At 68.1% G+C, this 115,343-nt stretch carries 103 protein-coding genes and 1 pseudogene (1 of these 104 cut by a window edge); 59 read left to right on the forward strand and 45 right to left on the reverse strand.

The annotated features are described in order from the left end of the window. From CA951_RS44870 to CA951_RS00740, 4 genes are all read right to left on the reverse strand, one after another. Positions 1-4,205: the 5' portion of an alpha-(1->3)-arabinofuranosyltransferase gene (locus CA951_RS44870; protein ID WP_087555018.1), read on the reverse strand. Its footprint begins 109 nt before the window's first position; only the first 4,205 of its 4,314 coding nucleotides appear in the window; the start codon lies at positions 4,203-4,205; its stop codon lies beyond the left edge, outside the window. Between the two features lie 46 nt (positions 4,206-4,251). Continuing rightward, positions 4,252-4,425, reverse strand: a complete 174-nt coding sequence (locus CA951_RS00730) for a DUF2613 domain-containing protein (protein ID WP_072947516.1) — start codon at positions 4,423-4,425, stop codon at positions 4,252-4,254. A 127-nt stretch (positions 4,426-4,552) separates the two neighbouring features. After that, positions 4,553-5,644: an isochorismate synthase MenF gene (locus CA951_RS00735; RefSeq protein ID WP_087555019.1), complete on the reverse strand. Its 1,092-nt coding sequence runs from the start codon at positions 5,642-5,644 to the stop codon at positions 4,553-4,555. 30 nt (positions 5,645-5,674) lie between these two features. Beyond that, positions 5,675-6,142 (reverse strand): universal stress protein, encoded by a 468-nt coding sequence (locus tag CA951_RS00740; protein ID WP_072947517.1) that lies wholly within the window; start codon positions 6,140-6,142, stop codon positions 5,675-5,677. A 118-nt stretch (positions 6,143-6,260) separates the two neighbouring features. Here CA951_RS00740 and CA951_RS00745 point away from each other — a divergent pair, with 118 nt between their 5' ends. Beyond that, positions 6,261-7,442 carry a glycoside hydrolase family 3 N-terminal domain-containing protein gene (locus CA951_RS00745; protein ID WP_087555314.1) on the forward strand — a complete coding sequence of 394 codons (1,182 nt, stop codon included), beginning with the start codon at positions 6,261-6,263 and terminating at the stop codon, positions 7,440-7,442. Positions 7,443-7,545: 103 nt separating this feature from the next. Then, complete coding sequence (locus tag CA951_RS00750) at positions 7,546-8,145, forward strand: TetR/AcrR family transcriptional regulator (RefSeq protein ID WP_005243713.1); 600 nt, start codon at positions 7,546-7,548, stop codon at positions 8,143-8,145. 48 nt (positions 8,146-8,193) lie between these two features. On the opposite strand, the gene CA951_RS00755 is transcribed toward CA951_RS00750, so the two are convergent. Together CA951_RS00755 and CA951_RS00760 are read right to left on the reverse strand one after the other, a co-directional pair. Next, positions 8,194-9,057: a MaoC/PaaZ C-terminal domain-containing protein gene (locus tag CA951_RS00755; RefSeq protein ID WP_087555020.1), complete on the reverse strand. Its 864-nt coding sequence runs from the start codon at positions 9,055-9,057 to the stop codon at positions 8,194-8,196. Next, entirely contained in the window at positions 9,057-10,403 is a 1,347-nt protein-coding gene (locus CA951_RS00760; RefSeq protein WP_087555021.1) for a 3-oxoacyl-ACP reductase, read from the reverse strand. The genes CA951_RS00755 and CA951_RS00760 overlap by 1 nt, the downstream gene beginning before the upstream one ends. 130 nt (positions 10,404-10,533) lie before the next feature. On the opposite strand from CA951_RS00760, the gene CA951_RS00765 reads away from it, so the two are divergent. Together CA951_RS00765 and CA951_RS00770 are read left to right on the forward strand one after the other, a co-directional pair. Further along, entirely contained in the window at positions 10,534-11,868 is a 1,335-nt protein-coding gene (locus CA951_RS00765; protein WP_087555022.1) for an acetyl-CoA C-acetyltransferase, read from the forward strand. Positions 11,869-12,199: 331 nt separating this feature from the next. Beyond that, a complete protein-coding gene (locus CA951_RS00770; protein ID WP_087555023.1) occupies positions 12,200-14,449 on the forward strand; it encodes a VanW family protein in 2,250 nt (749 codons plus the stop codon). A gap of 72 nt (positions 14,450-14,521) precedes the next feature. On the opposite strand, the gene CA951_RS00775 is transcribed toward CA951_RS00770, so the two are convergent. From CA951_RS00775 to CA951_RS00790, 4 genes are all read right to left on the reverse strand, one after another. After that, positions 14,522-15,505, reverse strand: coding sequence for a hypothetical protein (locus CA951_RS00775; RefSeq protein WP_087555024.1), 984 nt, complete (start codon positions 15,503-15,505; stop codon positions 14,522-14,524). A 226-nt stretch (positions 15,506-15,731) separates the two neighbouring features. Then, positions 15,732-17,567, reverse strand: a complete 1,836-nt coding sequence (locus CA951_RS00780; RefSeq protein WP_087555025.1) for an acyl-CoA dehydrogenase — start codon at positions 17,565-17,567, stop codon at positions 15,732-15,734. Between the two features lie 82 nt (positions 17,568-17,649). Next, positions 17,650-18,273 (reverse strand): bifunctional 2-polyprenyl-6-hydroxyphenol methylase/3-demethylubiquinol 3-O-methyltransferase UbiG, encoded by a 624-nt coding sequence (locus CA951_RS00785; RefSeq protein ID WP_087555026.1) that lies wholly within the window; start codon positions 18,271-18,273, stop codon positions 17,650-17,652. Between the two features lie 21 nt (positions 18,274-18,294). After that, the gene (locus CA951_RS00790) at positions 18,295-19,410 is read right to left on the reverse strand and encodes a DUF4185 domain-containing protein (RefSeq protein WP_087555027.1); all 1,116 of its coding nucleotides are present in this window, start codon (positions 19,408-19,410) and stop codon (positions 18,295-18,297) included. Positions 19,411-19,695: 285 nt separating this feature from the next. Between CA951_RS00790 and CA951_RS00795 the strand changes: the two genes are divergently transcribed. Together CA951_RS00795 and CA951_RS00800 are read left to right on the forward strand one after the other, a co-directional pair. After that, a complete protein-coding gene (locus tag CA951_RS00795) occupies positions 19,696-20,715 on the forward strand; it encodes a beta-ketoacyl-ACP synthase III (RefSeq protein WP_087555028.1) in 1,020 nt (339 codons plus the stop codon). Positions 20,716-20,749: 34 nt separating this feature from the next. Then, positions 20,750-21,373, forward strand: a complete 624-nt coding sequence (locus CA951_RS00800; RefSeq protein ID WP_087555029.1) for a DUF3060 domain-containing protein — start codon at positions 20,750-20,752, stop codon at positions 21,371-21,373. Here the strand turns inward: CA951_RS00800 and CA951_RS00805 are convergent, their stop codons facing one another. The 3 genes from CA951_RS00805 to CA951_RS00815 all read right to left on the reverse strand — a co-directional run bounded on the left by CA951_RS00805 (position 21,374) and on the right by CA951_RS00815 (position 24,763). Then, the gene (locus tag CA951_RS00805) at positions 21,374-22,135 is read right to left on the reverse strand and encodes an HNH endonuclease family protein (RefSeq protein WP_087555030.1); all 762 of its coding nucleotides are present in this window, start codon (positions 22,133-22,135) and stop codon (positions 21,374-21,376) included. It abuts the gene before it with no gap. A gap of 74 nt (positions 22,136-22,209) precedes the next feature. Continuing rightward, complete coding sequence (locus tag CA951_RS00810; RefSeq protein WP_087555031.1) at positions 22,210-23,370, reverse strand: alkaline phosphatase family protein; 1,161 nt, start codon at positions 23,368-23,370, stop codon at positions 22,210-22,212. Between the two features lie 46 nt (positions 23,371-23,416). Continuing rightward, positions 23,417-24,763 carry a cytochrome P450 gene (locus CA951_RS00815; RefSeq protein WP_087555032.1) on the reverse strand — a complete coding sequence of 449 codons (1,347 nt, stop codon included), beginning with the start codon at positions 24,761-24,763 and terminating at the stop codon, positions 23,417-23,419. 87 nt (positions 24,764-24,850) lie between these two features. Here CA951_RS00815 and CA951_RS00820 point away from each other — a divergent pair, with 87 nt between their 5' ends. After that, positions 24,851-25,468: a TetR/AcrR family transcriptional regulator gene (locus CA951_RS00820; protein ID WP_087555033.1), complete on the forward strand. Its 618-nt coding sequence runs from the start codon at positions 24,851-24,853 to the stop codon at positions 25,466-25,468. A 49-nt stretch (positions 25,469-25,517) separates the two neighbouring features. Continuing rightward, positions 25,518-26,447: an alpha/beta fold hydrolase gene (locus CA951_RS00825; protein ID WP_087555034.1), complete on the forward strand. Its 930-nt coding sequence runs from the start codon at positions 25,518-25,520 to the stop codon at positions 26,445-26,447. A 57-nt stretch (positions 26,448-26,504) separates the two neighbouring features. Here the strand turns inward: CA951_RS00825 and CA951_RS00830 are convergent, their stop codons facing one another. Next, entirely contained in the window at positions 26,505-27,278 is a 774-nt protein-coding gene (locus CA951_RS00830) for a VOC family protein (RefSeq protein WP_087555035.1), read from the reverse strand. A 119-nt stretch (positions 27,279-27,397) separates the two neighbouring features. Here CA951_RS00830 and CA951_RS00835 point away from each other — a divergent pair, with 119 nt between their 5' ends. Then, entirely contained in the window at positions 27,398-28,684 is a 1,287-nt protein-coding gene (locus CA951_RS00835; protein WP_087555036.1) for an alpha-hydroxy-acid oxidizing protein, read from the forward strand. 3 nt (positions 28,685-28,687) lie between these two features. Here CA951_RS00835 and CA951_RS00840 read toward each other — a convergent pair whose 3' ends face one another. Both CA951_RS00840 and CA951_RS00845 read right to left on the reverse strand, forming a co-directional pair. Then, positions 28,688-28,984 (reverse strand): response regulator transcription factor, encoded by a 297-nt coding sequence (locus CA951_RS00840; RefSeq protein WP_179220067.1) that lies wholly within the window; start codon positions 28,982-28,984, stop codon positions 28,688-28,690. Positions 28,985-29,092: 108 nt separating this feature from the next. Then, a complete protein-coding gene (locus CA951_RS00845) occupies positions 29,093-30,181 on the reverse strand; it encodes a DUF1524 domain-containing protein (RefSeq protein WP_087555037.1) in 1,089 nt (362 codons plus the stop codon). Positions 30,182-30,356: 175 nt separating this feature from the next. On the opposite strand from CA951_RS00845, the gene CA951_RS00850 reads away from it, so the two are divergent. From CA951_RS00850 to CA951_RS00860, 3 genes are all read left to right on the forward strand, one after another. Continuing rightward, positions 30,357-31,346 (forward strand): alpha/beta hydrolase family protein, encoded by a 990-nt coding sequence (locus CA951_RS00850; protein ID WP_087555316.1) that lies wholly within the window; start codon positions 30,357-30,359, stop codon positions 31,344-31,346. Further along, complete coding sequence (arfB, locus tag CA951_RS00855; protein ID WP_087555038.1) at positions 31,343-31,804, forward strand: alternative ribosome rescue aminoacyl-tRNA hydrolase ArfB; 462 nt, start codon at positions 31,343-31,345, stop codon at positions 31,802-31,804. Before CA951_RS00850 ends, arfB begins: the two co-directional genes overlap by 4 nt. Positions 31,805-31,929: 125 nt before the next feature. Then, positions 31,930-32,409: a sigma factor-like helix-turn-helix DNA-binding protein gene (locus tag CA951_RS00860; RefSeq protein WP_087555039.1), complete on the forward strand. Its 480-nt coding sequence runs from the start codon at positions 31,930-31,932 to the stop codon at positions 32,407-32,409. Between the two features lie 5 nt (positions 32,410-32,414). Here the strand turns inward: CA951_RS00860 and CA951_RS00865 are convergent, their stop codons facing one another. Genes CA951_RS00865 through CA951_RS00880 form a run of 4 tightly spaced genes read right to left on the reverse strand, consistent with a single transcriptional unit; the run spans position 32,415 to position 34,335 of the window. Then, on the reverse strand, positions 32,415-32,765 hold the full coding sequence (locus CA951_RS00865) for a VOC family protein (RefSeq protein WP_087555040.1): 351 nt from the start codon (positions 32,763-32,765) through the stop codon (positions 32,415-32,417). A gap of 41 nt (positions 32,766-32,806) precedes the next feature. Continuing rightward, positions 32,807-33,370 carry an SRPBCC family protein gene (locus tag CA951_RS00870; RefSeq protein ID WP_087555041.1) on the reverse strand — a complete coding sequence of 188 codons (564 nt, stop codon included), beginning with the start codon at positions 33,368-33,370 and terminating at the stop codon, positions 32,807-32,809. Continuing rightward, positions 33,367-33,684 (reverse strand): helix-turn-helix transcriptional regulator, encoded by a 318-nt coding sequence (locus tag CA951_RS00875; protein WP_087555042.1) that lies wholly within the window; start codon positions 33,682-33,684, stop codon positions 33,367-33,369. The genes CA951_RS00870 and CA951_RS00875 overlap by 4 nt, the downstream gene beginning before the upstream one ends. 33 nt (positions 33,685-33,717) lie before the next feature. Beyond that, positions 33,718-34,335 carry a TetR/AcrR family transcriptional regulator gene (locus CA951_RS00880; protein WP_087555043.1) on the reverse strand — a complete coding sequence of 206 codons (618 nt, stop codon included), beginning with the start codon at positions 34,333-34,335 and terminating at the stop codon, positions 33,718-33,720. Between the two features lie 126 nt (positions 34,336-34,461). Between CA951_RS00880 and CA951_RS00885 the strand changes: the two genes are divergently transcribed. The 11 genes from CA951_RS00885 to CA951_RS00935 all read left to right on the forward strand — a co-directional run bounded on the left by CA951_RS00885 (position 34,462) and on the right by CA951_RS00935 (position 48,271). Further along, complete coding sequence (locus CA951_RS00885; RefSeq protein WP_087555317.1) at positions 34,462-35,388, forward strand: diiron oxygenase; 927 nt, start codon at positions 34,462-34,464, stop codon at positions 35,386-35,388. After that, positions 35,385-37,196, forward strand: a complete 1,812-nt coding sequence (locus tag CA951_RS00890; RefSeq protein ID WP_087555318.1) for a DUF4873 domain-containing protein — start codon at positions 35,385-35,387, stop codon at positions 37,194-37,196. Before CA951_RS00885 ends, CA951_RS00890 begins: the two co-directional genes overlap by 4 nt. A gap of 38 nt (positions 37,197-37,234) precedes the next feature. After that, positions 37,235-38,377 (forward strand): XdhC/CoxI family protein, encoded by a 1,143-nt coding sequence (locus CA951_RS00895; RefSeq protein WP_179220068.1) that lies wholly within the window; start codon positions 37,235-37,237, stop codon positions 38,375-38,377. A 76-nt stretch (positions 38,378-38,453) separates the two neighbouring features. Next, positions 38,454-39,359, forward strand: a complete 906-nt coding sequence (locus CA951_RS00900; RefSeq protein ID WP_087555045.1) for a xanthine dehydrogenase family protein subunit M — start codon at positions 38,454-38,456, stop codon at positions 39,357-39,359. 2 nt (positions 39,360-39,361) lie between these two features. Next, positions 39,362-39,940, forward strand: a complete 579-nt coding sequence (locus CA951_RS00905) for a (2Fe-2S)-binding protein (RefSeq protein ID WP_087555046.1) — start codon at positions 39,362-39,364, stop codon at positions 39,938-39,940. Continuing rightward, positions 39,937-42,339 carry an aerobic carbon-monoxide dehydrogenase large subunit gene (locus tag CA951_RS00910; protein WP_087555047.1) on the forward strand — a complete coding sequence of 801 codons (2,403 nt, stop codon included), beginning with the start codon at positions 39,937-39,939 and terminating at the stop codon, positions 42,337-42,339. Before CA951_RS00905 ends, CA951_RS00910 begins: the two co-directional genes overlap by 4 nt. A gap of 30 nt (positions 42,340-42,369) precedes the next feature. Further along, a complete protein-coding gene (locus CA951_RS00915; protein ID WP_087555048.1) occupies positions 42,370-43,254 on the forward strand; it encodes an XdhC family protein in 885 nt (294 codons plus the stop codon). Next, entirely contained in the window at positions 43,251-44,138 is an 888-nt protein-coding gene (locus CA951_RS00920) for a MoxR family ATPase (RefSeq protein ID WP_087555049.1), read from the forward strand. Before CA951_RS00915 ends, CA951_RS00920 begins: the two co-directional genes overlap by 4 nt. 12 nt (positions 44,139-44,150) lie before the next feature. Then, positions 44,151-44,813 (forward strand): SRPBCC family protein, encoded by a 663-nt coding sequence (locus CA951_RS00925; protein WP_087555050.1) that lies wholly within the window; start codon positions 44,151-44,153, stop codon positions 44,811-44,813. Further along, positions 44,810-46,030 carry a VWA domain-containing protein gene (locus tag CA951_RS00930; protein WP_087555051.1) on the forward strand — a complete coding sequence of 407 codons (1,221 nt, stop codon included), beginning with the start codon at positions 44,810-44,812 and terminating at the stop codon, positions 46,028-46,030. Before CA951_RS00925 ends, CA951_RS00930 begins: the two co-directional genes overlap by 4 nt. Before the next feature lie 480 nt (positions 46,031-46,510). After that, positions 46,511-48,271, forward strand: a complete 1,761-nt coding sequence (locus CA951_RS00935) for an MOSC domain-containing protein (protein WP_087555052.1) — start codon at positions 46,511-46,513, stop codon at positions 48,269-48,271. Positions 48,272-48,294: 23 nt separating this feature from the next. Here CA951_RS00935 and ligD read toward each other — a convergent pair whose 3' ends face one another. From ligD to CA951_RS00955, 4 genes are all read right to left on the reverse strand, one after another. Further along, complete coding sequence (gene ligD, locus CA951_RS00940; protein WP_087555053.1) at positions 48,295-49,266, reverse strand: non-homologous end-joining DNA ligase; 972 nt, start codon at positions 49,264-49,266, stop codon at positions 48,295-48,297. 140 nt (positions 49,267-49,406) lie between these two features. Then, positions 49,407-49,841 carry a PAS domain-containing protein gene (locus tag CA951_RS00945; protein WP_087555054.1) on the reverse strand — a complete coding sequence of 145 codons (435 nt, stop codon included), beginning with the start codon at positions 49,839-49,841 and terminating at the stop codon, positions 49,407-49,409. Between the two features lie 70 nt (positions 49,842-49,911). Then, positions 49,912-51,540 carry a serine/threonine-protein kinase gene (locus CA951_RS00950; protein WP_373413356.1) on the reverse strand — a complete coding sequence of 543 codons (1,629 nt, stop codon included), beginning with the start codon at positions 51,538-51,540 and terminating at the stop codon, positions 49,912-49,914. Positions 51,541-51,592: 52 nt separating this feature from the next. Beyond that, positions 51,593-53,098, reverse strand: a complete 1,506-nt coding sequence (locus CA951_RS00955) for an MFS transporter (protein ID WP_087555055.1) — start codon at positions 53,096-53,098, stop codon at positions 51,593-51,595. A gap of 226 nt (positions 53,099-53,324) precedes the next feature. Between CA951_RS00955 and CA951_RS00960 the strand changes: the two genes are divergently transcribed. Next, positions 53,325-53,954, forward strand: coding sequence for a TetR/AcrR family transcriptional regulator (locus tag CA951_RS00960; RefSeq protein WP_087555056.1), 630 nt, complete (start codon positions 53,325-53,327; stop codon positions 53,952-53,954). A 168-nt stretch (positions 53,955-54,122) separates the two neighbouring features. Beyond that, a complete protein-coding gene (locus CA951_RS00965) occupies positions 54,123-54,611 on the forward strand; it encodes an FBP domain-containing protein (RefSeq protein WP_087555057.1) in 489 nt (162 codons plus the stop codon). Positions 54,612-54,812: 201 nt separating this feature from the next. On the opposite strand, the gene CA951_RS00970 is transcribed toward CA951_RS00965, so the two are convergent. Beyond that, complete coding sequence (locus CA951_RS00970) at positions 54,813-55,931, reverse strand: AbrB family transcriptional regulator (protein WP_087555058.1); 1,119 nt, start codon at positions 55,929-55,931, stop codon at positions 54,813-54,815. 92 nt (positions 55,932-56,023) lie between these two features. Between CA951_RS00970 and CA951_RS00975 the strand changes: the two genes are divergently transcribed. From CA951_RS00975 to CA951_RS00990, 4 genes are all read left to right on the forward strand, one after another. Next, a complete protein-coding gene (locus CA951_RS00975) occupies positions 56,024-56,722 on the forward strand; it encodes a GntR family transcriptional regulator (RefSeq protein WP_087555059.1) in 699 nt (232 codons plus the stop codon). Positions 56,723-56,880: 158 nt separating this feature from the next. Further along, complete coding sequence (locus CA951_RS00980; protein WP_087555060.1) at positions 56,881-57,945, forward strand: LacI family DNA-binding transcriptional regulator; 1,065 nt, start codon at positions 56,881-56,883, stop codon at positions 57,943-57,945. A gap of 259 nt (positions 57,946-58,204) precedes the next feature. Beyond that, positions 58,205-59,383 (forward strand): Gfo/Idh/MocA family protein, encoded by a 1,179-nt coding sequence (locus tag CA951_RS00985; RefSeq protein ID WP_087555061.1) that lies wholly within the window; start codon positions 58,205-58,207, stop codon positions 59,381-59,383. 49 nt (positions 59,384-59,432) lie between these two features. After that, positions 59,433-60,434 (forward strand): sugar phosphate isomerase/epimerase, encoded by a 1,002-nt coding sequence (locus CA951_RS00990; RefSeq protein WP_087555062.1) that lies wholly within the window; start codon positions 59,433-59,435, stop codon positions 60,432-60,434. Here CA951_RS00990 and CA951_RS00995 read toward each other — a convergent pair. After that, positions 60,431-61,348, reverse strand: coding sequence for a LysR family transcriptional regulator (locus tag CA951_RS00995; protein ID WP_087555063.1), 918 nt, complete (start codon positions 61,346-61,348; stop codon positions 60,431-60,433). The genes CA951_RS00990 and CA951_RS00995 overlap by 4 nt on opposite strands. An 83-nt stretch (positions 61,349-61,431) precedes the next feature. Here CA951_RS00995 and CA951_RS01000 point away from each other — a divergent pair, with 83 nt between their 5' ends. Genes CA951_RS01000 through CA951_RS01030 form a run of 7 tightly spaced genes read left to right on the forward strand, consistent with a single transcriptional unit; the run spans position 61,432 to position 67,841 of the window. After that, entirely contained in the window at positions 61,432-62,367 is a 936-nt protein-coding gene (locus CA951_RS01000; protein ID WP_087555064.1) for a DMT family transporter, read from the forward strand. Continuing rightward, complete coding sequence (locus CA951_RS01005) at positions 62,364-62,948, forward strand: biotin transporter BioY (RefSeq protein ID WP_179220069.1); 585 nt, start codon at positions 62,364-62,366, stop codon at positions 62,946-62,948. The genes CA951_RS01000 and CA951_RS01005 overlap by 4 nt, the downstream gene beginning before the upstream one ends. Beyond that, positions 62,945-64,054, forward strand: a complete 1,110-nt coding sequence (locus CA951_RS01010) for an AMP-binding protein (RefSeq protein WP_087555065.1) — start codon at positions 62,945-62,947, stop codon at positions 64,052-64,054. The genes CA951_RS01005 and CA951_RS01010 overlap by 4 nt, the downstream gene beginning before the upstream one ends. Further along, the gene (locus CA951_RS01015; RefSeq protein ID WP_087555066.1) at positions 64,051-65,178 is read left to right on the forward strand and encodes a thiolase family protein; all 1,128 of its coding nucleotides are present in this window, start codon (positions 64,051-64,053) and stop codon (positions 65,176-65,178) included. Before CA951_RS01010 ends, CA951_RS01015 begins: the two co-directional genes overlap by 4 nt. Then, a complete protein-coding gene (locus CA951_RS01020; RefSeq protein ID WP_087555067.1) occupies positions 65,175-65,855 on the forward strand; it encodes an energy-coupling factor ABC transporter ATP-binding protein in 681 nt (226 codons plus the stop codon). The genes CA951_RS01015 and CA951_RS01020 overlap by 4 nt, the downstream gene beginning before the upstream one ends. Then, positions 65,852-66,454: an energy-coupling factor transporter transmembrane protein EcfT gene (locus CA951_RS01025; protein ID WP_087555068.1), complete on the forward strand. Its 603-nt coding sequence runs from the start codon at positions 65,852-65,854 to the stop codon at positions 66,452-66,454. The genes CA951_RS01020 and CA951_RS01025 overlap by 4 nt, the downstream gene beginning before the upstream one ends. After that, the gene (locus tag CA951_RS01030) at positions 66,447-67,841 is read left to right on the forward strand and encodes an AMP-binding protein (protein WP_087555069.1); all 1,395 of its coding nucleotides are present in this window, start codon (positions 66,447-66,449) and stop codon (positions 67,839-67,841) included. Before CA951_RS01025 ends, CA951_RS01030 begins: the two co-directional genes overlap by 8 nt. Here the strand turns inward: CA951_RS01030 and CA951_RS01035 are convergent. From CA951_RS01035 to CA951_RS01045, 3 genes are read right to left on the reverse strand one after another with little or no spacing between them, the layout of a single operon-like run. Beyond that, positions 67,838-68,167 (reverse strand): hypothetical protein, encoded by a 330-nt coding sequence (locus CA951_RS01035; RefSeq protein WP_087555070.1) that lies wholly within the window; start codon positions 68,165-68,167, stop codon positions 67,838-67,840. The two genes, CA951_RS01030 and CA951_RS01035, sit on opposite strands and share 4 nt — an antisense overlap. Next, positions 68,164-69,537: an acyclic terpene utilization AtuA family protein gene (locus tag CA951_RS01040; protein ID WP_087555320.1), complete on the reverse strand. Its 1,374-nt coding sequence runs from the start codon at positions 69,535-69,537 to the stop codon at positions 68,164-68,166. The genes CA951_RS01035 and CA951_RS01040 overlap by 4 nt, the downstream gene beginning before the upstream one ends. Positions 69,538-69,587: 50 nt before the next feature. After that, positions 69,588-70,898 (reverse strand): CitMHS family transporter, encoded by a 1,311-nt coding sequence (locus CA951_RS01045; RefSeq protein WP_087555071.1) that lies wholly within the window; start codon positions 70,896-70,898, stop codon positions 69,588-69,590. Between the two features lie 155 nt (positions 70,899-71,053). Here CA951_RS01045 and CA951_RS01050 point away from each other — a divergent pair, with 155 nt between their 5' ends. Then, a complete protein-coding gene (locus CA951_RS01050) occupies positions 71,054-71,950 on the forward strand; it encodes a LysR family transcriptional regulator (RefSeq protein ID WP_087555321.1) in 897 nt (298 codons plus the stop codon). Here the strand turns inward: CA951_RS01050 and CA951_RS01055 are convergent. Further along, a complete protein-coding gene (locus CA951_RS01055) occupies positions 71,947-72,972 on the reverse strand; it encodes a LacI family DNA-binding transcriptional regulator (RefSeq protein WP_087555072.1) in 1,026 nt (341 codons plus the stop codon). The two genes, CA951_RS01050 and CA951_RS01055, sit on opposite strands and share 4 nt — an antisense overlap. Positions 72,973-73,104: 132 nt before the next feature. Here CA951_RS01055 and CA951_RS01060 point away from each other — a divergent pair, with 132 nt between their 5' ends. The 6 genes from CA951_RS01060 (at position 73,105) to CA951_RS01085 (ending at position 80,159) form a co-directional block, all read left to right on the forward strand. Continuing rightward, positions 73,105-74,160: a Gfo/Idh/MocA family oxidoreductase gene (locus tag CA951_RS01060; RefSeq protein ID WP_087555073.1), complete on the forward strand. Its 1,056-nt coding sequence runs from the start codon at positions 73,105-73,107 to the stop codon at positions 74,158-74,160. 5 nt (positions 74,161-74,165) lie between these two features. Next, the gene (locus tag CA951_RS01065) at positions 74,166-74,945 is read left to right on the forward strand and encodes a TIM barrel protein (RefSeq protein WP_087555322.1); all 780 of its coding nucleotides are present in this window, start codon (positions 74,166-74,168) and stop codon (positions 74,943-74,945) included. 80 nt (positions 74,946-75,025) lie between these two features. After that, positions 75,026-76,066, forward strand: coding sequence for a YncE family protein (locus CA951_RS01070; RefSeq protein ID WP_087555074.1), 1,041 nt, complete (start codon positions 75,026-75,028; stop codon positions 76,064-76,066). A 529-nt stretch (positions 76,067-76,595) separates the two neighbouring features. Further along, complete coding sequence (locus CA951_RS01075) at positions 76,596-77,297, forward strand: hypothetical protein (protein ID WP_087555075.1); 702 nt, start codon at positions 76,596-76,598, stop codon at positions 77,295-77,297. A 32-nt stretch (positions 77,298-77,329) separates the two neighbouring features. Continuing rightward, positions 77,330-78,652, forward strand: a complete 1,323-nt coding sequence (locus tag CA951_RS01080; protein WP_087555076.1) for a TIGR03118 family protein — start codon at positions 77,330-77,332, stop codon at positions 78,650-78,652. A gap of 1 nt (position 78,653) precedes the next feature. Further along, positions 78,654-80,159, forward strand: coding sequence for a hypothetical protein (locus tag CA951_RS01085; RefSeq protein WP_087555077.1), 1,506 nt, complete (start codon positions 78,654-78,656; stop codon positions 80,157-80,159). Here CA951_RS01085 and CA951_RS01090 read toward each other — a convergent pair. Then, a complete protein-coding gene (locus CA951_RS01090; RefSeq protein WP_087555078.1) occupies positions 80,151-80,573 on the reverse strand; it encodes a hypothetical protein in 423 nt (140 codons plus the stop codon). The two genes, CA951_RS01085 and CA951_RS01090, sit on opposite strands and share 9 nt — an antisense overlap. A gap of 17 nt (positions 80,574-80,590) precedes the next feature. Here CA951_RS01090 and CA951_RS01095 point away from each other — a divergent pair, with 17 nt between their 5' ends. The 5 genes from CA951_RS01095 (at position 80,591) to katG (ending at position 86,012) form a co-directional block, all read left to right on the forward strand. Continuing rightward, the gene (locus CA951_RS01095) at positions 80,591-81,931 is read left to right on the forward strand and encodes a sensor histidine kinase (protein ID WP_087555079.1); all 1,341 of its coding nucleotides are present in this window, start codon (positions 80,591-80,593) and stop codon (positions 81,929-81,931) included. Between the two features lie 17 nt (positions 81,932-81,948). Further along, positions 81,949-82,611: a response regulator transcription factor gene (locus CA951_RS01100; protein ID WP_087555080.1), complete on the forward strand. Its 663-nt coding sequence runs from the start codon at positions 81,949-81,951 to the stop codon at positions 82,609-82,611. An 87-nt stretch (positions 82,612-82,698) separates the two neighbouring features. Continuing rightward, complete coding sequence (locus CA951_RS43245) at positions 82,699-82,854, forward strand: hypothetical protein (RefSeq protein ID WP_179220070.1); 156 nt, start codon at positions 82,699-82,701, stop codon at positions 82,852-82,854. A gap of 448 nt (positions 82,855-83,302) precedes the next feature. Then, on the forward strand, positions 83,303-83,746 hold the full coding sequence (locus tag CA951_RS01105; RefSeq protein WP_087555081.1) for a Fur family transcriptional regulator: 444 nt from the start codon (positions 83,303-83,305) through the stop codon (positions 83,744-83,746). Positions 83,747-83,783: 37 nt separating this feature from the next. Beyond that, a complete protein-coding gene (katG, locus tag CA951_RS01110) occupies positions 83,784-86,012 on the forward strand; it encodes a catalase/peroxidase HPI (protein WP_087555082.1) in 2,229 nt (742 codons plus the stop codon). An 85-nt stretch (positions 86,013-86,097) separates the two neighbouring features. On the opposite strand, the gene CA951_RS01115 is transcribed toward katG, so the two are convergent. The 3 genes from CA951_RS01115 to CA951_RS01130 form a co-directional block, all read right to left on the reverse strand. Further along, positions 86,098-86,331 (reverse strand): hypothetical protein, encoded by a 234-nt coding sequence (locus CA951_RS01115; RefSeq protein WP_087555083.1) that lies wholly within the window; start codon positions 86,329-86,331, stop codon positions 86,098-86,100. A 90-nt stretch (positions 86,332-86,421) separates the two neighbouring features. Beyond that, complete coding sequence (locus CA951_RS01120) at positions 86,422-87,201, reverse strand: acetoin reductase (RefSeq protein ID WP_087555084.1); 780 nt, start codon at positions 87,199-87,201, stop codon at positions 86,422-86,424. Positions 87,202-87,583: 382 nt separating this feature from the next. Further along, complete coding sequence (locus CA951_RS01130) at positions 87,584-87,931, reverse strand: hypothetical protein (RefSeq protein ID WP_236580928.1); 348 nt, start codon at positions 87,929-87,931, stop codon at positions 87,584-87,586. A gap of 371 nt (positions 87,932-88,302) precedes the next feature. On the opposite strand from CA951_RS01130, the gene CA951_RS01135 reads away from it, so the two are divergent. Continuing rightward, entirely contained in the window at positions 88,303-88,830 is a 528-nt protein-coding gene (locus CA951_RS01135; RefSeq protein ID WP_087555086.1) for an ester cyclase, read from the forward strand. A gap of 146 nt (positions 88,831-88,976) precedes the next feature. On the opposite strand, the gene CA951_RS01140 is transcribed toward CA951_RS01135, so the two are convergent. The 4 genes from CA951_RS01140 to CA951_RS01155 all read right to left on the reverse strand — a co-directional run bounded on the left by CA951_RS01140 (position 88,977) and on the right by CA951_RS01155 (position 98,355). Continuing rightward, positions 88,977-89,420, reverse strand: coding sequence for a hypothetical protein (locus tag CA951_RS01140; RefSeq protein WP_256973175.1), 444 nt, complete (start codon positions 89,418-89,420; stop codon positions 88,977-88,979). A 629-nt stretch (positions 89,421-90,049) separates the two neighbouring features. After that, positions 90,050-93,766 (reverse strand): YncE family protein, encoded by a 3,717-nt coding sequence (locus tag CA951_RS01145; RefSeq protein ID WP_087555088.1) that lies wholly within the window; start codon positions 93,764-93,766, stop codon positions 90,050-90,052. A 284-nt stretch (positions 93,767-94,050) separates the two neighbouring features. Further along, a complete protein-coding gene (locus CA951_RS44875) occupies positions 94,051-96,654 on the reverse strand; it encodes a protein kinase (protein WP_087555089.1) in 2,604 nt (867 codons plus the stop codon). A 315-nt stretch (positions 96,655-96,969) separates the two neighbouring features. Further along, positions 96,970-98,355 carry an SLC13 family permease gene (locus CA951_RS01155; protein WP_087555090.1) on the reverse strand — a complete coding sequence of 462 codons (1,386 nt, stop codon included), beginning with the start codon at positions 98,353-98,355 and terminating at the stop codon, positions 96,970-96,972. Positions 98,356-99,008: 653 nt separating this feature from the next. Between CA951_RS01155 and CA951_RS01160 the strand changes: the two genes are divergently transcribed. Beyond that, complete coding sequence (locus CA951_RS01160; protein WP_179220081.1) at positions 99,009-100,118, forward strand: PrpF domain-containing protein; 1,110 nt, start codon at positions 99,009-99,011, stop codon at positions 100,116-100,118. A gap of 40 nt (positions 100,119-100,158) precedes the next feature. Further along, positions 100,159-100,249 (forward strand): annotated as a pseudogene (locus CA951_RS43940) (CoA ester lyase); the annotation flags it as partial. Positions 100,250-100,283: 34 nt separating this feature from the next. On the opposite strand, the gene CA951_RS01165 reads toward CA951_RS43940, so the two are convergent. Next, positions 100,284-101,204, reverse strand: coding sequence for a LysR family transcriptional regulator (locus CA951_RS01165; protein ID WP_087555324.1), 921 nt, complete (start codon positions 101,202-101,204; stop codon positions 100,284-100,286). Between the two features lie 175 nt (positions 101,205-101,379). Here CA951_RS01165 and CA951_RS01170 point away from each other — a divergent pair, with 175 nt between their 5' ends. Continuing rightward, positions 101,380-102,621, forward strand: coding sequence for a CaiB/BaiF CoA-transferase family protein (locus CA951_RS01170; protein WP_087555092.1), 1,242 nt, complete (start codon positions 101,380-101,382; stop codon positions 102,619-102,621). Next, on the forward strand, positions 102,621-103,406 hold the full coding sequence (locus CA951_RS01175; RefSeq protein WP_087555093.1) for a CoA ester lyase: 786 nt from the start codon (positions 102,621-102,623) through the stop codon (positions 103,404-103,406). The genes CA951_RS01170 and CA951_RS01175 overlap by 1 nt, the downstream gene beginning before the upstream one ends. 11 nt (positions 103,407-103,417) lie before the next feature. Here CA951_RS01175 and CA951_RS01180 read toward each other — a convergent pair whose 3' ends face one another. Further along, positions 103,418-103,576, reverse strand: coding sequence for a Dabb family protein (locus CA951_RS01180; RefSeq protein WP_087555094.1), 159 nt, complete (start codon positions 103,574-103,576; stop codon positions 103,418-103,420). An 88-nt stretch (positions 103,577-103,664) separates the two neighbouring features. Next, positions 103,665-104,456 (reverse strand): IclR family transcriptional regulator, encoded by a 792-nt coding sequence (locus CA951_RS01185; protein WP_087555095.1) that lies wholly within the window; start codon positions 104,454-104,456, stop codon positions 103,665-103,667. A gap of 186 nt (positions 104,457-104,642) precedes the next feature. On the opposite strand from CA951_RS01185, the gene CA951_RS01190 reads away from it, so the two are divergent. Both CA951_RS01190 and CA951_RS01195 read left to right on the forward strand, forming a co-directional pair. Next, entirely contained in the window at positions 104,643-105,959 is a 1,317-nt protein-coding gene (locus tag CA951_RS01190; RefSeq protein WP_087555096.1) for an MFS transporter, read from the forward strand. Between the two features lie 117 nt (positions 105,960-106,076). Then, entirely contained in the window at positions 106,077-106,274 is a 198-nt protein-coding gene (locus CA951_RS01195; RefSeq protein ID WP_087555097.1) for a hypothetical protein, read from the forward strand. Positions 106,275-106,992: 718 nt separating this feature from the next. Here CA951_RS01195 and CA951_RS01205 read toward each other — a convergent pair. Continuing rightward, positions 106,993-108,489 (reverse strand): aldehyde dehydrogenase, encoded by a 1,497-nt coding sequence (locus CA951_RS01205; protein ID WP_087555099.1) that lies wholly within the window; start codon positions 108,487-108,489, stop codon positions 106,993-106,995. A gap of 7 nt (positions 108,490-108,496) precedes the next feature. Beyond that, the gene (locus tag CA951_RS01210; RefSeq protein ID WP_087555100.1) at positions 108,497-109,750 is read right to left on the reverse strand and encodes an acyl-CoA dehydrogenase family protein; all 1,254 of its coding nucleotides are present in this window, start codon (positions 109,748-109,750) and stop codon (positions 108,497-108,499) included. A gap of 259 nt (positions 109,751-110,009) precedes the next feature. On the opposite strand from CA951_RS01210, the gene CA951_RS01215 reads away from it, so the two are divergent. The 4 genes from CA951_RS01215 to CA951_RS43250 all read left to right on the forward strand — a co-directional run bounded on the left by CA951_RS01215 (position 110,010) and on the right by CA951_RS43250 (position 112,990). Further along, a complete protein-coding gene (locus CA951_RS01215; RefSeq protein WP_256973176.1) occupies positions 110,010-111,047 on the forward strand; it encodes a helix-turn-helix domain-containing protein in 1,038 nt (345 codons plus the stop codon). A gap of 282 nt (positions 111,048-111,329) precedes the next feature. Next, positions 111,330-111,965 carry a hypothetical protein gene (locus tag CA951_RS01220; protein ID WP_087555101.1) on the forward strand — a complete coding sequence of 212 codons (636 nt, stop codon included), beginning with the start codon at positions 111,330-111,332 and terminating at the stop codon, positions 111,963-111,965. Between the two features lie 363 nt (positions 111,966-112,328). Continuing rightward, positions 112,329-112,712 carry a serine recombinase gene (locus CA951_RS01225; RefSeq protein WP_087555102.1) on the forward strand — a complete coding sequence of 128 codons (384 nt, stop codon included), beginning with the start codon at positions 112,329-112,331 and terminating at the stop codon, positions 112,710-112,712. Between the two features lie 137 nt (positions 112,713-112,849). Next, positions 112,850-112,990, forward strand: a complete 141-nt coding sequence (locus CA951_RS43250; RefSeq protein WP_179220071.1) for a hypothetical protein — start codon at positions 112,850-112,852, stop codon at positions 112,988-112,990. A gap of 143 nt (positions 112,991-113,133) precedes the next feature. Here the strand turns inward: CA951_RS43250 and CA951_RS01230 are convergent, their stop codons facing one another. Together CA951_RS01230 and CA951_RS01235 are read right to left on the reverse strand one after the other, a co-directional pair. Then, a complete protein-coding gene (locus tag CA951_RS01230) occupies positions 113,134-113,874 on the reverse strand; it encodes a hypothetical protein (protein ID WP_087555103.1) in 741 nt (246 codons plus the stop codon). A gap of 60 nt (positions 113,875-113,934) precedes the next feature. Then, entirely contained in the window at positions 113,935-115,149 is a 1,215-nt protein-coding gene (locus tag CA951_RS01235; RefSeq protein ID WP_087555104.1) for an MFS transporter, read from the reverse strand. Between the last annotated feature and the right edge of the window lie 194 nt (positions 115,150-115,343).

Here is a 115,343-nt window from a genome sequence, read left to right on the forward strand (position 1 = left end):
GCGAGCAGCAGCGGGAACTGAACGAGGAACGAGTGCCCGACGTACCCGCCGGGCGCGCGCCACGGCCCGGTCGAGAGCATCGCGATGCCGAGCATCGCCGACGCTCCGGCGACCCCCACCAGCACGCGCGCGGTGGTGGCGGTTCCGCGTAGCCGGATCAGGACCACGGCCAGCAGCGTCGCCACGACCGTCGTCACCGCGCCCACGGGACCACCGATCACGGTGGCGGCGGCGAGGATTCCCAGCCACCCGACCGTCGCGCTGCCCCAGGTCCGGGGTGCCGGGCCGGGATCGCGCTCACGGGCGCGACGCGGCCACAGCGCGGCGGCGATCAGTGGGATCAGCAGCAGCAGGCCGCCGAAGATCCCCAGCCGGTACCAGTGGTCGGTGGGGAAGTCGAGGGTCACCGTCCCCTCGGCTCCGGCGGGCAGGATCCAGCCCTGCTGCCAGCCGTCGACGACGACCGGCGTCAGTTCGCTGCCGTCCGGGGCGGTGGCCACCCAGCCGACGTTGGTGCTCTCGGGGACGACGACGAGGCGCTCGGTGTCCGAGCGGGCAACCGTGAGTTCCCGGTGGTTCTCGGTCCACGCGGTGGTCGACACCTGCTCGGTCGGAACGGCCTGCGCCTGTGGTCCGGCGTCGAGGCGCAGACTGTCGACGAAGAACGCCGACCCCGGTTCGACGGTCACGTCCTGCGATCCCGCCGCCAGCGGAACGGGGCCGGGGCTGTCGCAGAGGGTCGCGGGAACCGGGTCGCCCGAAAGCAATTGCCCGGCGGTTGCGGTGACACTCGTACGAACCGGCACTCCGCCGATCGACACGACCGGCCCCTCCTCGCACGGCACCGTGACGGGGCGGTCCCCGGCATTGTCGACCGGACCCGAGCCGGGCAGCAGGACGCCGTCCTCGCCCAGCACCCCGACCTCGGCGAGTCCGGCGGGCTGCAACTGGGCGAACCCGAGCGCGTTCTGGTCGAGGGTGCTCTTCCAGGACACGAGGCTGAGCACGATCCGGTCGGTCACCCGGGGTTCGACGGTGACGGTCCCGTCGTCCTCGTCCACGTCGCGCACCTGCGGTCCGTTCCCGAGGTCGACGGCGACCCGATCGGGGGCGGCGGGCACGGCACCCAGGCTCGGCGTGAGCTGCAGGCCGGTGACGAGCGTGGGTTCGGGAAGATCGATCGTGAGGGTCGGTTTCGCGCCCTTGCCGCTGGTGGTGTCCTGTTTCGCCGACCAGCTGGTGCGCGGATCGTTGTCGGTGGCGGCGAACGCCGAGCCGCGCAGGTCGGTGATGTTGCTGGTTCCGTGGGCGGACGGCCGATCCCGTTGCGTGAGAACATCTTCCAGCGGTGCGCCCTGCCGGGCCCGCAGGGTGAGCTGCGGCGTCACCGCGGTCGGTTCGGGCACCGACAGCGTCCTCTCGAACGTGCCGACCTCCTCGGGCGGCAGGACCAAGGCGTTGCTGCACCTCACCCGGTCCGGGGCGTCCGCGCAGGCGTTGCGGCCGGGGAGTTCCTGACTGAGATCCCAACCCGCGACGGACGCGCCCTCGGGGGTGGGTGGCAGCACCGTCCGGTACCGGATCGGCACGGTGACCGGGGCGTCACGCTGGGAGAAGTCCTCGACCGACACCTCGCTGATGCCGAACTGTGTTCCCGCGGAACCATTCTCGGTGCGGGTCGCGGTGATCCGCACCCACGGGGTGACACCTCCGGGAACGGAGACGGCGATCGGTTTGCCCGGCGCGTCCACCTTCACGGCCGTGCTGCCGTTGGGCGTCGACACCTCCATCCAGCGGACGGGAGCGCCGATCGCGGCCGGGCTGGTCGTGATGTGCAGCAGCGAACTGGTGAGCGGAGTGTCGAAGTCGATCTGCAGCCACTGGCCCAGCGCCCGCTCGATGCCGTTGCTGAACCAGCCCGTCGCCGGGTCGCCGTCGACGGTCGCGGCGGCACTACTGGCGGGGGAGGAGCCGCCGAGTTGGGTGGCGTCGGACGCCGCACTCGACACGCTCAGCGTCGCGCCCTCCCACCGGCCCTCCACCAGCGGGGTGTCCGCCACCGGATAGTCGGGGACGAGATTGAACGTGCGGCGCGCATCGTCCGGGGTGCGCAGCGCCGAACTGTGATTGTCGACCTGGCCGTAATCGGTTTCGCGGTCCCGGGGCGTGTCCGTGACGGTGACGTCGTCGACGGGCAGTCCGGCGCGCTTCGCGTCCGCGGCCAGCAGGACGGGTCCGGTTCCGGGCAGGGCGCCGTTCTCCCGCAGGCGCTGCAGCGATTCCGGACCGCCCTGCACGCGGGGGATGCCGTCGACGTCCGCGGTGTACGGACCGCTCGTCGTGGGCGATCCGTCCGGCGTCGACACCGCGAAGATCTCGATGGCTGGGTATCGGGGCCGCAGGTCGCTGTCGATGACGAGGCCCTCGACGTCTCCGGGCCCGATGTCCTCGCCGAAGTCCGCGACCCGGGTGAATCCGGGAGACCCGGTGACGGCCTGGTGCGCGAGCAGCGGTCGCGTCGACCGCGACGTCTCCGGGTCGAGGTCGTTGCGGAGGACGAGGTAGTGGATGCCCTGGCCGAGCAGGGTCTGCGCCATGCCGTCCGAGGGCCGGCCGTCGGCGATCAACCGCTGGATCGAGTCCATCGCCCGGATGGTGCCGGGCGGGGTGAGCGGGACGGCGTCGCGGGACGCCCACGGCGTGGACGCCAGCGCCTGCATCGGCTCGTCGCGGGTGAGCCCCCAGAGTTGGCTGCCGAACGGTGCGCCGGGCACCACGAGCGCGCGCTCCGCGTCGGAACCGTCGGGGCTGGTGCCCCCGGCGTTGTCCTCCAGCCACGACGCGGCCTGCTGCCAGTAGTCCGGGACGTCGGTGTACGTGCCGCGCGGCGCGAGTTTGCCGGTCCACGCCAGCGACGTCGCCAGGGTGAGGGCGACCAGCACCAGGCTCGTCACCGCGACCATCGGTTCGCGCTCGGGGTGCGCCAGCGCGCTGCGCCACCGCGCGAACGGCACGGACCCCGGCAGTGGCACCTTCGCCAGGAGATGCGCCAGCCCGAGCACGAGCGGGAGCCGGACGAGCGGCTCGAGTTTGTGCACGTTCCGCAGGGGCGCCCCGGTGGAGTCGAGGAACAGTCGCACCTGCTCGGCGAACGGGGAACCCAGTTCGCCGATGTACCCGGCGGCGAGTCCCGCGACCCCGACGAACAGGATCAGGGTGAGGCGACCGCGGGCCGGCATCGACCGCATGCACAGTCCGGCGAGCCCGGCGGCGGCGATGAGCCCGGTCGCGGCGACCGCGGCGGGCTGGGTGACGAGGACCGCGCCCGCGATGCGCTCGGGGGACACGAACGGCGTCCAGCTGTCGGTGCCGCGGAGGATCTCGGCGAGGGACGTCCACTGCGTGGTCACCCCGGACGATTCGATGTAGTCGAGGAACGGCGGGCTCACCTTGCCGAGCAGCAGTAGCGGCACGATCCACCACAGAGTGGCCAGAGCCAGGAACGGGAACCACCACGCGGTGAACGTCCACCACCGGCGGTTGGGCCGGTGGGAGATCCACCACAGGCCTGCGACGAGGCACGCCGCCACGGTCGCGACGGCGTTGACCGCACCCATCAGCGCGACGGCCAGGGCCGATTGGGCCGCCAGCCGTGCAGGTGAGCGCCAATGTGTGTCCCGGGACGCTTTGCCACTCACGTGGGCGAGGGCGAGAACGACGGGGAGGAGAACCCACGGCGCCAGCATCATCGGGAGGGTTTCCGACGAGATCGAACCCAGGGTGGTGAGGACGCGGGGGGAGAACGCGAACGCGATTCCGGCGATCACGCGGGACGAGCGGCTACCGGCGCCGAGCGCCTCGGCGAGGCGGACGATGCCCCAGAATCCGGCGACGAGCAGCAGCGCCCACCACACCCGCTGGGTGATCCACGCCGGGACGCTCAGGATGTCGCCGAGCGCGAAGAATGCGCCGTGCGGGAAGAAGTACCCGTAGGCCTGGTTCTGCACCTGGCCCATGGGGGCCTGGCTGCTCCACTGATGGGACGCCCGTTCCAGGAATCCGATCGGATTCTGGGACAGGTCGTATTTGGTGTCGGCGGCGAGCCGGCCGGGGGTTTGGAGGAACGCGAGAAGGAACGCTACGACAGAGGCGCCGAACAGCCACCGCCGCGAAAGAGGCTCCGCCGAGGGCGCCATGGACGACATGGCCGCCGACTCGGGGGAAGTGCGGGAACTTGTTGAGCCGGCGCTCTCAGCGGCTGCCGTACTCAACCTGGTTCAGAAGTGAGGAATCCGCGTTGCCGCTCCGGTCGACCTCGGGACGCGTGTTGTCCTGTGCGGCGGCGGTGATGCCGAGCGTCGCCACGGTGCCGAGAGCGACACCGACCACGGCGCTGACCACACCGGGCACAAGGAACTTCCCCATCTGACATCTCCCACCGTCGTGCCATCGACGCACACGGCTACTCCCGCGTACGAATTGCTCGGGTCAAGGTATCACCCGCGGGCCGCCGAACTGCTGATTGGTGCTCGGGGGCCGCCGTTTCCGCAGTTCAGGGGTTCTGTTGCACACCCAGCGCCCGGAGCAGCGTGCGCAGTTTGGTGGTCGTCTCGTCGAGTTCGGATTCCGGGTCGGATTCGGCGACGATGCCCCCGCCCGCGGTCGCCAGGGCCTCGAGTCCGTCGGCGGCGATCTCGGCGCAGCGGATGGACACCACCCAGTCGCCGTCACCGTCGCCGTCGCACCACCCGACGGCACCGCCGTAGAACCGCCGATCCTCCTCGACGTCGCGGATGGTCGCCAGGGCCGCGTCGGTGGGGGTGCCGCACACCGCGGGCGTCGGGTGCAGCAGTACCGCCAGGCTCAGGGCGTCCGTCGACGTCTCGCGCAGCACGCCTTCGATGGGAGTCGCCAGATGCCATACCTCGTGCGTGCTCGTCAGCACCGGGGACTCCGGGACCGTCAACTCGGTGCAGTGCGGCGCCAGGACGTCCCTGATCCAGGCCGTCACGAAGGCGTGTTCGGCCAGGTTCTTCGTGGACTCCAGCAGGCCCCGGCCTTCCTTCTCGTCGGCCTCCGGGTCGGCGCGCCGCGGAGCGGTTCCGGCGAGGGGGCGGCAGGTGACGCGGCGGCCGCGCCTGCTGAGCAGGACTTCGGGGCTGGCTCCGACGAGGCTGCGGCCGCGGAAGCCGTCGCCGGCCGCGGACAGGTCGACGGCGAACCCGTTGGCGGTCGGATTCTGGTGAATCATCCGTGCGGCCAACGCTTCTGCGGAGATGGGGGCGTCGGCGCGGAGGGTGACGCTGCGCGCGGCCACCACCTTCCCGAGGGTGCCCTCGCGCAGTCGGTCGACGAGGGACCGGACGCGGGCCACGTGTTCGGCGGGTTCGGGGACCTGCCGAACGACGCGGACGGACGGGAGCGCGGCGACGGTGCCGGGCCGCCACGGACCGTCCGTGAACTCCCACGATTCCGGGGCGGTCAGCGCGGCGGGCCGTGCGGGATCGAACGGCAGGGCCCCGACGATCAGTCCGGTGTCACCGTTCGCGAGGGCGGCAACAGCGGCGGCCGCGGTGTCGTACCCGTGCCGCACTCCGGACGTGCGCAGCGTCCGATCGGCGCGTGAGAGAAGGAAGCCGTCCATGGTGCACCCGACAGTAGTCGGGCGTCCGGACTACTTCCCGGGAGGCACGATCAGCACCGGGCGGTGACTGTGCCGCAACACGTGGTCGGCGACACTGCTCTGCAGCAGGGACCGCAGGCCGGTGGTGCCCCGGGTGCCGGTGACGATGATGTCGACGGCCAGTTCGTCCGAAGTCTCGACGATCGCCGTCCAGATCGTGCTGGTGCACTCGATGCACCGACCCTCGGTGGTGAGCCCGGCGGCCTCGGCGAGCAGGATGCCCTCCTCGTTGGTGACCTTGGCGTCGGAGAACGCGACGTCCTCGGTCTCCTCGTCGGGCACCCACTCGGGTTGCATCACACCGGACAGTCCCGACATGCGCGCGGCCTGACGGACCATCGGCTCCCACACCGTCACCAGCACAGCGCGATTGGAGGCGAGGAATCGTCCTGCGCACTCCACGGCGCGCTTCGCGTTGTCGGAGCCGTCGTAGGCGATCAACATCAAACCACCGGGCACCACGACCTCCTGAGTACGGGTTTCCTCTGTGTCCAGATTACCAAGCCGGGCGGCAGTGGTCGTCGATTCGGGGCCTGCCACGGGAGTAGCGGTGGCGAACTGGGCTACCGTCGAACCCATGCGGATCAAGTATGCCCTCGCGCTCGCAGCCTGTACCGGCCTCGTCGCCGGATGTTCGTCGGGTGGTGGCGAGACGGTCGCGGAGTCGTCCTCGGCGACGCCGGCGCCGTCCCCGTCCTCCGTCGAGCCCGCGTCGCACACCGGCACCGCAGCGCCCGCCGCCGCGCCGGTGTCGTGCGAGACGCAGTTCCTGCAGTCGTTGCCGTTGCGGCGCAAGCTCGCTCAGCTGCTGAACGTGGGTGTGACCGGCACCGCGGATGCCGCCCAGGTGGTCCGCAACGAGCAGGTCGGTGGCATCTTCATCGGAAGCTGGACCGACGAGACCATGCTCGCGAACCATGAGGTTCCCCAGGTGGCCTCGGCGTCGTCGCTGCCGCTGATGGTGACGATCGACGAGGAGGGCGGGCGGGTGTCGCGCGTCGAGAACCTGCTCGGCGCCGATCCCTCCGCCCGGCAGACCGCGGCCACGATGACGGAGGAACAGACCTATCAGATGGCGCTCGAGCGCGGGCGCGGACTGAAGGACCTCGGGGTCACCGTCAACTTCGCGCCCGACGTCGACGTCAGCAGCCAGCCCGACGACAGCGTCATCGGCGACCGCTCCTACTCCGACGATCCCGCCGTCGTCACCCGCTACGCCGACGCGTACGCGCGCGGCATGCGGGACGCGGGAATCCTGCCGGTCATCAAGCATTTCCCCGGTCACGGATCCGCGTCCGGCGACTCCCACACCGGCGCCGTCACCACCCCGCCGCTCGAGCAGTTGCAGACCAAGGACCTCGTCCCGTTCCGGAACCTGGTGTCGACTGGTGTCGGCGTCATGCTCGGCCACCTCGAGGTGCCCGGCCTGACGGCGCCGGGAATCCCCGCCAGCATCAGCCCCGATGCGGTGGCCCTGCTGCGCGGCGGCACCGGCTACGGTGCACCGCCGTTCACCGGCCCGATCTTCACCGATGACCTCAGCGGCATGCAGGCCATCACCGACCGCTACGACATCACCGAGGCTGTCGAGACGGCACTCGAATCCGGTGTCGACGTCGCGCTGTGGCTCACCACCGACGACGTCCCGCGGGTCCTCGACCACCTCGAAAGCGTTGTGGCCTCGGGCAAGCTGCCGCAGCAGCGGGTCGACGACGCGGTGCTGACGGTCGCGCGGGCGAAGGGCGCTCTGGCCTGCTAGTGCGCGGTGCGGCGACGGGGTGCTGGTATTCTTCTCGTCCGCCGGTCGAGCCTGCTTTATTACCGTAGAGTAAGATAGCGGGTTCGACGATGATGGAGGACGTATGGCCGGCGGCACCAAGCGACTGCCGCGCGCAGTGCGCGAGCAGCAGATGCTCGACGCTGCCGTCGACGTCTTCTCCGACAGAGGTTTTCACGAGACGTCGATGGACGCGATCGCGGCCAAGGCAGAAATCTCGAAGCCGATGCTGTACCTCTACTACGGCTCCAAGGACGAACTGTTCGCGGCGTGCATCCAGCGGGAGGGGCTGCGCTTCGTCGAGGCGCTCGCACCGGCGGGCGATCCCGGGCTGAGCCCGCGCGAGCAACTGCGCCGTGCGCTCGAGGGGTTCCTCGGGTTCGTCGGCAAACACCGTAAGTCGTGGATGGTGCTGTACCGCCAGGCGATGGGGCAGCAGGCGTTCGTCGGCTCGGTGCAGTCGAGCCGCGACCGGCTGATCGAACTCACCGCACACTTGCTCGAGTCCAGCACCAAGGACCCGGAGCCGGGCCAGGATTTCGAACTGATCGCCATAGCCCTGGTCGGGGCGGGTGAGGCCGTGGCCGACCGGGTCGCAGGCGGCGAGATCGAGGTCGACGCCGCCGCCGACCTGCTGGAGTCGCTGGCGTGGCGCGGCCTCGCGGGCAAGAAGAAGCCGGAGTGAACGGGACGCTCGTTCGGTCAGATCGAACGAGCGTCCCGATCGCCGCCGTCAGCGCAGTGTCGCGGTGAGGTGCGGGTACCCCTTCTTCGGGTGCTTGATCGACAGATCCCAGCCGTCGGCGGTCCGATCGGCGTATACGTTCAGCGTGGACGGCAGCAGGATCGGCTTGCCGAAGCGCGCGCTGTACGTGACGGCGTTTGGTATCCGGCCCTCCACCGACCCCAGGACCGCGGCCGCACTCCACATGCCGTGTGCGATGGTCTTCGGGAACCCGAAAGCCTTGGCGCCCAACGTCGAAACGTGAATCGGATTCCGGTCGCCGGACACTGCCGCGTACTTGCCGATCGTCTTCTGATCGACCCGCAACGTCCGCAGCGGACGCGGCGGCTCCTCCTCGGCTTTCGGCTCGGGGCCGGGCTGGCCGGACAGCGACGTCTTCTGCTGACGCAGGAACGTCGACGTCTGCTTCCACACCAGTTCGCGTCCGACCCTGATCTCGCTGATCACGTCGATGAGCAGCCCCTTGCGGTGCTCACGCAGATTCTCCGCGTGCACTGACACGTCGAGAGGTTCGACCACCGAGATCGGGCGGAACTGCTCGATGACGTTCTCCGCGTGCACGGAACCGATGGCGGGGAAGGGGAATCCCTCGGACACCATCAGCTTCATCACCACCGGGAACACCAGTGTGAACGGGTACGTGAGCGGCAGGGTGTCGCCGAACCGCAGCCCCGTCACCCGGTCGTACGCCGCCAGGTTGTCGGGATCCACGTGCACGCCGTTCAGGACGAGCGTCGTGTCCGGGGCGCTGTCCCCGCTCGCTCCGATGACCGGCAGCGCGCTGCGCACGGCGCGGGCGTAGATGTCGAGCGTGCCCGGCTTCTCCGTGAGTTGCACGACCTTGCCCGGCATCAGGCGCCCAGCAGGCTCTGGCCGCAGACGCGGACGATCTGGCCGGTGACGGCGTTCGACGCGGGGCTCGCGAAGTACGCGACCGTCTCGGCGACGTCGACGGTCTCGCCGCCCTGCAGCAGCGAACTCATGCGACGCCCGGCCTCGCGCGTGGCGAACGGGATCGCCGCCGTCATCGCCGTCTCGATGAAACCGGGGGCGACGGCGTTGATGGTGATCTTCTTCTTCGCGAGCACCGGCGCGGACGCCTGCACGAGTCCGATGACACCGGCCTTGGAGGTGCCGTAGTTGGTCTGGCCCCGGTTGCCCGCGATGCCGGCGATGGAGGAGACGTCGATCACGCGGCCGCCTTCCTTCAGCGCACCCTTGGCGACGAGCGCATCGGTGATGCGCTGCGGTGCAAGAAGGTTCACGCCGATCACCATGTTCCAGCGGCCCTCGTCCATGTTGGCGAGAGTCTTGTCGCGGGTGATGCCCGCGTTGTGGACGATGATGTCGGCGCCGCCGTGCCGTTCCAGGACGAACTCGGCGAGCTTGTCGCCGGCGTCGTCCGCGGTCACGTCCAGCGCGAGGGAGGTGCCGCCGACCTTGTTGGCGGTCTCGGACAGTGCCTCACCGGCGGCCGGGATGTCGGCGCAGATGACGTGCGCGCCGTCGCGGGAGAGGACCTCGGCGATGGTCGCGCCTATGCCGCGTGCCGCACCGGTGACGATGGCGACCTTCCCGTCGAGCGGCTTGTCCCAGTCGGCGGGTGCGACGGAATCCTCGGACCCCACGCGGATGACCTGGCCGCTGACGAACGCGGACTTGGCCGACAACAGGAAGCGCAGCGTGGATTCGAGACCCGACAGTCCGGTGGAGGCCGTCGGCGAGACGTAGACGAGCTGAGCGGTGGCGCCGCGCTTGACCTCCTTGCCGACGCTGCGGGTGAAGCCCTCGAGCGCGCGCTGGGCGATGTGCTCGTCGACGCCGGACGTCTCCTCGGGCGTCGTTCCGATGACGACGACGCGCGCGGACGGTGCGAGGTTGCGGATCACCGGCTGGAAGAACTCGAACAGCTGCTCGAGTTCGGTGACCGAGCCGATGCCTGTGGCGTCGAACACCAGGGCGCCGTACCGGTCGTCGCCCGCGCCCGCGGCGGGGTAGTCGGACAGGAGTTGGCGCAGCGGCTCGACGAGGCGGCCCTTGCCGCCGATCAGGACCGGGCCGGCGAGCGCCGGCTCGCCGTGCTTGTATCGCCGCAGGTTCTCGGGCCGCGGCAGTCCCGCCTTCGCCGCGATGAACGCGCCGGGTGCGGATGAGAGGAACTGGGAATAGAGGTCGGGAGCTCCCTTGCTGGCTGCCACGGTCCTACCTTCTGTCGTCGTTTGGCGGTCAGTCACCGAGCACCGAGTGAAGTGCGGTGTCGACAAGTAACTTACTCCTGAGTAAGAATAGTAGCCAACAGGTAATCGCACCAGATCCTTGGAGACGTCAGTGACCAGCAAAGCTCGCACCAACTCGAACTCCGCTGCGGCCCCGAAGCCGGGCGGAAAGCAGCAGCGTCCCGTCGCGATCGTCGGCGGAAACCGTATCCCGTTCGCCCGCTCCGACCGCAAGTACGCGCAGGCGTCCAACCAGGACATGTTCACCGCCACCCTCGACGGACTGGTGAGCCGCTTCAACCTCCAGGGCGAGAAGCTGGGACTCGTCGCGGGCGGCGCCGTCCTCAAGCACAGCCGCGACTTCAACCTGATGCGCGAATGCGTCCTCGGCAGCGCCCTCAGCCCCTACACCCCGGCGTTCGACCTGCAGCAGGCCTGCGGCACCGGACTGCAGTCGATCGTCGCGGTCGGCGACGCCATCGCGGCCGGCCGGATCGATGCCGGTGTCGGCGGCGGCGTCGACACCACATCGGACGCCCCGATCGGGGTCAACGACGAACTCCGCGAATTCCTGCTGTCGCTGAACCGTGCGAAGAGCACCGGCGACCGCATCAAGCTGCTCGGCAACGTCCGCCCGTCGATGCTCGGCATCGAGATCCCGCGCAACGGTGAGCCCCGCACCGGCATGTCCATGGGTGAGCACGCCGCCGTCACGGCCAAGGAATTCGGTGTCCGCCGCGAGGACCAGGACGCACTGGCCGCCGCCAGCCACCAGAACATGGCGGCCGCGTACGACCGCGGATTCTTCGACGACCTGGTCACCCCGTTCCTCGGCCTTACCCGCGACGACAACCTGCGTCCGGACTCCACCGCCGAGAAGCTCGCCAAGCTGAAGCCGGTCTTCGGGGTGAAGGCGGGCGACGCCACCATGACGGCGGGCAACTCCACCCCGCTCACCGACGGTGCGTCCGCGGTCCTGCTCTCCACGGACGAATGGGCCGCCGAGCGCAAGCTTCCGGTCCTCGCGCACCTCGTCGATTCCGAGACCGCGGCCGTCGACTACATCCACGGCAAGGACGGGCTCCTCATGGCGCCCACGTACGCCATCCCGCGTCTGCTGGCCCGCAACGGCCTCACCCTGCAGGACTTCGACTTCTACGAGATCCACGAGGCGTTCGCGTCCGTCGTGCTCGCGACGCTGCAGGCATTCGAATCCGACGAGTACTGCAAGGAACGCCTCGGCCTCGACGGCGCACTCGGCTCCATCGACCGCAGCAAGCTCAACGTCAACGGCTCGTCGCTGGCGGCGGGTCACCCGTTCGCCGCGACCGGCGGCCGCATCGTCGCCTCGCTCGCCAAGATGCTCGCGGAGAAGGGGTCGGGCCGCGGCCTGATCTCCATCTGCGCCGCAGGCGGCCAGGGTGTGACGGCAATCATAGAGGCGTGAACCGGCTGGCCTTTCCGGTAGCTGGGAGACCGGAAAGGCCAGCGTGTGCGCGGTGCGAGCGGGGATCCGGCAACGAGGGGTGGCCGGATCCCCGAAAACTTTTCCGACAGGTGTAACGCTGGAGATTAGCTGGCGATATCCCTGTCAGCCCCGTGTTGCTGCCTGACCCCCGACCTGGCAGCAGCGCGGGGCTCTTGCATTTCCAGTCGGCCGGTAGGCTGACGTGGGGGTCTCGACCGGGCCTCGCTCGGATCGGATCGCGCTTGAAATGCAACGAGCACCGACGGCAAGCTGAGGCCCGCACGAAGGACGACTCGGCGAGAGGGCCACGGTGAATCACGAAGACGGCGACAAGGGGAGCACTGCACCCGAACGGTCGACGCCGGACCCTTCCGCGACGCCCGACAGCGTCGAACCCGACAGCGTCGAACCCGAGAACACGGCCGACGAGCCTGCTTCGGAAGCCGACGAGGCTCAGGCCACACAGCCGAGTGCCGACGAGGCTCCGATCACGCAGCCGAGTGCCGACGAGGCTCCGACAACCCAGTTGCACCTCGGTGACCTGGGGGAACCTTCCGAGGAGCAGGCCCCGTTGTGGGTGGAGCCGCCGGCGAACGAGGACGTCACACAGGTGATTCCCGCGATTCCGCCGGGTCCCGTTCCCGGTCCGACGCAGGCGTACACGACGCCGGCCGAGGATCCGACGGTCGTGGCCCCGGCTGCCGCGTCGCCGGCCCCGCCGCAACCGGAACCGCAGCCCGCAGAACCGCAGCCCGCGGAGGAGCCCGCCGAGAAGACTCCGGCGCGTGCCTCGTGGGTGAAGGTCGCCGCGATCGCCGGCGGTGTGATCGCCGTGATCGGCATCGCGTACGCCGCGGACCTCGCGGTGTCGTCCGGGAAGGTCCCGCGCGGGGTCACCGTGGCGGGCGTCGACGTGGGCGGCTCGACCCGGGAGGAGGCGGAGGCAACGTTGCAGGCGCAGGTAGGCCCTCGCGTCGGTCAGCCGCTGACGGTGCGGGCCGGTGACGTGTCGACGGAACTCGTTCCGTCCGCCGCCGGGCTCGGCGTTGACTGGGAGGCCACTCTCGACCGGGCCCATTCGCAGCCGCTCAACCCGTTCACCAGGCTGGCGTCGTTCTTCACCACCGACGAGATCGGGGTGGTGTCGACTCGGGACGAGGCGGCGCTGGCATCCGCCGTCGACGGCCTTCGCAGTGAGACCGACCGCGCGTCGCGCGAGGGGACCGTCGTGTTCGAGGGCGCGACCCCCGTGCCGGTGGATCCGTCGACCGGGCAGAACCTGAACGGTGAGGGTGCCGAGGCGGCGCTGATCGAGAAGTGGGCGTTCGGCGAAACCGTGGATCTGCCCGTCGACGTCGTGCCCGTGACGGTGACGCAGGAGGGCGTCCAGCGGGCGCTCGACGACGTGGCGGTGCCGGCGGCGTCCGCCGATCTGGTGGTCACCGGTCGTGACGGCAAGGTCGCGACCGCGCCGCGTCAGCAGATCGGTGCCATCGTCGGGTTCGAACCGGATGGCAACGGCGGGTTGAAACCGACGTACAACATCGAGGCGGCGACGGGCATCCTCGCCCCGCAACTCGTGTCCACGGAGATCGTTCCGAAGGACGCGAAGATCACGCTCGACGGGGGATCGCCCACCGTCGTCCCCGCGGTCGTGGGCGATCTGGTGCAGTGGCCCAAGACGCTGGAGACGCTGCCCGAGGTGTTGCGCGGCAACGGTTCTCATACCACACCCGCGGTGTACGGACCGATCCCGCCCGCCCTCACGACGGAGGCCGCGCAGGCGCTGGGTGTGAAGGAAGTGATCGGCGAGTTCACGACCGGCGGTTTCTCGGCGGCGTCCGGGACGAACATCCGGCTCGCTGCCAGCGAGATCAACGGGGCACTGATCAAGCCGGGCGACACGTTCTCGCTCAACGGGTACACGGGTCCGCGCGGTACCGCTCAGGGCTATGTGGAGTCGGGCATCATCAACAACGGCCGCCCGGACACCGCCGTCGGCGGCGGGGTGAGCCAGGTGGCGACGACGATCTACAACGCCGCGTATTTCGCCGGCATGGAGGACGTCGCGCACACCGAGCACTCGTACTACATCTCGCGGTACCCCGAGGCGCGTGAGGCCACCGTCTTCGAAGGCGCAATCGACCTGCAGTTCCGGAACACCGGAAAGACGGGTGTGATGATCCAGGCCATCGGCGGTGCCTCCGACCTGACCATCCGGTTCTGGGGTACGAAGTCGGTCGACGTCGAGTCGATCACCGGCAACCGCACCAAGCCGACGCAACCCGACACGGTCACTCTGCCCGCCGGGGACCATTGCATCGCCTCCAGCGGCGCACCGGGATTCACTGCCAGCGACACGCGGGTGATCTCCGATCACGCCACCGGCCAGGAGATCTCCAGGAACACCAGGACCGTCCGCTACGACCCTGTCCCGATCGTGAAGTGTGAGGAACCGGGCGCGCCCAAGCCCGACGAGCGCACCCCCGCCGCGTCGCCGGCCCCGTCCGCTCCGGCGGAGACCCCGACCACCACCCCGAAGCCGAACGGCGGCGGGTAGCCGCACCCGTTCTCTGTTCGCGCACACCCTCGTGGGCCCGAAAAGTTTTGCGTGAACAGAGAAGTGGTGCGTCTACGGTGCTCGTACCGTGAGCGGCTGCACGGACGGCAGTGGCGCCTGGACGACCCAGCCTCGCGGCGACTCGGCACGCGCGATTGCGCGGCGGACCCGGTCCACCACCTGCGCGGGTGACTCGAGGTCGTCCCACGTCCACCGCACCACCTGGAATCCGAGGTCGCGCAGTGCGTCCTCCCGTTTCTTCTCGGCGAACACCGCGTCGCCGGGTGTTTGTCCGGGTTTCAGCAGCCGTCCGTACTTGACGCGTCCGTCGAACTCTCCGAGCACGACGCCGTCGAAGTGGAAGTCGACGCGCCCGACACGGCGCCCGACGGGGTCGAACACCTCACCTTGCTGGGAGGGAACGGGGAGCCCGGCCCGCGCCAGCATCACCCGGCTTCGCGATTCCCCGACACTTTCGCTGTGCCCGCTGACGAAGCGGACGACTCTCCGCGCCGCGTCGATTCCGTGCCGCCGCGCGGCGAGGGCGAGTTCGGCGTCCAATTCGTCGCGGCTGATGCCGAACTTGCGGACCGCGGCGTCACCGGGCACGACTGCCTGCTCGAACGGCAGCGTCCTCGCGAGGTCGACGACGGTCCGCGCCGGGAGGGTCAGCGGGTGCCCGTCCACCACTGCGACGTGCTCTCCGATCGGGGCGCAGTGCACCGTGATCCGTCGCTTGACCCGGCCGCCTCCCCGCCGGTTTCGGGTGACGTGCACGCGGTCGAGGGCCGTTCTCCACAGCGGCAGTCCGTACACGACCGCCGCAGACTGGTGGCTGAGCGCCGCGTCGTCCGAGAGGGCGTGAAGGGTCGAATCGATCAGGAAGCGATGACGTTCTTCCTCGCCGAGCGCCGAGAACACCGCCGCGGAGAGGTACGCGCCGCGGCCGATGCGGTGCCACTCGCCGCGCGTGTACAGGCGTCGGATCTCGTCGTCGCTGTAGCCGCCGCCCAACGCGTCCTGGCGTCGCAGCATCGCCCCCGGGTCGTGTTCCATGGGAACGATTCTCGCCCGGACTGCGCCGAGAATCCGGCCCGGCGGACCTGCCTGTGGATGAACCGAGGGTTGTGGACAACTCCCGCACTCCTTCTCGGCTCGCGCTCACCCTGTCGGGACCGAAAGGGGGTTCGTGGGCCGAGAAGTGGTGCGGCGCCCCGGCCAGGGCACGAAAAAGCCCGGTGGCCGGGGACGAATCCCCGGCCACCGGGCCGTGTGAAGCCGATCAAAACGCTGCTTCGTCGAGCTCCATGATGTCGTTGTCGAGGTTGGCGACGATGCCGCGGGTGGCGGTCAGCTCGGGCAGTACGTTCTTCGCGAAGAAGGACGCGATGGCGACCTTGCCTTCGTAGAACGCCTTGTCCTTGCCGGAGGCGCCTTCGTCGAGGGCCTTGATCGCGATCTCGGACTGGCGCAGGAGCTGCCAGCCGATGAGCAGGTCGCCGACGGACATCAGGAACCGGACGGACCCGAGGCCGACCTTGTACAGCTCGGACGGCTGCTCCTGTGCACCCATGAGGTACCCGGTGAGGGTGGCGGCCATGGTCTGGACGTCCTCGAGGGCGGTGGCGAGCAGGGCGCGCTCGGCCTTGAGGCGACCGTTGCCCGCCTCGGTGTCGATGAACTTCTTGACCTCGCCTGCGACGTGGGCGAGTGCCACGCCGCGGTCGCGGGCGATCTTGCGGAAGAAGAAGTCCTGCGCCTGGATGGCGGTGGTGCCCTCGTACAGCGAGTCGATCTTGGCGTCGCGGATGTACTGCTCGATCGGGTAGTCCTGCAGGAAGCCGGAACCGCCGAAGGTCTGCAGGCTGTCCGTCAGGTACTGGTAGGCCCGCTCGGAGCCGACACCCTTGACGATCGGGAGCAGCAGGTCGTTGACGCGGAACGCGAGGTCCTTGTCGGCGCCGGACACCAGCTTGGCGGTGGCCTCGTCCTGGTGCGCCGCGGTGTACAGGTACACGGCGCGCAGGCCTTCGGCGTATGCCTTCTGCATGGCGAGGGCGCGACGGACGTCGGGGTGGTGCGTGATGGTGACGCGCGGGGCGGCCTTGTCCGTCATCTGCGTGAGGTCGGCGCCCTGGACGCGTTCCTTCGCGTAGTCGAGGGCGTTGAGGTAGCCGGTGGAGAGGGTGGCGATGGCCTTGGTGCCGACCATCATCCGGGCGTGCTCGATGACGTCGAACATCTGCGCGATGCCGTTGTGGACCTCGCCGACGAGCCAGCCCTGGGCGGGAATGCCGTGGCCGCCGAAGGTGACCTCACACGTGGCGGAGACCTTCAGGCCCATCTTGTGCTCGACGTTGGTGACGAAAGCGCCGTTGCGCTCGCCCAATTCGTTGGTCTCGAAGTTGAAGTGCGTCTTCGGGACGAAGAACAGCGACAGTCCCTTGGTGCCGGGGCCTGCACCCTCGGGGCGGGCCAGGACGAGGTGGAAGATGTTCTCGAACAGGTCGTCGGAGTCGGCGGACGTGATGAACCGCTTGACGCCCTCGATGTGCCAGGAGCCGTCGTCCTGCTTGATGGCCTTGGTGCGGCCTGCGCCGACGTCGGAACCGGCGTCGGGTTCGGTGAGGACCATGGTGGCGCCCCAGCCGCGTTCGACGATGGTGGCGGCCCACTTCTTCTGCTCTTCGGTGCCGTTGTTGAACAGGACGTCCGCGAAGGCGGGTCCGGCCTGGTACATGTGCGCGGCCGGCTGGGCGCCGAGGATCAGTTCACCGATGGCCCACACGACGGACCGCGGCACGGGGACGCCGCCGATCTCCTCGGAGATTCCCATGCGGTACCACTCGGCGTCCCACAGCGCGCGGAACGACTTCTTGAACGATTCCGGCAGGGTGACGGTGTGGTTCTCGGGGTCGAAGACCGGAGGGTTGCGGTCGGCGTCGGCGAAGGACTCGCCCAGCGGTCCCTCGGCGAGGCGGGCAACTTCACTGAGCATGTTGCGGACGGTGTCGGCGTCGAGATCGCCCCACACGCCGTCACTCAGCGGCTGCTCGAGACCGAGTACCTCGAAGAGGTTGAACTCCAGGTCGCGGACGTTGCTCTTGTAATGGCCCATGTCTTCTGTCTCTCCCAGTGAGATGGTGCGGTCTATCAGTTAGTACCGCCCAAGTTATTACTCGTCGGTAACATCAGCGATATTACGCGTCATTTACCGGACTGCCAAGACTCGGGCGGTGTGCGACGACGAGCGCGTCGATCGCCGTTCCGGCCTCCGTCTCGCGGAATCGCCGTTCGGCGACGTCCACGCTCAGACGACCATCGAGCACCGCTACCAAATCATCTGGTGTGTAGAGGATTTCGATGTCCTGAGGACCCCCGACTCCCTGCGACAAGTTAACGGCGTCATGCCCCAAAATCATGAGGATTCCGTCAGGTTTCAGCGCAGATATGGCGCGGTTCACAACCTGCAGACGCTCCTCGGGAGCGAGATGGAGGTAGATCATGAGCACGAGGTCGTACTCGCCGCCGAGGTCCGACTCGGTGACGTCGGCGACGCGGTAGTCGAGCCGTTCCCGGACCGAGCGGGGCGCTTCGGCGGCTACTCGGCGGGCCTTGTCGAGGGCGACGGCCGAGTAGTCGAGCCCCGTCACCTCCCAGCCGCGGGTGGCGAGCCAGTGTGAGTTGCGGCCCTCCCCGCACGCAAGGTCGAGTGCGCGACCGCGTGGCAGCGCGGTGACCTGCTCGACCACGACGGCGTTGGGTGGCGCGCCCCACACCAGTTCGCTCTGTGAATACCGTTCGTCCCAGGCAGCTGCATCCATGCCCCGACGCTAGTACGACCGCTACGGAGTGAGGGTGGTGTGCATCAGGAGAACGTTGTAGTTGTTGTGCACCGTCGTGAGGAAGTAGAGGTCGCGCCCCGACGACCACGGGTGGATGTAGGCGCCGTACGCGGTGGGCAGTTCCCGGGTGTCGACGAGCACCTCGGGTGGGCCCCACGGTCCGGTCACCGACGGTGAGCGGCGCATGACCACGGAGTTGAACTGGTCGGTGGTCAGCATGAGGTACTGCCCGAGGTATTCGTTGTACGCGACGGACAATTCGCCGACGCCGCCCGGCATGATCGGCTTGGCGACGTCGGGGTTGCCCTTGATCCACTTGGCGCCGTCGAAGTACTCGTACGCGCCGAGGTCCATGATCTGGGGTTCCGGGACGCGGGCGATGTGGACGAGTCCGCCGCGCCCGGCGGGGGTGCCGTACTGGTAGACGAAGCCGTCGGCCTTGACGAACGCGCTCATCTGGAAGTTGGCGTTGCCCCCGATGTTCGGGCGCTGCGTCTCGGGGGCGACGGTCCAGTTCTCGCCGTTGTCCTGCGAGTAGACGAGGCCGGAGTAGTTGGTGTCCCACGTGCCCGCCGGACCCCAGTTCTTCACCGACATCATGCTCAGCACCTGGGTGTTGCCGACGGCGACGCCTGCGGTGGGGATGCGGCTGATCTCGACGAACGGGATCTTCGGGCTGGGGACCAGCTCCTTGGACTGGCCGAAGATGTCGCGGGGTGAGCTGTCGAAATTCATCCCGTCGGACAGGATGCCGTCCGAGCTGCGGAAGAGGGTGCTGCTGCGCCACGCCCACAGGCTGCCCGACAGCAGGTTGGGCAGTCCGAGCCCGGCGGAGTCGCCGAACGCCGTGAGGACCTGGCCCTGGCCGTTGTCCCACATGATGCCGAGGTCGGTGCCGAGGACGTTGGAGTCCTGGGTGCGGTTGGGACCGAGCATGCCGGTCTGCTGCGCGACCGCCTGGGTGCGGCCGGTGAGGTGCGGAATCCCGTTGGTGCCGTTGAGTCCGGGGATCGGATTGATGGCGTTGGGGTTCGCGGCGGCCGGGCCCGCGAATGCGATCAACGTCACTGCCGCGCCGATGAGCGAGGCTGCTGCAAGAGCTCTGGTTCGCTTCACGAAGGACACTCCATCTCTAGCAGCAGGCGGCACTGCGTGGCCTGAAGAGACCACTCCCCCTACCGGTGATCAACTGCTGGAAATCGCGAGAAGTCTAACAAGACTGTTCTTCCGAAAGTGTCGGTTTGACCGCCCTGTTCGTTTCGCCGACGCCTCCACGGATCCGATATTACTCGTCAGTAACAGGAACCGGTGCTACCCGCGGGGCGGCCGCCGACGTAACGTGTGCTGGCGACAAGTCCACACTGCGCGTAACCACGCGGGACCTGATGAGGAGATCGATCGATGGGAAAGCAGATTGCCACCGTGGCTGGAGGTCGGCAGTCCGCCCTTCTCGGGCTCGGCGTGTACCGGCCCGAACGGGTCGTCACCAACGACGAGATCTGTGAACTGATCGACTCGAACGACGAGTGGATCCAGTCGCGCTCGGGCATCCGCAACCGGCGGTTCGCGGCGGAGGACGAGAACGTCGTCACGATGTCCATCGAGGCGGGGCGCAAGGCGATCGAGGCGAGCGGGATCGACCCCGAGCAGATCGGGGTCGTCATCGTCGCCACGTCGACGTACCTGCTGCTGACGCCGCCCGCTGCCGCGCTGGTGGCCGACGCCCTCGGAACCAACGGCCCCGGAGCGTTCGACCTCGGCGGTGGATGTGCGGGCTTCTGCACCGCGCTGACGGTGGCGTCCGATCTGGTTCGCGGCGGATCCGTCGACTACGCCCTCGTGGTGGGTGTCGAGAAGATGAGCATCACCACCGACCCGACCGACCGCTCGACGCGCTTCATCTTCGGCGACGGCGCCGGGGCCGTGGTCGTCGGCAAGAGCGACGTCGCAGGCATCGGGCCCGTGGAGTGGGGTTCGGACGGCTCCCAGGCCGACGCCATCGTGCAGGACCTGGATTGGTACGAATACATCACGACGCCGGGTGCCACGCGTCCGTACATCAAGATGGCAGGCACCGCCGTGTTCCGCTGGGCCGCCTTCGAGATGGGCAAGGTCGCGCTGCGGGCAGTCGAGAAGGCCGGCATGTCGGTCGACGACCTCGACGCGTTCGTCCCGCACCAGGCCAACTCGCGGATCACCGAGGTGATCGCGCGCAGCATGAAACTTCCCGAGGGCGTGCCCGTGTCCGACGACATCGCCGAGAGCGGCAACACGTCGGCGGCATCGGTGCCGCTCGCCATGGAGGAGATGCTGCAGTCCGGCGCCACCAAGCCCGGCGACACCGCCCTGCTGCTCGCGTTCGGTGCCGGGCTGTCCTACGCGGCCCAGGTCGTGACGATGCCGGCGCTCGCGAAGAACTGACCCGGTCCCGTCGGGGGCAGGAAAGCAGGGATCGATGGGTGTCACCCGGCAGTCGGTCGCCGTCGCCGTGCTGATGTCCTCCGCCGTGGCCCTCGCGGGCTGCGGCGGCGGGAGCACCGGCGGCGGCGGCACCTCGACGGTGTCCGGCTCTGCGGTGGAACTGAACTCGGGCGGTGACTGCGCGGGCCGCGACGTGATCGTCGACCGGGACGGTGCCGGGGTCGTCCTCGAGGGCGAATGCGGCACCGTCACCATCGAGGCCAACGGCGTCTCGGCGACCGTCGCCACGTCCAACGCGATCGTCGTGCGCGGTCAGGACACCAACGTCGTCGGCGGGCAGACCGGAACGCTCACCATCTCGGGGCGCAGCAACAGTTCCACCATCGACGTCGTCGAATCGATCGAACTTCAGGGCAACGCCGTGACCGTGCTCGGCAAGCAGGCGGAGCGGATCTCGGTCACCGGAAGCGGGAACTCCCTTAACGTCGACGACTCCGGTGCGATGACGGTGAGTGGCAACGACAACTTCGTGCGCGCGGTGTCCCTCGACTCCCTCGAACTGACCGGTTCCAACAACTCCGTCGACTGGGATTCCGGTGCGACGGCGCCTGCGGTCGACACCGGCTCCGAGAACCGGCTCACCCCGCCCGGGACGTGATCACCGCGCGCCGCAGCCGGTGAGCACCGCGGCCATCGCATCGCGTTCGGGCGGCGTCACCCAGAGTCGGTACGCCACTTTCACTTCCACCTGCCGTGCCACATAGGTGCAGCGGTACGCCGCCAGCGGGGGCAGCCACGTCGACGCGTCGGCATCGCTCTTGCGCTGATTGGTGGGTCCGTCCACCGCCTGCAGATTGCGGGGATCGTTCGCGAGGTCGGCCCGTGTCTGCGCGTCGAGTAGCTGAGCGCCCTTCTGCCACGCGTCCGACAGCGCCACCACGTGATCGATCTGCACGGCGTCCGACGTCTTCGTGCCGCGGGTGAACGCAATGATGTTGCCCGTGTAGAGATCCCGCAACGTGCCCGACTGCACCACGCACTCGCGGGTGCGGTCCCGCGACGTGATGTCGACGAGGTCGCGGCGCAAGATGTCGTTGCGGGTGTCGCAGCCGTTGCGTCCGAGCGCGACCGACACGTTGTCGGTCCAGCTGGGGCCGAACAGCTCCCGGTCGTATCCCGTCTTCGGTGCCCTGCCCTTCGCCTCGAGGGTGGACAGCTGGGTGAATGCCGTCTGTATCTGTTGTGCGTCAGTGGCTTCCGACGGTGCGGCCGGTCCGGTTCCGGAGGCGACGGTGCCGTCGGGGTCCGGGGAAAGCATCGTGACGAGCACGACGACGAGCAGGCCGGCGAGGATCCAGGGCCACTTGGTTCTGAGGGTCGTGATGATGGAGCCGGTGTTCGGTACCGCAGAGCGGGGCATGAATCTCTCCTGAAATCAACGCTGTTCGTCATTTCTATCAGGAGTGGCCCGGCAAACCGGTGAACGACCCGGGTTTACGTCGCGGCGCCCAGCAGCAGTGGAATCAGTAACTCGTCGTCGGTGAGCGCGCCGTGCTGCCCGGGGAGGGCGGACAGCCGCGACTCCGCCTTGCGCCGGACCACCGCGACACCGCCCTGCGCGATGGCGACGACGTCTCCGATGCGGCCCTGCACCTCGGATCGCACGGCGGGACCGAACAGTCCCGCGGTGACGGCCTCGTCTCTGGTTCCGATCCACATGCGGTGTCCCAGTTCGCTCCTCCACCGGGCGGCGACGTCGTGCGCGGCTCCGGTACGCGCGTGGACGTGCCTGCACCGCGGTTCGCCGGCGAGCGCCATCACGCCGTCGGAGAGTGCGGGTGTGTCGTCGAAGTCGATCTTGTCGGCGTCGTCGACGGTGACCATGCCGTGGTCGGCGGTGACGTGGAGGGCGGCGCCCGGTTGCGCGATCGCGAGTTCCGCGGCGAGTCTCTCGACGAGCCGGTCGACGAGGTCGAGTTGGTGCAGCCACGGTGCGGATCCCGGACCGTAGATGTGCCCGAGGGTGTCGATTTCGCTGAGATAGCAGTAGGTGAGCGTCCGTTCGCCGGATCGCGCCGCGGTGACGACGTGCGCGATCAGGTCACCGTACGCATGTATTCCCGCGAACGTGCCGCCGCGGAGGACGGCGCGGGTGAGCCCGGACCCGTCGAACTTCGCGGGAACCACGGTCGTGCACGCGATACCGGCCGCCGCGGCACGCTCGAACACGGTCGGTGTGGGCTGCAGGACCTCGGGGACCAGCCGGGTGAGTTCGTCGCCCTTGTGGCCTGCGCGCCACGACAACCAGTTGATCGTGCCGCGAACCTCACGAACGTATGACTGGTAGCCGGTGATGCCGTGACCGCCGGACGGCAGTCCCGTGCCGAACGACGCGATGCTGGTGGCCGTCGTCGTGGGGAACCCCGCGCGGATCGGCCGTCCGGTCAGGCTGTCGAGAAACGGGGCGCGCTCGCGATGACGACGCAGCAGGCTCCAGCCGAGGCCGTCGATCAGCATCACCACGGTGTGCCTGCTGTCGGGCAGGTGCAGCCGGTTCGGCTCGCCGGCGACACCCAGCGAAGCGAGGACGGACGGCATGAGGTTGGACAGCGTGGGCTGCGAGTACACGTCGAGCGGGGGCGCCGTAACGGTCATGACTCCCACTATGGTGGATCGGCCGAGGCTGCACTACGGAGTCGGCTCAGTACAGGTCCACCGGCTGGCCGTCGGAGGGGAACGGCAGCGACGTGTAGTTGAGCGGGGCGACGTAGCCGGGGCTCACCCGCCAGTCGAATCGCTGCAGCAGGTGGTGCATGACCGTCTTGATCTCGGCGCCCGCGAAGTGCATCCCCAGGCATTTGTGCACGCCGCCGCCGAACGGCTCCCACGCGAACCGGTGGACCTTGTCCTCGCGGCGTTCGGGTGCGAACCGCTCGGGGTCGAACCTCTCCGGGTCGGGCCAGTACTCGGGCATGTGGTGGGTGAAGTGCACGACCACCGACATGTACGTGCCCTTCGGGATGTAGTGGCCGAGCACCTCGGTGTCCCGGACCGCTCGCCGCGCGACCACCGGGACCGGGGGAACGAGGCGCAGGCATTCCTTCATGACGAGGTCGAGGTCGGTGAGTTCGTCGAGTTCGCCGTAGCTCGGAGTGGACGTGCCGAGCGCCGCGGACTGCCGCCTGCAACGTTCCTGCCACTGCGGGTGCTGGCCGAGGTACTGCATCATCGTCGACAGCGTGATGGTGGACGTGTCGTGCGCCGCCATCAGCAGGAAGATCATGTGGTTGATGACGTCGTCGTCGCTGAACCGTTGTCCGTCTTCGGATTCGATGTGGCACAGCGCGGAGAACAGGTCTTCGCCCGCGCCCGCGCGTCGGGCGGGCAGGTACCGGCGGAAGAACTCCTCGAGTCGGCGGCGCCCGTCGATGCCACGCTTCCATCGCGTCCCGGGCAGCGGGTACCGCACCACCGACGTGGCGGCCTGCACGCAGTCGATGAAGGCCTTGTCGACCTCGGCCATCTCCCGTGGCGTCGACCCCTCGGCGCCGCCCATGAAGATGCTCGTGGCGAGATCGAGCGTCAGCTCCTTCAGCGCCGGGTACACGGTGAAACCCGGGGTGGGCCGCCAGGCGTCGAGCCCCTTCTCGACGGCCGGGTGCAGTGCCTCGGTGTAGCGCGACAGTCGGTCCCGGGTGAAGGCCTGCTGCATGATTCGCCGGTGGACGAGGTGTTCGTCGCTGTCGAGGAGCATCAGCCCCCGGTGGAAGAACGGCCCGATCAGCACGCTCCACCCGTCGCTGTTGACGAAGGCGCGGTCCTTGTTCTGCAGCACCGACTGGCAGCCGTCGGGGCCGAGCACCGTGACCCATCTCTTGCCGGCCATGCTCAGCCACGACACGGGGCCGTAGCGGTCCCAGCGGCTCTGGAGCAATCCCATCGGGTCGCGGAAGTACTCCAGGGAGTGTCCGATGACGGGGAATCCGGCATTCCCCGAGATGGGGCTGAGCGTACTTTCCTGCGGCGGAGCAGCGAGAACTTTGGGCACGGGCACTCCCTCGTCGGGTATGTGACAGGACGCCATGTCAGATGTCTGTAGTGTGCGTCACACCAGGTGGTCTGTCAACATCGAGTCATGAGTCAGCCGGCGCGGCAGTACCGCGGGAGAAGTTCGGAGGAGCGGGCCGCCGAACGTCGTGCGCGACTTCTCGAAGCGGGACTGCAGGTCTTCGGGACCGTCGGCGGCGACAAGGCGACCATGACCGCCATCTGCGCCGAGGCGAAACTGACGGAACGCTATTTCTACGAGAGCTTCCGCGGCCGGGACGACCTGCTGGTGCAGGTGATCGAGGGGATCGCCGCGGAGATCGGCGAGGCCGCGCGGGTCACGCTCCAGACCGTGACCGGCGACCCCGAGGTGCGGGTGCGGGCGGCGATCGCGGCGTTCGTCGACATCCTGACGGCCGACCCGCGGAAAGGCCGGGTGTCGATCATCGAATCGGCAGGCGCCGAACCGCTGCGGACGCGAAGACGTGAACTGCTGCGGGCGTTCGCGCTGCTGGTGGCGGAGCAGGCGCGGGAACTCTACGGCGACCGGGCATGGTCGTCGCCGCAGGACGAAATCACCGCACTGCTGTTCGTGGGTGGGCTCGCAGAACTCATGACGGCGTGGCTGAACGGTGAGATCGAGGTGTCTCCCGAGCAGATCGTCGACGCCGCGACGTACCAGTTCACGTCCACCGCACACCGCTGAGAGGGTCCCAACCCCAAACGTGACGACCGTCACGTGCGAAGCTGTGGGAATGGTGGATATCGCACGCCCACAGTTGGAGGGCACGGTCGCGGTAGGCGAGGGGCGTCGGCTCGGCTTCGCGGAGTTCGGATCGGCACAGGGCAGGGCGGTGTTCTGGCTGCACGGCACACCCGGGGCGCGGCGTCAGGTGCCGATGGAGGCCCGGGCGTTCGCCGAGCGCGAGCACGTCCGGCTGATCGGGATCGACCGGCCGGGGGTCGGGTCGTCGACCCCGCACCGCTACGGCGCGGTGATCGACTTCGCCGAGGACCTGCGCACGGTCGCCGACACGCTCGGCATCGACCAGATGGCCGTGATCGGCCTGTCCGGCGGCGGTCCCTACACGCTCGCCGCGGCGTACGCGATGCCCGACCGCGTGGTCGCGACCGGCATCCTCGGGGGTGTCGCGCCGACGAAGGGCCCCGACGCGATCCGCAGCGGGTTGATGGATCTCGCGGTGCTGGCCGCACCGGTGCTGGCGGCGGGCGGCGTCCCGGTCGGGCTGGCGGCGAGTTCCGTCATCAGGCTGGCACGGCCGTTCGCGTCGCCGATCATCGACCTGTACGGGCGGATGTCCCCGGAGGGCGACCGTCGTCTCCTCGCGCGGCCCGAGTTCAAGGCGATGTTCCTCGACGATCTGCTCAACGGCGGCAGCAAGCAACTCAGCGCCCCGTTCGCCGATCTCGTCCTGTTCGCGCGGGACTGGGGATTCCGGGTGAACGCGGTGAAGACCCCGGTCCGGTGGTGGCACGGCGACTGCGACCACATCGTCCCGCTCCGGCACGGGCAGCACATGGTGTCGCTGCTGCCCGACGCCGAGTTCCACACGATGCACGGGGAAAGCCACCTCGGCGGACTGGGCATGTCGGAGGAAATTCTGCGCTCGCTCCTCGACATCTGGGACGCCAAGGAGGCGCAGGCGCCGTTCGGCCCGGTCTGACGGTGGCGCGGCCCGCGCGCCACCGTCGCAGGCCAGAATTGCGCCACCGTCGCAGGGTCAGGACTGCAGGGTGGTGATCTGGAACGTGGCGCCGAGGGGGTCGGCGACGGAGGCGAGCCGCCCGAACGGGGTGTCCTCCGGTTCGCGCCGGACGGTGCCGCCGAGTTCGATCACCTTCGCGACCGCCGCGTCGGTGTCGCCGACGCCGATGTAGAACTGCCAGAACGAGGGGACGCCGTCGGGCAGGAACGCGTCGGCGTCCATGACGCCTGCCACGGTGCGGTCGCCGAGGTTGGCCTGGGAGTACCGGAATTCGTCTGTGTCGCCGAGGGTCTGATACGTCCAGCCGAACACGTCCGCGTAGAAGGGGAGCGCGGCCCCGTAGTTGCGCGACAGCGTCTCGTGCCAGACCGGCGCGCCGGGTTCGTCGACGAGGTCGAAGCCGGTGTGCTGATCGGCCTGCCACACGCCGATGACGGCGCCGGCCGGATCGCCGAGGATGGCGATCGTGCCCTGGTCGCCCACGGCCATTGCGGGCATCATGACCTGGCCGCCCGCCTCGGCCGCCTTCGCCGCGGTGGCCGCGGCGTCCTCGGACGCGAGGTACGTGGTCCACACGTTGCCGTACGGGTTGCCCTGCTGTTGCGGGCCAAGGCCCGCAATGGGTTTGCCGTTCATGCTGAAGATCGAGTAGCCGCCGTACTGCGGATCCTCGTTGGTGTCGGACCTCCACCCGAACAGTCCGGTGTAGAACGGAATGACCTGTTGCGGGTCGGAACTGGTGAGATCGATCCAGCAGGGAGCGCCGGTGAGGGACGGACGGTCGGGCATCGCGGTCTCCTAGGATGTCAGGGGGGTTCGGGGCAGCGCACGGTGTGGTGCCGGTCACAAACCTACGCGTCCGCGCGACCCGCCGCCGGTTCGTGAGGTGCTGTGGAAGACTCGGCCGCATGTCTGCGAGCGAGAACCAGGACAGCCCGGGCCGGGCCCGCCAGAATCTGATCTACCGCGACGGCGTCCTCGGCCGCACCCCCTCCGTTCCCACCGACTTCGACACCCTCGAGCGGCGCGCGCGGCGGAAGATGAGCGCGAAGGGGTGGGCGTACGTTCACGGCGGCGCCGGGCTGGGCCGCACGATGCAGGCCAACCGCGACGCGTTCGACAAGTGGCAGATCGTTCCCCGGGTGCTGCGCGACGTCTCGAAACGCGACATCGGGGTCGAACTGTTCGGACGTCGCATCCCGGCGCCGGTGCTGCTCGCACCGGTCGGCGCCGCCGAACTGGCCAGGCCGGAGGCCGACGTGGCCATTGCCGCTGCCGCCGCCGAACTGGGTGTGCCGTACATCTTCTCCAACCAGGGTTGCGCCCCGATGGAGGAGAGCGCGGCGGCGATGGGCGACGCGCCCCGATGGTTCCAGCTGTACTGGAGCACCGACGACGACCTCGTCGACAGCCTGCTGCAGCGGGCGGCGAACATCCGGGCGGACGCCGTCGTCGTCACCCTCGACACGACGATGCTCGGCTGGCGGCCGGAAGATCTCAACCTCGGTTCGCTGCCGTTCGCGCAGGGGCAGGGAATCGCGCAGTACACGTCCGATCCGGTGTTCCGCCGGATCGTGCACGACCGGATCAAGGCCGCGACGAAGAAGCCGGACGTCGAGGTGACGCTCGGCGCCATCCGATCGCTGGTGTCGATGACCCGGCGCTTCCCGGGCCGCTTCCTCGGCAACCTGCGGTCGCCGGAACCGCGGGCCGCCGTGGAGACGTTCCTCGACATCTACTCTCGGCCGTCGCTGAGCTGGGCCGACATCGAGACCCTCCGCAGCCGGACGTCGCTGCCGATCCTCCTCAAGGGCGTCCTCCACCCGGACGACGCCCGGCGTGCGCTCGATGCCGGGGTGGACGGGATCGTCGTGTCGAATCACGGTGGGCGGCAGGTGGACGGCAGCGTGTCGTCGCTGGACGCTCTCGTGGACATCGCGCCCGTCGTCGACGGCAGGCTGACGCTGCTCCTCGACAGCGGAATCCGCACCGGAGCAGACGTCTTCAAGGCGCTCGCGCTCGGTGCGGACGCCGTGACACTGGGCAGGCCCCACCTGTACGGCCTGGCCCTCGCGGGTCAGGCCGGTGCGCGGGACGCCACCGCCAACGTGATCGCCGAGTTCGACCTCACGATGGGTCTCAGTGGTCTGACGTCGGTGGCCGAGATCGACCGGGACGCCCTGCGCAGGGCATAGCCCTCAGAGTTCGGCGATGGTGATGATGCCGTCCTGCAGGGCCCGCACCAGCAGTGTCGTCTTGGTGGACGCGTCACGTCCCACCAGGGCGTACTTCTCGCGGATGCGGGTCAGGTGGGTGTTGACCGTGCCGAGGGCGATGTGGAGGTCGGCGGCGACGGCGAGCTTGGAGTCGCCGCGCAGCCAGTGGCGGAGAACCTCGATCTCGCGCGCCGACAATGCCGGCTTCTGATAGACGCGGGCGACTGGCGGTTCGTCCGTGTGTGGGGGGTGCCCGAGTGCGTCGGGTGCAGTGGTCATGCCGGTCTCATCTTTCTGACATGTACAGAAATGACTACAGGTACCCGACGTCCCTGCAGGCAGTTCAGGTTAACTGGTGGTGGCGGTGCGTGTCTCGGCAGGCCCGGATCAGCTCTCACAGCCGACACCGTCGCCGTCGCGGTCCAGGTGTGTGCCGTAGCCCGGTTCGCCGACGTGGACCGGTGCGGCACCGGCCGCCCTGGCCGCCGAACAGTTCTTGTAATAGACCTCGCTCGGCCCCGCCGTATCCACGAACGGGACGGGTGCGGGCGCCGGGGCGGGAGCGGGCACGGGCGCCGGTGCAGGCACAACGGCCGGGGCCGGGTCGGTGGTCGGGGCGGGCGCCGCGCCGGGCGTTGCCGCCCCGCAGTCCTGGAGAACCCCGGCGATCGCATCGTGTTCGGCCTGGGTCACCCACAGCCTGTACGCGGCCTTCACCGACACCTGATCCGCCACGTACGTGCACCGGTAGCTCTTGTTAGGGGGCAGCCAGGTTGCGGCGTCGCCGTCCGACTTCTGCTGGTTGGCGGGGCCGTCGACGGCCTTCAGGTTCCGCGGATCGTTCGCGAAGTTCACCCGGGTCGCGGTGTCGAGTTGCTGTGCGCCCTTCTGCCAGGCGTCGGACAGTGCGACGACGTGATCGATCTGCACGGCGCTCGACGTGCTCTCTCCGCGGACGAAGGAGATGGTGGTCCCGGTGTAGGGGTCGTTCAGGGTTCCGGTCTGCACCGCGCAGTCGCGGGTGCCCGGCTTGAACACGATCTGGTCGAGGTCGCGTCCGAGGATGTCGTTTCGGGTGTCGCAGCCGTTGTGGCCGCCCTCGACCGTGACGTCGTCGGTCCACGCCTGGCCGAACAGATCCCGGTCGTACCCGGTCTTCGGTGCGCGGCCTTTGATCTCGAGTCCGGCGAGTTGCTGCAGCGCGGCGGTCGCGTCGGCGCCGCTGAGCACCGCAGGTGCGACCGGTGAGAGGGCCAGCGCAGACGAAACCGGCACCGGTGTCGAAGAACTCGACGTGGCAGCCGCTACCGTCGAAGCGGCGACCGCGGGCGTCGCCGACGCGGATAAGGCCTGGGCCGATTGGACGTCCTGTCCGGGGCTGCTACACGAGACCACGGCCACGGCTACGACGATCCCGCCGGTGATCCAGGGCCACTTCTTGCGAGCGGCAGATGATGAGGGCAGGGGAGACGTCATGCCGGTCCTTCAATGAACGTGGGGGGTCGAATGTTCATCGCACGGAAGGGCTCTTCCGTTACTCGGCAAATCGTGGGAACTGTTAGCATGCCCCGGGACCGGAATTCGTGCGGGTGGAGGGCGGTAAACGGTCGTGACACGACATGTCTTACGGGGGAAATTGCGCACCGCGGCCGTGACGGCCGTGACCGTGACGTCCCTCGTCCTCGGCGGCGCCGTTGCGGCCGCCGATCCGGTCGTCGACACCGGTCGGGCGCTCGGTTCCGCGGCGGCGCCGAACGGGTCGAAGCTCGACCACGTCACCGTTATCGATCCGAGACATCTGACGCTGCACGTCTTCTCGGCGTCGATGCAACGCGTCGTGCCGGTGCACGTACAGCGGCCCGCCGACACGAGCGCGCCGAGGCCGACGCTGTACTTCCTCGACGGCCAGATCCGCCGGGAGAAGACCGATGTCGAAGAGTTCCTGGCCGACCAGAACGTGAACGTCGTCAGCCCGTCCGGCGGCGAGAACGCGTATTGGACGGACTGGAAGAGCCCGGACCCGGTCATGGGGGTGAACAAGTGGAAGACCTTTATGACTCAGGAACTTCCGCCGGTCGTCGACGCGGCTCTCGGCACCAACGGAGTCAACGCGCTCGCAGGCATGTCCCGGGTCGGCACCGCGGCGCTGCAGTTGGCGATCGCCGCCCCCGGCCTGTTCCGTGGCGTTGCCGCCTACAGCGGTTGCGCCCTGACCAGTGATCCGCTCGGTCAGCTGCTCATCAAGATCACCATGAACAACTACGGTTACGGCAATCCGGCCAACATGTACGGCGAGCCGGACGATCCGGCGTGGTCGGCGAACGACCCGTACGTGCACGCCGCCGAACTGCGCGGCACGGAACTGTTCCTCTCCAACGGCAACGGTCTGCCGGGGCGCTACGAGACCCTCGACGGCCCCGGGATCGAGGGGAACGTCGGGGTGCTCGCGCGGCAGATCTACGCGGGTGGTCCGATCGAGGCGGTGACCAATTACTGCACACATCGATTCACGGATCGCCTGGGAGAACTGGGGATACCTGCAACCGCGAGTTTCCGTAACTCGGGTACACACTCGTGGGGATACTGGCAGGATGATCTTCACGATTCCTGGCCGGTGCTGGCTCGGGCGCTGGGAGTGTGAGCGAAGTTCCTCCGGTGTTTCCCGGCGGCGAGGTCACCGACGACCTGGAGATCACCCGGTCGCTCGTCGTCCCGGCCGCCGAGTTGCAGTGGCGGTTCTCCCGCGCAGGCGGTCCCGGCGGTCAGGGAGTGAACACCACGGACTCGCGGGTGGAACTGCGGGTGAACCTGTGGACGTTGTCGACCCTGTCGCCCACCCAACTCGAACGCATGCAGGTTCAGCTGGGACACAGGCTCGTTGACGGTGTCGTCAGCGTGACGGCGTCCGAAACCCGTTCGCAACTGCGCAATCGGCGCGCGGCACGGGCCCGGATGGCGGCGCTGCTACGCGCGGCCGTCCTGGCCGAAACCCGCACCCGGCGTCCGACCAAGGCCACCAAGGGTTCACACCGGCGAAGGCTCGACGCCAAGAAGCAACGCGGCCAGATCAAGAATTTGCGCAGGAAGCCGGACATGTAGGTGGTTTCACGCACCGGGAAATGGGGAATGTCCCGGATGTGTTGCCCCCTCGTGTGTCGGAAGATGAGTACGGAAGCGCCGTCACGGATGACCGGAGGCGGCGAGGTCGGGGGATCGAGGGCAGCATGAGTGTGCTTGACGAGGAATTACATTCGGCGGCGACGGCCGCCGCGGCGGGGGATCGCGAGGCCGTGCAGCGGGTGACGGCGACGCTGTGGCCTCAGGTGGTGCGGTATTGCCGTACCCGCGTGGGGAATTCCACGCAGGTCACGCGGCCCGCGGACGAGGTGGCGCAGCAGGCGCTGCTGGCGGTGGCACGGCAGCTTCCGTCCCTCGCCCGCAGCGACCATCCGGTCCGCGAGGTGTATCGCGTCGTGAGCCGGACCGTCGCGGACGCGCAGGGCGGTTCCGCAAGCCCCGACCTCCCGGCGGAAGTGGCCAGGTTGCTGCACGGACTCGACCCCACCGCGCGGGAGATCGTGCTGCTGCGAGTCATCGACGGACTGTCCGCGCACGACACCGCGGGCGTCCTCGGACTCCCGGTGGGGCGGGTTCTCGTCGTGCAGCACGAGGCGCTGCGGGCCCTGCAGGCGAAGGTGGCCTGATCGCGTCAGCGCCGGCCCGAGAGTACGCAGAACTCGTTGCCCTCGGGATCGGCGAGCACCACCCAACTCTGCTCGCCCTGACCGACATCCGCGTGCCGGGCGCCGAGTGCGAGAAGCCGTTCGACCTCGGCCTGCTGATCGTCGGGCCGGAAGTCGAGGTGGAGCCGGTTCGGGATCTGCTTGCGGTCCGGAACGGCGACGAACAGGATTTCCGGGTGGCTGTCGGCCCGGGGCCGGATGTGGACGTCGCCGTCGGAGTCGGTCACGGCGCCCCAGCCCAGGGCCTCGGCCCACCAGCGTCCCAGGGCTGCCGGATCGACGGCGTTGACCACCACGGCTTCCCATTCCAGGCCCATGTGTCAACGGTACCGGGGAGCGGCGGACGGCCGTCGCGGATTCAGGGCAGTGTCGGGTCGATCGGTTCGACGCCGAGGCGTTCGGAGTACTGCTCGTTGAGTTCGCGCCAGCCGTAGTTCATCGCATCGGCCCCGACGATCGGTCCGATCGGGTGGCCGTCGAGCAGGGCCTCGGCGACGTCCAGGCACAGGTGCCACCCGGCGGCCGTCATCGCCGCGGTTCGCTGGTCGTCGAGCGTGTGGCGCAGGGTCAGTCGGGTTCCCGCGTCGGTCTGCTCGATCGTCCACAGCAGAACGTCGTCACCCCAGGCGTGTTCGAGGACGTGCGGTGCCTCGGCGCGGATCACGGTGCCGTCGAGTTCGGTGCGGTCCGGCCCGTCGACCATGGTCAGGGTGGCGGGACCGACCGTGCCGAGGTCCCGGTCCGCGGTGTACGGCGCCCACTGCGGTAGTTCGCCGGGGTCGGTGAGTGCGGTCCACAGCGCCGACGGTGAGTGTGTGAAGTCGCGGACGAAGGTCAATGCCCATCGGTCGCCGTCGGGTTTTGCTTCGGCGTGCCGGAGTGGGCCGGGGCGGTAGTCGCGTCGTGCGTCCGACTCGGTCATGACGAGGTCTCCTTCGAATCGAGGTGCCGCTCGAGGGCGTCGAGGTGGTGTGTCCACAGCCGGCGGTAGGGCTGCAGCCACTGTTCGAACTCGTCGAACGGTTCGCGGTGCAGGCTGTAGATGCGCTGTTGTGCGGCGGTGCGGCAGGTGACGAATCCGGCCTGTCGCAGCACCCGCAGGTGTTTGGACACGGTCGGCTGGGGCAGTGCGAGTTGGTCGACGAGTTCGCCGACGCTGGCGTGGCCGGCCCGAAGCCGTTCGAGGATTCTGCGCCGCTGCGGTTCGGCGACCACGGTGAACACGTCCGGTGCCATGACCTTGAGTATGCCCCTACGCGTATATACTCGTCAAGGAATATGAACGTCCGGCTGCGGCATGAACGCGATGGACAGCAGCGACCGGACGAACTCGCGTAATGCCTGCTCGTCGGACGTGTCCACGATTCCCTCCGTGATGACGAGGGAACCGATGATCCGGAATGCCCACTCGGAGATGGCGGCGGGGCTCACCCCCGACAGTTGCTCGGGGGTGAACAGGCGCTCGAAGTGGGGCGTCAAAAGTTGCGCGCCGAGTTCGATCATCGGCTTCGCCTTCACCGTGAACCAGGGGAGTACCACGTCGGGGTCGTCGCGCAATCCCTTCTGCAGCAACCGGTGTCCGCGGGCGTACTGGACGGCGAACACGACGGCGTCGACGAAGCGCACCTGGAGTTGGCTCTGCCGTCCCCGCAGTACCGGATCGAGCACGACGAAGAAGCGGGAGATCTCCCGCTGGAACAGGGCCTCGAGGATGGCGGACTGGTCGCCGACGTGTTTGTAGAGCGTGGGCCGCGACAGTCCCGCTCGCTCGGCGATGACCGCATGCAGTCGGGTGCTGTACCCGAGTTCGATCAGGCACTGTTCGGCCGCGTCGAGGATCGTCTCCCGGAGTTCGCCCGGGGTCGGTGTCGTCGGCCGCGTCCTCACGGCCCTGATTGTGCTGGTCGGGTGGGGTGGGCGCAAACCGAAAGACGCAAATGTGAACTCGAGTTACAGACAACCATTGACCTGGATCACACCCGGGTTTACGTTTTACCTATGAACGGCAACGAGATGGAATCGCCCTCGACGAAGGGAAAAGCGATGTCTCAGCGTTCACACACGATCGACCGGGAGGAAGTTGCCGGTCGGCTCCTCGCCGGCTCCGTCAAGCGTTCGTACGCACCGGTCGTCGACATCGACTGGGATGCGCCGCTCGAGGACGGCAAGTACTTCCTGCCGCCGCAGGTCCTGTCCCTGTGGGGGACCGAGATGTGGGACGCGATGAGCGAGGCGCAGCGCATCGAACTGTCCCGGCAGGAATCGGCGAACATCCTCAGCGTCGGAATCTGGTTCGAGAACATCCTCAACCAGGCCCTGCTGCGCGCGCTGCTGCACAACGATCCGAGTTCGCTGCACACCCGGTACATGCTCACCGAGATGGGCGACGAGTGCAGGCACATGACGATGTTCGGGCGCGCCATCGAGCAGATGGGTGCCAAGCCCTTCCAGCTCCGGTGGTACCAGGCGGTCGTGGTCAACGTGCTGCCCAAGACATTTCGCGGAACCATGCTCTGGGTGGCCGCGCTGATCGGCGAGGAGATCTTCGACGCCACGCAGCGGCGGGTCGTCGAAGACCCGCAGTTGCAGCCGATGATCTCCCGGCTGATGCGGATCCACGTCACCGAGGAGTCCCGGCACATCCGCTTCGCGCGCGAGGGGGTGCGTCGCCGCGTCGCGGAAGGCCACCGGATCGACCGGCTGTGGGTCGGCACGCTGCAGGGGATCGGTGGCCCGCTGTTCCAGCGGCTGTTCACCAACCCGGCCATGTACAAGCGGGCCGGACTGGATCCGAAGGGGGCGCGTCGACAGGCGCTGGCAAATCCGAACTTTCGCGAGAATCAACGCCGCGGGTTCGAATCGCTGGCTGCGTTCCTCGAGGAGAACGGCCTCATGCGAGCGACCTCCCGCGCGCTGTGGCGGCGCGGGGGCTTCCTGTGAAACCCGGAACCGCTGAACCGGACGTCCTCGTCGTCGGTACCGGATTCGCCGGATTGTGCATGGCGATCAAGCTGAAGGAGGCGGGGCAGGAGAACTTCGTCGTCCTCGAGAAGGCCGATCGGGTGGGCGGAACGTGGCGGGAGAACACGTATCCGGGGTGCGGGTGCGACGTGATGTCGCTGATGTACTCGTTCTCCTTCGCGCCCAACCGGAAATGGACTCGGATGTACGCGCGGCAGCCCGAGATCCTCGACTACATCGAGCGCGTGGTCCGCGACTACGACCTGGCACCCCACATCCGGTTCGGCGCCGAGGTGATCTCCTACGACTTCGACGAGACCACGGACCGGTGGCGGGTCGAGACCCGCTCGGGTTCCGTGTTCCACCCGCGGATCGTCGTCGCGGGACCGGGGCCGCTGCACAAGCCCAGCGTTCCCGCGTTCCCCGGACGAGAGTCGTTTCGGGGAACGGCATTCCACTCCGCCGAATGGGATCACTCGGTCGACCTGTCGGGTAAGCGGGTCGCGGTCGTCGGCACGGGAGCGAGTGCCGTGCAATTCGTGCCGGAGGTCGCGAAGACGGCAGCACACGTGGACGTCTTCCAGCGGACGCCGCACTGGATCCTCCCGAAGCTGGACCGCCCGATCACCGCAGGCGAGAAGGCGGTGTTCAAGGCTGTGCCCGGCGTGCAGAAGGCCTACCGCCACGCGATCTACTGGAGTCACGAATCGCTGATCGCCGGTTTCCTGCACCCACGGCTGATGACGGTGCTGGAGTCGGCCGCCCGGAGGCTGTTGCGGAGGCAGGTGCACGACCCCGTCCTGCGTGCCACTCTGACCCCCGGCTACACCATCGGATGCAAGCGAATCCTGGTGTCCAGCAACTACTACCCGGCCCTGCAACGGGAGAACGTCGACCTGGTCACGTCGGGTATCGCGGAGATCACCGAGCGCGGGATCCGCACCGAGGACGGACAGATGCACGACGCGGACGTCATCGTCTACGGCACGGGGTTCGCGGTCGGCGACCGATTCGAGAACGAGCACATCGTGGGTCGTCGCGGGCTGACGATCCAGCGGGCCTGGCGCGACGGCATGGAGGCGTACCTCGGTGTCGCGGTCACGGGGTTCCCGAACTTCTTCCTCATGATGGGGCCGAACTCCGGAGGCGGCAATCAGTCGATCGTCTTCGTCATCGAGGCCCAGGCGCACTACATCACCCGATGCCTGGCGCTGATGAAGAAACGCGACGCGACGCGGATCGAGGTGCGGGCGGGCGCACAGCGCGAGTTCAACCGGGTGATCCACCGCAAACTCGAGGGCTCGGTGTGGAATTCGGGTGGTTGCGACAGCTGGTACCTCGATTCCACCGGCCACAACCGGGCGGCCTGGCCGGGTTCGAGCGCGTCGTACTGGCGGCGCCTGCGCACCCCCGACGACCGGCACTTCGAGCTGAGTTCGCTCGCCGAACGCGAGGACGACACCGAGTACCGGGGGCCGGGTGTGCTCACGTCCGGCGACCTGACCGTGGCCGTCGAGGTCTTCCTGAACGGTCACCTCGAACCGCTGGACGGTCTGTACCACTGGTACGGGCGTGTCGTCGGCGACGGCGTCGACGCGGCCAAGCAGCGCAACCGCACCCCGCTGTTCCTCACGATCGGCGACGGTCCCGAGGTGCCCGCCGCCCTCGCCGAGCGCGACCCGTGGGGCCACTACCGGATCGCCGGGGCCGGGACGCCCCCGTTTCCGCTGGCACCGGTCGACGTCGAGGTTCCCGTCTCCCGGGCCAAACTCGCGTCCGCGGAATAAGCTTGGTGGCGAGTCGGACTCGAGCGGGAAGGGTGCTGATGCGCGACGTACTGGCAGACCTGATGGCGGTGTGGACCGCGGGTGGAACGGCGGGCGTCGGAACGGTGGTCCGCACGTTCCGCTCCGCACCGCGGCCGGCGGGGGCGTCCATGGTCGTGGCACCCGACGGCAGCGCGTCCGGTTCGGTGTCGGGCGGGTGCGTTGAGGGGGCGGTCTACGAACTCGCCACCGACGTCGCGGCGACGGGAACGCCGGTGCTACAGCGGTACGGGATCAGCGACGAGAATGCGTTCGAGGTGGGTCTCACCTGCGGCGGAATCATCGACATCTTCGTCGAGCCCGTCTCGCGGGACAATTTTCCGGAACTCGGTGAGATCGTCCGGGACATCGAGAACCACCGGCCGGTCGCGGTCGCCACCGTCGTGGCGCATCCCGACCCCGCCCGGGTGGGTCGCCGGCTGATCGTCCGGCCCGAGGACGTGAGCGGTGCCCTCGGTTCGGACCGCGCCGACTCCGCCGTCACCGACGACGCCCGGGGTCTCCTCGCGGCCGGCGGCAGCACGGTGCTGACGTACGGCACCGACGGTCAGCGCCGCGGCGAGGGAATGGAGGTGTTCGTCGCCAGCTATGCGCCGCGGCCGCGCATGCTCGTCTTCGGGGCCATCGACTTCGCCGCCGCGGTGGCCCGGCAGGGCGCCTTCATGGGTTACCGGGTGACGGTCTGCGACGCCCGGCCGGTGTTCGCGACGCACGCGCGGTTCCCGACCGCGGACGAGGTGGTGGTGGACTGGCCACACCGGTACCTGGCCGGCCAGGCCGAGGCCGGTGCCATCGACGGCCGGACCGTGATCTGCGTCCTCACCCACGACCCCAAATTCGACGTCCCCCTCCTCGAAACGGCGCTGCGCCTCCCGGACGTCGCGTTCATCGGTGCCATGGGATCACGCCGAACCGACCTGGACCGGCGCGAACGCCTGCGCGAGGCGGGTCTGACCGACGCCGAACTCGACCGGCTGTCCAGCCCCATCGGCCTGGACATCGGCGCCCGCACCCCGGAGGAGACGGCCGTGTCCATCGCCGCCGAGATCATCGCCTGCCGGTGGGGCGGCACGGGGCGCCCGCTGGCGGAGTCGAGCGGCCGGATTCACCACGAGGAACCGGTGGATTCCCTCGTCGAATAGGCGCGGTTCACCGGGGTTGACGGACCACCGGTTCTTGCGCAGGCTGAAAGGATCCACATTTGTGAGGTAGGTCACAATGCAAGTACCAGGATCCTTCGAATACGAGCGTGCAACGGGCGTCGACGACGCGATCGCCCTGCTCGACCGGCTGGGCGACGAAGCCCGCCTCGTGGCAGGCGGCCACAGCCTGCTCCCCATGATGAAACTACGCCTCGCCAATCCCGAGTACCTCATCGACATCAACGACCTCGAGGGCGAACTCGGATACATCACGACCGAGCGGTCGAGGGTGCGGATCGGTGCGATGACCAGGCACCGCCGGCTCCTCGAATCGGACGAACTCGCGGTGGCGTTCCCACTCTTCCGCGACGCCGAGAAGGTGATCGCAGACCCGGTGGTCCGCAACCGCGGAACCATCGGCGGATCGCTGTGCCAGGCCGATCCGGCCGAGGACCTCACGACGGTCTGCGGTGTCCTCGACGCCACGTGCGTGGTGCAGGGACCCGGCGGACGCCGCGAAATTCCCATGTCCGAGTTCCTCGTCGGACCGTACGAGACGGCACTCGCACACAACGAGATGCTCATCGAGATCGTGATACCCGTCCACGGCCACAGCTCCAGCGCCTACGCCAAGGTCGAACGGCGAACCGGGGATTGGGCGGTCACCGCGGCCGGAGCAGCCGTCACCGTGGAGGGCGGCGAGATCGCCCGGGCCGCCGTCGGCCTGACCGCGGTCGACCCCGACCCGTCCGGACTCTCGGACATCGCCGACTACCTGACCGGACGCCCCCCGTCCGAGGAGGCGTTCGCCCAGGCCGGGCGGATGGCCGCGCAGGCCTGCTCGCCGGTGCGCGACGCCCGCGGGACCGTCGACTACAAACGTCATCTCGCATCCGAACTCACGATCCGCACACTCCGTACAGCGGTCGACCGGGTGCTCCGCAGCGACGTGGAGCACGAGCCGACCGGAGAAGAGGCATAGCCATGCAGGTGAACATGACCGTCAACGGTGAAGCAGTGACCGCCGAGGTGGAACCGCGCATGCTGCTCGTCCACTTCCTCCGTGACCAACTGGGCCTGACCGGGACCCACTGGGGTTGCGACACCAGCAACTGCGGCACGTGCGTCGTCACCGTCGACGGCGATCCGGTGAAGTCGTGCACGATGCTCGCCGCGATGGCCGGCGGGCACGACGTCCGCACGGTCGAGGGCCTCGAGCACGACGGCGAACTCGATCCCGTCCAGCAGGGCTTCATGCAGTGCCACGGACTGCAGTGCGGGTTCTGCACGCCCGGCATGATGATGACGGCGCGGGCCCTGCTCGACCGGGAGGAGAGCCCGGACGAGGCCACCATCAGGGAAGCGATCTCCGGGCAGATCTGCCGCTGCACCGGGTACACCACGATCGTGCGCTCGATCCAGTGGGCGGCCGACCACCGGGCCGGCGAAGCCGCCGAGCCCGAACCGGCGGGCGACTTCGACGCGGACGTCCAGGAAGACAAGACGCGGGGCGCCGAGGGCACGCCGAAGACAGTCGAAGAGCATGTGGGAAGTGCGTCATGACCACCGTCGAATCGCGTCCGCCCTCGGGCGACGCCGACGTCGTAGACAACGACAAGAAACCGTGCGGCCACGGTCGCATGCTCCGCAAGGAGGACCCCCGCTTCATCCGGGGGCTCGGGAATTACGTCGACGACATCACCCTCCCCGGCATGCTGCACCTGGCGATCCTGCGGTCGCCGGTTGCGCACGCGCGGATCGTGAGTATCGACACCACTGCGGCGCAGGAACTTCCGAAGGTCACGGCGGTGGTGACGGGTGCCGATCTCGCCGCGAAGAACCTCGCGTGGATGCCGACGCTGTCCAACGACGTGCAGGCCGTGCTGGCCACCGACAAGGTGCGCTTCCAGGGCCAGGAGGTAGCGTTCGTCATCGCCGAGGACCGCTATTCGGCCCGGGACGCGCTGGAACTGATCGACGTCGAGTACGACATGCTCGATCCCGTCGTCGACGCGCGCGCGGCGCTGGCACCCGATGCGCCGGTGATCCGCGACGACCTCGACGGCAAGACGGACAATCACTGTTTCGACTGGGAGACAGGCGATGCCGCCGCGACCGAGGCCGTGTTCGCGAAGGCGGACGTGGTGGTGAAACAGGAGATCGTCTACCCCCGCGTGCATCCGGCGCCGATGGAGACGTGCGGTGCAATCGCCGACATCGACCGGGTGTCCGGCAAGCTCACCCTGTACACCACCTCCCAGGCCCCGCACGCGCACCGGACGGTCTACGCCCTCGTCTCCGGGATCCCGGAGCACAAGATCCGGGTGGTGTCCCCGGACATCGGCGGCGGATTCGGCAACAAGGTGCCGATCTACCCGGGATACGTGTGCGCGATCGTCGCGTCGCTCGTGACGGGCAAGCCGGTGAAGTGGATGGAGGATCGCAGCGAGAACCTGATGAGCACCGGGTTCGCCCGCGACTACATCATGGTCGGCGAGATCGCGGCCACCGCGGAGGGCAAGATGCTCGCGATCCGCACGAAGGTGCTGGCCGATCACGGGGCGTTCAACGGCACCGCGGCCCCGGTGAAGTATCCGGCGGGCTTCTTCGGCGTCTTCACCGGAAGCTACGACATCGAGGCCGCGCACTGCGCGATGACGGCGGTCTACACGAACAAGGCGCCCGGCGGGGTGGCGTACGCCTGCTCGTTCCGGATCACCGAGGCCGTGTATCTCGTCGAACGGCTCGTCGACTGCCTGGCATTCGACCTGAAGATGGATCCGGCGGAACTGCGGCTGAAGAATCTGCTGAGGCCCGAACAGTTCCCGTACACCAGCAAGACCGGGTGGGTGTACGACTCGGGCGACTACGAGACCACCATGCGCAAGGCCATGGACATGATCGGCTACGACCACCTGCGGGAGGAGCAGAAGGAACGCCGCGAGCGTGGTGAGCTGATGGGAATCGGCATGGCGTTCTTCACCGAAGCCGTCGGTGCCGGACCCCGGAAAGACATGGACATCCTGGGTCTGGGCATGGCCGACGGTTGTGAACTGCGGGTCCATCCCACGGGGAAGGCCGTCGTCCGGTTGTCGGTGCAGACCCAGGGGCAGGGCCACGAGACGACGTTCGCGCAGATCGTGGCGGAGGAACTCGGCATCCCGCCGGACGACATCGACGTGGTCCACGGCGACACCGACAATACACCGTTCGGGCTCGGCACGTACGGCAGCAGGTCGACGCCGGTGTCCGGGGCGGCGGCCGCGCTGGTCGCCCGCAAGGTGCGGGACAAGGCGAAGATCATCGCATCCGGGATGCTCGAGGCGTCGGTCGCCGATCTGGAGTGGGAGAAGGGCGAATTCCATGTGAAGGGCGACCCCTCGGCGAAGGTGACCATCCAGGACATCGCGATGCGGGCGCACGGTGCAGGCGACCTTCCGGAGGGCATCGAAGGCGGACTCGAGGCGCAGATCTGCTACAACCCCGAGAATCTGACGTACCCGTACGGCGCGTACTTCTGCGTCGTCGACATCGATCCCGGCACCGCCGTGGTGAAGGTGCGGCGGTTCCTCGCCGTCGACGACTGCGGCACGCGCATCAACCCGATGATCATCGAGGGGCAGGTCCACGGCGGCATCGTCGACGGCATCGGCATGGCGCTGATGGAGATCATCGAATTCGACGAGGACGGCAACTGCCTCGGCGGGTCGCTGATGGACTACCTGATCCCCACCGCGCTCGAGGTCCCGAAACTCGAGACCGGCTTCACCGTCACCCCGTCGCCGCATCACCCGATCGGCGCCAAGGGCATCGGCGAATCGGCGACCGTCGGATCGCCCGCGGCCGTGGTGAACGCGGTCGTGGATGCGCTGGCCCCGTTCGGCGTGCGGCACGCCGACATGCCGCTCACCCCGTCCCGGGTGTGGGAGGCCATGCAGGGCCGCGCGACACCCCCGATCTGAGCGTCGCCCGGTCGGCTGCGAGGAGGCCCGATGGATTTGAAAGAGCGTGCGGCGCAACTGGTGCGCGACCGCAGGCCGTTCGTCCACGCGACGGTGGTGCGGGCGCAGCCGCCGACGTCCAGCCACACCGGCGACGAGGCGATCCTCCTGCAGGACGGGACGATCGAGGGTTTCGTCGGCGGGCAATGCGCGCAGAACTCGGTGCGCACCGCCGCGCTGGGCGTGCTGGAGCGCAACGAGAGCGTGCTGCTGCGGGTCCTGCCCGACGGGGCCGTGCAGTTCCCGGAGACCCCGGGCGCGTCCGTCGTGGTGAATCCGTGCCTGTCCGGCGGCGCCATGGAGATCTTCCTGGAGCCGCAGGTGCCGCCGCCGCTCGTCAGGATCTGCGGCACCACACCGATCGCGCAGTGTCTGGCGGGCATCGCGGAATTGCTGGGGTTCACCGTCGAGCACGACGACGCCGGACAGTTCTCCGGCACCACGGCCGTGGTGCTCGCCGGCCACGGCGGCCCCGAGGCGGAGGTCATCCGCGCGGCGATCGACGCCGGCGTCGGGTACGTCGGGCTCGTCGCCAGCCGGACTCGCGGGGGAGCCATCCTCGACACCCTGGGGCTCACCGAGTCCGAGCGGGCGCGGGTGCACACCCCGGTCGGCCTCGACATCGGGGCGCGGACGTCGGCGGAGATCGCGGTGTCGATCGCGGCCGAGTTGGTGCAGCAGCTGCGGAGAGCGGGACTGCGGGCCCCGGAGGACGATTCGGCCCGGCAGGCGGCGGTGGAGGCGGTCGATCCAGTGTGCGGGATGCCCGTCGTGGTGGGACCCGACACCGTCCACCTGCGGCGCGACGGCCACGACTTCTGGTTCTGCGGGCCGGGGTGCCGGGCGTCGTTCGCGCCGGAGACGGGAGCGGTATGACGCAGGGGTTCGAGGATGTGGCGGACGTGGTCCGGCGGTTCGACGCCGAGGACTATCTCCTGGACCTCGGAACCGCGTCGGCCCTGTACCTCGGCGCGGTCCTGCGCCGTCCGCTGCTGCTCGAAGGCGAACCCGGGGTCGGCAAGACCACCGCGGCGAAGGCCCTGGCGACCGTTCTCGGCGCGCCACTGATCCGGTTGCAGTGCTACGAAGGCCTCACCGCGAACGAGGCGCTCTACGACTGGAACTACCAGCGACAGCTGCTCACCATCCGGTTGGCCGAATCGCGGGGCGACGGACTCACCGAGGACGACCTGTTCACCGAGGAATTCCTGCTGGAACGTCCGATCCTGCACTGTGTGAGATATCGGGGACCGACCCCGCCCGTGCTGCTGATCGACGAAATCGACCGAGCCGACGACGAATTCGAGGCTCTGCTCCTCGAATTCCTGGGGGAGGCGTCGGTGACCGTTCCGGAACTGGGAACGTTCACGGCCGAACATCATCCCGTCGTCGTGCTGACGTCCAACCGGAGTCGCGACCTCCACGACGCGCTGCGCCGCCGGTGCCTGTACCACTGGATCGACTACCCGGAGCCGGCGCGGGCGGCCGCGATCGTGCGTCGCACCGTGTCCGTGGCGTCCGAACTCCTCATCGAGCACGCCACCCGATTCGTCGGCCGTGCCCGCGACCTCGATCTCGACAAGCCCCCGGGAATCGCGGAGACGATCGACTGGGTGTCCGCGCTCGCGGCGCTGGGCGTGGCCGATCTGGTGCGCGAAGACGCGATCTCGAGCCTGAGTGCACTCGCGAAGACCCCGGACGATCGCACAATGGTTCAGGACGCATTCGTCGATTACGCGCGCGGCCTGGCCACCGGATGAGAGGTTTCCGTCATGAAGATCGCCAACGAGTTCACCGTCAGCGCCCCGATCGAGCAGGCGTGGGAGGTGCTCAGCGACCTCGAGGAGGTTGCGCCGCTGCTGCCCGGCGCGCAGATGACCGGGCGCGAGGGCGACGACTACCTGGGGAAGGTGAAGGTCAAGGTCGGTCCGGTGACGAGTGAGTTCAAGGGCAAGGCCACCTTCGTCGAACGCGACGAGAAGGAGCACCGCGCCGTGATCGACGCCCGCGGCCGGGACTCGCGCGGTTCCGGCAACGCGTCCGCGACGATCACCGCCCAGTTGCACGAGGCGGGCGACGGCACCCGCGTCACCGTCGACACCGACATGAAGATCGTCGGCAAACTGGCGCAGTTCGGCAGCGGGATGATCCAACAGGTGTCGGAGAAACTCATGGGGCAGTTCGCGGAATCGCTGGAAGCGAAACTTTCCGGAGGGCCGGCCGATCAGCCCGCGGCAGAACCCGAAACAGCCGGTACCGCCACCGACTCCGCCGCCACCACGACGCTGTCCGTGGCACGGCCCGCCGCCGAACCGGCGCCGCTGGACCTGCTGGCGCTGTCCGGTGCGGGTGCGTGGAAACGGTACGCCCCGATCCTCGCTGCCGTCCTCGCGGGAATCGTGGTCGTTCTCGTGGTGGGCCGCCGCAGGCGATGACCGCGTCGGGCATCCTGCGGGGTGTCGATCTTGCGGCGTTCGCCGTGGCGCTCGTCGCCCGGTTGCGGGCCCGCGGCGTCGTCGTCTCGGCGAGCGGTCCCGCGGCGTTCGTGCAGGCGCTTCACCTGTCGTCGCCGAGTTCACGTTCGCGGCTGTACTGGTCGGCGCGTCTGACGCTCGTCAACCGCGTCGACGACCTCGCATCGTTCGACGCGGTGTTCTCCGCGGTCTTCGAGGACGCGTTGCTGTCGGTCGACCCGCATGCGCGGCGCACCGCGGCCGGGCGGGAGTCGGCCCTCGCCGCCGTCCGCGACGGCCGCGACCGGCCCGGCGACGCGCAGGACGTCGAGGGCGTGCCGTGGATGACCCGACCACTGATGACCGGCGGCGTCGACAACGCCGAGGACAGCCTGCACGACGCGTTAACCGCCGTGCCGGACACACTGCCCAGCAGGCTCGTCGCCCGCGCCGACGAACCCTTCGCGCGATTCGACGCCGGCGACCTCCGGCTCCTCGGAGCCTGGCTGGAACAGGCAACCGCGGTGTGGCCGTCCCGCCGCACCCGGCGTCGCGAAGTGCATCGCCGCGGCAGGCGTATCGACCTGCGGGCCACCATGAACCGGTCGAGGGCCACAGGCTGGGAGCCGGTGGTACTCGCGCGGAGCCGCGCCCGGAACCGTCCGCGCCGCATCGTCATGCTGTGCGACGTGAGCCGGTCGATGCAGCCGTACGCTGCGATCTACCTCCACCTGATGCGGGCGGCGGCGGTGCAACGGCAGACCGCGGGCAGGCCGGAGGTGTTCGCGTTCTCCACGTCGCTGACGAGGCTGACCCCCGTGCTCGCCCACCGCAGCGCCGAGACCGCGGTCCGCAGGGCGAACGAGAAGGTGGTCGACAGATTCGGGGGCACCCACATCGCGGGCAGCGTGAGTGAACTGCTCGCGTCCCCGCACGGCAACGCACTGCGCGGCGCACTCGTGGTCATCGCGTCCGACGGCTGGGACAGTGACGACCCGGAACGCCTGGCACACGCCCTCACCCGGGTGCGTCGTCGCGCCCATCGTCTGGTGTGGCTCAACCCCCGCGCCGGTGACCCCGGCTTCCGGCCGCTCGCCGGTTCGATGGCGGCCGCGCTGCCCTTCTGCGACGCCTTCCTCCCCGCGCACTCGCTGTCCGCGCTGCGCGACGTGCTGGACGTGATCGGCCGGCTGGGCTGACCGGGTGGCCCGACTCCACCCCCAGGGTGCCTGGCAGTCGTGGCGTCCGTCCCGGATGCTCGAACGACGGTGCTGCACACCGTGCTTCAGCTCACAGGAGGAACAATGTCGACTACCAGAACTTCCGTCAGGATCGTGGCGGCCATCGGGGCGATCCTCGCGGCCCTGTCGATCTCGTTGGTGGGAACCGCCGAGATCGCCGGCGCCAGACCCTGTCAGAACGATTGTCACGCACCCGTTCCCAAACCTCCGGTCGACGGCTGCCAACTCTGCAATCCCAACCCGCCACCGCCTCCGCCGCCACCACCCCCGCCGGCACGGTAGGGAAGAGCTCGGCATGCGGGACACACGCCTCGGCCGCACGGTCGGGGCGCGTGTCGCGTTGCGGTCACACGGCGAGTCGTTGATCCGCGGGACGGGATGACAGATGATCGATCGGGGGCCGATCGAGTGTCGTACCGACCAGAAGAGGCGAATGCCGTGGCCACGCTCAGTTCACTGAATGTCGGGATGCCCCGGGACGTGTCCTGGCGGGGCCGGACGGTCCACACCGGCGTCTGGAAGCGCCCCGTCGACGGGCCGCGGATGGTCCGGCGATTCAACATCGACGGTGACGGCCAGGGCGACCTCGGCGGACACGGTGGTGAGATCCGCGCCGTGCTCGTCTATCAGACCGAGTCGTACCGCCACTGGCGCGAATACCTCCGCCGTGACGATCTCGAACCGGGACATTTCGGGGAGAACTTCACAGTCGACGGTCTAGCCGACGACGAGGTCTGCATCGGTGATCGCTACCGGATCGGAACCGCGGTCTTCGAGGTCACCCAGCCCCGCGTGACGTGCTACCGGGTGGGCATGCGCATGAACGAACCGCAGATGGCGGCGCTGCTCGTGTCCCACCGCAGGCCCGGCTTCTACCTCCGGGTGATCGAGGAAGGGGAGGTCGAGGCCGGGCAGGACGTCGTGAAGGTCGCGGCAGGCCCGGAAGCGGTGCCCGTCGCGGAGATCGACGCGCTCCTGTATCTGCCCGGCCACCCGCGCGACGCACTGGAGAGGGCGTTGCGGATCCCGGCGCTGAGCCCCGGGTGGAAGGAGTCGCTGCAGAACATTCTGGACCGAGCCGATTCGGGTGCCGGCGGGAACGTCGGGCTGACGAAGACCGCAGGCAGCCCGCCGCCCGCGTGGCCCGGCTTCCGCTCGCTCACGGTGACCGGGATTCACGAGGAGAGCCGCCGCGTTCTGTCGCTGTCGTTGGCCACATCCGACGGCTCGGCGTTGCCGTCCTGGCAGGCGGGGCAGTCGATCACACTGCGCCTGCACCCCGACGACGTACAGGGCCCGGTGATCCGCAGCTACTCGCTGTCCAATCGCCCCGGCGCCGCCGACTACCGGATCAGTGTCAAACGGGAACCGCACGGTGTGGCAGGCCGATACGTCCATTCCCGTGTGCGCCTCGGTGACACCCTCGAGGTGGCGGCCCCGCGAGGGACGTTCTTCCTGGACGGCGAGGCGCGACCGGTGGTGCTCGTCTCCGCGGGTGTGGGGGTGACACCCCTGCTGTCGATGTTGTACGCACTCGTGGAAGCGGGGTCGTCGCGGCAGGTGTGGTGGGTCCACGGTGCCCGTGACGGATCCGAACATCCCTTCGCCGAGGAGAGCTGTGATCTCCTGGACCGGTTGCCGGGCAGTCGTTCGCACATCGCCTACAGCAGGCCTGCCGAAACCGACAGCAGGGGCGCCGACTACACCACCGCGGGCCGGCTCACGGGGGAGTTGATTGCGGGTCTCGGTCTGCCCGCCGACGCGGAGGCCTATCTGTGCGGGCCCGCGTCGTTCATGGCCGATCTCGGGTCCGCGCTCGCCGCCGACGGGCTCGACCCCGCGCGGATTCACGTCGAAACGTTCGGTGCGGAAGGAGCTCTCAATCCCGGTGTGGTTCACGCTTCTTCACGGGCGCCCCATCCGCCGTCCGGACCGCCGGGCACAGGCCCTTCCGTCTCGTTCGCGCGCAGCGGGCTCACCGTGCCGTGGGACGCCGGGCGGGGAACCCTCCTCGACTTCGCCGAGGCGTGTGACGTGCCGACACGCTGGTCCTGTCGCACCGGCGTCTGCCACTCCTGTGAAACGGCGCTGCTGTCCGGGGCCGTCGACTACGACCCGGAACCCATCGAACCGCCGGCGGACGGGAACACCCTCATCTGCTGCACCACTCCGTCAGAGGACGTAGTTCTGGACCTCTAGCGGTTCTGGACCTGTAGCGCCGACTAGTCCTCCGCGCCACCGGGATCCGGCTCGCCCTCGGCCTCGTCGCGGTCCGCCCACTCCAGCAGCGGCTCGAGTGAGAACACGGCGTCGTCGATTCCCGCGTGCAGATCACCGAGTGTCGCGAACCGCTTTGGGACGGTGGCGATCGTGAACTCGTGTGGGTCCACGTCGTCGATCTCGTCCCACGTCACCGGGGTGGACACCGTCGCGTCGGGCACACCCCGCACCGAATACGCACTGGCGATGGTGTGGTCGCGGGCGTTCTGGTTGTAGTCGACGAACAACTTGCGCGGATCCCGGTCCTTCCGCCACCAGGTGGTGGTCACGTCCTTCGGCGCCCTGCGCTCCACCTCGCGCGCGAAGGCCAGCGCGGCCCGCCGGACGTCGCCGAATCCCCAGTCGGGCCGAATCCGGACGTAGACGTGCATGCCGCTGCCGCCGGACGTCTTCGGCCACCCCGTCGCACCCAGTTCGTCGAGCACCTCGTGCACCACCCCGGCGACGCGCCGCACCGTGTCGAACCCGCATTCGGGCATCGGGTCGAGATCGATCCGCCACTCGTCGGGTCGTTCGACGTCCGCGCGGCGCGAGTTCCACGGATGGAACTCGACCGTGGACATCTGCACCGCCCAGATCACGTCCGCCGGGTGCGTCACGCACAGTTCGTCGGCGTGGCGGTTGTACCGCGGAAACGTCACGCGCACCGTCTGCACCCAGTCCGGCGCACCGTGCGGCAACCGCTTCTGGTGCACCTTCTCGCCGCTCAGACCGTCCGGGAAGCGGTGCATCATGCAGGGCCGTTCGCGCAGTGCGCGCACGATGCCGTCGCCGACACTCAGGTAGTAGTTCGCGAGGTCCAGTTTCGTGGCGCCGGTGGCGGGGAAATAGACGCGCTCCGGGTGCGAGATCCGCACGGTCCGGTCGCCGACCTCCAGTTCGACAGCGGGTGACTTGTCCTTACCGGTCGCCATGCAGCCAACCTAACCCGCGGCTGATCGGGCCCGCGCGGTTTCGCGGCCATCCTCGTCGCTCTGTTTGCACAGCGATTTGCCAGATGCGGGCGCAATTGCGCGGGAATCCGGCAAATCCGTGTGCAACTGTGGGCGCGGGGTCAGAAGCCCGGGGCCCGGCCGCCGTTCCACAGTTGTTCGGTGACGTCGTGGAAGCAGACCAGGGTCACCGGGTCGTCCTGCCGGCGGAGGATGGGCCTGCTGACGAGTGCGCGTACCCGGGATCCGTCCTGATGTGCGAGGTCGACAGGGGTGGTCGCCGACTCGCGGAGGTGTTCGACCGCCGCGGCGCCAGTCGACGCCTCGTCCCAGTCGAGGAGTTCGGACACCGGACGTCCGCGCAGTGACGCGACGGGGTGCCCCAGCATCCTCTCGAAAGCACTGTTCACGTGGACGACCGTGCCGTCGTCCTCGACCGCCAGGACGGGAACCGGCAGGCGCTCGAGCAGGACGAGGGCAGGTAGCTGCTCGAGGTAGCCCAATGGGGTTTCCGGGATCGGGCGACGTCTCTCCTCATGATCTGCCTCTGCGCTCACAGCCCTATACTCTCACCGATTCCGACCGCCCGTCCCGTTGTCGCCGCAGACGGCGATTCAAAGGCGCGATTCAGCGGTATGCGGACTCGATCATCGGTTCGGTCGCGAGGACCCGGCCGTCGCCGCCGACGATGGTCAGGGCGGACGGGGTGAGCCGGTATTCGGTGCCGCCGTCGCCGGTGGCGACGAAGCCGTCACCGCTGGGGCTCGGGTCGTCGACGGAGATCGCGGCGCCGTCGCTGATGCGTACGCCCTGGTAGTAGTAGCGTCCCACGCCCGTCTCGCAGACCACGACCAGAGACTTCGTGGTGCGACCGATGAACACCGCCGGGTTGGTGTAGTTGCATCGTGCATCGGACGGGGGCAGGAAGCCCTGCCGGTCGGCGCCCGACACCTCGCCGACGATTGGGGGCGGGGGAGCCGTCGTCGTTCTGGGCGGAGTCACGGCGGGCGGGGCCGTCGCCGGCGCCGCCCTGGTGGTCGCGACGGGGACGTCCTCTGTGACAGGAGTGCGCACCTGTCTGCTTCCGGCCGCGGCGACCGCGGGGGTGTCCGGGTTGTTCCGGTCCAGCACGAGCCATCCGACCACCCCGGCGAGTGCCAGTAACGCGATCACCAGCACGGTCACCGTCACCGGGACGGCCACCGAGCGCCGCGCCACCGAGCGCCGCGCAGGCGGGGTGGCGTAGGGAGCGGGCGGGTAGAAGGGCGGAGGCGGGCCGGGCGGACCGCTGTGGAACGCGGTCGGCGGGTAGACGGGTGGACGCCCGCGGTCGTCGACCCGCGTCGGCTCGGACCGCGGGACCGGCGACGGTTCCGGGCGGGTCGCGATGTCGGTTTCGGTCTTCCGCTCCGGAGCGGTCAACGCGGAGCGGGCTGCCGCCGCGAAGTCGCCTGCCGTCCTGTACCGATCGCGGGGGTCCTTGGCCAGACCCCGGGCGATCACCTCGTCGAACGTGGCGGGCACGTCGGTCCGGATCGAGCTGGGGCTGGGCACGGGTGTGGTGAGATGCGCGCGGATCGCGCTGCTGATGCTGTTGGACGGGAACGGGATGGATCCCGTGAGGCATTCGTAGAGGACGTACGCCAGCGAGTAGACGTCCGCGCGGGCATCGACCGGCGCGTTGTCGAACCGCTCGGGCGCCATGTACGCGTAGGAGCCGACGGCGCTGCCGAGGGTCGTCAGCCGGAGGTCGGAACTCGAGTGCGCGATACCGAAGTCGACGAGGTACGCAAATTCACCGGCCGTGACGAGGATGTTCTCCGGCTTGACGTCGCGGTGGATGAGTCCGTCGGCGTGCGCGGCGTCGAGCGCCGCCGCGATCTGGTCGACGACCGCGACTGCGTGTGCGGGACCCATCGGGCCGCGCGACCGGAGCAGCGCCCGCAGATCCTGCCCGACGACCAGTCGCATGTCGATGTAGAGCACACCGTCGATCTCGCCCCAATCGTGGATGGGGATGACGTGCGGCTCCTGCAGCCGGGCGGCGGCATGCGATTCGCGGCGGAACCGCTGCTGGTACGTGGGGTCGTTCGCGAGGTCGACGTCGAGGATCTTTAGTGCGACGGTGCGATCCTTGGTGGTGTCGTACGCCTCGTACACCTCACCCATTCCGCCTCGGCCGAGCAGAGCCCGGAGATGGTAGTGCCCGAACTGCGTGCCGACCCGTGTACCTGCCGCCATTCGTGTTCCGTTCATGCCGAGTGTCGTTGAGTGCATTCTGCATGAGTGTCCGGGTTACCCCGGCGGGTCAGTGTGAGATGGCGGTGGTGGCCGTGTCGTCGTCGATGTCGTCGGGGTGGGCGCCGCCTGGATGTCCGGTGTTGATGAGGACGAAGGCCACGGCGGCGGCGAGGACGAGGATGCCGCACGCCCACCAGAGGCCGGTCGAGAAGCCGTGGACCATGCTCTCCAGTTTCAGGAGCTGACCGGCCGCGGGGGTGGTGACTTCGGCTGCGTGGGCGGTGATATATGCGGCGGTGGCGCTGGTGGCGATGGTGTTGAGCAGGGCGGTGCCGATTGCGCCGCCGACCTGCTGCGAGGTGTTGACCATCGCGGAGGCGACGCCGGCGTCGCGCGGGGCCACTCCGTGGGTGGCCAGGCTCATCGCGGGCATGAACGCGGTACCCATGCCGAGGCCCATCAGGAACAGGCCGGGCAGGACTACCGCTGCGTAGGGGCTGTCGACTGTCATTCGGGTCAGGATGACCAGTCCGGTGGCGGCGACCAGAAAGCCGGGAGTCATCAGCAGCCGCGGCGCGACTCTGGTGGTGAGGCGGGCACCGATCTGCGTCGATCCGATCATCATCCCGACCACCATCGGCAGGAACGCGACACCGGCGACGACGGGGCTGTAGGCGAGCACCACCTGCAGGTAGAACGTCAGAAAAAGGAATGTGCCGAACATGCCGATCACGGCGAGCGCCAACGACAAGTACGACCCGCCCCGATTGCGGTCGAGCACCACGCGCAGCGGCAGCAGTGGCGCGGCTACCCGGGTTTGCACCACCACGAATGCGGTCAGCAGTACGACGGCCGCGATCAGGACCGCGATGGTCACGCTGTCACCCCAGCCGTCGGTGGCGGCGTGGCTGAACCCGTACACCACGGCCGCGAGTCCCGAACTCGCCAGTAGTGCGCCGGGGATGTCGAGGTGGGCCGGGTTGCGTCCGCCGGCGGGTTCGCGGATCTCCCACACGGCGCCGGCGACCGCGGCGAGGGCGAAGAAGATGTTGATGAACAGCGTCCACCGCCAGTTCAGGTATTCGGTGAGGATGCCGCCGAGGATCAGCCCGATCGCGGCACCGCCGCCGGAGATCGCGCCGTAGATGCCGAATGCCTTGGCGCGTTCCTTGCCCTGCGTGAATGTCACCGTTAGCAGCGATAGCGCTGCCGGGGCGAGCAACGCGCCGAACGCGCCCTGCAGAGCGCGGGCGCCGATCAGCATCTCGGTGTTGACGGCGGCGCCGCCGAGCGCCGATGCCGCGGCGAACCCGATCAGCCCGACGATGAAGGCGCGTCGGCGGCCCCACATGTCGGAGATCCGGCCGCCGAGTAGCAGGAGCCCACCGAAGGCCAGGGCATAGGCGGTGATCACCCATTGCCGGTTGGCGTCGGAGAAGCCGAGGTCGGCCTGCGCGTGCGGGAGCGCGATGTTGACCACAGTGCCGTCCAGCACCACCATCAGCTGTGCCAGGCAGATGAAGATCAGTGCCTTCCAGCGGCGCGGATCGGGTTCCTGATCGGTGTTCGTCATGTGCTCACCTCACGGTAGAAGCGGGTGGAAGCAGGTCGGGGCGCATCAATTGGTGCAGTCGGGCGGCGCACGGCTGTCGGCGCCCGAAATGGCAAGGCGGGCGGAGCAATACCTGACGGACGCTCGCGTTCTCTATTTTGAGAGGCTAGTCTTCGCCCGGTAGGGGACGCAAGCGTTCACTCGATGCCCTCACCGTCACAGGAGGGTCGGAAGGATCGGATGCGACATGGCCGTCTCGACGAGCAGCAGCGAACCTCTCACCGCGCCGCCGCAGCGAAAGCGCGGTGCCGCACTGCACGACGCGATCTTGGCGGGCGCATTCGCGGAGTTGTCCCAGGTCGGGTATCGCGCGTTCTCGATCGAGTCCGTCGCCGCCCGCGCGGGCACCGGCAAGGCCAGCATTTACCGGCGTTGGCGCACCAAGCAGGAACTCGTGCTCGACGCGCTGAGCGCGCTGCTGCCGACGCCGGCGCAGAGTGGGATCGATCCCGTCCTCGATGAGTCGACGACCACCGGTGATGCGCTGCGGCAGGTGGCCCGGGCGATCGCTCGGACCCTCGACAGCCCGGCGGGCCAGGCGATGCGTGCGGTGAAATGCGAGTCGGTGACAGACCCCCAACTCGCTTGCGCCATCGAGGAACGTTTTCAGGCGCCCGGGCGTGCGGGGCTGCTCGCGCTGCTGCGCCGCGGCGTCGATCGGGGCGAAGTGCGCCCCGAGGCGGTCACCCCGCTCGTCGCCGGTGTGCTCCCCGCCCTCCTGGCTCATCGCATCCTGTTGCAGCGTGAACCGGTCACCGAGAGCGACCTCGTCGACATCATCGACACCGTCATCATCCCGCTCGTCGCCGCACCCTGAAGCTGGACGACATCAAACCGCAGAGCGCGCAACCCCTCGAAGCCGGAAACAGCACGATACACGCAGCGTCGGACGCGTGGATCGTCGAAAATCCGTTGCCCGCCGCTGCCGCGGTCCGTAGTGTCACGAGGCTTTGTCCACCCGTCGACTGAAGGAGTTCTTTTCGTCATGGAACCCGTCACCGAACACGACATCAGGTCGTCGTTCATCAATTGCTCCAAGGGCGATGCCAAGCGCCTACCCGTCCCTCGTGACCTGGACGATCGGCCGTGGGAGGATCTCGACTTCCTCGGCTGGAGCGACCCGTCGTTTCCCGGTCGCTGTTATGTCGTCGTACCGCGGGAGGGTCGTCTGGTCGGCGTCGCGCTGCGCTACGAGACGGGCGGGTACCGCCGCGCGCAGATGTGCACGGTCTGCATGACCACCCATGCCAGTGGCGGCGTCTCGCTGATGACCGCGCGTAAGTCGGGGGAGTCCGGACGTCGGGGCAACTCGATCGGCACGTACATGTGCGCCGATCTCGCGTGCTCGCTGTACGCGCGCCGGAAGAAGTCGCCCGCGCTGGGCAGGCAGTACCGCGAGGATCTCGAACCGGAGGAGAGGATCGCGCGGGTTCGCGACAACCTCGACGCCTTCATCTCGCGCGTCTACGGCTGATCGAACCCCGACACACCAATCTGCAGCCAGGTGGCTGCCAACGAGAATGAGAGGTAGATGCCATGCGCCGACATTCGAGAATCCACTCGCCGACGCACCCCGAGTTCGGAGACTCCGCAACGGAACCCGGGGTGTGTGGGAGTCCTCTCCGGTCGAGACGGCCCGGATGTGACCGGACCGCGTCGTCCCGAGAGGATCCCGCTACGCTCGCCGGCGCCGAGAACTGAAGTGGGCGAATGCTTTCGCCATGATCGGGGTGGTGACGAGCATGATGACCAGGCGCAGCACCTGGGCGGCCGCGACGAACGTGACGTTGGAGGAGGTGGAGGCCGACACGGCCAGCACCGCCGCCAGACCGCCGGGGGTAGTGGCGAGGTAGGCCTCGAGGAGGCTCGCACCCGTGAGGTGGGAGAGGAGGACGCCCAGGCCGGCGCAGGCCGCCCCGACCAGGAGCGTGAGCAGCGCGGCGTACGGCAGGATCCGTCCGATCGCCCGCAGGCTCGCCCGGTCGAATGCGAGCCCGGCCTGCCAGCCGATGAGGATCAACGCGGCGGTCATCAGCATCGGCGGCACCGAGACCGCGTCGCTCCAGCCCCCGAGTTCGAATCCGGCGCTCACCGCCAGCGGCCCCAGCGTCGCGGGTGCGGGCAGTCGCAGCAGTGATGCCACGGCGGTGCCGCCTACGATGAACAGTGCGAGGAACGGTAGTGCCACATACCATTCGGTGCCGCCGCCGTCGGTGGCCGTCACCGTTCCCGCGCCGGTGTCCGCGCGGAAGCCGAACGTGACGATCATCGGCATCGACACCACGACGAGCGCCACCCTCAGGTATTGCACCACCGCCACGACGCGGTCGTCGCCGCCGAGTTCGCGGGCCATGGCGACGAGTCCGGTGGCGCCGCCCGCTGTCATGGAGAGGGATCCGGTCACCGCGTCCACGTCACGATGCAGCGCGAGGAGGGCGCCGGCGGCCACGCTGATCACCAGGGTCGCGGCCGCGATCGAGACCACCGGCACCCACAGTGAGCCCAGGGCGGCGATCGTCTCCCGGTGCACCATCAGCCCGACCGCGCTGGCCAGCACGCCCTGCGCAAGCTTGCCCAGCGGACTCGGCACGCGGGACGGACCCCATCCGGTGACGGCAAGGGCCGCTGCGACTATCAGGGCCGCGAAGAGGCCGGCCGCCGTCAGTCCGATGCTCTCGCCGAGCGCCCAGCCTCCTGCCGAGAGTGCGATCAGTGCGACCCAGCGGAGTCCGCGACGACGCAGTTCGGATGCGCGCGTCGGCACGGTCAGTTCGGGGGTCTGCACGTCGTTCACGGGTGGGCGCCTACTTCGGGTGCTGTCGAGAATCAATGGTGTGCATCAATGTATACCTTAGCGCACACCGTTGCGAACGTTAGGATGTATGCATGGCGGGCGAGAGCAAGAGTGAGCAGGTATACGGGCAGCTCAGGGCGGACATCCTGAACGGGGTTCTGTCTCCGGGGCAATCGCTGAGCGCTCTCGACGTCGGCTCGCGGTACTCGGCCTCCCGTACCCCCGTCCGGCAGGCCTTCCTTCGGCTCGAGGCGGAAGGACTGGTCTCGCTCGTCGACCGGCAGGGCGCACGGGTCGCTCCCATCTCGATCAAGAGCGTCCGCGACCTCTTCGAACTGCGCATCCTGCTCGAGGCGGCCGCGGCGCGGATGGTCGCCGAGGCTGTCTCACGCGACGGTGTGGCACGGCAGCAGTTCGAAGAGGTGGCGGAAGCGCTCGGGGCCATCGCCGAGGAGGCGCCGTCCGACTCCCGGCATGATCGCTTCTACGCCCTCACGGAAACCTACGACCAGGCGGTCATCGCGCACACTCGGAACGCACAACTCGCCCGCTCGATCGCCGAACTCCGGCCGCACACCGAGCGACTGCGCAACATCGCCCACTCCCGCCCCGACCGCCTGGACGTCTCGTTGGCGGAGCACCTGGCGATGTGCCGTGCGATCCTCGCGGGCGACGGACCGGCCGCCGCTGCGGCGTGCGCCGAGCACCTCACCCAGACGCAGAAGACCATCCTCGACGCCGTCGTCGACCCGCACGGATCGGCCGTCGCCATCGACCTGGTCACCGCGTAGCCGGCGCGGTCCAGCCGGGTCCATTGAACCGGTCTAGTTCGGGCTACCATGGGTTGCCGCGCGCATTCCGCGCACGAGCCGAACCGCCACCGTGGTTCCGCATTCGGGTCGGATACGCTGTGGTGTCTCGTGGTCCGGCGAGGGTGAAGGGGCTGAGTATGCAACGCGACGACGACGCTCGGAGTGACGGCCCCGCGCAGGCCGCGAAGCGCGCCGTCACCATGCAGGACATCGCCGACCGCGTGGGTGTGTCGAAGGCCCTGGTGTCCATGGTCTTCCGCCGTGTCGCCGGCCCGAGCGCCGAGACCCGCAAACGCGTCCTCGAGGTGGCGGACGAGCTGGGTTACCGGCCCAACCGCACGGCCGCGTTGATGTCGCTGCGGCGTACGCATCTCGTCGGCGTGATGGCCGACATCCGCAGCAGTTTCCACGCCGAGATGGTCGAATACCTCGTCGCCGCCGCGGACGAACACGGGTACGAGGTGGTGCTGGGTGCGGTCACCCCGACCCACGGGGAAGGGAAGGTCGTCGAGACGCTGCTCGACTTCCGGTGCGAGGCCCTGATCCTGCTCGGCACCGAACTCGGCACCGGCGTGCTCGACGCACTCGCCGAGCGGGTTCCGGTGGTCGTGGTGGGGCGCCGGGTCGGCGGCAACGTCGACGTGGTGCGGACCGCCGACGGCAAGGGCATCGGGACCGTCGTCGACCACGTGGTGGGGCTCGGGCATCGCCGGATCGCGCACCTCAGCGGCGGTGACGGCACGATCGCGGCCGACCGGCGATCCGGGTACACGCGCGCGATGCGGCGGCACGGACTCGACGCCGACGTCGTGGACGGCGACTTCACCGACGGTGCGGGTACCGAGGCGGCGCGGGCCCTGCTGGCGCGGCCGCAACTGCCGACCGCGGTGATCGCCGCCAACGACCGCAGCGCCATCGGGCTCATCACCGAACTGCGGCGGGTGGGTCTGCGGATTCCCGAGGACGTCTCGGTGTCGGGCTACGACGACAGCACCCTGGCGCAACTCGCGCACCTCGACCTGACGTCGGTCAATCAACAACCGCGGGAGCAGGCCGCGAAGGCGGTCGACGCGGTCATCGAACGCCTCGACCAGGGGCGCACCGAGTCCGCCTCGATCGTGCTGCGGCCCCAGCTGGTCGTGCGCCGGACCACCGGTCCGGTGTCGGCGTCGGTGGCGGGGCCGCGGTCCGGCGTGTCCTGATCCGGACCGCTCACTCACGCAATACTTTTCGTCCGTCGCCGACCCCGGCTAATCGCCTGCGGTCTGCCGTGACGGCCTCTCGACGTGTGCATTCGTGCGTCGCTCCGCGTAGGGCTTGACACCGCGGCGTGACTCAGCTCATAGTAGTCGAACTAGACCGGTCAAATAGACCGAACTAGCCGGAGGTTTTCCGCACACACTCGGGCACCTCCGAACCGGACACCCCGCTTGTTCATCACCCTCTCGAAAGGCTTCACTCATGACCTCCAACTCGATCGGTGTCGCCGTCATCGGCGGCGGCATGGCCGGACGAGCGCACGCCGCCGGGTACCGGACCGCGTCGACGCTGTTCGGCACCGACCGTCCCGACGTGCGGTTGGTCGCCGTCGCCGACACCAACGAGGCCGTTGCCGACGACACCGCCAAGCGGTACGGCTACGAGCGGGCCGAGTACAGCTGGCAGGCGATCGCCGAATCCCCGGACATCGACGCGGTGAGCGTCGTCGTCGCCAACCAGTTGCACCGGGAGATCGTCGAAGGCCTCCTCGCCGCCGGGAAGCACGTGCTGTGCGAGAAGCCGCTGGCCGGGTCGATCGCGGACGCCGAGTCGATGGTCGCCGCGGCGGCGGACGCCGACACGATCGCGACTGTCGGATACACCTACCGCCGCTCACCCGCGATCCAGGCGATCCGTGACGAACTCGCGACCGGGCGTCTCGGCGAGATCATCCACTTCAACGGGCACTACTGGTGCGACTACGGCCTCGACCCCGCCTCGCCGATCACCTGGCGACACCGTGGCGGACCCGGCACCGGCGCGCTCGCGGACGTCGGCAGCCACCTGCTCGACATGGCCGAGTTCGTGTGCGGCCCCATCGTCGAGATCAGCGGCGCGACGTTCGCCACGGTGATCACGGAGCGTCCCGTGCCTGCCGGAGTCACCTACGGCCACACCAAGGCCGAGACCACCGGGGAGATGGCTCCTGTCGAGAACGAGGACCTCGCGACGTTCACCGCGCGCTTCCAGAACGGCGCGGTCGGCACGTTCTCCGCTTCCCGTGTCGCGCACCAGCTTCCGGACGGACTCGGATTCGAGTTGTTCGGGACGTCCGGCTCCGCCGCCTTCGATCTGGCTCGCGCCGCGGAATTCACGGTGTCCAGCGAGGGCATCGACTCCACCGTCAACGGTCAGCGACGGGTGATCGTCGGACCGCAGCACCCGTACATCCAGGGCGGCCTGCCGATGGATGCGGGCGGCGTCGGACACGGTAAGGCCGAGTTCTTCGCCTACCAGTCCCGCGCTTTCCTCGACCAGATCGCCGGCATCGGCAACCTCGGACCGCTGCCGACGTTCGCCCACGCCCTGCGCGGCATGCAGATCGTCACCGCCGTCGCCGAGTCCGCCCGCTCCCACGGGGCAGCCGTCAAGATCGGCTGACCCGGCCCCCTCGCCCGACCCACACTCTTCTCACCAGTAAGGACCACTCATGAAGCTCGGTGTCTACACCGCCATCCTGCACGACCGCAGCCTGCGCGAGGCCCTGGAGACCATCGCGTCCCTCGGGCTCGAGGGCGCGGAGATCAACGCGGGCGGATTCCTGCCCACCCCGCACCTGCCCGTCGAGGAACTCCTTTCCGGCGAGGTGTCGCCGCAGGAGTACCTGAAGGTGTTCGACGAGACCGGCGTCGCCATCGCCGGCCTGAACTGCAACGGCAACCCGCTGCACGCCGACCCGGAGGTCGGCGTCGAGGACGCCGAGGACCTGCGCAACGCCATCCGCGTCGCCGGCCTGCTCGGTGTCGACCGGGTGGTCACCATGTCCGGGCTGCCCGCCGCGCACGCGGGCGGCCGGTGGCCGGCATGGCACGTGAACACTTGGGACAGCGGCTATCTCGACTCCCTCGACTACCAGTGGGATCAGGTCGCGGTGCCGTTCTGGAAGGAGATCGACGCGCTCGCCCGGGAGAACGGGGTCAAGGTCGCGATCGAGATGCATCCGCAGAACCTGGTGTTCAACCCGCCGACGCTGAAGCGTCTGGTCGAGAAGACCGGTGCGACGAACGTTGGTGCCGAGATGGACCCGTCGCACCTGTTCTGGCAGGGCATCGACCCGGTCGCCGCCGTCGACTGGCTCGGTGACCTCGTCTTCCACGCGGCGGCGAAGGACACCCGGATCAACGAGAACTGCAAGATCTACGGCGTGCTCGACGACCGGTTCACCCGAATCCCCGCCGACCAGAACCCCACCGGGCTCGGCGGCAAGCACGTGGTCAACAAGTGGCCCGAGGACTCGGCGTGGGACTTCGTCGCGGTCGGCCGCGGACACGACGTCGACTTCTGGTCGCGGTTCCTCGCGGCGCTGCAGCGCGTCGACCCCGATATGGCCGTCAACATCGAGCACGAGGATGTCGAACTCGGACAGCTCGAAGGGCTGCAGGTCGCGGCCCGCACCCTGAGGGACGCCGCGTCCGCCGTCGCGTCACGCTAGGACCCCGGACTCCCCACCCGCCGCTGAGCGGGTGGGGAGTTTGTCCGCTGTGCGGCCAGGCGGTCGAGGACCAGTCGCAGCGGCGGCCAGGTGGACCTGCCGCGGCGGGTCACGGCGTACGCCGTCAGCACCACCTTCGGGTCCGCGAGCGGCAGGACGGTGACCTCGTCGCGGGTGGGACGGTCGGCGGGCAGCAGGCCCACGCCGTAGCCGGCGGTGATGAGGTCCTCGACGAGGTCGAGGCTGTCGATCTGGTGGGCGATCCGCGGTGTGAAACCCGCGAGGGAGGCCAGCGTGCGGACGGCGTCCTCGTCGGCGGTGTTGCGGGAGTTCACGATCCACGGCGAATCGGCGTACGCCGCGACGTCGGCGGGTTCGCCGGCGGCGGGTGCGGGGACGCCGAGTCCCCAGGGCGTCGACCACAGCGGGACGGCCTCGAGCGCCGCCCCGGGCGAGGCCGGCGCCAGGTTGTAGTCGTAGGTCAGGGCGAGATCGAGTTCGTCGTCGGCGAGCAGTGCGAACGCCTCGACCGGCTCGTATTCGCTGATCACCACGTCCACCTGCGCGTGGGTGAGCGCCAGTTCGGCGACGACGGGCAGCAGCGACACCCGGATGCCCGTCGCGAAACCCCCGACGCGCAGGGTGCCGACCGGTTCGGCGTGGGGGTCGAGGTCGAGCCGGGCGGCGTCGACGGCCGCGAGGATGGTGACGGCGTGATCGGCGAGCCGGCGACCGGCCGGGGTGAGGCGCACCCGGCGGCCGATCGGTTCGACGAGCTGCGCACCCGTCTCCTTCGCCAGTGCGGCGATCTGCTGGGAGACGGTCGAGGTGGTCAGCCGGTGTGTCTCGGCGACCTCACGCATCGAGCCGAGGCGGGAGAGCTCCAGCAGGAGGTGCAGGCGTCGGGTATCCACCCACGCATTGTTCGCGATATCCGAACGGTTTGTCCACGAAAGTCACGTGGACGTGAACGGTCGAGGTGTCATTCAATTCAGGCATGATCAGGAATCCGACCCGCGTCGGCGCGACGATGGCGCTGACCTCGATGCTCTGCGTACAGACCGGACTCGCGATCTCCGTCGGCGTCTCCGAACGCGTCGGCGCCGAGGGTGCCGCCTGGTTGCGCCTGGCCTGGGCCGGGGTGCTGCTGGCCGTAATCGTCCGGCCCCGCCCGAAGGCGTTCACGCGCTCGTCCCTCGTCGCGTGCATCCTGCTCGGCGTGGTCACGGCGGCGGTCACCCTGCTGTTCATGGCCGCGGTGGACCGGATCCCGCTGGGAACCGCGAGTGCACTGGAGTTTCTGGGACCACTCGGCGTCGCGGTCGTGCACGGGCGGGGCCGCCTCCGGTGGCCGGCGCTGGCGGCCGTGGGGGTGCTGCTGCTGACGCAACCGTGGGTCGGCGGCGTCGACCCGGTCGGCATCCTGTTCGCTCTGGGCGCGGCCGCGTGCTGGGCGCTCTACATCGTGCTCACCCAGCGCGTGGGGGACGAGGTGGCGGGTATCAACGGTCTCGCGGTGTCCATGCCGGTCGCCGGAGTGGTCGCGACCGTCGTGGGCGGACCGTCGATGCTGGCGAAGATGACGCCGGACCTGTTGATCATCGGGCTGGGATTGGCGATACTGCTGCCGGTAGTGCCGTTCACGCTGGAGATGCTCGCCTTGCGCCGGCTGAACACGGCGGCGTTCGGGACGCTGATGAGTCTGGAACCGGCGTTCGCGTTGATCATCGGGTTGGTCGTGTTGCATCAGGTTCCGGACCACGCGGCGGTTGCCGGGATCTGTTTCGTCGTCGCGGCGGGGATCGGCGCTGCGCGGGCCGGGGCGCGCACGTCGCCCGACGTGGGCGAGGTGCAGGAGTCTGCCGCACCGTTGGCGGCGCCGACCTGCTACCTTGAACGTCGTTCAAGTTTGAAGCAAGAGGAGTCGTCATGACAGAAGTCGGGAGTACTCGAGTGTCGAGGCTCGGTATCTCAGCGCGGGACATGGCGCAGATCGCGGTGTTCGCCGCACTGATCGCGGCGCTGGGTCTGCCCGGCGCCATCACGGTCGGCTTCAGCGGCGTGCCGATCACGCTGCAGACCCTTGGGGTCATCCTCGCGGGCGCCGTGCTCGGGGCGCGCAAGGGCACCGCCGCCGTCGCGGTCTTCCTCGCACTGACCCTGATCGGACTGCCACTGCTGTCCGGCGGACGCACCGGTCTGACGGCGCTCGCCGGTCCCAGCGCCGGTTACCTCATCGGCTGGCTTCCCGCGACGCTGGTCATCGGCCTCCTCACCGCCCGGATCCTGCCGAAGTACCCGATCGCGCTCGGTCTGCTGATCAACGCCCTCGGCGGGATCGTGATCATCTACCTGTTCGGCACCATCGGTCTGCTGCTGCGCACCGACCTCGGTGTCGGCGCCGCCATCACCACCAACTTCGCGTTCATCCCGGGCGACGCGCTGAAGGTCGTCGTCGCCACCGTCGTCGCCAAGAGTGTGCACCGCGCGTACCCCGGCCTCATCCGTACGTGATTGCCGTACTCGGCGGCGCAGGCGATCAGCCTGCACTCGACGTCGACGGCCGCACGTACACCTACGCCCAACTCGACCGGGCGATCGACGAACACGGCTCCGACGCGTCTGTCCACGACGCGTCGGAGTTGCCGCTTGCAGATGCGTTGATCTGCGTCTGCGCCGCCGCGCGGCAGGGAACCGCGGTGATCGTCGAGAACCCCGACGCCCGTCCCGACCGGCCCGCGATTCCGCCGTCGGCGTTCCTGCTGGTGGCCACGTCCGGTTCCACCGGCAGGCCCCGACCGCTCGCGCGTACCGCGGCGTCCTGGTTCGACAGCTTTCCCGCCTTCACCGCGATCACCGGGATCGACGCCACGGACCACGTGCTGATCACCGGGCCGTTGCACGCCACGATGCACCTGTTCGGCGCGGTGCACGCGCTGTGGCGTGGCGCGTGCGTCACCGACGACCCGTCGCGGGCGACGGTGGTGCACGCCGTCCCCGCCGTTCTCCGCGACATGGTGGGGAAGGCCCCGAAGCTGCGCACCGCGATCGTCGCAGGCACCGCCCTCGACGACGGCGCCCGCGCGGTGGCGGACGGGATCGAGATCGTCGAGTACTACGGCGCCGCCGAACTCTCCCTCGTCGCGGCGCGGCGGGTCCCCGAACCGCTCCGGCTGCTGGACGGGGTCGACGCCGACATCCGCGACGGACTGCTGTACGTCCGCTCGCCGTACAGCGTGATCGGGGCACCGGACTGGTTCGGCGTCGGTGACCTGGCCGAACTCGGCGACAACGGTGAGCTGACCGTCCGCGGCCGGGGCGAATCCGCGATCAACGTCGGCGGCACCACGGTGGTCGCCGAAGACGTCGAACGCATCCTCGAGGCCCTCGACGGCGTCGACGCGGTCGCCGTCGTCGGATCGCCGCACTCGGTGCTCGGGGAGACTGTCACCGCCGTGGTGGAGCTCGACGGCACCGCGGACATCGCCGACATCCGTTCGCGCGCCCGCCGGGTGTTGTCGAAGGAGGCCATGCCCCGCCGCTGGGTGCCGATCGAGGCGTTGCCGCGGACCGCCAGTGGCAAGGTCGCCCGAGGCCGAGTGAGAGACTGGCTGGCATGAGCTCTGTCCCTGTACTGGTGGCGCCGCGCCGGACGCCGATCGGCAATGCCGGGCACGGGTTCGCCGATCTGACCACCACCGATCTGGCCGCCCCGGTGCTGCGCGACGTCCTGGACTCGCTGCGCGGGTCGGGCCTCGACGCCGAGGTCGACGACGTCGTGCTCGGCAACTGCCTCGGACCGGGCGGTGACCCGGCGCGGGTCGCCGCCCTGCGCGCGGGGATGGGGGTGGAGGTTCCCGGGGTCACCGTCGACCGTCAGTGCGGTTCGGGCCTCGACGCGGTGATGCAGGCCGCGCTGCGCGTCCGCAGCGGCGCCGACGAGCTGATCCTGGCGGGTGGCGTCGAATCGGCGAGCACCGCGCCGTGGCGGTTCTGGCCGCCGGTCGCCGGCGCCGACCCGGTGCGCTACACCCGCGCTCCCTTTGCACCGCACGGCTTTCCGGACCCCGACATGGGCACGGCCGCCGACGATCTCGCCCGGGTTCGCGGCATCAGCCGTGAGCGGCAGGACGCGTACGCGGCGCGGTCGCACACCCTCGCGGCGGCCGCCGATTTCTCGTCGGAGATCGTGCCGATCGGCGACATCGCGAAGGACCAGCGTATTCGCGCCGGCATGACGGAGGCCAGGCTCGCGCGTCTGCGCCCCAGTTTCGGTGCCGGCGGAACGGCGACCGCCGGGAACTCGTGCGGCATCTCCGACGGCGCCGCGGTGCTGGCCGTGACCACCGAGACGCTGGCCGCCGGACTGCCTGCGCTGCGGGTGCTCGGCTCCGCGGTCGCGGGATCGGACCCCGCGTTACCCGGGCTCGGCCCGGTTCCCGCGATCCGCAAACTCCTGAAGCGAACCGGACACGACGTCGCGGATCTGGGCGTCGTCGAGATCACCGAGGCGTTCGCGTCGGTGGTGCTGGCGGTGTCGGACGAACTCGGACTGGACGAATCCGTGATCTGCCCGCAGGGCGGCGCCATCGCCATGGGACACCCGTGGGGGGCGTCGGGCGCGATCCTGCTGGTGCGCTTGGCAAGTCAGATGCTGCGCGAAGACGGACCCGCGCTCGGACTCGCCGCCTGCGCCATCGGCGGCGGACAGGGCATCGCCGTACTCGTGGAGCGTGTGTCGTGAGTGAGATCGTCTTCGACTCGGTGAGTCACGCGTTCGGCGACCGCCAGGTGCTGCGCGGCGTCGACCTGCGCTTCGCCGAGCGTCGCGTCGGCATCATCGGATCCAACGGTTCCGGCAAGTCGACGCTGGCGCGCATGATCAACGGGTTGCTGAAACCCACGTCGGGCACCGTCACGGTCGACGGCGTCGACGCCGCCCGGAAGGGCGCGCAGGTGCGGCGCAAGGTCGGGTTCGTGTTCACCGACCCCGACACCCAGATCGTCATGCCCACCGTGTCCGAGGATCTGGCGTTCTCGCTCCGCCGGTCCGGTCTGAGCAAAGAGGAGATCGCGGCCCGCGTCGAGGAGATCCTGGTGCGGTTCCGGCTCGACAAGCACGCCGAGCATCCCGCGCACCTGCTGTCCGGGGGCCAGAAGCAGTTGCTCGCCATCGGGGCCGTCCTCATCCGCAGGCCCGAGGTGGTCATCGCCGACGAGCCGACCACGCTGCTGGATCTGCGGAACGCGCGCGTCGTCTCCGAGGCGCTCGATTCGATGGACCAGCAGGTGATCGTCGTCACCCACCAACTGGCGTTGCTGGAGAGTTTCGAACGGGTCATCGTCATCGACGACGGTCTCGTCGCTTTCGACGGCAGCCCGGACGACGCCGTCCCCGCGTACCGGCAGCTGGTCGAATGATCGGGCTGTACCGGCCGGGCGACTCGCTGCTGCACCGGATGCCGGCCGGGCTGAAACTGCTGCTGCTGATCCTGTCGATCATCGCGGCCACCGTGTTCGTGCGCACCCCGCTCGAGGTCGGCGTCGTCGTCGTTCTGGTGGGACTGCTGTTCGTGGTGGCCGCCATCCCGTGGCGGGTCGCCGTCGCGCAACTGCGGCCCGTCGTGTGGATGTTGTTGATCATCGCGGTGTTCCAGGTGCTGATCACGTCGCCGTCGCGGGCGGTCGTCGTGTGCGGGGTGCTGCTGATCTCGGTGGCGCTCGCCGCGCTGGTCACGCTCACCACCCGGGTCACCGACATGCTCGACACGGTGTCGCGCGCGCTCGGGCCGCTGAGGAGGGTCGGGGTCGACCCGGACCGGATCGGGCTCCTTCTCGCGCTGGCGATCCGGTGTATCCCGCTGCTCACCGGGATCGTGCAGGAGGTGGCGCAGGCGAGGAAGGCGCGAGGGCTGCAATGGTCGATGACGGCGCTGGCCACACCGGTTCTGGTGCGTGCACTCCGGACCGCGGATGCGATGGGCGACGCCCTCGTCGCACGGGGAGTGGACGATGACTGAGCTACCTGCCGAGCGCATCGCCGGAGTCGCCGCCGGCAACCCGGAGGCAGTGGCGATCGTCTCCGCCCGCGAGACCGTCGACTACGGCCGGTTCTGGTCGCGCGTCGCCCGGACCGCGGCCGGACTCGACGGCATGGACCGGGTCGCCGTGCTGCCGACGTCGGATGTCGGGTCGCTGGTCGTCGTGACGGCGGCGATGCACGCGGGCGTCAGCGTCGTCCTGCTGCACCGGCACCTCCTGCCCGCGCAGCTGACGCGGGTGCTCGAACTCGCGAAACCCGGAGCCGTCGTCGCCGCGCAACACCAGCACCGCCGGCTGCGGAGACTGGGATTCGACGGGACCGTCGAGACTGCCGCCACCCTGGAATCCGACGGCACCTCGGCGCGGGCGCACCCCGGCGCCGAACTGCTGGTCGGCATCACCTCCGGCACCACCGGTGAACCGAAGCTGTTCGTGCGCAACCAGCGATCGTGGGCCACGACCCTCGACCGCTCCGACACGACGTTCGACATCGGCAGCGGCGACCGGGTGTCGGTGCCCGGGGTCCTCGACCACACGCACTTCCTGTACGGCGCGATCCACGGTCTCAGCCGCGGCGCGACGGTGGATCTGCGGCCGGTCACGCAGTCGCTGGAGGACGCGGCCACCCACCTGTACTCGGTCCCGACCATCGCCTGGGACGTCGTGCGGTCGGGGATCGGCCCCGTCGACAGCGTCCGCGAGGTGCTCTCCTCGGCGGCCCGGTGGCCGCGCACGGGGCGTGAGGCGTTGCAGGACGTCCTGCCGAATGCGTCGCTCGTGCACTTCTACGGAGCTTCCGAACTGAGTTTCGTGTCCTACGACCGGGGTCTCGGTGCCGCCGACGAGCATTCGGCGGGTGAACTGTTCGACGGCGTCGACGCCGAGATCCGCGAGGGCCTGGTGCACGTGCGTAGCGACATGCTGTTCGACGGGTACCTCACCGAGGACGGTGTGGTGAACGGCCCCGACGACGGATGGATGACGGTGGGTGACCGCGGCCGGGTGGTGGGCAGCAGCCTGCAGTTGTTCGGCCGCGACAGCGACACGGTGATCCGGGCGGGACTCAATGTCGAACCCGCGGCCGTCGAAGCGGCGCTGACCGCGCTCCCCGGTGTCTCGGAGGCCGCGTGCATCGGGGTTCCCGACGCGCGGATGGGGGAGGCGCCCGCCGCCGCGATCGTCGTGCACGGCGACGCCCCGAGCACCGCCGAGATCTGGCGGCATCTGCGCGCGACCCTCCCCAGCCCGAGCATGCCGGTTCAGGTCCTCGTGGTGGACGGCCTGCCGCGCACGCCGCGCGGCAAGCTCGATCGTCCCGCGCTCGCCGCCACCCTGGCCGGCGCACGGAACCCGAATCCCGGTTAGACGCCTCGGATTTCGAGGCTGAGCAGGTGGTAACCCAGCGTCTTGCCGTGCCCGTCGAGTGCGGGTGAACCCGTGACGCCGCCGCCGAGGACGCCGGGTAGTTCGAACACCATCGCCAGCAGGTTGGGCTGGCAGGTGCGCCGGGCCGGTCCGGTGATCAGCTCACCGTAGTGGGCGGCGGCAACGTCCGCGGTCAGTCTCCGCTCGAGAAGGCCATAGGCGGTGCGGTCCCGGGCCAGCACGGCGACGATGAGCGTGTCACCCTTGTCGCCGGCGCGGACGTCCGCCAGTGCGTCGATGCGCTGAACGGTTGCGGGCGTGGTCATTTCGACACCTCCGTGAGATGCACGCGGGTGGGCACGAGTTCGCGGGGGAGGGTGCACGAGCGGATCGCGAGCACCTCGGTCGACGAGCGCCGGGCACCGCCGCCGCCTGCCGGTCCGTTGGTGTACAGGCTTTCGACCTCCCAGCCGACGAGGTCGGCTTCGTCGCGGGTTCCTGCCCGCGCGGTCACCCGCACGCGCACCTCGTGGGCGTCCTCGTCCGTGTCGAGTCCGCGGAAAGCCGCACCGGCACCGATATATTCGACGGAGACGGCGTCCTCGGTGACACCGTGCACGTCGACGAGTCGTTCGGTGACGATCTCGGCGGCGAGCCGGGCGCGGAGGTAGGCGCGGGGTCCCGCGTAGCTGATCTGCCCCTCACCGAGCCAGCCGCCGCGGAAGCCGAGAGTCACCTTCAGCTCCCGCGGGCGCGGGCGACCGGTTGCGCCGGTGATGGCGACGCGGTCGGGTCCGACGCTGCCGAACGACACGTTGCCGAAGTCCGCGGTGACGTCCGGGGTCAGGTACGACGTGGGATCACCCACCTCGTACAGCAGTTGCTCGGTGCAGGTTCGTTCGGTGAGGATGCCGCCCGATCCGTCGAGCTTGCCGAACGTCGCCGAACCGTCGGCGAGGACGTCGGCGAACGGAAAACCGAGATCGGCCATGCCCTTCACCGGTTTGGTGACGGGATCGGCGTAGTACCCGCCGGTGAGTTGCCCGGCGCACTCGAGCAGATGCCCGACCGCTGTTGCGGCGCCGATGATTTCGTGATCATCCAGGTCCCATCCGAAATGGTGGGCGAGCGGGGCGACGTAGAGGGACGGGTCGGCCAGTCGGCCGGTGACGACGACGTCGGCGTCCAGTTCGAGCGCGGGGAGCACGGCCTCCGCGCCGATGTACGCGTTCGCGGAGACGAGCACGTCCTCGTGCTCCGACAGGCGTTTCCCGGTTTCCCACACGACGGGGTCGTGGCGCAGCACCTGTTCGAGCACCGCGTCGCCCGTGACCGCGGCGATGCGCACCGGGCGGTCGGCGGATCGGGACGCGATGCCGGAGACCAGTTCCGTGGCGGCGAGCGGGTTGGCGGCGCCGGCGTTGGTGATCACTGTGGTCCCGGATGCGAGGGTGTGCGGGAGCACCGCGCGCATGCGTGCGGCGAGCAGCGGGTCGTAACCCTGGTCCGGGTTCTCCAGCCGGCGAGCGTTTCCGGCGGCGACGGTGCGTTCGCCGAGGCATTCGAAGATCAGGTAGTCGAGAGCGGCGTGCCGGGCGAGTTTCTCGGCGGGGTCGATGCGATCGCCGGAGAATCCGGATCCTGCACCGAGTCGCACGCTCCGCGGGGCGCTACGACGGAGGCTCGATGGTGTCACGGTTGCGAAGTCCTTTGCTGGTTCGGTGGGCGCGGTGGTGTCGCGGACTGTCACAGCGAGATGGCACCGGTGAGCAGCGCCACCACGGTCATCACGATCGTGGTCCCGAAGGCCCACCCGAAGATGAACCGCTGGTGCTTGCCGAGGTCCACCTTGCTCAGTCCGATCAGGATGAACGTCGCGGCGGTCAGCGGGCTGAGCGGGAATCCGGTGGTCATCTGGCCGAGGATGGCGGCGCGGCCGATCTCGGCGGGGTCGCCGCCGAACGATGCGGTGGTCTCCGCGAGCACCGGTACGACGCCGAAGTAGTAGGCGTCCGGGGTGAAGACCAGGCTGAGCGGCATCGACGTGACCGCGGTGATGACGGGGATCAGGGAGCCGGCGGACTGCGGAATCCAGGAGACGAACGTCTGCGCCATCGCGGTGATCATCCCGGTGCCGTTGAGGATTCCGGTGAGCACGCCCGCCGCGAGGATCATCATCACCACCATGGTGACGTTGCCGCCGTGCTTCGCGAACAGGGCCTGCTGATCGTCCCACTTCGGGCGATTGACGGCGAGCGCGAGCGCGAAGGCGATGGCGAACGCCACCTCCAGCGGCACGAGTTGGAACAGCAGGATCACGATCAGGACGAGGGTGAGCACCGTGTTGAATGCCATCACCGCCCGGTGGCGGCGGGTACGCATCGGCGGGTCGGAGACGTGCGGGGTGCCGGGACCGCCTTCGCCGGGGGACACGAGTTCGGTGACGCCGAGCCGCTTCCGTTCCGTGCGGCCGATCATGTACGCGGCGAACAGGACCCACAGGACACCGGCGCCCATCGCGGGCAGGACGGGAGTGAAGATGTCGGCGCTGGTCAGGTCGAGTGCGGCCATGGCGCGGACGGTCGGGCCGCCCCACGGAATCATGTTCATCAGACCGGCGGCCAGGCAGACGATGCCGGTCAGGACGACCGGGCGCATCCCGAGCCGCTGGTAGATGGGCAGCAGCGCCGAGATGGTGATCAGGAACGTCGAGGTTCCGTCGCCGTCGAGCGCGACCAGCAGCGTCAGCACCGCGGTGCCGACGGCGATCTTGGTGGGGTTGCCCCCGGCCCACCGGACGATCCGGCGGATCGCGGGGTCGAACAGTCCCACGTCGACCATCAGACTGAAGTACAGGACTGCGAAGGCGATCATGATGGCGACGGGCGCGACCTTCAGGAGGCCGTCGCCCACCATCTCCCCGAGGTCGGGTGCCCATCCGCCGACGATCGCGAACGCGATGGGGACGAGGATCAGCGCGACGAGCACCGAGACCCGGCGGCTGAATGCCAGCGCCAGGAAACACGCGATCGTGGCGAACCCGAGTGCGGCAACCATGTGACCTCCTTCGAATCGGAGTCTCAGTGTCGCGCGCCTCACAATTGCGCGTCAAATATCAATGGATGATCGATTTATGATTTTGACTCATTAAAGGGTTGTCGCAGATCGGACGGTGAACGTGACGGCTCGGCGCATGAATGGCGGCCATACTGATCCACATGAGCATCAATCTGGGGATTTCCCACCTGCGGAGCATCGTCGCCATCGCCGACTACGAGAGCTTCACCTCGGCGGCTCACGCACTCGACGTGTCCCAGTCCTCGCTGAGCCGCTCGGTCGCCGAAGCCGAGCGCAGACTCGACGTCACGCTGTTCGAGCGCACCACCCGCCGCGTCGAACTGACCACGCACGGGCACGAGATCATCGAGCACGCCCGGCGCATGCTCCACGACTTCGACGACGGGCTCACCCAGATCGAACGATTCGTCACCGGGGACCGCGGAATCGTGACGGTGGCGTGCCTGCCCTCGCTCGCGGCCACGTTCCTTCCCCCGTACGTGGTGAACTTCCGCGAGCAGCACCCCCACGTGCGGCTCCAGATCCGCGACGGCCTGCGGCAGGAAGTGCTCGACGCCGTGTACTCGGGGACGGTCGACCTCGCGCTGGTCACCACGTCGGGGATTCTGCCCGGCCTGCAACAGGACGTCCTGACGAGCGATTCCTTCTATTGCGCGGTCCCGCCGACGCATCCGTTCGCCGAACGGCCGGTGCTGCAATGGTCGGATCTCGCGGGGCAGCCGTTCATCGCGTTCGGTCCCGAGAGCAGTATCGCGGCGCCCGTGCGCCGGGCCGTCGAGGACGCTCGCATCGAACTCGGACCCGTCATGCAGGCGCAGAACATCGGCGCGGTAGCGGGATTGGCGGCCGCCGGGCTCGGCGTCACCGCGGTTCCCGAACTCGTGCTCCCCATGATCTCGTTCGCCGGTCTCGTCCACATCCCCCTGGAGCCGAGAGTCGAACGCACCATCTCCCTCGTCCAGGTCGCCGGCCGGCCGCAGACGGCGAGCACCCGCGGTTTCGTGCACGCCCTCCTCGCCGGCCGGATCTAGTTTTGTTGTGCGACAGGGCCGGTGGTCGCGCGGCGGACCAGGTGCGGGGCGAGCACGAGGTCGACGGCCTCGCCTCCGGCGATCTGGGCCAGTGCCGCGTCGACTGCGGCATCGGCCATGTGCGTGGCGTCCTGCGAGATCGTCGTCATCTGCACGTGCGGAATCCTCGCCAGGCGGGAGTCGTCGTAGCCGACGACGGAGATGTCCGCGGGCACGTCCCGGCCGCGGCGGACCAGTAGGTCGAGTACGCCGGTGGCGCACCGGTCGTTGAACGCGACGACGGCGGTCGGGGGAGTGGGCAACTCGAGAAGTTCGTGCATACCCTGTGCGCCTTCGGTTTCCGTCGGACCGCCGGCCACAACCGTGGCCGAATCCGACAGTCCGTGCCGGTCCATCGCGGCCAGGAAGCCGGCCCGCCGGTCGGCGCCGCCGGGGGCGTCGGCGCCGTCGATGTGGGCGATGTTCCGGTGCCCGAGTTCGGCGAGGTGGTCGACGGCCAGGGTGATGCCTGCGACGTCGTCGCCCCGCACGGCGCCGACGCCGGGCAGACCGCTGGCGCGCGCCACGACGAGTGCGGGCAGACGGTCGGCCAGTGCGCCGAGTGCGTCGGCGTCGAACCGGGAGCCGAGGAGGATCGCGGCCTCGCAGCGTTCCCGCATCAGCGCCTGGACCGCGACCTGCTCGGCACGACTCGGGGCGACCGCGCTGAGCATCACGTCGTAACCCCGGCGGGTGGCCGCCGCGTAGATCTGTTCGACGAGATCGCCGTGGAACGGTTGCTGCAGTTCGAACACGACGCCGAGGAGCCGGGAACTGGCCTGGCGCAGTTTCTGTGCGCGACGGTCCGGCACGTAGCCCATCCCGTCGGCGATTTCGAGCACCCGCTGACGGGTCGCCTCGCTGGCGCCGGGGACCCCGCGCATCACGATCGAGACGAGGGCCGTGGAGACTCCTGCTGCTCGCGCGACGTCGCCCATCGTCGGGCGGGCGCCACCGGTCGATCCCGCCACCGGTTCGGCCACGTGCACGACTCCTGTCTTCCGGGCCCGCGCTCGGGGCCGCTCTTGACCAATGATCTCACGAGTCCTACGGTCTAGAACTAGAACGTACTAGTTCACCTCTACCTCGACCCTTCACCGCACTGGAGCGCATCCATGTCACTCACCGAAGCCGCACCCGTCCGCACGGCGACGCCCGCTTCCCATCCGGTCCGCATCGCGACGATCGGCGCCGGACGCATCGGCTCGAATCACGCGGAGATCGTGGCCCGCCTGGTCCCCGGGGCATCGCTCGTCGCGGTCAGCGACCCGGTCGGCGAGTCCGCGCAACGTCTCGCCGCGACGCTGGGCGCGCCGCTCGCCACCACCGCCGTGGACGACGTCCTCACCAGTGACGAGGTCGATGCGGTGCTGATCACCGCCCCCGCGCGGAGCCACACGGACCTGGTGGTCGCGGCCGCGGCGGCCGGCAAGCACGTGTTCGTCGAGAAGCCGATGGCGGTCACCCTCGAGGACGCCGACCGCGCCATCGCGGCGGCCACCGACGCGGGCATCGTCCTGCAGGTCGGGTTCAATCGCCGGTTCGCTCCCGGGTTCGCCGCCGCCCGCGCGGCGATCGACGCGCAGAAGGTCGGCACACCGCACTTGCTGCGTTCCCTGACCCGCGACCCCGGCCCGTTCACCGCCGATCCGGCACGCATCCCGCAGTGGACGATCTTTCTAGAAACGCTCATTCACGACTTCGACACCCTGTGCTTCCTCAACCCGGGTGCCCGACCGGTGCGGGTGCACGCGCTTGCCGACGCCCTGGTGCGACCGGACGCCAAGAGCACGGGCCACCTCGACACCGCGGTCGTCACCGTGCAATTCGACAACGGCGCCATCGCCACGGCTGAGGCGAGTTTCAGCGCTCTGTACGGATACGACGTCCGCGCCGAGGTGTTCGGCTCCGGCGGCATGGTCACCGCGGGCAGCGGGCTCAGCACCGACATGACCTACTACGGCCCCGACGGGCAGCACGCCGACACCGCGCGCCGCGACACCGACCTCCTCCACACGGCCTACGTGGGCGAACTGACCGCGTTCGTCGGCGCGATCCGCGCCCACACACCGGCCGTGGTCACGGGCGAGGATGCCCGCACCGCGCTGTCGATCGCGCTCGCCGCGATCCACAGCGTCGAGACCGGCGCCGTCGTCGAACTGGACCGGTGACCCCGATGACGTACTCGCTCGCCGCCAGCGCCGAAATGCTCTACCTCGACCTGCCGTTCGCGGACCGCGTCCAGCGCATCGCCGAACGCGGGCTCCAGGTGGAGATCTGGGACTGGTCCACCAAGGACGTCGACGCCCTCGCCGCGAGCGGCGCCGAATTCTCCTCGATGACGGGCTATCTGGAGGGCAATCTCACCGAACCCGACAGCATCGAGGCGCTGCTCACCACGGCACGCCAATCCCTCGACGTCGCGAAGCGGCTCGACTGCCCGAGGTTGAATTTGCACGGAACCGGACTCGACAACCGGGGACTGCCCGTGCGTCCGGTCGAAACGATCACGCCCACAATGTGGCTCACTGCCGCCGACACTCTGCGGAAGGTCGCCGAACTCGGCGAACAGGCGGGCCGGGTGTTCACGCTCGAGAACCTCAACCTCGCCGTCGACCATCCCGGCACCCCGTTCGCGACCGCAGCCGACACCCTTGCTCTCGTCCGGGCGGTCGACAGTCCCCATCTGCGCATGAATCTCGACCTGTACCACGCCCAGATCGGTGAGGGAAACCTCATCGAACTCGTCCGGAAAGCGTTGCCCTACATCGGTGAGATCCAGGTCGCCGACGTCCCCGGACGCTGCGAACCCGGAACCGGCGAAATCCATTACCCGGCCATCGCCGCCGCCCTCAGGGACCTCGGCTACACCGGCGTCGTCGGGCTCGAGGGCTGGGCGAAGAACGACCCGGACGCCGCGCTCGACGCGTTCGAGGCGGCCTTCGCGCACGGCTAGCGTCTGGACACTCCGCTGACACCGTGGTTACCGTGAAATAGCCGTCTCGGCCGAGCGGCACACGCGGCAGGAGGCAGGCGATGCCCCGCCATCGCACCCGGCGCCGGAACCTGGCGGTGCGGTGGGCGCTGCCCGCCCTTATTTCGGTCGCCGCCCTGGTCGCCGGGTGCGCTCAGTCCCCGCCGCCCGGCACCGGACCGCTGCCACTGCAACCGGTAGGGGAGATCGCGTTGCCCGGCAACGGGTCCCGGTTCGACTACGAGAGCCTGGACCCCGAGCGGGGGCTTCTGTTCATCGCGCACCTCGGCGCGAGCGAGGTCATCGAGGTCGACATTCACACCCGGCGGGTGGTGCGGACCATCCCGGACATCGCCCAGGTGCACGGTGTCCTCGTCGTCCCGGAGTTGCGGCGGGTCTACGCCACCGCCACCGGCGACGATCAGCTGGTCATTCTCGACGAGGACACCGGCGCCGTCCTCGCCCGCGGCCCCACCGGTAGCTATCCGGACGGGATCGCCTACGACCCGAAACGCGGGACGGTATGGACCACCAACGAATCCGGCGGATCGGAAACGGTGCTCGACGCCGTGACCGCCGCGGTCCGGGGAACAGTCGACCTCGGCGGTGATGTCGGCAACGTCGCCTACGACCGGGTCGCCGATCAGATGCTGGTCGCCGTGCAGGGCCGCGACGACCTCGCCGCCATCGACCCGCAGACTCTGACGATCACCCGGCGCCTCCCGATGCCCGGCTGCCGCGGGGCTCACGGCCTCGCCCTGGACTCGGTCGCCCGGCTCGCGTTCGTTGCCTGCGAGGACAACGCCACCCTGATCACCGTCGACCTGGACGGCTGGCAGCCGACCGGCGCGGCATCCGTCGGCGCCGGGCCGGACGTGCTCGCCTACGACCAAGGCGCCCACCGTCTCTATGTCGCGGCCGAATCCGGCAACCTCACCGTGTTCGACCAACAGGACCGCCGCCTCGCCGGGATCGGGTCCGGTCGTCTCGCCGACAATGCGCACGTCGTCACGGTCGACCCGGGCACTCACCACAGCTACTTCCCGGTCCCCTCCGGAGCCGACGGGCGGCCTGCACTCCTCGAGCAGGAGCCGCCCCCCTAGCGGCCGTACATCCACCGTGCTATCGCGCACGTGAAACGATTAGTCGGGCAACCATTCCGGGGCGGGCGAAGGCTGTGCCGATCTGGGGCCGGCTCTCGATACCCAGTCGACGGCGGCAACCCCGTGCGCACACTTGGGTTACACCGATCGTGAGGATTTCGCCGGTGTGTGATTGCCGACACATAGATTGACTTAGGGGCGCCAAACATTTTTACTTGAGCGGCCCGCAAACAAAGGGCAGGCTTAGCTACATCCTGTGAGTAAGCTGTGAGCAGATTCGAGAGGGGACCGTTCGTGACCACACCAGCATGCCGCCTCCTCTCGAACGGCACCGGCTTTTAGGAGCTGACAGGCTCCATAGACTGGCGTCCGGGACAGCGCGCGCCGACAACCGCACCCGTCGATACGTGCGGACCCCGTTCGCGCACATCCCATTCAGGACCGGTTTGCCCATGCACCCCTGCCGTACCCGTACCACCGAATGCACTCGCACCACCGAGCACGCGCCCGTCGTCGTCCGGAGCGTCCCGTGACGCGCCCCGAACCCGAGGGCGGGCCTCCCACTCTGATCTCCCCGGTCACACCGCTCGCGCCGCGACAGGTTCGTGCCGACGCCGTGTCGTGGGGTCCGGTCCACGCCGGCAGACCGCCACGCAACGCTCGGAAGCGTGTGCTGCCGGTTCCGCCGGGAGAACCGGAACGCCCGCTCGCACTTCATGACTCTTGGTTCATCGTGCTCGCCGCCGCGCTCCTGGCCGCACTGGCGCTCGCCGGGGTCTTGTGGATCTCCGTGCACGTCCGGGTGGATCCCCTGCTGCACACCGCGGCCCTCTTCGTGCACCTCGCGGCGCTGGTGCTCGGCTTCGGTGGTGTCCTCATCGCGGACTACCTGGTGCTGCTGTGGATCTCCGGCCGGTCGACCCTCGCCGAGGCCATCCGCGGCGCGGAACGCCTACACCTGCCCATCTGGGCAGGCCTCGCCGGCCTCGTGGCCAGCGGCGCACTCCTCGAACCCAATCTGGCCTCCACACTCACCCGGACCAAGCTGGTCCTCGTGCTACTCCTGACCGTCAACGGCTTACAGGCGCTGATACTGGGCAGGCGGATCGCGCACAACGATGCGACGCATCTTCCGACCCGGCTGACGCTGTGGGGCGCGGCGACCGCACTCGTCTCCCAGCTGTGCTGGTGGGGTGCCGTGTGGATCGGCTTCTGGAACGCCGAGCACTGATCTTCCCGTACCCCAGAGAGAGGCATAGATCGATGAAGAACACCCGCACGACGCTGTCGTGGGCCGCGTTGCTCGTCACTGCGGCGTCGGCGACCGCGTGCGCACCGGCCGCGTCATCGGACGCACTGCAGGATCTTCCCGGCAATCGTTACGCTCGAACCGCTCTCGTCGCGAGCAGTGCCGACGCCGCCGCCGGGACCACCGTTCCCTCGATGGTGAACGCCTGGGGAGTGGCCATCCGCCCGCAGGGCGAAGGCGGCCACTTCTGGGTCGGAGCGGGCGGAAAATCCTTCGAGTTCGTCGGCGACGTGACGGCGTCGCCCGACCCCGCACTGCGCACACTGCACCAGGATCCGCTGCACGAGGTCAGTGTGCCCGGCGCGGACGCGGACACCTCCGACACCGGCCTCGGAAAGACCACCGGCGTCGTGTTCAACCCCGCACCCCTCACCTCCGACAGCTTCGCCGTCACCGGGCAACCCGTGATGGTGGACGGCCGGCAGGAAATGCTCGGTGGGTCGTCCCGATTCCTCTTCGCCACCGATTCCGGCCGCATCTCCGGTTGGACCGAGCAGGGGGCCGACGGACGCATCGTCCGGCACGACGGCCCCGCGAAGGAGATGTTCAACGGTGAATCCGCGGGAATGAGCTTCTTCGGGCTGGCACTCGCACCCGGCCGCGACGACACACTGTGGGCCGCCGATTTCGGTGCCGAGCCGCAGATCCGGCAATTCGACAAGACCTGGCAGCCCGTCGCCACGCACGGTTTCGCCAATCCGTTCGCCACCGGAAACCCGCTCGACCCCGCCGACCCGAACGGTGGCAAGCACGCCCGCCCCGGCGATCCGGCCCCGTTCAACATCGTCACGGCCGGTGACCGGGTCTTCGTCACGTACGCGACGACCAAGGCCGCCGAGAGCGGCACGGGATTCGACGCGGGCGAGGAGGACTCACTCGACGCCGAACAGGAGACCGCGAGCGGCGACCGTCCCGACCGCGGCAAGGTCGCCGAGTTCGACGCCGCGGGCAATCTGGTCCGTGTCCTCGACGACCAGGGCCGCCTCAACGCCCCGTGGGGTGTCGCGGTCGCGCCCGCCGATTTCGGTGCGCTCGCCGGCGCAATCCTCGTGGGCAACTTCGGGGGCGCGGGCCGGATCGCCGCATTCGACGACGAGACGGGCGCGTTCATCGACTACGTACGTGACGAGTCCGGTGCCGTTCTCGCCGTGGAGGGCCTGTGGGGACTGTTGTTCGGCAACGGGGAAAGCCTCGGCGACAGCGACTCGCTCTACTTCACGGCCGGTCCCGCCGACGAGACGGACGGCGTCTTCGGCCGCCTGCGCGCGGCCAACTGACGTGGACGACACCAACACGCACGGACTCGGGCTCAGCGTCGGAACCGCGTGCGCCGTCGCAGCGGTCGCCGGTGCGGTCGGCGTCGACGCCGTGCTGACCCGCCGTTCCACGCTGACGTTCGGCCCCTTGTCGACCGTGCGGTTGGGCGACCCGCCGGGCGATACGGGTGTGGTGGCGGGCTTCGCGGATCGGATCGGGGAGACCGTCGTCGCGGGCGACGGCCTCCGCTACTCCGGACAGGATCTGGTCGCCACCGCCGCGCACTGCCTGATCGCGGAAGCCGCCCCGCCGGACGACACGCCGATCGTGCTCGCCCATCCGGCCGTTCACCCGGCCCGGGTCGTGAACGCACAACGGGACGCGCTCGATCGTGCAGGCCTCGGCAGGGTGGGTCTGGTCGCCTCTCCCGTCGCCGCAGTCGCCTGGCTCGAGTCCGAACACGGCCTTCTGGGCGAGGGACTCGCGCTCGTCTGCGAGGTCGGCGCCGACAACCTCGACCTCACCGTCGTCGCGTTCGGTGCCGGCAGCGGATCCGATCCGATAGTCGGGCGGCCACTGCGTTCGACGGAGTTCGGCGGGCGTCACCTCACCGGGGTAGGAGACGACTCGATCGACGACCCCGTCGCGGGGACCCTCGAACTCGTCGCGGACTGTCTCCGTGTCGCTCGCGTCAACGTCACCGATCTCGACGTCGTCATCGTGACCGGCGCCGCGGCGACCGATCCCGCCGTCGAGAAAATACTGTCCGCGGCGTTGGGCACGCCGGTGGTGTGCGAGCCGGCGCCCGGCCACGCATCGGCCTGTGGGGCCGCCGTTCTCGCGGCGGCAACCAGGTTCGTCACTGCAGCAACAGCATCCGATCGCTCGGCGTCGGTTGGACGACGGGCTTTGCGCGTTACCGCCGCCGCGACCGCCGCCGCGGCGATGATCGCCGTCCCGTGGCTTGCCCGCGACATGACCTCGATACGGGAGCCCGGGGCGGGTTCGTCAGTCACCACACACGCGTTCGAGTTGATCGAACAGCCCGAGCCGCCGCGAATCCCGGCCGCCAGAACCGCACCCTCGAGCCCGGCCTTGACTGCGGTGGCAGTTCCCCAGGCCCTGCCGGTTGAGGCAGTGACCCCGGCCGAGTCGATATCGTGGGTTCCCCGCGTGGCATCGATTCATGCACATTCTCCGCTGATCGAACCGAGCGTCGAATTCACCGGCGAAGCCGAGCCTCTCCCAACGGAATCCACATATGCGCCACACATCTCCGCGGTGACACCGGTGGTGTTCGTGCCCTCGAGCGCTCCTGTGGCGACCTCGACTCCGCCGGATCCCACCGAGTCCACGCCGGCGCCGACCGAGTCCACGCCGGCGCCCACCGACGCACCCGATCCGACGACGTCGCCTCTCGAGCCGCCCCTCACGGACGCGCCGAGCGAGCCGGCTCCGGACCCCGACGACCCAGCCTTGCCCTCATCTTCGTCCTCCGAGTCAGAGCAGCCCACCTCGTCACCGTGACAACCCGCCGCTCAGCACGGCCGTCCGCCGGTCGATTCGGTTGCCGGACACACGTCCCGTCGTGTGGGACTCGATCATCCGTTGCTCGTCGCGCTGGGAGCCGCGCAACGGCACGGACGAGGCGGCCGCGGCGTCGAGCAGCGCGCGCAACGCGGGCTGCTCACTCGCCAGTTCGTGCCACGCCGCGTTTATGGGCGTGCCGTACTCGACCGCCTGGTCGAGACGGGCGGCGAGATGGTTGCTCCACCGGTGCTGCAGGGCGAGCAGGATGTTGTCGGCCGAACCGAAAAGCTGGATCGCGCCGGGCACTTCGTCGAAGCGCAACGCCAGTGCGGGGTCGACGTGCGCCCGCGCCAGGACCTCTTCGAGTACCGCCCGGCGTGCACGGAAATCGTTCCACGACATCTCGGCCACCCTCCGTAGTTCCGTTGATGCCCGTTACGCTACGGATCCGCGGCGGCGGTTTCGCCGTGCCACGGTCGCGTTCTCGTCTCCTACCGTGGGTGGAGGTCGTCTCCGCTCCGGAGACGACGCGGCCGGGGTGGGTCTTCGCCTACGCTGGTCGTGTGCAGGTGACGACTTTCTTTCGTCAACGCGTGGCGGAGAGCGAGTACGACTACCCGCTCGCCGTGCCGGTGTTCGCGCACATCGCGGTCGTCGCTATCGCCGGTGCCGCTGTCGCGCAACGCGACGGCTTCGTGCTGCCGGGATGGGTGCTGCTGTGCGGCCTGGTCGCCGCGGTGACCCCCGTTGCGGGAGACATGATCCGACCGGGGGTGGTGCTTCCGCGGCCGTTCCTGGCCGTCGTCGTGACCGCGGCGGCCGCACTGTTGCTCCTGCAGCAACCCGACACGGCCTTCGACTTCGCCCCGCTCATCCTGGTGATCCTCACCGGCGAGGTCGCGGCGACGGCGTCGCTGGGAGTCGGCCTCGCCACCCTGGTCAGCTCGATCGCGGTCCTGTCGGCGTTCGCCGTGGCGGGGCGACTCGACGGCGCGCCCTACGCCCTCGCCGGAGTCGTACTGGGCTGGGCGTTCGGGTATCTGATGCTCACCCAGTTGCGTCTCCTGCATCAGGAGCGGGCCTCGAAGGCGATCCAGTCGGAGCAGGCCGCCACCCGTGAGCGCCAGCGGATCGCCCGCGAGGTGCACGACGTCATCGCCCACTCGCTGAGCATCACGCTGCTGCATCTGACCGCGGCCCGCCGGGCGCTCGAGCAGGACCGCGACGTCGATGATGCCGTGGATGCGCTCTCCGACGCCGAGCGGCTCGGGCGGCAGGCGATGGCCGACATCCGCCGCACCGTCGGGTTGCTCGACGCGGGCCCGGCAGGTACCCGCCCGGAACCCGGGGTCGCCGACCTTCCCGAACTGGTCGACGACTTCCGCCGCGCGGGTCTCCCGGTGGACTTCGACCTGCACGGAGACCTGTCCGCGGTGACCGGGACAGTGGGTCTCGGTCTGTACCGCATCACGCAGGAATCGCTGGCGAACGTCGCCAAACATGCACCCGGCGCCGGCGCCGACATGCGGCTCACGATCGAACCGGAACGCGTGTCCCTGGAAATCCGCAACCCGATCCGGGGCCGGGTGCCGGCATCGGACAGCTCGCGCGGTTCCGGTCTGCGAGGTATGCGCGAACGCGCCGCGCTGCTCGGTGGCACGCTCCGCGCAGGCCCGGAGGGCAGGCGGTGGTCGGTGCACGCCGCGGTCCCACTGCCCCGGGACTCGTGCCGGCCGGCGATCCTCCGTCACATTCCGGGACTGTCGTGACGGGCCCGGAGATCAGGGTGCTGCTGGTCGACGACCAGGAACTGGTGCGGTCGGGGCTGCGCCGGATCCTGCGGCGCAAGGACGGCTTCGTGATCGTCGGCGAATGCGCCGACGGCTCGGAGGTGCCGGGCGCGGTCGCGGAGCACACCCCGGATGTCGTGCTCATGGACCTGCGGATGAAGAACGTCGACGGCATCCGGGCCACCCGCGAACTGCGGTCGGCCGCCCAGCCGCCGCCGGTGCTGGTGCTCACCACGTTCGACGACGACGATCTGCTGTCCGGATCGCTGCGCGCCGGTGCGGCGGGGTTCATCCTCAAGGATTCGCCCGCCGAGGATCTGATTCGCGCCGTCCGCACCGTAGCCGAGGGCGGCGCCTGCCTCGACCCCGCGGTGACCGGACGGGTTCTCGCCACGTACCGCACCGTCGCGCCGTCGTCCGGCGGGGACCGCAACCGCCTCACCGAGCTGACCGCGCGGGAACTCGACGTGCTCGCGCTCATCGGGCGCGGGCACAGCAACAGCGAGATCGGGCGTGAGCTGGGTATCTCGGGCGTGACCGTGAAGAGTCACGTCGGGCACATCTTCCTCAAACTCGATCTCCGCGATCGCGCGGCCGCCATCGTGTACGCGTTCGATCACGGCATCGTCTCCCCGGGCGACACCGGTTCGGCCGTGTGATCAGGTGCCGCCGTTCCCTGACACCGACAGCTTCCTGCGCCTAGGATTCGCATAAAAGCCCGAGCCACTCTCACAGAGGAATTGGCCATGATCGCAATCGGTGTGGTGCTCATCGTCGTCGGCTTGGTCGTCAAGATCTCGTCACTGTGGATCGCAGGCCTCATAGTCGGCGCAGTCGGCCTTCTCCTCCTGCTCCTCGGGCTGATGGGCCGCAAGGTGGGCGGACGCAAGTACTGGTACTGACGGGTCGACGACGTCAGTCACGTTGTGTCCGTTCCGTATCGAAGCGTCGCGCGCGGCTACAGTCGGCGCACGGCGAATCGGGTCACAGGGGAGGGTGGTGGTGACAGCTGTTGCAGCCCTGTCGCTTCCGGCGGACGAGGATCGGTAGCGGGCGGCGACGTGGCTGGTTCCGGGATCGACCGTGTACGTCCGGGTCGGTAAGACCGAGGCGGCGGGTCGGACGTTCTGACGCAGGTCGACGGCAGCGGTGGCGGTGGACTGTTCCTCGTGCCGTCGGATTGTCCTCGCCGGATTCGGTCCCGTCGGTCGTGGTCACCTTCGAGCTTCCCTGATGGGTTGTCTGAGCGCTCTCCGGCGGCCGACCGCCATTTGTATGTAAGTGGAAGTCACGGCAAATTGTTTCCGCAAACTCTTTACTGAGTCCAGAAAAGTAGTCCATAGTGGGTGGGTGCCGTCGATGCCGGATTACGCAGCGTTACTGCGCGGGGCTGAGCTTCGCGTGACCCGCCCGCGGGTCGCGGTGTTGGAGGCGGTGCACGCACGTCCACACGCCGATACGGAGACGATTTTCGGCGCGGTGCGCACGGTTCTGGACGGGGTGTCCAGGCAGGCCGTGTACGACGTGCTGCACGCAGTGACCGCGGTGGGATTGGTGCGCCGGATACAGCCGGCCGGCTCCGTGGCTCGTTACGAGTCGCGGGTCGGAGACAATCACCACCACGTGATCTGCCGGTCGTGTGGGGCAATTGCGGACGTCGACTGCGCCGTCGGCGAGGCGCCCTGCCTGACCGCGTCGGACGACAACGGTTTCCTCGTAGAGGAGGCCGAGGTCATCTACTGGGGTCTGTGCCCCGACTGCTCGACAACACAGACTTCTCGATCGAAACCCTGACCAACAGCCCAAATTGGTCTCTCCCGGAAGGAATGTTGTGTCCGATAGCTGCCCGGTTGCTCACGAGGGAAACACTCAGAGCACCAGTGAAAGTGAAAACCCCGCAATCCCGTCCCCCACTCCGACGGCGCACCGCCCGAGGACGAACCGTGACTGGTGGCCGAACCAGCCCGAGCTGTCGGTCCTGCACGCCCATTCGTCCAAGTCCAACCCGATGGGCGAGAACTTCGACTACGCAGCGGAGTTCGCGAAGCTCGACGTAGAGGCACTCAAGCGCGACCTCACCGATCTGATGACGGATTCGCAGGACTGGTGGCCTGCCGACTTCGGCCACTACGGCGGTCTGTTCATCCGGATGAGCTGGCACGCCGCAGGCACTTACCGCATCGCCGACGGCCGCGGCGGCGGCGGTCAGGGCGCCCAGCGTTTCGCGCCCCTCAACAGCTGGCCCGACAACGCGAGCCTCGACAAGGCGCGCCGCCTGCTCTGGCCCGTGAAACAGAAGTACGGCAAGCAGATCTCGTGGTCCGACCTCCTCGTCTTCGCCGGCAACGTTGCACTGGAGTCGATGGGATTCAAGACCTTCGGGTTCGGATTCGGACGCGAGGACATCTGGGAGCCCGAGGAGATCTACTGGGGCCCCGAGGACACCTGGCTGGGCGACGAACGCTACAGCGGTGATCGTGACCTCTCGGGTCCGCTCGGGGCCGTGCAGATGGGTCTCATCTACGTGAACCCGGAGGGTCCCAACGGCCAGCCGGATCCTCTCGCCGCCGCCCGCGACATCCGGGAGACGTTCGCCCGCATGGCGATGAACGACGAGGAGACGGCCGCGCTGATCGCCGGCGGCCACACGTTCGGCAAGACCCACGGTGCAGGCGACGCCGACCTGGTCGGTCCGGAACCGGAAGGCGCCCCGATCGAGCAGCAGGGTCTGGGTTGGAAGAGTGCCTATGGCACCGGCGTCGGCAAGGACGCGATCACCAGCGGTCTCGAGGTCGTGTGGACTCCCACACCGACGAAGTGGGACAACAGCTTCCTCGAGGTTCTGTACGGCTACGAGTGGGAGCTGACCAAGAGCCCCGCCGGTGCCTGGCAGTGGACCGCGAAGGACGGCGCGGGCGCGGGCACGATTCCCGACCCGTTCGATTCGTCGGCGGGACGCGCCCCCACGATGCTGACCACGGACCTCTCGCTGCGCATCGACCCGGCCTACGAGAAGATCACCCGCCGTTGGCTCGACAACCCGCAGGAGTTCGCCGACGCGTTCGCGAAGGCGTGGTACAAGCTGCTGCATCGCGACATGGGACCCGTCACGCGCTACCTCGGCCCGTGGGTCCCGGAGGCGCAGCTGTGGCAGGATCCGGTCCCTGCCGTCGATCACCAGTTGATCGGTGACAGCGAGATCGCCGCCCTGAAGAGCAAGATCCTCGACTCGGGGCTGTCCATCTCCCAGCTGGTGTCCACCGCCTGGGCGTCGGCTGCCACGTTCCGCAGCACCGACATGCGGGGCGGCGCCAACGGGGCGCGGATCCGGCTTGCGCCGCAGAAGGATTGGGAGGTCAACAGCCCGGCTGAGCTGTCCAAGGTTCTGCAGACCCTCGAACAGATTCAGCAGGACTTCAACTCGTCGCAGTCCGGCGGTGTGAAGGTCTCGCTCGCGGATCTGATCGTTCTGGCCGGTGCCGCGGCTGTCGAGAAGGCGGCGAAGAACGCCGGCCAGGACATCACGGTTCCGTTCACGCCGGGGCGCACCGACGCCTCGCAGCAGCAGACCGACGTCGAGTCGTTCGCCGTGCTCGAACCGAGGGCAGACGGGTTCCGCAACTACCTCCGGCCGGGAGAGAAGTTGCCTGCCGAGGCACTGCTCGTCGAGCGGGCCTACATGCTGAACCTGACCGCCCCCGAGTTGACGGTTCTCATCGGCGGCCTTCGCGCGCTGAACGCCAACTTCGGGCAGACCGCGCACGGCGTGTTCACCGACCGGCCCGAGGTGCTGACGAACGACTTCTTCGTCAACCTCCTCGATATGGGGACGGTGTGGAAGGGGGCCGCCTCCGCCGAGAACGTCTACGAGGGCAGTGACCGCGTCACGGGCGACGCCAAGTGGACCGCCACGGCCGTCGATCTCGTGTTCGGTTCCAACTCGCAACTGCGTGCTCTCGCCGAGGTCTACGCCACCGACGACGCGCAGCAGAAGTTCGTGCAGGACTTCGTTTCCGCGTGGAACAAGGTGATGAACCTCGACCGGTTCGACCTCGACTGATCACGGTGGTCGGTCGGCCCCCGGGCCGGCCAACCGTCACCTGACCCGGCATCCCGCGAGCATCGGCTCGCGGGATGCCGGGTCTTCAGGCCATCGACAGTTTCTCGGCGTTGCGTACCGCGGTCTCGAGGTGTCTGTCCGCGGTGCTCAGGTCCAGCCGGGCGTCGCTGAGGCTGTCGATCACCCCTTCCCGCGAAGCGCCGTCGGCTGCGCTGTCGAGAAGGTCGAACGCGTCGGTCAACTCCTTGATCCGGTGTTCGAGTGCCTGCAGATCGGCCCGCAACCGGGCGGTGCGTTCGACGAGGTCGCCGACGTCCATGGCTGCCCCCCTCTCATCCCGAACTCACTGACGCGTCACCACCTCGTCTACCCGCGGTTGCGGCCGCGAAACCACCACTTCCGGCCGGGCCTACCGGTACACGAGGCCACCGTCGATCAGCCCAGCCTGCCCGGTCATGTAGTCGGAGTCCGGTCCGGCGAGATACGACACGTACGCGGCGACGTCCTCGGGTGTCTGTGCCCGGCCGAGGGCGATGCCGCCGACGAACTTCTCGAACGTGGCACCCTTCGGCGCCCCGGTGAGGGCTGCAAAACGCTCGTCGATGGTGACCCACATGTCGGTGCCGACGACGCCGGGGCAGTAGGCGTTGACGGTGATGCCGTCGGACGCGTACTCCTTCGCCGCGGCCTGAGTGAGTGCGCGGACCGCGAACTTCGTCGCCGAGTACACGCCGAGCATCGCGAATCCCTCGTGGCCGGCGATCGACGACGCGTTGATGATCTTCCCGCCGTGCCCACGCACCCGGAACTTGTCTGCCGCGGCCTGGATTCCCCACAGCACACCTTCGACGTTCACGGCCAGGATCCGTGACACGTCCTTCGGTGTCGCCTCGGCGATCGGGTCGACCTGGGCGATGCCCGCATTGTTCACGATGATGTCGAAGCCGCCCAGTTCGCGCTCCGTCCGGCCGACGGCAGACCGGACCTGGTCGCGGTCCGTCACGTCGGCGACCAACGAGATCGCCTTCGAACCCGCCGCCCGGACCTCGTCGGCCACCGCGCCGACCCGGTCGGCGTTGACGTCGACGAGCGAGATGTCGGCGCCGTCCGACGCCAATCGCAACGCGATCGCACGTCCGATGCCCTGGCCTGCGCCGGTGATCAACGCGACTTTGCCCTCGATGCTCATCCCTAGCTCCTCTCCGATGTGATCGTGCTCACACGGAGCCAAGCATCGCCGACCGTGGCTGTGCGAGGGTTGCAGCCGATTGCATGTGCTCCCTACCGAATGAGCCGGACGCCGTTCTCCCCGCGGATCGGTTCGATTGGCGGATGCGAAACGACAACACGATCGAGGTTCATCGAAAGCTCTTCAGAGACAACATCCCTGACGTGATCCGGGCCAACGACGGCACACCCCGCTGGCACACCCTGGTCGACGACTCGGAATACCTGGCGGCCCTCCATGTCAAGGTCGTGGAGGAAGCGAGAGAACTCCACGGCGCCTCACCGGACGCGCAGTCGGGGGAGTGGGGACGAGGGCCCACGCCTCGTTCTGCACTTGGTCGGTGTCAGAACGGGTTGTAGATCCACACCCCGCGGTAGTCCCATTCGCTCGACCCGGTCGGAATCTTCACCTGATCGAGTTTGTGCTCATTTCCGAGGTGGTCGAACTGGCGACACCAACCCTGCCCATGAAAGGACGCACACTCGATCGTTCGGCTCGTGCCGTACGGACTCAGGATGATCGACTTGTCGGCGTTCGCGCCGAACGCTCCAGGGTCCAGGGGCGTGACGAAGTAGGAGGTCCGATCCTTGTACCCAAACGGGTCGGGATCGACCGGATCGGCGGATGCCGTCGACACACAGATGCCGAAGGGGATGAGGGACAGGACGGTTGCCGCGATAGCCCGGTTCACTTGCACTCCATTCGCATTCGGGACGAACGCCGTCCCTGATCGAGTCGATGCTTTCACTCGACTATCGCGCGCCGTCTGATTGCGTTACGCCGCATGCCAGCTACTCCAATGTGAGTGGTGCATGCTCGTCGAACTCGTCGCACGTCTGCTGCACCCTGAGTGCGGAAAGAGTTTCCGATGCGCTGTTGGCCGGAGCTCCTCTTTCCCTCAGCGAATCATCGGTGACATCGCCGGCGGCGCGGAGGACAATGGAAGCCGACCGGTCCCGGCACGTGGAGTCGGCCGTGGTCGTGTTATGTCAGAGTCTCGTTCCGCAGGGGCCGAGGCTGCATGCCAGCGTGCCTCGCGTCAACCTATTACATGGAGTAGAGATGTCTGATCGCAGCCCGACCTCGACAACAATCCCTCCGCCGAACGATGTCTCCAATGCGCTGCTCGTCCGGTGGGCTTTCGAGCGGATCAGCGCCAAGGACGTCGACAGCCTGCGAAGTTTCTGGACCTCCGACTCCACCGTGCACTTTCCGACCGGGACATGTCACGGGAGCGACGAGATCGCCGTCTACTTCGACCAGGTCTTCGCCGCCGTCTCCGACTTCGCCTTCGAGATCGTCTCGGTGGCCGAGGCCGGCAACGACGTCCTCGTCCACTGGCGCCTGACCGGGCGGCACGTCGGCACCTTCGTCGGCGTCGCCGCCACCGGGCGGCGAATCGAATTCGAGGGATTCGACCACTTCGTCATCGCCGGCGGAAAGGTCGTCACCAACACGGTGCGCTACGACCAAATGGAGTTCGCCCGCCAGATCAAGTTGCTACCGCCCGACGGTTCGATTGCTGATCGCGCGTTGAAGGCGGCCTTCAACGCCAAAACCCGTGTAGTGGGTATCGCTCGTCGTCGTTAGCTCGCGATCACGGATCGATCGTCCGACGCAAGCTATCGATGGACGGACAATCCTCGTTCGGGAACCGCGGTGGCCGAGACGAACTCGGCGACCGCGGGATCTCGCAGTCGAACTCGATCCGGTGCTTCATCTGATCTCGTGTCAGATCAGGGCGCAAACTTCCCGACGGCGTCGAGGTTGGCGAACACCTCACCGGGCTGGACGAGGTTGGCGCCGGCGGTGTCGTTGAAGACCTGCGCGAAATATGGGGTGAAGCGGAACGGCCAATATGTGGGGCCGATCCCTCCGCCGTGTGGCGTCATGAGCGTCGGCATCATTTCACCCACGTTGTAGGTGGCGACCATCCGCTCGCCTTGCGGGACACCATTGATCGTCACAGCCCCGTACGCGCCGTCCATCCGCAGCCAGATATTCTCGACCGCAACAGAATTCCCGGTCTTGCCGACCAATCTCGGACCGCCGGGGTAGTACACGCCCTGGCATGCGTCGATATAGTTGGTGTGCGAGCCGATCGGAAGATAGAGACCGGTCTTCGCGGGCTTGGCCTCGAACGGCGTGATGCCTTCGACTGCGATCTCGTTGTCGTTCATTACCGCAACGATTCGCGGGGGGAAATCGAAGTTGGCATATCCGAACGGCGTGAAGTACGGCATTCGCAGACACTCGGCCTGAGCGGTCGGCACGGGCGCGTGAAGAGATAGTCCCAGAACCAGAATGATCGCCCCAGCGATCCCTCCTACAAACGCACGCAAGATACGCATCTCTGCTCCAATCTTCGGGTTTGTATGGCGCGGCACCGGGCGACAGGTAGCACCAAGAAGCGCTAAGAAGCGCCGAGAAGCCTCATGTAGTAGATTACGCGCCCAGCGCCCAACATTGAATCGCTATTTTTGCTGGGCTTGACTTTCTGTTGGGAGAATTGGCGCTGGGACCTGAAGTTCAACTTCAACTTCACTTTCCAGACGAGGTGCCGCCACCGTGCACGGTCGTGGCGATGTCGGCTTGGTCGGATTCCGGCGGGTCGAGACCACCTCGGACCGAAAACGACGGCCATGGAACTACTTCCGGGCGCCGGACGTCCCCGTGCTGGCATCGCGCATCTGGCAGCAGGCATGAAGGAGCATCGGGGCGAGATGATGCGTCCCAAATCGTTACCGGTCGTAAGAGTTTCGCGCTCGGTCGCGTCTTCGGCCCGTCCAGTGTTCGGGCCGCCGGGTGTTCATACGGTCAGGGCCGCGGGCGCGCCGATCGTCAGGCCGGAGACCGCGTACACCGCGCCGTCCTGGTAGTCGGTGACGTACAGCGTGTCGCCCGCGAGCAGCACGTTCCGGAGCGGACCGTAGGGCCCGGTGACTGCGCCGTCCTCGTCGGTCACGAAGGTTCCGACGACGGTGTTCGTGGTGGTGTCGATCACCGCGACGGTTCGTCCGTCCCCGACGGTGACGAATGCCTGGCTGCCGTCAGGGCTCACCGCCAGGTCCTGCGCGTCGCCGGTCAGTCGCACGTTCGCGAGCGTGCTGCCAAACGTGGCACTGGCCGGATCGATGTCGATCACTGTGACGAGTCCGTATCCGCCCGTCACCCGCCAGAGCCGTCCTGTGCTGTCGACGATGAACTGTCCGTTGGAGAACCCGCCGGAGGCGAGTTCGACGGTGCTGACGTGCTGGGTGACGTACAGCTGGTTCCCGTTGACGACGGTGAGGCTGTGCGTGACGTCGGTGAATTCGCTGCTCGTCCTGGTGTGGTCCCACGTGGGCCCGGTCGTGATGGTGCCGACCGTGGTCAGGGAGTCGGTGTCGATGACGCTGATGGTCGACCCGTTCGCGCCGTACAGGTAGCGGCCGTCGGCACTGACTTCCAAGCTGCCGTAGGAGCCGAGCGGTTGCGAAGCCACGACGGTGTTCGTGGCGGTGTCGACGACCGACACGGTGCCATCCGTGCCGCTGGTGTAGAGGCGCGTCCCGTCGGGGCTGGCAATCATCTTCTGTGTCAGGTCGTATCCCTGGAAGTCGGGTGAGACGGGAACCGAGATCGTCGTGACAACGGTGCCGGTGGTCGTGTCGATTACGTCGATGGTGCCGGTGTACCCGCTGTTGACGTACACCCGGTCCACAGCCGGAGCGGACGCGATCGTCGACGAACCCCAGTCGACCGCGATCGGCGTCCCGACGGTCCCATCTGCATCGATGAGCCGCACGTAGCCGTCCTCGCTGACGACGTAGATCCGGTCGTCGACGACGGCCGCGTCAGTCGGGTACCCCACCGAGATCTCCGTCGACTCGACGTCGAAGACGACCTGGGGAGGGGTCGGCGAAACCGAAACGGTGACAGGGATGTTCGTCACGGCTTGGCCGTCTGTGAGGGCGATGGTGAAGTGGTCGGCGTCCTCTCCCGGTGTTTGCAGGGCGAGGTCGCGGGCGGCGGCGGTTGGGGTGTAGGTAAAGGTCGAGCCGTCGGAGATCACCGATCCGGACCCGGGCGCGGTGTTCGTGAAGGTCACCGGGTCGCCGTCCGGGTCCGTGGGGTTGGCGAGGGTGACGACGACCGCGCCGTCGGACGCCCGAGGTGCGCCGACCGTCCAGCTCGCGGTGGGCGCGGAGTTCACGTAGGTGAGCGTCAGGGACCGCACCCGCCCGTCGGCCGCATCGGTCACGAGCATCCGGGAACCGTCGGCACTGAGCACGATGGAATGGTCGCCGGACTCGGTGGTCGAGTCGAGGGAGAGTGTGGACACGACGGTGTTGGTGCGCGTGTCGATGACGGTCAGCTTGTCCGGATCGGAGACGACATAGGCTGCGCTCCCGTCGGGGGAGACCCTCACGTCGGTCGGCCGCGACCCGACGACGACGGTGCCGACGACGGTGTTGTTGGCGGTGTCGATGACCGAGACGCTGTTGCCGGCGCTGTTGGTCACGTACACACGTTTGCCGTCGGGACTCACGGCGACGGCGCTGGGAGTCGTGCCGGTCTTGACGGTGGCCACGACGGTGTTGGTGGCGGTGTTGATCACCGAGACGGTGTTGCTGCTGCGGTTGGTGACGTACGCGCGGGTGCCGTCGGGGTTGACGGCGACGGCATTGGGTGTGGTGCCCACCTTGACGGTGGCGACGACGGTGTTGGTGGCGGTGTTGATCACCGACACGTTGCCGCTGCTGCTGTTGGTGACATACGCGCGGGTGCCGGTGGGGTTGACCGCGACGGCGCTGGGAGTCGTGCCGGTCTTGACGGTGGCCACGACGGTGTTGGTGGCGGTGTTGATCACCGACACGTTGCCGCTGACGCTGTTGGTGACGTACACCCGGGTGCCGGCCGGGTTGGCCGCGACGCCGGTCGGCGAGGTGCCGACGGTCACCGAGCCGACGACGGCGTTGTTTGCGTCGAGCACGGAAACGCTCTTCGAACCCTGGTTTGCCACATAGGTTTTGGTGCCGACGGACACCGCACCCGCTGGGTTGGATCCGACAGTGGTGGACTGCGCGACCTGCATCCGCGCCGCCGATACCGGCACCTGCACGGTCACCGGGTTGCTGGACTGCCCGGAGGTGACGGTAAACGAGTCGTAATCGGCGTCCGGGTTCAGCGCGGCCGCTTGGCGCGCCGCCTGGGTGGGGGTGTAGGTGAAATCGCCGGTGGTCCCGTCGATGGTGACCGTGCCGCGGCTCGGCTGTCCGGAGACGGTGTAACCGAGTTGGCTTCCGGACGCATTGATCGAGCCGAGCACCGCACCGGTGCGGCGGTCGGGTGCACCGACGATCGGTCCGGCAGTGGATGCAGAGCTCGCGACGGTGGATTCGGTGCTCGCGAGGGTGGATGCGGTGCGCGAGACGGCGAACGATTCGATTGGCTCGCTGGTCGTGACGGGTGCGGCAGCCAGCGATCGGCTCGCGTCGGTGATGACTGTCTTCTCCTGTCGACGGCACCATGCCGCGGCCAGCGCCCAGAACGTCGGCGACTCGATCGGTACCTGTGGGTCGTTCGACAGGAACGGACGTAGCCCGAGGGCGCCGAGCACCTTCGACACGACGCTGGATACAACTTCCACTGCCGGGGCGGGGAGCGTCGGTCCCAATGCCAGCGTCCCGACCTGCGGTGCATCGGCAGGGGTGTCGGATACTCCGCGCGTCAGCGCTGTCGTCGCGTCGATCGCAGGGATCGCGGGAACCGTCGCCGGTACTGCTTCTGGAACTGCTGCCGGCTCGACGGGGACGAGTCCGCGCACTATTGGGGCCTCCGCCGTAGCGGCCGGGTTCAGAGCCGCGCCGGGTCCGTCCGTCACCGGGGTGGTCGACAGATTCGGCACACTGGCGTCGCCGGCAGGTGCGCGGTCGTCACTCTGCGAGGATGTCGAGGACGCGGCCGAATCCGATCGCTCGGTGACTGCTCTTTCCGGAGGCCGGTCGGCCGGCGCGCTCGCGGCACCGGTCTCGTCTGCTGTCGTGCCCGAATCCGGCATGCCACCGCCGCTCGCAGTCGACGAACCATCGGGTGCCGTGGGGTCGGGTGCCGTGGCGGCGTCGGGAGTCGTCACATCGGACCCGCTCACGTCGTCGGAGGGCGTGGATTCGGTGCCCGTAGTGGATCGGGTATCGGTGCCGGAGGTGGATTCCGAATCGGTGCTGGACGTGGATCGTGAATCCGTGTTCGAGTCGCCGCTCGTCGACGATCCGGAGCTGTCGCTCGACGAGTCCGAGTCGGTACCCGATGTGCCGGATGACGTCCTGTCCGACGAAGTCCCATCGGTGGATCGGTCCGTGGATCGGTCCGTGGAGCCCCGGTCGGACGACGTCTGGTCGGACGAGTCGGAACTCGACGACGTGGACGAGTCGCCGACGGACGGTGATGCCACCGCCGTGCCGGCCGGCGCCCCGACCGCAAGCCCGATGCCCACTGCCACCGCCAGCTCGGTGAGGTGCCTGAGGTGCTTGTCGTTATTCATGAGTTCCTCCTCCGCGAGGACGCTTCGAACTCCAGCCCCCGGACGCACCATCCGGGGGCTGGGCCGGTTTTTCGCCCCGGCCGGCGGGGTAGTGACGAGTTGAGGTGGTGCCCTTGTTTGTCATCGTTGCCTCCCTGTCAGGCAACTGGTTTGAGGCTAGTTCGTGCGTCGCCACTGCCGCATCGGACGTTCGCTGTATTCCGCGTCGTGAGAATCAGGCCCGATGGGTATTTCGACCCATTGGCGCGCTCGCCGCTTCCGGCGCGAACATGAATCGCGACTGGTCAGTTCAGGCCGTGCTGGTATGCGTACGCGGTCGCGGCGGCGCGTGAGGTGACGCCGATTTTCGCGAAGATGTTGCTCAAGTGCCGTGCGACGGTCTTCTTGCTCAGCGACAGGTGTTCTGCCACATCCTGATTAGTCATTCCGGATGCGACGAGTCGTAGCACCTCGACCTCCCGGGCGCTGAGATGGTCCGGGAGTTGCGCCGGTGGTGGGGCACACCCGAGCAGTTCGTCGGTGCGCTGCAGATCCGGCATCGCGCCCAGTCGACTGAACACCACACGACATGTGTCCCATTCGAATCGCGCGGTGTCCTCGTCGCCAATCGCACAGCAGGCCAGTCCGATCAGCCGGTGACTGCGTGCGGCCTCGTACGGCACTTCGAGGTCCGTCCAGATCTGTGCGGCGGCTCGCAGACCGGGCAGCGCACCCGCGGGGTCGCCGTCCGCGAGCCGCACCGCACCGGCAACCTGTACTGCCGCGGCCCGAACGGCCAGCGGGGCGCCGACCATGGCGGTAAGTTCCTTGGCGGCCGCCCGTGCAAGTTCGAGGTTTCCCGCAGCTATCGCGATCTCTGCCTGTGCGGGGAGCAGTTTCGCCCTCGCGAGTCGGTCCGAGGGATGTTCGACCAATGCACGGGCGAGACCGGCGGTGGCTGCGTCGGTGCGGCCTTGCGCTGCCCGCAGTAGCGCCATGCCGGGCTGCACGTCCCAGCCGTAGGTGCCGGCGTGCCCGAACGCTTCCTCCGCTGCGGCGAGGTCACCGACCAGCCGCCGGATCTCTCCGATCTGGTACCAGGCCTGGCCGGCGTCCATGGCGATGGTTCCGTTCTGCTCCGCGCAGGCTTGCCGTGCTTCGTGTTCGGCGTCGGCCCAGGATCCGTGCAGGCGCAGGATCCGGGATCGGTGCATTCGGCACGAGCCGGAGACGGCCGTGGCACCGTGCTGGGTGCCCAGCCATTTCTCGAATGCGGATGTCCATGTGCCGGCGCGGCCGAAGTCCGACATGTATTCGCAGGTGTTGATCGAGCTGCAGTAGATCCACCAGGAGCTCACCGGCTTCACCTCGCGGGCGGCCACGGCGATCATGGCCTCGTCGAGTAGCGCAGTGCCGCCGGAGATGTCACCGAGCGCGACGAGGGCGCGGCCTGCCTGGTGCAGGCCGACGTTGACCAGATCGGGATCGGTGAACTGTGTGCCTATCCTCGTTGCACGGCGTGCCAGCTCGAGTGATCCGTCCGGGTTGCCCGTATGGAACGCACCCTCGGCCTGAGTTAGCGACAGGTAGCCGTGCACCGCGCACTCCGGCTCCTGCTGCAGCAGACGTTGTGCACGGGAGAGCCATCCCATGGCAGGGGAGATGTCGCCGTGCATCATCGCTACCAGGTGGATTCTGATCGCGCACATGGCGGCGTCGAGATTGTCACCGTTGTCCATGCGGTCGGTGTAGATCCGGCTGCGTACGTCGACGCTGCGCTCGGGCCGGCCGGTGAGGTGGGCGGACTCGGCGAGGGCCTCGAGGTCGTCCGGATCGAGGGCCGCCGATTCGTCTGCGCGGCTGAGCAGGGTGTACGCCTCGTCCCACATCTGCGCTCGGTAGGCGGCCCGACCGCGCTCCAGGTCGTCGACCGTGCGACCGAACCGCGTGTCGCGTGAGGGTGTCGCGCGTCGAAGGAGTTCACCTCGGGGCAAAGCGGTAGCAGCAGCATCGGGAACGATCATCTTGTCCACATTGAGCCCGCACCCACGCTGTATCTCTTGGAGTTCGGACCCGAACTCAGCGGCAGTGGCAGGACGATCGGCGGGACTGGTGGCCATGGCCCGTTCGATGGCAGCACACGCCTTCGGCGGAAGACCCGCCCCACGAATGTCGGGAATCGGCTGCGTGGTGATTCGCAGGAACTGGGCGATCAACTGCTCGTCGCTCCTGCGTTCGAAGGCGGCATGACCCGTGATTGCGCAGAACAACGTCGCACCCAGGCCGTAGACGTCCGTCGCCGGAGTAGACGGCTCACCCTCGAGCACTTCGGGAGCGGTGAAGGCCGACGAACCCGTAACCGTGCCGGCGGACGTCTCGAAGCCTCCGGCGATGCGCGCGACACCGAAGTCGGTCAACTGCGGCTCGTGGTAGTTGGTGATCATGATGTTTGCGGGCTTGACGTCGCGGTGGAGTATTCCGTTCCGGTGCGCAGCCTCGAGCGCACCGGCCAGTTTGACCCCGAGACCCATCGCATCACCCAAGTCGAACGGGCCTGCCCGGCGGATCTTTTCCTCCACCGAACCGTCAGGGTGGTACTGCATCACGATGTAGGGTCGGCCACTCCGGGTGACCCCAACTTGATGGACGTCGACGATGTTCGGATGCCCCGACAATCTGCCCATCGCCTGCTGTTCGCGGATAAACCTTTCGCGCTCGTCCTGTTCCACGTCGGCGGTGAACACCTTGATCGCGACCATGCGGTCCAGAGATGGCTGCAGACATCGATACACGATGCCGAAGCCACCCCGTCCGATCTCGATTGCATCTTCGAACCCGTCCGCAGCCAACTCGACCGTGACCGCAGAAACGGGATCACGCTGGATTTCCGGCGGGTCGTCCTCGGACATGGGCTATCTCGATTTCTCGACTTGTGGCATCAACAGTGACGGAGGAGTCTCTTCGGCCTGTGCCGGTCACCACAACAAGTCATCCGAGCAGCACCACGACAGGTCACCGCGCCCTCCTCGGATTTACAGACCGCATGGTTGTTTCATTTCAACCCTAATTCCCGGTCCCATTGGCAGGTAGGCCCAGCTTCACATTGGCGCAGGTCCAATCTGTGGATACAGCCGTGGCTGGTCGACCGTCTGCCCCGCGACTTCTCCTCCGAACGCGACCGCCACCTCGGGTGAGGTGGCGGTCGCGGCTGTCGTCCGTGGTGCTCAGAGTATTGCGGGGACGGCTACCAGGGTGAACCAGCACAGTGCGGGTGCGACTGCGACGACGATGCCTGCGTTGAGGAGAAGCTGGCGGTAGAACGCGGGTCGCTCGATGTTCTGGGCGTTGGCGAGGACGAGGGCGCCGTTCGTCGAGAACGGGGACACGTCGACGACGGTCGCCGAGATGGCCAGGGCCGCGACGACACCGACGACGGGGAGTGCGCCGGTCTGCAGCAGGGGCAGGGCGAGCGGGATGATCGCGGTGAGCAGCGCGGTCGAGGATGCGAACGCGGACGTGACGCCGATGACGTAGCAGAGGACGAACGCGACCAGCAGTGGTGCGCCGACGGTGATGGCCATTTCGGCGAGGTGGTCGATGGTGCCCATTTCCTCCATGATCGAGATGTACGTGACCATGCCGGCGACGAGCAGGACGGTGGACCAGCTGATGCCGGCGATGGCTTCGTTCTGCTTCGACAGGTCGGTGAAGGCGAGGACCGCGCCTGCGGCGATGGCGACGAAGCTAATCGGCAGATGCAGCACCAGTACGAGTACGAGCACGGTCGCGATGAGGAACAGGGTGAGCTTCTGGACCCGGGTCACGGGGTGTGCGTCGGGGACGATGCTGGTCGCCGTGGGCTTGCGGGTGAGTACCTGCGTCCCGCCCGACGAGCCTGCACCGCCGGTGGTCGGTGTGCGGTCCGGTGCGTCATCGGTGATGGGGCGCGTTGTACCGCTACCGGTTTCGTCACTCGTGCCGGTGGCGGTGTATTCGAGGTCGCGGACTCGGGCGAGGACCGAGTAGCCGACGACGGTCAGCACCGACAGCAGGAGGTTGATGCCGTAGCTGGCGAAGAACAGGGTCCAGGGTGCGATGGTCAGGCCGCTGGAGTTGACGATGTCGGTGACGAGGACACCGGAGACCGAGATCGGCGAGAACGCGCCGGCGTGGGCGCCGTTGATCGTCATGATGCCCATCACGAGTGGGCTCATCCGGGTGCGGGCGGCAAAGGACATCGCCGCGGGTGAGATCAGCGCGACCGCTGCGGGGCTGAAGGTGCCCAGTGCCGTCAGTACGGAGGCGGAGAAGAAGAACACCCAGGGAACGATCACCGTCCGGCCGCCGACTGCGCGGATGCAGGCGTTGACGAGGAGGTCGATGGTGCCGTTCCTCTTGGCCATGCCGAAGAAGTAGGTGACGCCGATGATCGTCAGGACGATCGAACTCGGGAATGCGGCGAGGATTTCCTTGTCGTCGTAACCGAGGGCGAAGGCGCCGACGAGGAAGGCTCCGATGAAGCCCAGGATGCCGATGTTGATGGGGAAGATGGTGGCGATCACGAACATCGCGACCAAGGCGATCAGGGGGAGTATTTCGATGGAGGTCATGGTCGTTCTTTCGCTTGCTGTCCGGCAGGGTCGCCTGCCCGGTCGTCGGCTGTTCCGGTTGCGTGAACAAGGGGGGCCTCGGCGCGTCCGCGGGCACTGAATGACGGTGCCGTGGTGTGCGTGTGCGGCGTCTCCCGACTTGTGACGGGGTCACGGTGTGGGGTCGGAACGGGCGCGGTGGAATCGACCAGTTCGGCGGACAGCTCCCAGGCCCGGTCCCGGTCGGGGGGAACGTCTGCGCTTTGGGGTAGCGGGCTCGTGGTTCGCATGTCACATCCTCTCGTCGATCATGTCCTACATCACGCTAGAGACGACAGATGTTCAGAACAATGTCACGTTTCTATCCGGGGGTTCAGTTCTGCTTAAGTCAGTGCGACAGGTCCGCGACCCGTCGATCGCCGTGCTGGTGCTGGCCCCGCTTGGTTACCAGTAGCTATGCGCGCCGCCCGGAGGGACGATCACCCCGCGATGTAAGTCAGACTTAAGGGTGGTCCCCATATTCGAAATTGTGCTCCAACCTGGCGTGGCACAGGGTTGACGGTGTCACCGCTGGAGATTCAGTTCCCTTACCCCGATCAGAGCCTTCGGCGGTGCCTCAGACTTCGTCACGAACGAAAGGCGGCCGGACGGTGTTCACACTCCGTGGAACCTGGATGCGAGGCGGCACCAGCAAGTGTTGGCTCTTCAACGCGGTTGATGTCGACCCGCTGGTCGAGCAGGCGGGCGGGCTCGACGCCATACTCACCTCGGCCTTCGGGTCGGGTGATCCCCGTCAGCTCGACGGCGTGGGCGGCGGCAGCTCGACGACGTCCAAGGCCGCGATCGTGCGCCGATCCGCCGAGCCGGGCATCGACGTCGAGTACCTGTTCGCGCAGGTGGCGATCGGTGACCGCCGGGTCGAGTGGGGCAGCAACTGCGGAAACTGCGCCACCGGAATAGGGCTGTATGCACTGCAGTCCGGGCTCGTCGCGGTCGACAGTGCGACGACGATCGTGCGGATGCGCAACACCAACACCGGTGCGATCCTCACCGCCGAGATCGCGACCCCGGGCGGGGTGATCCCCACCGAGGGGGATGCCGCCGTGCCGGGGACCAGTGCGCTCGGCGTTCCGGTCGCCCTGACCTTCACCGGCCTCGCCTCCGGGACCGCTCTGCTGCCCACCGGGTCGGTGTCCGATTCGATCACGCTCGGTGATCGCCGGTACCGGGGCACGATGGTGGCCGCGGGGGCGCCGGCCGCGTTGTTCGACGCCGCCGATCTGGGCCTGAGCGGCGCGGAGGACAATTCGGTGATCGCCGACCACCTCTCCGATCTCGTCGCGTTGCGGCGCGAATCGTCGCTGCGGATGGGACTGAGCAAGCCCGGTGACCCGATCTCGCATGCCATTCCGAAGGTCGGTGTGATCGGCCCACCGCGGGACTATCGCACCAGCGGGGGCATCGACATCGCCGCCGAGGACTACGACGTCTCGGTCCGCATGCTCTCCATGCTCGCCCCGCATCCGGCGATCGGCCTGACATCCGCCGTCGCCGTCGCCGCGGCCGCCACCGTGCGAGGGGGAGTGGTGGCCGACAACGCCCGGGTGCGGTGGCCCGGATCGCTGCGACTGGGAACGGCCGCCGGCGTCCTCGACATCGACCTCACCACCTCCCCCGACGGAGTGATCGAGGCGGTCTCACTACACCGCGCGGCACGGCGCATCGCGGCCGCCGAACTGTTCGTCGCCTCCCCGGCCGCCGTGCTGGCGGGATCCGCACGGTGACCCGGCCACAGCACCTCGCCGCGATCGGGTCAACGATCACACCATCCCCTACTGGTCGGACGACGTCGACCGCCTCGCGGGACTACCCGGCCCTGGCCGGGATGATGCTCGCCAAGACCGAGGCGGCCGACCTGCATAGCCGACGATCACCCTCTCGCCGTGCGCCTACACGTCGGCGAACCCTTCTTCGAGGCGCCGCGCTGCCGCCATGCACTGCGTGATGGCCTCCTGGGCGGCCGGGCTCAGCCGCCGCTCGGTCAGGTGCGCGACCAGGATGCGGCGCTGCGGAGAACGGGTGGCGAGCGGGATGGACCGGACGTCGGGGCGGGGATTGAGGACCGCGAGCCGCGGCGCGATGGCCACCCCCAGCTCGACCCCCACCATCGCCTGAACCTCCCCGTAGTCGTGGGCGAGGAAGCTTGTCCGGGGCGTGAATCCGCCTTGCTGGCAGAGTCGTTCGAGGGTGTGGGCAACGGGGTGATCGTCGGCGCGCACTACCCACGACTCGTCCCGGAGTTCGGTGATTCGGATCGACTCCCGGTCGGCGAGGCGGTGTTTCTCCGACACCAGCAGCAGGGTCGGGTCGTTCATCAGGTGGTGGTACGTCAGCAGCGGATCGTCGACCCGGTTCCACTCGTAGTCCCACAGCAGGGACAGCTCCGTCTCCCGGCGGCGAAGCGATTCGACCAGCTGCGCGAATCGTCCACTGAGAACGCGCAGGTCGATGCCGGGGTGGTGGGTCTTGAATTCCTTGACCACCAACGGCAGCAGCGTGGATCCTGCCGTGGGGAAGGTGCCTATCGCCAGCATTCCCGCGCGCAGTCCGCGGATCTCCGCGAGCTCGGCGTCTGTCGCCTCGAGTTCGACGAGGATCCGTTCGGTGTGTTTGACGACCGAGCGGCCCGCGTCGGTGAGCATGATGCCCCGGGCGTGCCGTTCCAGCAGCGGTTGCCCGGCCTCCTTCTCGAGCTTGGCGATCTGCTGCGAGACCGCCGAAGTGGTGTATCCGAGCGCCGCGGCAGCCGCGGTGATGGAGCCGTGCTTCGCGACCTCGCACAGCGTGAACATCCGCGTCGTGTCGAGCACGTCGGCCACCTGCCTTTAGAAGAATTTAAAGGGAGTCAAGATACTTGCGATTGTACTTCACTCAGGCGGGTGACAAATTGGAGTCAGTATTCGCGGGACGGTGCCGTCCCACTTCTACACAGGGCGCCGCCACCGTTCCGCCTCCATCGCCTCTCAACCATGCCGAGGACTGCCCATGAGCGTGAATTCACACGATGACACCCCGATCCCGAGTTCGTCGGGAGAGGCGAACCGCGGTCCGCTGCATGGGGTTCGAGTTCTCGACATCAGCACCGTCTACGCCGCACCGATCACCGCGATGCTGCTCGGCGACTTCGGCGCCGAGGTGATCAAGGTCGAGCACCCGACGGGCGACCCTGCCCGATCCCACGGGGCGAACAAGGACGGCCACGGACTGTGGTGGAAGGTCATTTCGCGTAACAAGAAGTGCATCACCCTCGACCTCGGCACCCCCGAGGGCCAGCAGATCCTGCGGGATCTGGTCGTCGCCGCCGATGTGCTCGTGGAGAACTTCCGGCCGGGGGTGCTGGAGAAGTGGGGCCTCGGACCCGGCCGGCTGATGGCGCTCAATCCGGGCTTGATCACCTTGCGGGTCACAGGCTTCGGACAGGACGGACCCTACGCCCAACGCCGCGCCTTCGGCACCCTCGCGGAGGCGATGAGCGGATTCGCACACCAGACCGGTGAGAAGGACGGCCCGCCGACGCTGCCGCCGTTCGGTCTCGCCGACGGCGTCGCCGGCATCACCGGCGCCTTCGGCGTGGTCACGGCATTACTGCACCGCAACAGTCCTGAAGGAAACGGGCAAGGACAGGTCATCGACCTCTCGCTGCTAGAACCCCTGGTCGGCATCCTCGGCCCGGGCCCCACCGCCTTCGACCAGCTCGGCGCGATCGCCGGCCGCCAAGGCAACCGCTCACCCAACAACGCCCCCCGCAACACCTACCTCACCAAGGACGACCGGTGGGTGGCGATCTCGGCCAGCGCCACCTCCGTCGCCGAACGGGTGATGCGCCTGGTCGGACGAGCGGACCTCGTCGAACAGCCGTGGTTCGCCTCCGCCGGGGAACGCAGCCGCAACGGCGACCTCCTCGACGAGGCGGTCGGGAAATGGATCGCCGCCCGCCCGTTCGACGAGGTCACCGCCGAGTTCGAGCGCGTCGGCGCCGCCCTCGCGCCCACCTACGACGTCGAGCAACTGATGAACGACCCGCACGTCCGTGCCCGCGACATGATCACCACCGTCGACGACGAGGACCTCGGGCCCCTCGCCATGCAGAACCTCATGGTGCGCATGCTCGGCACCCCCGGCGCAATCCGGTTTCCGGGACGGCGACTCGGGCAGGACAACACGCAGATCTACCGCGACACACTCGGATTGAACATCGAGGCTCTGCGGCAGAAGGGAGTCATCTGATGGCCCGCAGCTACCTCTTCGTGCCCGGAAACAACGAGAAACTCCTCGGCAAGGTCTTCGACGCCGGTGCGGACGCGGTGATCCTCGACCTCGAGGACGCGGTCCCGCCCGAGTGCAAGGGCACCGCCCGCGCTCGCGTCGCCGACGCTCTGACCACTCACCGCGCGTGGGTGCGTATCAACGCCGTCGGCACCGCGCTCGCCGCCGACGATCTGGCCGCGGTCGCCGACCGTGCCCACGGCATCCGCATTCCGAAGGTCGACTCGGTCGTCGACGTGCGGTGGGTGCGGGATCGGGCACCGGGCACGCCGCTGATCTGCGCGATCGAAACCGCGAAGGGAGTCGCCAACGCCCTGGCCATCGCCGCCGAACCCGGCGTCGAACACCTCGCCCTCGGCGGCATCGACCTCCGGAAAGACCTCGGCATCGGCGACGGGGACACCCCGCTGCAGTACGCGCGATCGCACCTGGTCATCGCCTCCCGGGCCGCGGGCATCGCACCCCCGATCGACAGTGTCTACCCCCACCTGCGGGACACCGACGGACTCGCCCGGCAAGCCGCCCACTCCCGCTCTCTCGGCTTCGGCGGCAAATCCGCGATCCACCCCTCCCAGCTGCCGATCATTCACACCGCCTTCAGCCCCAGCGAGGACGAATTCGCCTGGGCACGAAGGATTGTGAACGTCTTCGCGGAGTCCGGCGGAGCGGCCGTCCAGCTTCCGGACGGCGAGTTCGTGGATCTGCCCGTCGCCGAGCGCGCTCGCAAAATCCTCCAGTCCCAGTAGTTGGATCTTGCCTACTGGGCGGGCGCTTCGTAATCGACGGTGACGATCAGTTCACTGTTCGGGAACGAGAACTGTGTGAGCGCTTGGTGAGCGGGGTGAACGTAATACTCGCGTACGTCTTCTCGGTTCTCGAACTGGGCGGCTGGGGTCTGTCCGACCCGGACTGTCATCGCGGTCTACCTTGCGGTCAATTATGGCGACCAAAACGGGTCGACCGCAGCCGGACTTCCGTTGAACGGAATGAGGTAGGCCCGTATGTCAGCGGCGCCGCGGTCGTGCCGTCCCACTGTCGGCCCCCAATGCACGGGAAATGCCGTGTGCAGCAGTCAGCAGTGCGGGGAGGGTGAAGGGCACATTGGTCTCGCCGCGCGGAACGGTCGCGTTCAACACTGCGGCGATGTTGTTTCCGGCGCCGAACACTGGAACGGCAATGCCCGTCCATTCCTTGACGGCGATACCCGGTATCGCCGCGTAGCCGCGCTGGCGGATCTCGGCGAGGTGCCTCCGGATCACCTGCGGGTCCGTAATGGTCTCCCCGGTTACCTTTTCCAGCGGGCCGGCGAGAACTTCTTCCTGAAGCGCGGAGGGGGAGTAGGCCAGCAGCACCAATCCGGAGGACGTGGAATGAACGGGTGCCCGCTGCGCGATGTGCCCTGCGTCCAAGGCGCTTTCCAGAGCTGAATCCGGTGCCGAAAGCCGCTCCAGGTAGAGGACGGATCCGTGGTCCAGAATCGCCAATGTGGTGTACCGGTGTACTGCGGCCTGAACGTCCTCCATGAAGGGCAATGCGATTTCACGCAGCGTGAGGGCCCGGGAACCACGGGCCGCCAGTTCCCACAACCGCAGCCCCACGCGCAACTGTCCGTCAGGGTCCCGTTCGATCAATCCGTACTTGACCAATTCCTCCACGAGGCGGTGGGCCGTGGTCAACGGCAGGGATGCCCGATGGGCGAGCCCGGACAACGTCATCGACGGCTGCTGCCGGTCAAAGGCGTTCAGCAGTCGTACGACACGACCAATCACCGAATCACCGGTGGGGGAATTGGCCATGAATCGAGTTTGCCACACACGCTCGGGTGACTTCTTCCGTTCATCGGAAGAGCCTGCGACCTCGGCAATCGCCCCTCCCTACAGTGTGATCGTCCTCATAACGACTGGGACGTCCCGAAGCTTCCGATTCCAGCGTTGGGGAAGTGGTCATGGGAGGACCACCCAGCGCTTCATTAGGAGAAACACATGTCAGCAATCACTGCCGCACCGCCGAAGAGCGGCAACGCACTCTCTCGGGTCATTGCGGCGTCCATGGTCGGGACCGTCATCGAGTGGTACGACTTCTTCATCTTCGGTTCGATGGCTGCCCTCCTGCTCGGCCCCGTCTTCTTCCCTAGCGACAACGCGGCACTGAGCACCATGGCCGCGATGGCAACCTTCGCCGTCGCGTTCTTGGTCCGTCCGTTGGGGGCCGTCGTGCTGGGGCACTTCGGGGACAAATTCGGCCGGCGCTCGACGCTGGTCCTGGCCCTGCTCCTGATGGGTGGCTCCACCCTCTTTGTGGGCCTGATTCCGACCTACGCGAAGATCGGTGTTGCAGCGCCGATCCTGCTGATCGTCTGCCGCGTCGTGCAGGGTTTCGCGCTGGGAGGCGAATACGGCGGGGCGGTGCTCATGGTCGTCGAGAACTCGCAGGCCCGCAACAGGCGTGGCTTCTTCGGTGCCTTCTTGAGCGCGGCATCCCCCGTCGGATTCCTGCTTGCGACCGCGGTCATCGCCCTGACAACCCTCACCACCACCGACGAGCAGATGGCCGCGTGGGGCTGGCGCATCCCGTTTCTCACCAGCGCCATCATGGTGGGCATCGGCTTGTACATNCGGATCAAGCTCGAGGAGTCCGATGCATTCAAGGAACTCCAGGAGAAGGCNGACACCGAAGCGAANTCGGCGCAGGACGTGCCGTTCATCGCGATGCTCCGTAGTTNCCCGGTCCAGGTGCTCAAATCGATCCTGGTGCCCATGGGTGTGCAGGCGGGGTACTACATGACCACGGTCTTTTTGCTGTCCTTCGCGCGCGACTTCGGCGGCTTCGACGTCGGGCAAGCGAACTCGATGGTCATGATCGCGGCACTGTTCTTCCTGCTGTTCATCTTCGTCGGAGGTCTCTGGTCGGATAGCGCTCCCCGTTGGGTGCCCATGTCCGTCGGTCTGGGCGGGTTCGCCGTCGCGGTCTTCGTGATGTTCCCGATGGTCGAGTCCGGCAACTTCGTCTTGGCCACAGCGGCTTTCGTGCTGGGCCTGGCGTTCGTGGGCCTGCTCTACGGGCCCATGAGCATCTACATGGCCGAGTTGTTCGCCGGCGGTGTTCGCTATACCGGGGTCTCCTTCGGATACCAGACGGCCTCTGCCATCACCGGGGGACTGACCCCCGTATTCGCCGTCGCTCTACTCGAGCAGACCGGGTCGCATATTCCCGTCGCCGGCTACGCGGCCGTCATGATGGGCATCGCATTCGCCGGCCTGATGCTGCAACGCAACCGGACCAACTGGGACAAGGCCTGATGCCGGGCGCAGTTGGTGCGCTTACCAGTCGCATGCTTTGTACTGGGTGAGCAGGTAACGGGAGTCGTATCGTCAGCGATACACGGGACATGGTCGGGGAGGACCAGGAGTCGCGGTATGCGTTCGATTCGCACCATGGCCGTTGTGGGAACCACGGCATTGATGATTTTCCTGATGGCCGGCACGGCGTCGGCAAGCCCACCCAGCCCTGACCCGATTTGGTATTCATGGTTCCCGACTCGGGAAATGGGCGATGCCTTCAATCAATTCATGTGGGTTATCACCGGCTGGATGACTGGCTACGGTTACTTCTGAGGAGTCATGATGCCCAATACGCCATGGGACATTTTCCCGTACAACCTCTTTTATTGGATCGGTGCGTTGATCGCGCCGTTCCTCGGTGGATCATGATGTTCCGACCAATCGGTGACGCCGTTCAGTGGCTGTCACTTCACACAGCGCCCTTATGGAAACCGTTGCTGCAGGCCTCGAAGGATTGGAGGTATAAATCATGATCGGCAGTGTCGCTGACCTGTTCTACTTGATTTGGCTTGGCCCACTAGCACAAGCGTGGAACAACTTTGCCGTCTGGTTCAATCAGTTCTAGGGAAACTCATGATCGGCATCGGGTTCGACGGTCGGGTCGGTTCTTTCCTCTGGTTGGGCGGGCCGAGTTGTGCGGTCGCTTGTGTTCGGATCCCGGCAATCGTGGTCGCGTCGAGGAATCGACTCCATCGGCGGAGTGTGACGACGTAATCGAGCCGGTGCCAGTACCGCTCGGAACTAATCCCGAACTGTTCCCAGATTCGCTCCTCTGGGGGCCCTCCGTAGGGGAGCCAAGCGATGGCGAGGGTCACGAGCATGTGGTCCTCGTCGAGGTGGCTGCTTCGCGATGCTCCTGAGATCGCCTGTCGCATTGCGTACTCGCGCGGCAGTCTGTTGTTGTCTGTGGGTGGCATGGGCATCTCGGCGCGTGCAGGTGGGGAGGCCGCAGGCGATTCACGCTCCGCGGCCTCCCCTCAGTCCTGAGGTCCTATCCCTTCTTGATGATGACGGTCTTCGTCTCGGTGTACGCGTCGAGTACGGCGGCACCGTGCTCACGCCCCCAACCGGACTGCTTGTACCCACCGAAGGGCAACGCGGGGTCGAGCACGTGGTAGCTGTTGATCCACACGGTGCCGGCCTTGATCTTCGCGGCAATGGTGTGTGCATTCGACACGTCGGACGTCCAGACCCCAGCGGCGAGGCCGTACTCGGTGTCATTGGCGGCGCTGACGACGTCGTCGGCATTGTCGAACGGCATCACGGTGACCACAGGCCCGAAGATCTCCTCCTTCACCACGCGCATCGTCGGCTTCGTGTCGACGAGGACGGTGGGTTCTACGAAGTAGCCGATGTCGCCCTTACGTCCTCCGCCCGTGACGGCGATCGCGCCTTCGGCCCGGCCGCTGTCGAGGTATCCGAGGACCGTGTGCAGTTGCCTCTCCGACACCATCGGGCCGATTTGGGAGTCTGGGTCGAGGCTGTCCCCGACCTTCAACTCGGCTGCGATTCGTGCGACGCCGTCCACGACCTGGTCATACACCTTCGACTGCACGAACAGCCGTGAACCCGCTTCACATGCCTCGCCCTGGTTGAAGAAGATTGCCATCGCGGCACCCTGGATGGCCGCGTCGATGTCGGCGTCGTCGAACACGATATTCGGTGACTTGCCGCCGAGTTCGAGGGTCACCTTCTTCAGGTTGCCGCGGGCGGAGCCCACGATACGCCGTCCGACCTCGGTCGAGCCGGTGAACGAAACCTTGTCGACGCCTGGATGGGTGGTCAGGGCGGCGCCGACGGAGTCGCCGTGGCCCTGCACGATATTCACGACGCCGTCGGGGATCCCGGCGTCGCGAAGAACCTCACCGAGAAGCGCTGCGCTGAGCGGGGTTTGCTCGGCGGGCTTGAGAATTACGGTGTTGCCGGCGGCGAGGGCGGGACTGAGCTTCCATGCGGCGAGTAGGAGGGGGAAGTTCCACGCGACGATGGCCGCTACCACGCCGACCGGTTCCCGGACCGTATAGGCGAAGTAGTCGCCCGGCGCGGCGGTCGAGGTGACGGGGATCGTGCTGCCCTCCAGCTTGGTCGGCCAGCCCGCCATGTATCGGAACCAATCGGCGGACAGCGGGACATCCACCAGACGCGCATAGGTCAACGGCTTGCCGTTGTCGAGTGCCTCGACCAGGGCGAAATCCTCCACTCGCTCCTCGAGTAGGTCGCCGACCCGCCAGAGGATCTTGCTTCGCTCGGCGGGTGTCATGCGGCCCCAGGGGCCGTCGAGCGCGCGCCGAGCCGCGGTGACGGCGCGATCGACATCGTCCTCGCCGCCGAACGCGACCTGTGCGAGCTCGTCACCGTTGCAGGGATTGAATGTCCCGAAGAACTCCTCCGAGGCGGACGGAGTATTTCGTCCATCGATCAAGTGGAGGACAGGATTCGTCAGGAAGCTGGTGACCCTGGACGAGGGTGCAGTTGCGGTAGTTGTCATGTCGTGCTCAGTCCGTCACGATGCCGGACGAGGACTGCATCGGGTCGTAATCGGGGCGCTTCAGCAGTGCGTGCAACTGGCGTCGGCGCACCCCCATGTTTCCGCCGTCGTACACCGGGAAGCACAGCACGTCCTCCATGATCCCGGCGATCGGTGTCTGGTCGCCGTAGGCGTTCACCCCGACCAGGCGCATCGCGTCGTAGACGACCTGCACGGACAGTTCGGATGCGTAGATCTTGACCATGTGGCCGAGTTCCTCGTCGGCGCCGTTGGTCTTGTCGTAGAGGTCGCAGGCCTTCCAGGTGAAGTACCGGGCGGCTTCGATCCGTGTCTTGATGTCGACGAGCATGTAACCGACGTTCTGGTAGTCGATGATGGGGGCGGGGCCGGACCTGTTGTCGGTCTTGGCGAATGCATAGGCGTAGTCGAAGGCTGCGCGCATCCGGCCGACGCAGGCGGCGCCGATGATCGCCGAGGTCCAGTTGAATGTCCGGCGCACGATCTCCAAGCCGTCTCCGGGGTTTCCGATCATGTTCCCTACCGGGACCCGAACGTCGGTGAACGTGATGCGCGGCGACGCCGTCGCACGGTGGCCCATGGTGTCGATATACGACTCGACCGTGATTCCCGGCGTGTCACCGGGGACCACGATCACTGCCAGCGACTCCTGGGGTGGCAGCGCCGGGTCGGTGCGGCACAACACGCTGATCAACTCGGCACCCTTGCCGTCCCAACCCGAGCCGTTGGTGGTGAAATGCTTGTCGCCGTTGATGACCCATTCGTCTTCGTCCCGTCGAGCGAACGTCTGCACCCCGGCAGATGTGTCCGTCGTGTCGAAGTTCGCGCCGCCGGCAGTTTCGGTGAATGCCCACGCCGCAAGCAGTGGTGCACTGCCGGAGAACGGCGGCAGGAAGCGATCCTTCTGCTCGGTCGTGCCGAAATGGATGATCGGCTGCAGTCCGAGGCCGGTGCCGAGCAGCGCGCTCGGCACGTTGACGTCGGCGCGCGCGAGTTCTTCGGCCGCCACCGCGAAGTCGAGTGACGTCATCGCGGTACCGCCGTACTCGACCGGGATGAGGGCTTTGAGGAAGCCCGCATCCACCATGTCCTGGTAGAACGGTTTGATCGCCGCGAATCTCTCCTGCGGTGTCGGGAACGGCGCGATGACACTCTCGACGAGAGCGAGCCGGTCATCCGCGAACGTCCGAGCTGCTTTTTGCAGGCCTGCCTGTTCGGGACTCAGGTCGAAATCGATTGCCATTGGAATCAGTCCTCCGTTGTTCGCATGTGGTGAATGTGATCGCGCACACATTCGATCTCGGTACCAATACTGATCGGATCCGACGCGGTCGGCTTGGACTGCAGCGCCGACCCGTCAGGACAGATGCGCCACACTGTCGGCGGCGCGATGGCGTAACGGGTGGTTGGCGAAGGGATTGACAGGAGCGTGCGGAAGCGCAGAATTTGGGGCATATGGAGCGGCGGGTGCCTGCCGTTCCCAGGTCGACTCGGAGGTTGATGTGCCGTATTGGTCCACCTCGGGCCTGAGTGCGCGAGAGCAGGTGAACTACTGGGGCGACGTCGTCTGTCAGGCGTTCACACCGCTGTCCCCGACGCGGAGGCGAGCCCACCTCGCCCGCAGCGCTACGGCCGAGGGAGTACCCGGCTGGGTGCGCTCGGAACCCCTGGTGGACACCAACTGCGCGGAAATCGCCTCGTGCACTCAGCTGTTGACGCATGGTCCGATCGAGGTGCGTCGCGCTCCGATGGAGGCGCTGTTCGTGAACTTGCAGCTGTCTGGGGCCTGTTACGCGGAGCAGGACGGTCGGAGGTGCATCGTTCGAGCCGGGAGCTACGCCGTCTTCGATACAACCCGCCCGTACTCGCTCGAGTTCCGAGAGCCCGAGAACGACGCCAGCTGGCGTGTTCTGTCGTTTCGCGTGCCCCGCGACCAGTGGGCTGCAGGTCTGCGCACCGACGGTGCCACGGCGCGTGCTGTCGACACGAGCACCGGTGCGGGCAGTGTCGTGGCAACGATGATGTCCACATTGTGGAAGGAGCGGCCGAACCTCGACCCGCTCACGGTGCGGACCATGGAGCGGGCTTTCGCCGATGTGCTGTCCGCAGCAACGACCGCAGGAATCACCGACCACACGGTGACCGAGGACCGTGACGCCGCATTACGGGTGGTGGTTCGTCACTACATCCGGTCCGCGGTCCCGCTCGGGCGGGTCACAGCCGAGGCGGCCGCGCGGGATGCGGCCATATCGGTGCGCACGTTGAACCGCCTGTTCCAGGCGGTCGGTACCACGTTCACGGACTGCGTCCGGGAGGAACGTCTGCGCGGTGTCACCCACGAGCTCGCCGTCGCACCCGAGTCCGTCACCATCAGCGAGATCGCTGCATTGTGGGGATTCTGCGACAGCTCGCATCTCACCCGCACCTTCCAGCGACACCACGGATGCACGCCGAGCGAGTACCGGGCGACGCAGAGGGCGCTCGTCGGCCGACTCGAGCTGGAATCTCCACCGGGCACGGTCCCGGAGGAGGACCGTTAGCCGGTCGAAGCCGGCGCGCTGTGTGAAGGTGCCCGAAGCGTGCGTCGTCGTCAGCCTGCCAAGGGTTCGGCGGCGGGGTGTTGAAGGCGTCGTAGAACTGAAGTGCGCTGGTAACGGCGACGGGCCCACCCGCGATGATGGTTCCGGCCACGGCTCCGATGGCGCCTGCGGCGGCTCCGGCAACCAGACATCCGCCAAGGAATCCGGGGACCGCGAGGGTGCCGATTGTCGGGACGCCGACCGCGGTTCCGACGAGCGCTCCTCCGCCCATTGGGGGCGGTCGTGCTGGGGCATTTCGGGGACAAATTCGGCCGGCGCTCGACGCTGGTCCTGGCCCTGCTCCTGATGGGATTCCTGCTTGCGACCGCAGTCATCGCCCTGACAACCCTCGCCACCACCGACGAGCAGATGGCCGCGTGGGGTTGGCGCATCCCCTTTCTCACCAGCGCCATCATGGTGGGCATCGGCTTGTACATTCGGATCAAGCTCGAGGAGTCCGATGCATTCAAGGAACTCCAGGAGAAGGCGGACACCGAAGCGAAGTCGGCGCAGGACGTGCCGTTCATCGCGATGCTCCGTAGTTGCCCGGTCCAGGTGCTCAAGTCGATCCTGGTGCCCATGGGTGTGCAGGCCGGTTACTACATGACCACGGTCTTCCTGCTGTTCATCTTCGTCGCAGGTTTCTGGTCGGACAACGCTCCCCGATGGGTGCCCATGTCCGTCGGACTAGGCCTGAAATCTAGTCGTCAAACCCTCTGGGCTCGAGAAAAATTCGGGCACGACACCCGTACCTGTCGCCGCCACGCCCGCCCCGGCCGCAGAGGGGTCGGGGCGGGTGTTCCAGAGGCTGGACGTTGGCCCCCCGATCAGGTCGTCACACGCGGTGCAGACCAAAATGCGGTGGTGCGTTTCCAATGAACCGCAATGCCGGCGATCTTTGGGAGGCTGAGAAGGTGGTCGGATGTGGTAGCGATGCCCAGTTTTGCATCAGTTCTTACGCTTTCGAACGATCTGAGTCGACTCGAGCACCTTCTCTCGCTTCTCCGCACGGCGCTCCTTGAGTGCCCGTGCGGACTGTTTCGAACTCTTGACGGCGGACTTGTCAGCCATTGTCGGTCCTTTCCGAATCGGCAACCGCGAACCGACCCCGACCATACCCAACAAAAGTAATAAGTCCAGATCCCGGGGTGTAAGGCGCGCAGGAGATTTCATGACTTGCTTATTTCTTGCCGATGGCTATGGTGCAGGTCAGGATGCCGCATCTATTTGGAGGACTGAAATGTGAACGCAGCTACCGACCGTCAGTGGGCGGTTCGTGACGCTGTTCTGAGTTGGCTTCTCGCGATGACAAACGAGCGCTATCGCAGCCCGATTCTCGACGCGGATGCCATCGGCGCGGAAGTCGGGTGGGTAGCCTCGGCGCTCACTCACGACGAGGTGGCCGACGCCTCGATGTTTCTCTTCAAGGAGGCCTACGTCACCGGCGTGCCGGTAATGGGAATCGGAGTTCCACGACCGATACTGACGGTCGCGGGGCGTCGGGTGGCCAAGGCCGGCAAACCTCTCAGGTACAAGGACGATGCTCGGCGAGCGAAGTTGCGTCGGCGTCTGCCGGCTCCGCTCGCAGAGGCATCCGCAACGACGGCGACGGCGGTAGTCGAGTGAATGAGCGAAAGGTTCGTCCAGCTACTCGTCGATGAACGCGTGACCATTGGCTGAAGGTGAAGAGCGAATTGGGCTCTACCACATTGCGATCCGCACCCGCCATTGTATTCGCTGCACCCTGAGGAAGGATCTTCCCCGTGAACCTCAATGTCGCCCTGCTGTTCCTTCTCCTCGCCGGCGGAATAGGTGGTACAGCCGCTGTTCAAGCCGTTTTCCGCCGTTCCGCCGATCGCCGCGTGGGCCGCGCCCAGGGTGCGGTGTTCCACGTCGATGGCTGATTGATCTTTCTCGTTACCACGGGTGCACGCCGAGCGACTACCGCGCGACTTGCTGGAATCTCCCCCGGCCACGGTCCCGGGGAAGACCGTTAGCCGGTCGAAGCCGGCGCGCTGCGTGAAGGTGCCCGAAGCGTGCGTCGTCGTCAGCCTGCCAAGGGTTCGGCCACGGGGGCGTTGAAGGCGTCGTAGAACTGGAGTGCGCTGGCCACAGCGACGGGACCACCCACGACGATGGTTCCGGCGACGGCTCCGATGGCGCCTGCGGCGGCACCGGTCACCAGACATCCGCCGAGGAATCCGGGGACCGCGAGGGTGCCGATTGTCGGGACGCCGACCGCGGTTCCGATGAGTGCTCCTCCGGCGATGCATCCGATGCCGGCACCGATCGCCGTTCCGATCAGACTGCCCATCCCGATGCCGAGCGCCACTTCGGTTCCGAAGTTGACGATGGCGGCAGTGAATTCCGGTGATTGGACGTCCAGCGCGATCGGCTGCAGTGGGAGTGCTGCATCCTCGAGCGGCGTGGCGGTTGCGGGGTCGGTGTTTGGTGTGAGTGTGGCACTCCTGCCGTCGATTTGAGCGGCAACCGGCCATTCCTTTCCGTCCCGGGAGTAGGTCAGCGGGAAGCCGGCTACCAGATTTCCGCCGGCATCGAGTACCTGGAACTGGTTGCCCTGGATGGTCAGTGAGCCGGCATCGGTGGTCAGGACGACGGACTTGTCGACGATGCTCGCGGTGTAGTGGATCCCGGGAAGAATGTCCGTTTCGAGTGTCGATGCATTGTGGGGGTCGACCGGTGCGGGGGCGGCACTGGCGGTGCTAGAGGTGACGACCGCTGCCGTAACGGCAAAGGCTGTCACCGCAATGAGGCGTGTCAACATCATTGGTTCTCCATCGTGAGGGTTGGGGGAGAGGGCTGAACGGTGGGGCGGTCGAGTTGAGATTCAGTCGGCGATGCGATGGGCCGTCGGCGTCCGAGGCAGTCGAAGCGCCGCGAGGGCGCCGGGAATCGACATTGCGGCGAGCAGGACGAGCATGCCCCTCGGTGTGTCGAGGAACAGTTGCGGGGCGAGCACGAAGACCACACCACCGAGGTTGCCGGCGATCGAGAGGAATGCGGTTGCCGATGCGGCATTCGCAATGCCCGCGTGGATCTCCGACCACTCGAACACGACGGGCATTGCCGCCATCATGAAGAAGCCGACAACGACGGCGAGCACCAGCAGAATTCCGTGGCTGCCCGTTGCCGCGAACGCCAGGAATCCGAAGACCTGGACGACGCTGATGACGATCAGGGCGGTGCGCCTGGCGTCACGCCTGGCCGCGAAACCGGGGATGGTGATGGCGCCCGTGATGCCCCCAAGGGTCAGGGCGATCACGAGCGGTCCGCCGAACCCGGCATTGCCGAGGTGGTCCTGGACCGTCTCGATCCACGTGATGAACGCGTTGAACAGGCCGAAGAGGACGAACATCACTCCTCCGAGCAGCCAGAGCTCCCGGGTCCGGCGGAGGTGTCCCCGGACGACGGCCGGCTCGGGGTCCATCACTACCGCCGGCACCCGAACCACGACAACCATGATCAGCAGCGCCGCGCCGGTCGCGGCGCCCAATGCCCCGTGGACTTCGACCAGCAGGTCGATTCCCCCGCGGTCGTACAGCGGCTGGCCCGTGACGGCGGCCAGGAGTACACCGGCGTAGAACGACGCCGAGAGCAGCGCGATTACCGTGGGCCGCTCCTGCGCGGAGAAGTACCGTGCCGGGTACTTGGTGATCGCGTTGGCGACGAACGGCGTGCCGGCGGCGAGCAGTATCTGCCCGGCGAGGGCCCATCTGTAGGACGAGGGATCGACGACGCGGAGCAGGGGCCCGGCGGCGATCATCGCGGCGCCCACGGCGAGCGTGGCGTCGAACCGTCGGTCCAGGAATCTGCCGGAGAGGGGGCCCAGGAGCACCAGGAAGAGGGGAGAGAGCAGCGTGAGGTTCCCGACCGTCGCCTCGGTGACTCCGAAATCCTCTCGCACACTCGGTGTGACCGAGGCGTAGGCCAGCACCGTCGTGGTGCTGGTGGTGAGCGCCGCAGCGTAGGCGGCCATCACCGCCCACCGGGCTGCCGACGGCTTGGTCGCGGTGATGGAACTCGTTGTGGTGCCCTGGGTCATCGGGCACTCCTTCCGGCGTCTGGTCACGTCGAAACCGGACTCGTTTGCCGGTTTCCGACGTTCGCGGTGCAGTCGCGGAGGGCTGATGGCCGGGTACGGCGGATCAGCTCCGGGACAGCGAATGTGAAGTAGAACACTCTCATTCGGGACCCGGTATGCGGCTACACCAATGTGCCCCAGTCTTGGAAACCGCG

The organism is Rhodococcus sp. NCIMB 12038 (assembly GCF_002165735.1).
Classification (GTDB): Bacteria; Actinomycetota; Actinomycetes; order Mycobacteriales; family Mycobacteriaceae; genus Rhodococcus_F.

Coding starts and splice junctions, on each gene's coding strand:
- CA951_RS00730 (WP_072947516.1), bottom strand. CDS start 4,425: ATGGGGAAGTTCCTTGTGCCCGGTGTGGTCAGCGCCGTGGTCGGTGTC.
- CA951_RS00735 (WP_087555019.1), bottom strand. CDS start 5,644: ATGGACGGCTTCCTTCTCTCACGCGCCGATCGGACGCTGCGCACGTCC.
- CA951_RS00745 (WP_087555314.1), top strand. CDS start 6,261: ATGCGGATCAAGTATGCCCTCGCGCTCGCAGCCTGTACCGGCCTCGTC.
- CA951_RS00750 (WP_005243713.1), top strand. CDS start 7,546: ATGGCCGGCGGCACCAAGCGACTGCCGCGCGCAGTGCGCGAGCAGCAG.
- CA951_RS00755 (WP_087555020.1), bottom strand. CDS start 9,057: ATGCCGGGCAAGGTCGTGCAACTCACGGAGAAGCCGGGCACGCTCGAC.
- CA951_RS00775 (WP_087555024.1), bottom strand. CDS start 15,505: ATGGAACACGACCCGGGGGCGATGCTGCGACGCCAGGACGCGTTGGGC.
- CA951_RS00780 (WP_087555025.1), bottom strand. CDS start 17,567: ATGGGCCATTACAAGAGCAACGTCCGCGACCTGGAGTTCAACCTCTTC.
- CA951_RS00785 (WP_087555026.1), bottom strand. CDS start 18,273: ATGGATGCAGCTGCCTGGGACGAACGGTATTCACAGAGCGAACTGGTG.
- CA951_RS00795 (WP_087555028.1), top strand. CDS start 19,696: ATGGGAAAGCAGATTGCCACCGTGGCTGGAGGTCGGCAGTCCGCCCTT.
- CA951_RS00800 (WP_087555029.1), top strand. CDS start 20,750: ATGGGTGTCACCCGGCAGTCGGTCGCCGTCGCCGTGCTGATGTCCTCC.
- CA951_RS00805 (WP_087555030.1), bottom strand. CDS start 22,135: ATGCCCCGCTCTGCGGTACCGAACACCGGCTCCATCATCACGACCCTC.
- CA951_RS00810 (WP_087555031.1), bottom strand. CDS start 23,370: ATGACCGTTACGGCGCCCCCGCTCGACGTGTACTCGCAGCCCACGCTG.
- CA951_RS00820 (WP_087555033.1), top strand. CDS start 24,851: ATGAGTCAGCCGGCGCGGCAGTACCGCGGGAGAAGTTCGGAGGAGCGG.
- CA951_RS00825 (WP_087555034.1), top strand. CDS start 25,518: ATGGTGGATATCGCACGCCCACAGTTGGAGGGCACGGTCGCGGTAGGC.
- CA951_RS00830 (WP_087555035.1), bottom strand. CDS start 27,278: ATGCCCGACCGTCCGTCCCTCACCGGCGCTCCCTGCTGGATCGATCTC.
- CA951_RS00835 (WP_087555036.1), top strand. CDS start 27,398: ATGTCTGCGAGCGAGAACCAGGACAGCCCGGGCCGGGCCCGCCAGAAT.
- CA951_RS00840 (WP_179220067.1), bottom strand. CDS start 28,984: ATGACCACTGCACCCGACGCACTCGGGCACCCCCCACACACGGACGAA.
- CA951_RS00845 (WP_087555037.1), bottom strand. CDS start 30,181: ATGACGTCTCCCCTGCCCTCATCATCTGCCGCTCGCAAGAAGTGGCCC.
- CA951_RS00860 (WP_087555039.1), top strand. CDS start 31,930: ATGAGTGTGCTTGACGAGGAATTACATTCGGCGGCGACGGCCGCCGCG.
- CA951_RS00865 (WP_087555040.1), bottom strand. CDS start 32,765: ATGGGCCTGGAATGGGAAGCCGTGGTGGTCAACGCCGTCGATCCGGCA.
- CA951_RS00870 (WP_087555041.1), bottom strand. CDS start 33,370: ATGACCGAGTCGGACGCACGACGCGACTACCGCCCCGGCCCACTCCGG.
- CA951_RS00875 (WP_087555042.1), bottom strand. CDS start 33,684: ATGGCACCGGACGTGTTCACCGTGGTCGCCGAACCGCAGCGGCGCAGA.
- CA951_RS00885 (WP_087555317.1), top strand. CDS start 34,462: ATGGAATCGCCCTCGACGAAGGGAAAAGCGATGTCTCAGCGTTCACAC.
- CA951_RS00895 (WP_179220068.1), top strand. CDS start 37,235: ATGCGCGACGTACTGGCAGACCTGATGGCGGTGTGGACCGCGGGTGGA.
- CA951_RS00900 (WP_087555045.1), top strand. CDS start 38,454: ATGCAAGTACCAGGATCCTTCGAATACGAGCGTGCAACGGGCGTCGAC.
- CA951_RS00905 (WP_087555046.1), top strand. CDS start 39,362: ATGCAGGTGAACATGACCGTCAACGGTGAAGCAGTGACCGCCGAGGTG.
- CA951_RS00910 (WP_087555047.1), top strand. CDS start 39,937: ATGACCACCGTCGAATCGCGTCCGCCCTCGGGCGACGCCGACGTCGTA.
- CA951_RS00915 (WP_087555048.1), top strand. CDS start 42,370: ATGGATTTGAAAGAGCGTGCGGCGCAACTGGTGCGCGACCGCAGGCCG.
- CA951_RS00920 (WP_087555049.1), top strand. CDS start 43,251: ATGACGCAGGGGTTCGAGGATGTGGCGGACGTGGTCCGGCGGTTCGAC.
- CA951_RS00925 (WP_087555050.1), top strand. CDS start 44,151: ATGAAGATCGCCAACGAGTTCACCGTCAGCGCCCCGATCGAGCAGGCG.
- CA951_RS00930 (WP_087555051.1), top strand. CDS start 44,810: ATGACCGCGTCGGGCATCCTGCGGGGTGTCGATCTTGCGGCGTTCGCC.
- ligD (WP_087555053.1), bottom strand. CDS start 49,266: ATGGCGACCGGTAAGGACAAGTCACCCGCTGTCGAACTGGAGGTCGGC.
- CA951_RS00950 (WP_373413356.1), bottom strand. CDS start 51,540: ATGAACGGAACACGAATGGCGGCAGGTACACGGGTCGGCACGCAGTTC.
- CA951_RS00955 (WP_087555055.1), bottom strand. CDS start 53,098: ATGACGAACACCGATCAGGAACCCGATCCGCGCCGCTGGAAGGCACTG.
- CA951_RS00960 (WP_087555056.1), top strand. CDS start 53,325: ATGGCCGTCTCGACGAGCAGCAGCGAACCTCTCACCGCGCCGCCGCAG.
- CA951_RS00965 (WP_087555057.1), top strand. CDS start 54,123: ATGGAACCCGTCACCGAACACGACATCAGGTCGTCGTTCATCAATTGC.
- CA951_RS00975 (WP_087555059.1), top strand. CDS start 56,024: ATGGCGGGCGAGAGCAAGAGTGAGCAGGTATACGGGCAGCTCAGGGCG.
- CA951_RS00980 (WP_087555060.1), top strand. CDS start 56,881: ATGCAACGCGACGACGACGCTCGGAGTGACGGCCCCGCGCAGGCCGCG.
- CA951_RS00985 (WP_087555061.1), top strand. CDS start 58,205: ATGACCTCCAACTCGATCGGTGTCGCCGTCATCGGCGGCGGCATGGCC.
- CA951_RS00990 (WP_087555062.1), top strand. CDS start 59,433: ATGAAGCTCGGTGTCTACACCGCCATCCTGCACGACCGCAGCCTGCGC.
- CA951_RS01000 (WP_087555064.1), top strand. CDS start 61,432: ATGATCAGGAATCCGACCCGCGTCGGCGCGACGATGGCGCTGACCTCG.
- CA951_RS01005 (WP_179220069.1), top strand. CDS start 62,364: ATGACAGAAGTCGGGAGTACTCGAGTGTCGAGGCTCGGTATCTCAGCG.
- CA951_RS01015 (WP_087555066.1), top strand. CDS start 64,051: ATGAGCTCTGTCCCTGTACTGGTGGCGCCGCGCCGGACGCCGATCGGC.
- CA951_RS01025 (WP_087555068.1), top strand. CDS start 65,852: ATGATCGGGCTGTACCGGCCGGGCGACTCGCTGCTGCACCGGATGCCG.
- CA951_RS01030 (WP_087555069.1), top strand. CDS start 66,447: ATGACTGAGCTACCTGCCGAGCGCATCGCCGGAGTCGCCGCCGGCAAC.
- CA951_RS01035 (WP_087555070.1), bottom strand. CDS start 68,167: ATGACCACGCCCGCAACCGTTCAGCGCATCGACGCACTGGCGGACGTC.
- CA951_RS01045 (WP_087555071.1), bottom strand. CDS start 70,898: ATGGTTGCCGCACTCGGGTTCGCCACGATCGCGTGTTTCCTGGCGCTG.
- CA951_RS01060 (WP_087555073.1), top strand. CDS start 73,105: ATGTCACTCACCGAAGCCGCACCCGTCCGCACGGCGACGCCCGCTTCC.
- CA951_RS01065 (WP_087555322.1), top strand. CDS start 74,166: ATGACGTACTCGCTCGCCGCCAGCGCCGAAATGCTCTACCTCGACCTG.
- CA951_RS01070 (WP_087555074.1), top strand. CDS start 75,026: ATGCCCCGCCATCGCACCCGGCGCCGGAACCTGGCGGTGCGGTGGGCG.
- CA951_RS01080 (WP_087555076.1), top strand. CDS start 77,330: ATGAAGAACACCCGCACGACGCTGTCGTGGGCCGCGTTGCTCGTCACT.
- CA951_RS01095 (WP_087555079.1), top strand. CDS start 80,591: ATGCCCGTTACGCTACGGATCCGCGGCGGCGGTTTCGCCGTGCCACGG.
- CA951_RS43245 (WP_179220070.1), top strand. CDS start 82,699: ATGATCGCAATCGGTGTGGTGCTCATCGTCGTCGGCTTGGTCGTCAAG.
- CA951_RS01115 (WP_087555083.1), bottom strand. CDS start 86,331: ATGGACGTCGGCGACCTCGTCGAACGCACCGCCCGGTTGCGGGCCGAT.
- CA951_RS01120 (WP_087555084.1), bottom strand. CDS start 87,201: ATGAGCATCGAGGGCAAAGTCGCGTTGATCACCGGCGCAGGCCAGGGC.
- CA951_RS01135 (WP_087555086.1), top strand. CDS start 88,303: ATGTCTGATCGCAGCCCGACCTCGACAACAATCCCTCCGCCGAACGAT.
- CA951_RS01140 (WP_256973175.1), bottom strand. CDS start 89,420: ATGAACGACAACGAGATCGCAGTCGAAGGCATCACGCCGTTCGAGGCC.
- CA951_RS01145 (WP_087555088.1), bottom strand. CDS start 93,766: ATGAATAACGACAAGCACCTCAGGCACCTCACCGAGCTGGCGGTGGCA.
- CA951_RS44875 (WP_087555089.1), bottom strand. CDS start 96,654: ATGTCCGAGGACGACCCGCCGGAAATCCAGCGTGATCCCGTTTCTGCG.
- CA951_RS01155 (WP_087555090.1), bottom strand. CDS start 98,355: ATGACCTCCATCGAAATACTCCCCCTGATCGCCTTGGTCGCGATGTTC.
- CA951_RS01160 (WP_179220081.1), top strand. CDS start 99,009: ATGCGAGGCGGCACCAGCAAGTGTTGGCTCTTCAACGCGGTTGATGTC.
- CA951_RS01170 (WP_087555092.1), top strand. CDS start 101,380: ATGAGCGTGAATTCACACGATGACACCCCGATCCCGAGTTCGTCGGGA.
- CA951_RS01175 (WP_087555093.1), top strand. CDS start 102,621: ATGGCCCGCAGCTACCTCTTCGTGCCCGGAAACAACGAGAAACTCCTC.
- CA951_RS01180 (WP_087555094.1), bottom strand. CDS start 103,576: ATGACAGTCCGGGTCGGACAGACCCCAGCCGCCCAGTTCGAGAACCGA.
- CA951_RS01185 (WP_087555095.1), bottom strand. CDS start 104,456: ATGGCCAATTCCCCCACCGGTGATTCGGTGATTGGTCGTGTCGTACGA.
- CA951_RS01195 (WP_087555097.1), top strand. CDS start 106,077: ATGCGTTCGATTCGCACCATGGCCGTTGTGGGAACCACGGCATTGATG.
- CA951_RS01205 (WP_087555099.1), bottom strand. CDS start 108,489: ATGACAACTACCGCAACTGCACCCTCGTCCAGGGTCACCAGCTTCCTG.
- CA951_RS01210 (WP_087555100.1), bottom strand. CDS start 109,750: ATGGCAATCGATTTCGACCTGAGTCCCGAACAGGCAGGCCTGCAAAAA.
- CA951_RS01230 (WP_087555103.1), bottom strand. CDS start 113,874: ATGATGTTGACACGCCTCATTGCGGTGACAGCCTTTGCCGTTACGGCA.
- CA951_RS01235 (WP_087555104.1), bottom strand. CDS start 115,149: ATGACCCAGGGCACCACAACGAGTTCCATCACCGCGACCAAGCCGTCG.